Source organism: Azospirillum griseum (assembly GCF_003966125.1).
GTDB classification, from domain to species: Bacteria; Pseudomonadota; Alphaproteobacteria; order Azospirillales; family Azospirillaceae; genus Azospirillum; species Azospirillum griseum.
In genome coordinates this window covers 1-114,957 of the sequence record NZ_RXMA01000013.1, presented here as the reverse complement: position 1 = coordinate 114,957, position 114,957 = coordinate 1, and the positions used below count along the sequence as shown (strand labels likewise).

Below are 114,957 nucleotides of genomic sequence, written 5' to 3'. Positions count from 1 at the left end.
GGTGGAGGGCGAAAACGGCCCGCGCTTTCCCACCGACGCGCCGCTGCCGCCGCGTTGCGACTGGGCGATTGCCCGCTGGACGGCGGGGGTGTGGGCGCTCATCACCGGCGACCAGGACGACCCGCGCGTGGTGCGCGAGCGCCGAAAGGACCGGGTGGACCGGCTGGTGGCCTCCCGCCGCTGGACGCGCAGCGACCTGGAGGTGCTTCAGGCCCTGTTGGGCAGCGATGCGCTCGCCCGTTCCTCCCTGTTGGCGACCGATCCGGGGCGTGAACGTTCGCTGAAATCGCTGACGGCGTTGCGTCTGGTCCAGATCGTGACGACGGAGGATTCCGAAACCCCCGACGCCGCCCGCCGCATCCTGAGTCAGGTGGGCGGCAACGGCACCGACGCGGCGGTGTGGTTGGACGAGGACGCGCAGGCCATCGCCGCCGAGGTGGTGGCGTGGCAGGCCAAGCGCCACGCGCGCGCCGAAAGCCGCCAGGGCCGTCACGCCCAGGCGCGCGAGCAGGAGGAGGACGTCAAGGCCTCCATCGCCATGGCCGTGCGCAACGTCTTCCCCGCCATGCCCGCCGAGGTTGCTGCGTCCGCCGCCGCCCGCCTCGCCCCCAGCGTCGCCAAGCTGGGCCGCCGCCCCGGCACGCAGGGCATTGTGGACGCCGTGGTGGAAATCCGGCTGGAGCGCTGGCGTCAGGCCATCGCCAGCGATCCGGAGGTCGAGGCCCGCCTGTTGGCGATGCAGGCGCGCGGGGCGAACGGCCGCGTGCGCAAACGCTTCCGCGACCAGCGCGCCGCCGAACGGGTGGAGGCCGAGATCCGCGACTGGCGCGGCGATCTGGAACCGGTCACGTCGCACCGTCTGGGCGGGTGAACGCGGTCGGCTGAACGATGGTCAGCGGGGTTGGCGGTTGACCCGTTGCCCCGCCGCGATGCTGGCGATGACCAGGGCCACCCCGGCGATCTGAACCGGGGTCAGGCTCTGGTCAAGGCAAAGCCAACCCAGCAAAACCGCCGTTACCGGGCTGAGAAATCCCAACGAGGCCACCGCCGCCGACTCCAGCCGGGCCACCCCCCGGAACCACAGCACATAGGTCAGGGCGGCCCCGATCAGCCCCAACCACGCCAGACCCAACAGGTTGGTGACGGTCGGCATCGGTGGGGGTGGGGCAACCAGCGCCACCACCGGGATCAACAGCAGACCCCCGGCGGTCAACTGCCACGCGGTGAAGGTCAGCAGCGACACCGGCGGCTGCCATTTGCGCGTCAACACCGTGCCGCAGGCCATCGACAGCGCCCCGGCCAACCCCGCCGCCACCCCCACCGGGTCCAGCGCCGCGTTTGGCGTCAGCACCAACAGCGCGACCCCGCCCAGCCCGACCAACGCCGCCAGCACCGACAGCGGGCGGATCGGGCTGCCCAGCAGCAGGGAGGCGAGGAACACGACGATCAAGGGCTGCACCGCCCCCACCGTCGCCGCCACGCCGCCGGGCAGACGGTAGGCCGAGACGAACAGCATGGTCCAGAAGATGGAGAAGTTGAACGCCCCCAGCGCCATCACCCGCAGCCACCAGATCCCCGTCGGCAGGCGGCGGACGATCAGAAGCAGCAGCAGCCCGGCGGGCAAGGCGCGCAGCGTCGCCACCGCCAGCGGCGGGAAGCCCGCCAAAAATTCGGTGGTGACGATGTAGGTGCTGCCCCAGATGGCGGGGGCAATCGCCGTCAAGGCCAGATCGGATGCAGGCATTTTCATGAGAAGGTCAACACCTCGGTGACGGGGCGGCGCGGTTTCTGCGGCCAGTTGCCGGGGGCGGCGCGGCCGATGGCCAGCAGCATCACCGGCACTTCATCCTCGGCCAGAGCGAAGGCGCGCGCCACCCCGGCGGCATCGAACCCGACCATCGGCCCGGACGCCAGCCCCATTGCCGCCGCCGCGTGCATCAGCGTCGCCGCTCCCAGGCTGGCGGAGCGCACCGCTTCGTCGCGGGCGTTTTGCGGGTCGGCGTATTGCGTCCGCGCGCTGCGGGTCCACCCGGCGGCCATCGCGTCGGGCATGTGGCCGCTCTCAACGAACGGGCGCAGTCGGTCGTGCAGGGTGTCGGCGTCGGGCCGCTGACCGCAGATGATGACGGTGACGGCGGCGTCGGTCACTTTGGCCTGATCGTGAGCCAAGGCGCGCAAGTCTGCCTTCCGTTCCGCCGTGCGAACGGCGATGAATCGCCAATTTTGCAAATTGTAGGCGGTGGGGGCGCGGGTCGCCAGACGGATCAATTCGGCGATCTCGGACTCCGTCACCGCGCGCGCGGGATCGAAGTGGTTGGCGGAGACGCGCGTGTCGATGAGGGCGATGGATGGATGTGGCATGGGCGGTATCCCGATGGGACGACGGATGCCCAACGGATAGCGAATTCACCATCAGGCGATAATGCGCTATGTCTGAAAGAAATTCTTTTCCAACAGCGAATAATGAAATGGATCGCCTCACCGCCCTGCAGGTTTTCCGCCACGTGGCGGAACTGAACAGTTTTGCCGCCGCCGCGCGTCGGTTGGGTCTGTCGCCGCCCGCCGTCAGCAAGAACATTGCCGAACTGGAGGCCCATGTCGGTGTCCGTCTGATCCATCGCACCACCCGGCGCATGGCCCTGACCGTCGAGGGGCGCGCCTATCTGGAGCATGTGACGCGCGGTCTGGACGCGCTGGCCGACGCCGACCGGGTGCTGTGTCCGGTCAAAACCGCCCCGACCGGCACCCTGCGTGTCAGTGCGCCGATGACGGTGACGCTGACCCGGCTGTCGACGGCCATTCCGGGCTTTCTGATGGCGCATCCTGGTTTGATTCTTGATTTGCACTTGGATGACCGTCGTGTGGACATTGTGCGTGAAGGTTTTGACATGGCCATTCGCGGCACCGATCATTTGGACGATTCCAGTCTGGTGGCGCGCAAGCTGGCGGTTATGCGCCACGCGCTGTGCGGGGCACCCTCCTACTTCGCCAGCCATGGTGAGCCACGGACGCCCGCCGATGTGAAGGGGTTGAACGCCATACGTTTCAGCCTGTCCGGACATGCCGATGTGTGGGAGTTTCGCAAGGATGGGCGGGTGGAGCGGATCCCCGTGCTGGGGCAATACTCCGTTTCCTCCAGCCTGGCCGTGCGCGACGCGCTGCGCGCTGGGTTGGGTGTCAGCTTGATTCCCGTGCCCTATGTGGCGGAGGATCTGGCGCAGGGGCGGTTGCGGGCCGTGCTGACGGATTGGCGGACGGTGGACACCACGCTGCACGTGGTCTATCCGTCGCGCCAGCACGTCGCGCCGAAGCTGCGCGCGTTTGTGGATTTCCTGATCGGTGCCTTTGGTGACGGTCAGGAGTGACGCGCAAAAGCGCTCACGCGCCTGTGATCGGATCGTGATCGTCATTCCCGGCGGCTATGGAATTGATAGCCCCCCGGCATTTCACAGGAGCCGTTTGATCTGCCACAGTTCGGTCATCGCAACAGCCCAATGAGGAACGCCGCCATGACCACCGCCGCCAAGACCGCCAACAAGACCACGCTCGCCAGCCTGATCGCTGCCACCGCCATCACCGCCGCGCTGGCCGGGGCGAGCGTCGGGACTGCGCAGGCCGCTGACGAAAAGGAAAAATGCTATGGCATCGCCAAGGCCGGGATGAACGATTGCCAGACCCCGACCTCGTCCTGCGCCGGCACTTCGAAGAAGGACGGCGAAGGCCACGCCTTCCTGCTGGTTCCCAAGGGGACCTGCGGCAAGCTGGTTGGTGCCAGCGTGACCCCGAAGGCGGGCTGATCGTCACGACCGGGGGACCCGCGCATGCCTTTCCGCACCGCCCATGCCGCTGCGCTGGTCCGCCCGACGGACCGCGCCGCCGATCACCCCGCCCCGCCGCCCGCTCTGGCCGGGATCGGGCTGAAGGCGCGGCACGCGGCGTTGCTGCTGGACAGCCGTCCCCCGGTCGCCTTCCTGGAAATCCACGCCGAGAATTACATGGGCGCGGGCGGTCCGCCGCACCGCTGGTTGGCGGCCCTGCGCGAGCATTACCCGGTGACGGTTCATGGCGTCGGCCTGTCGTTGGGCGGGGCGACGCCGCTGGACGAGGATCACCTCGACGCGCTGGCCCGCGTGGTGGAGCGCAGCCGTCCGGCGCTGGTGTCGGAGCATCTGGCCTGGAGCCAGAGCGACGGCGTCCACCTGAACGATCTGCTGCCGATCCCCTACACCCCCGCCACGCTGGCCCACGTCGCCGCCCGCATCGACCGGGTGCAGGAGCGGTTGCGTCGCCCGATCCTGATCGAAAACCCGTCGGCCTACATCCGCTACGCCAACAGCCCGATCCCGGAGGCCGAATTTCTGGCCGAACTGACCCGCCGCACCGGTTGCGGCATCCTGCTGGACGTCAACAACCTGTTCGTCTGCGCCCACAACATCGGGGCCGACCCGCTGACCTATCTTGACGCCATCCCGGCGGGGGCGGTGGGCGAATATCACCTCGCCGGGCATCACCACCGCAGGTTCCCGGACGGGACCAGCCTGCGCATCGACGATCACGGATCGCGCGTGATCCCGGAGGTGTGGGCGCTCTACCGCGCGGCGGTGGCCCGCATCGGCGCGCGCCCGACCCTGATCGAATGGGACAGCGACATCCCGCCGCTGGACGTGCTGTGCGACGAGGCCGCGCGCGCCGACGCGGAAGCCGCAGCCGCTGAAACAGCCGCCGCCGAAACCGGCGCGGCGCTGGCAACGCCCACCCCAACACCGGAGGTGCGCGATGCGGTCGGTGCGTGAGTTCCAGGCGCGGATGCGTGATTTCGCCTTTGACGCCGACGGGCGCGGCGCGTTGGTTGGGGCGCTGGCCGATTGCGGCGGCCCGCCGATGGCCGATCGCCTGTCAATCCACCGCAACACCACCATGCTGGGTCTGGCGGGCGCGCTGGGCGACGGCTTTCCGGTGGTGCGGCGGCTGGTGGGGGAGTTGTTTTTCGACCGGATGGCGCAGGATTTCCTGCGCGCCCACCCGCCGCGCCGGGCCAGCCTGCTGACCATCGGCGCGGAGTTTCCCGCCTTTCTCACCGGCTACGCCCCGGTGCGCGAACTGCCCTATCTCAGCGACGTGGCCCGGCTGGAATGCGCCTGGACCCACGCGTACCACGCCGCCGACGGGGAACCGCTGCACCCGCAGATCCTCGCCACCCTCGACCCCGAACGGCTGGGCGAGCTGCGCCTGTCGCCCCTGCCGTCGCAACGGCTGCTGGCGGCGGCCTATCCGGTGGACGCGATCTGGCGCAGCAACCAGGAGGCTGCCCCGGACGAGGAGATCCGGCTCGACAGCGGGCCGGTCCATCTGCTGGTCCACCGGCCCGAGATGGCGGTGGTGTTTCATCCGCTCTCGCGCGGGGCCTTCTCCTTTCTGATGGCGCTGGCCGCGCAACAGACGCTGGCCGCCGCATGGGACAGCGCGTTGGCCACCGACCCGGATTTCGACCTTGCCAGTGAATTGGCTGGGCTGCTCACCGCCCGCGCCTTTGGGGGATACCGTTTGCCATGATGCGCCACCGTGTTCTCACCCTCCTCCGTTGGTTGAACCGTTCGCCTGATTGGCTGCACGGCGCGCTGTGCCGCTGGGGGGTGGCCGCCATTTTCTGGCGGTCGGGCCAGACCAAGGTCACGGGCTTTTCCATCAACGAAAGCACCTTTGACCTGTTCCGCGACGAATACCGGGTGCCGCTGCTGCCGCCCGATCTCGCCGCCGTGCTGGCGACGGTGTCGGAGCATCTGTTCCCGGCCCTTCTGGTCATCGGTCTGGCCTCCCGCCTCAGCGCCGGGGCGCTGCTGGGGATGACGCTGACCATCCAGATTTTCGTTTACCCTGGCAGTTGGCCGGACCATCTTTTGTGGGCCTCCGCCCTGGTCTATGTGGTGCTGCGCGGGCCGGGTCAACTCTCCCTCGATCACCTGATCCGCCGCCGCTGCGACGATTCCCGCGAAAGGTTCCGCCCATGACCCTGTCGATCCGCGCCCGTCTGTGGCTGTTGCCGGTGGTGGCGGCGCTGGGCTTTGCCGCCGTGCTCGCCGCCGGTTTCATCGCCAACGGGGCCGTTGAACGCGCGGTGGAGGCGAGCGTTGAGCTGCGCAGCGACCGCGACACCCTGACCGACGCGTGGTTCGGCGTGCAGCAGACCCACGCCAGCCTGCTGGAAGCCTGGTCGATCACCGACGCCGAGGCGTTGAAGGGGCATTTCACCGTGGTGCGCGCCAATCTGGATTTCATCGGCTCCACCGCCGGGGATCCGGCGCGGCGCAACGGCAAACAGGCGGAGTTTGAGCGCCACTTCAAAACCTTCACCGACTACGTCCAAACCCAGACCACCGGCCTGGAATCCGGCAACCGCATGACGCTGGTGGAATTGGTTGGCGGGCTGAAAGCGGCGTCGGAGCCGGTGAACGCCCTGTTCCAGATGCTGTACCAAGCCACCTCCGAACGGCTGGTGGCGGCGGACGAAGCGATCCGGCAGGCCAACCAGCGCCTGGTCCTTCTCACCATGCTGGTGGCGGGGGCGGTGCTGGCGGTGCTGCTGCCCGCGATGCTGCTGGTGATCCGCAGCGTCGTCGGTCCCGTGCGCGGGATCGAGGCGGCGATGCTGCGTTTGGCCGATGGCGACACGGCGGGCGACATCCCCCACACCACCAAACGGGACGAGATCGGCGCGATGGCCCGCGCGGTGAAGATCTTCAAGGAAAAGCTGGCCGAGATCGACCGCCTGCGCGAGGAGCAGCGCGCCGGGCAGGAGCAGAGCGAGCGCCTGACCCGCCAACGCCGGTTGGAAGAGGCGATGGGCGTGTTCGACCAGCAGGGAACCGCGATGCTGCGCAGCGTGGAAAGCGCGCTGGCCGACGTGCAGGGGGTGGCCTCGGATCTGCGCGGCACGGCAGCCGACACCGCCCAGCGTTGCGCGGTGGTGGCGGATGGGGCCGGGCAGGCGTCGGCCAACGTCGGGACCGTCGCCGGGGCGGTGGAGGATCTGGCCCGTCAGATCGACCGCATGCTGGACCGGGTCGGTGAAACCGCGCGCATCGCCACGCGCGCGAGCGACCAGGCCCGCGACACCGACCGCACCGTGCGCGGCCTGTCGGAAACCTCCGCCCGCATTGGTGCGGTGGTGAAGCTGATTGAGAAGATCGCCAAGGAAACCCGCCTGCTGGCGCTCAACGCCTCCATCGAGGCGGCGCGCGCGGGCGAGGCGGGCAAGGGATTCGCCGTCGTCGCCGCCGAGGTGAAGGCGCTGGCCGACCAGACCGCCCTGGCGACGGAGGAGATCACCGACCAGATCGCCGCCGTGCGCAGCGAAACCGACCGCGCCGTCGCCACCATCCAGCAGGTGACGGCGATCATCCACGACATCGACACCAATGTGCGGGACGTCGCCGCGACGGTGGAGGAGCAGGGCCGCACCGCCGGGCAGATCAGCGACAGCGTGCGCGCCGCCGCGTCGGGCAGCGACGAGGCGTCGCGCAACATTTCCGTCATTGCCCGCGCGGTGGAGGCGACGGACACGCTGGCCCGCCGTGTCTTTTCCGCCGCCGAAGTGCTGTCGCGCGACAGCCACGGCCTGAAGGGGGCGGTTGAAGGATTCCTGACCACCGCCAAATCGGTGTGAGGGAAGGGGCCTCTCCCCTCCCTCACCAGCCGAAATTCGGTTTGCCCGCCAGAATCGCCCCGGTCACGTCGCGCACGTCGCGCAGGCCGCACATGGCCATGGTGACGTCCAGCTCCTTGCGGATGATGTCCAGGCATTGGGTGACGCCCGCCTCGCCCCCGGCCCCCAGGCCATAGAGGAAGGCGCGGCCGATGAACACGCCCTTGGCCCCCAGCGCCAGCGCCTTGATGACGTCCTGGCCGCTGCGGATGCCGCCGTCCATCAGCACCTCGATCCGGTCGCCGACGGCCTCGACGATGGCGGGCAGGGCGGCGATGGACGACATCGCCCCGTCCAGCTGACGCCCGCCATGGTTGGACACGATGATGGCGTCGGCCCCGGTTTCCGCCGCCTGCACAGCGTCTTCGGCGTCGAGGATGCCCTTCAGGATCAGCTTGCCATCCCAGCGGTCGCGGATCTTGCGGACATCGTCCCAGTTCAGCGTCGGGTCGAACTGCTCGGCGGTCCAGGAGGAGAGGGAGCGCAGATCGCCCACCCCCTTGGCGTGACCGACGATGTTGCGGAAGGTGCGGCGCTGGGTGTTCAGCAGGCTCAGGCACCAGCGCGGCTTGGTCGCCATGTCCAGAATGTTGGGAATGGTCATGCGCGGCGGGGTGGACAGCCCGTTCTTGATGTCCTTGTGCCGCTGCCCCAGGATTTGCAAATCCAGCGTCAGCACCAGGGCCGAGCAGCGCGCCGCCTTGGCCCGCGCGATCAGCCGGTCGATGAAATCGCGGTCGCGCATGACGTAAAGCTGGAACCAGAACGGCTTGTCGGTGTTCTCCGCCACATCCTCGATCGAGCAGATGCTCATGGTCGAGAGGGTGAAGGGAACCCCGGCCTTGGCGGCCGCGCGGGCGGCGAGGATCTCGCCGTCGCCGTGCTGCATCCCGGTCAGGCCGGTGGGGGCCAGCGCCACCGGCATGGCCACCGGCTGCCCGGCCATGGTGCTGGCGAGCGTGCGGTTGGTCATGTCCACCGCCACCCGCTGGCGCAGCGTGATCTTGGCGAAATCCGACTGGTTGGCCCGATAGGTCCCTTCGGAGTAAGAGCCGGAATCAGCGTAATCGTAGAACATGCGCGGCACCCGCCGCTTGGCCAGCCGCCGCAGATCCTCAACGCAGGTGACGGGGCTGGCGGCAAAGGGGTTCGCCAAACGCGAAAGAACGGAGGTCATGACGGCGGGGTCCGGTGGTGATGGCGCGGGGCGGGGCGCTGATTTGGCCACCGCGCTCCGACTCCGTCAAGCCATACGCTGCCGTTTTGCTGGGGCCGCTTCGCCCGATCACCCGGCGGCCAGACGCGGCAGATGGGCCGGGTCGGTCCAGTCGCTCAGCGGCAGCGGGCGACCGAACAGATAGCCCTGCGCCCGTTCGCAGCCCAGATCGCGGAGTGCCGCCGCCTGTTCCAGCGTTTCCACCCCTTCGGCCACCAGATGCACGTCGAAGCTGCGGGCGATGCCGACGATGGAGTGCACGATGGTGCGCGATTGGCCGTTTCCGGTCATGCCGGAGACGAAGGAGCGGTCGATCTTCAGCCCGTCGAACGGCAGGCTGGTGAGGTAAGAGAGGGAGGAATAGCCGGTGCCGAAATCGTCGATCGCCACCCGCACCCCCATGTCGCGCAGCTGGATCAACGCCTCGCGCGCGATCATCCCGTCGGTGGCCAGCGAGGTTTCGGTGATTTCCAAGGTCAGATTGTCGGCGGGCAGGCCGGAGTCGCGCAACGCCGTTTCCACCGTTTCGACAAAGCCGGATTGGATGAGCTGGCGCACCGACACGTTGACGTGCAGATCGAAATCGCTGGGCCAGCCTCGGTGCAGACGTTCGGCGATGTCCTGGCAGGCGGTGCGCAGCACCCAGTGGCCGATGTCGAGGATCTGCCCGCTTTCCTCGGCCAGCGGGATGAACAGGTCGGGCGGAACCATGCCGCCGCGCGGGTTGTGCCAACGGATCAGCGCCTCCGCCCCCACCACGCGCCCGCCGCGCGTCAGATCCACCACCGGCTGATAGACCAGGCGGAATTCGCCGCGCGCCAGCGCCGGAGCCATTTCGGCGGTCAGGCGGGTGCGTTCCTTCGACTTGCTCATCATGTCGGGTTCGAAGACGCGGGCGCTGCGCGGGCCACGCCGTTTGGCCTCGCTCAGCGCCACGCTGGCGTGGCGCAGGTGGGATTCGATGGTGTCCAGTTGGTTGAGCGGACCACCCGTCACGCCGATGCAGGCGCTGACCACAACCTCGTCCTCGTCGGCGCGGAAGGGGGAGGCGAACAGCCCTAAGGCCCATTGGCCGAGGGCCTGCATCGTCTCTGGCGTCGCCGGGCTGTCGAGAACCACCGCGAACTCGTCGCCCTCCACCCGCGCAACCAGCGCGCCGTCGGGGCAGTGGGTGGCCAGACGGTGGGCGACGCTGGTCAGCAACCCATCCCCGGCTCCATGGCCGATGCTGTTGTTGATGCCGCGAAAGCCATCCAACCCGATCAACGCCACCACGACCGTCGCGTCGCCATCCGGCCCGGGCGAGGACAGCTTGCGGTCAGCCAGCGTCTCGCACAGGCCCGACCGGCTCAGCAGGTTGGTCAGCGGATCCCGCACGATGCGGTCGCGCAATTCCTGGAAGGAGCGGCGCAGGCGCACCGACATGTCGTTGAAGGCGTCGACCAGAAGCGCGGTTTCGCGCAACGACACGCCGGGTGTCAGCTCGTGCCGCCATTCGCCGCGCGCCAGCGTCTTGGCCGCGTGGGCGGTGTTCAGGATCGGTTGGATGATGAGCTGCAGCAGCGCCAGCCCGACCACCACGCCGAACAGGGCGATCCCGATCACCAGCCACAGCGTGGTCAGGATTTCGCCGCGCAACGTCCCGATGAGGTCGCTTTCGTTCATCACCACGCCGATCCGCCAGTCCAGGCCCCGCGCGTCGGTGTAGGGCGTGACCTTCAGGAACAGCCGCTCCCCTTCGGCGCGGGTAATTTCCCGCGCGGTGTCGCCCGCGTGGCTCAGGAAGGGGGCCGCCGCCCGCACCAGCGGATGATGGCTTTCCTGAACCAGCAGTCGGGTTCCGCCCTTTTCCTTGCCCCCGGTGGTGGCCAGGATGGGGTTGCTGCCGGTCTGCGCGACCAGCCGGTCGTTGCCGTCGATGATGAAGATGGCCCCATGCCCCAAATCCGGGGCGTTGCCCAAGAAGCGGCTGATGCCCTCCAGCTTCACGTCGGCGACGATGATGCCCTGGAACGCGCCATTGCGGTCCACGCTGGGCGAGGTCGCGGAGATGGTGATTTCCTGTTTTTCATCATAGTTGCTGTAGATCGGCGTCCAACCCGGACCAGCGTTCTGCACCCCCTCCATGTACCAGGGGCGGCTGCGTGGATCGTAGCCAGGGTATTGGGCGATCACCGGGCTGTTCAGTGTGTCGCCTGCGTGGATGCGCAATTCCCCGTTGGTCCGTTTGTCGAGCACCATGGCGGCGAAGCCGTTGTTGGTTTCCCGACGCAAACCGACAAATTCTCCGTTGCGCCCGCCAAAGGCGACAACGCTGACATGCTGTTGTTCGACAAAGGCGGTTCCGTAGAGCGCGCGGATCTTGCTCTCGATTCCGCTCATATCACCGGGGGTGTAAAGCTCGTCGAACAGGATTTCCTGCCGCATCACCCGCAGGATGGCGTAGGGCGCATCGAGGAAATGCGACAGGACATCGTGCGTGCGCGCCGTCAGACTGCCGATCACCCGCTGGCTCTGCTCCGTCAACAGACGCTCATGACCGATGTGGGCGGCGTAGCCCATCAACGCCACTGACACCAGCATCAGCGTGGCGAAAGGCAGCATGATTGCCGTTCGCAAGGACAGACGCCGGACGTGGCTGCGCAGCATAGTGCCTCCTCGGCGGACCAATGCGGGATCGAAGCGGGTGCCCGTGTTGGCGTTGGAAAATCCTCACTCTCGGCAGTCGCTGTGTCAAGCCGGGGGATTTCGGTGCAGAATTCGGGGAAACCCTGAGAAAAGGCACGCCACCGTCATTTGGGCAGGAGATGGAGCGCATCTTGATCGTTGGAAGAAGAGTGAGAGGGAAATTCAACGCGAAAGGCTGAATCATCAGCCGGTGGATGGGTTGCTTTGTTGCTCGTTGTCGTTTCTTGGGAAGGTTTGCGCTGATCATCCAACAGCCGCGCGTTGTGTTCGCTGTCGGCCTTGAGAACGCGGCGGTCGCCGCTATACTCCGGCCCGCGTTTGCATCGACCTTCCGATTTTCTCCAAGGAGCGCCCATGGTTTCCGCCACCTTCGACGTCACCGGCATTGGCAACGCCATCGTGGACGTCATCGCCCACGCCGATGACGCCTTTCTGGCCGCCAACGCCGTCGAAAAAGGGGCGATGACCCTGATCGACACCGCGCGGGCTGAAGATCTCTATGGCCGCATGGGACCGGGTGTGGAAATGTCCGGCGGGTCGGCGGGCAACACCATGGCGGGCATTGCCCTGCTGGGCGGGGCCGGGGCCTACATCGGCAAGGTAGCCAAGGACCAGTTGGGCGACGTGTTCGGCCACGACATCCGCGCGTCGGGCGTGCGGTTCGACACCGCCCCGCTGGTGGGCGGCGCGCCGACCGCCCGCTGCCTGATCCTGGTGACGCCCGACGCCCAGCGCTCGATGAGCACCTATCTGGGGGCCTGCGTCGAGCTGGGGCCGGAGGACATCGACGAGGAGCGGATCGCCGCGTCCCGCGTCACCTATATGGAAGGCTATCTGTGGGATCCGCCCCGCGCGAAGGAGGCGTTCCGCAAGGCCGCCGCCATCGCCCACGCCGCCGGGCGCAAGGTGTCCTTGTCGCTGTCGGACAGCTTCTGCGTCCACCGCCACCACGCCGAATTCCGCGATCTGGTGGAAAACCACGTCGACATCCTGTTCGCCAACGAGCATGAGATCGGCGCGCTCTATGGCACCGACCGGTTTGACGACGCGCTGGCCGCCGTGCGCGCCCTGGGCAAGGTCGCTGCCTTGACCCGCAGCGAGAAGGGCGCGGTCATCGTGTCGGGCGGTTCGGTGGTCGAGGTGGCGGCGGAACCGGTGGACCGCGTGGTGGACACCACCGGCGCGGGCGATCTGTACGCCGCCGGTTTCCTCTATGGCTTCACCCGCGATCTGGCCCCGGCGGTCTGCGGCCGGTTGGGGGCCATCGCGGCGGGCGAGATCATCAGCCACGTCGGCGCGCGCCCGGAAGCCAACCTGCGCGACCTGGTGGCGAGCAAGGGCATTCTCTGACCCTTGCCACAGCGGGTGGGGGCAACCCGCAAGGCCAGCCCACCCAGCCTGAAGCCCGCTTCCCCCCGTAGCCCGTCCGGCACGGGGGGCTACGGGGAGTGGGCGTTCATCCGGAAGACGCGGACCGGCAGGGGCTGGTGGACGCGCGGGGTATCAGCGTCGGCGGGGCCACCCGCATGCGGTCGCTGTCCGATTTGGTTTCCCGGGACAGCAAATCCAGCGCTTCCGCCGCAATCCGGTCGAACGGCACGCGCACGGACGTTAGCGGCACCGACAGGCGGCTGACGATGGGAATGTCGTTGTACCCGACCAGGGACACGTCGTCCGGCACGGACAACCCAAGCTTCACCAGCGCGGAGAGCGCGCCGATCGCGGTGTTGTCGTTGATGGCGAAAATGGCGGTCGGACGTTCCGGCGTTGCCATCAGGCGTTCGGCGGCCTCGGCCCCGGAATCGATGCCAAAGGTTGATTCAACGATCCAGCGCGGATCCAGCGCCAACCCCGCTTCAGTCATCGCCCAGCGGTATCCGGCCAAGCGCCCACGGCTGCTCGACGCATAGCCAGGGCCAGCGATGATGCCGATGCGGCGATGGCCGAGATCAAGCAGATGCCGGGTGGCCAGATAGCCCCCCAGCTTGTCATCTCCCACCGACGACATGCTGCGGCCGTCGCTGCGCAGCGCCAGCACATAGGGTATGCCACGGGCTTCCAATTGCACGGGGAAATCATCGTCCTCCCGTGCGGTTGACAACACCAGCCCATCCACGCCGCGCTGGAGAAGACTCTTTGCCGCCGCGCGATCCGCCTTTGGCTCGTCACCGGTGGTGGCGACAATGGCGAAGCGCCCGGTGCGGGCGCACGCCTGCGCCAGGGCTTCGTACAGCATCGCCATGACCGTATCGGTCAGACGCGGCACGATGACTCCGATCGTGCTGGTTTTGCCCCGCCGCAGACTGGCCGCCGACACGTCCCGGACATACCCGAGATCCGCCGCGATCTGGCGGACCCGCCGGGCGGTTTCGCTGTCGGATTGGGGCAGGCGTTCGTCGAGAATCCGCGACACCGTCGATTTCGACACCCCCGACGCGGCGGCGACGTCGTGCAGGGTTACGCGGCTTTGCTTCGCTTGTGGGGCGTCGCTGGAGAACACAGCCTGTCTTTCATCAATCGACCTGGGTCATCACGATATCGCTTGACTCCCGAATTGTCCAAGTCATAACGTTGGGAACGTTCCCGGTATCGATCCTATGCGTTCCGGCACGTCGCCGTCCACCGGGCATGTCCACAACGTTGAACCGATTTTTCAAAGGAAGGTCTTGCAACCATGGCTATTGATTGGAAGGGGCTGAACCCCGCGCCCGTCACCCTGTTCAAGGACAACGGCGACGTCGATTTCGACGGAAACGCCCGCCTCGCCAAGTGGCTGGCCTCGATCCCCGGCGTGAAGAGCCTGGTCATCCTTGGCCACGCGGGCGAGGGCACCTTCCTCACCCACGACGAGCAACTCGAACTGATCCGCGTCTACAAGGACGCGACCCCGCTGCCGGTTGTCGCCGGCATCACCGGCGAAGGCACCAAGGTCGCGGAACTCGAAGCGAAGGAGAAGTTCGAGGCTGGCGCGACCGGCGCGCTGGTCTACCCGAACCACGGCTGGCTGCGCTTCGGCTACCAAAAGGGCGCGCCGGTCGACCGTTACAAGGCGGTCGCCCAATCCGGCCTGGAATGCATCCTGTTCCAATACCCGGCCGTCACCAAGGCCAACTACGACCTCGACACCCAGCTTCAGATCGCCGCCGTTCCGGGCGTGACCGCCACCAAGAACGGCGTGCGCGACATGAAGCGCTGGTACAACGAGATTCCGGCGCTGAAAAACGCCTTCCCCGATCTGGCCATCATGTCCTGCCATGACGAATGGCTGCTGCCCACGATGTTCGACATCGACGGCCTGCTGGTCGGCTATGGCAACATGGCTCCGGAACTGCTGATCGAGTATCTGGCGGCTGGCAAGGCGCAGGATTACCCGCTGGCCCGCAAGTACCATGAACAATTGCTGCCGATCACCCGCGCGGTGTACCACCGTGGCTCGCACATGGAAGGGTCTGTGGCGCTGAAGCACGCCTTGCGCGCCCGTGGCCTGATCGACAACGTCAACGTTCGCGAGCCGCTGAAGGCCCTGGGCGACGGTGCCGACGAGGAAATCCGCGCGGCGGTGAAGGCGTCCGGCCTGACCGTGGTCCAGAGCGTTCCGGCCTGATGCAAAAGGCCGCCCCTGGGCGGCCTCTCCGCTCTTCGGCTGTGTCTGCGGTGGCGCTCCTGGTTTACGCCGGGTGCGCCGCCGTGACGCCATCGGCGGGCGGGACCCCGGCAAGCCCGTGGCTTCCGGCAACAAGAAACAAACCCATCAGGTTTCAGAGGAAATGCCATGGACGCGCAGACAACCGAGCATGCGGCCACCGCACGACGCGACGGCGCGCTGGATCGCATCGACGGTCAAGCCGACATCAGCGCCCGACTGGAGCGGCTTCCAGTCACCCGGCGGGTGTTCTGGACCCGCAACATCATCGGAGCGGCCACGTTTTTTGACGGCTACACGGTCATCGCCATCGCCTACGCGATGCCGGTTTTGGTCCGGGAATGGGGGCTTGGACCGGAACAGACCGGCTTGATCCTGTCGATGGGGTATCTCGGTCAGCTCATCGGTGCGGTCTTTTTCGGTTGGCTGGCCGAGCGCATCGGTCGCCTGAGCGTGCTTCTGTTCACCATCCTGCTGTTCGTCAGCATGGACGTCGCCTGCCTGTTCGCCTGGGGCGCGGCCTCCATGATGGCGTTCCGCTTTGTGCAGGGCATCGGAACCGGAGGCGAGGTGCCGGTCGCCAGCGCCTACATCAACGAATACATCGGGTCGAAAGGGCGTGGACGTTTCTTTCTGCTCTATGAGGTGATGTTCCTGTTCGGTCTGGTTGGTGCCGGTCTGATCGCGCGGGCGCTGGTCCCGGTCTATGGTTGGCAGGCGATGTTCCTGGTTGGCCTGGTCCCCGCCGCCATCCTGATCCCGCTTCGCTTTTTCATGAAGGAATCCCCGCGCTGGCTGGCGTCCAAGGGGCGCTATGACGAAGCCGACCGCATCGTCAGCCAATTGGAGCGGAGCGCCATCGCCTCGGGCCATGCGCTGGAGGAACCCAAGCCGATCGCCACCCGCGCAAAGGCCAACTCCGATTGGCGCGAGTTGTTTTCCGGATTCTATCGGCGGCGCACCTTCACGATCTGGGCGATGTGGTTCTGTTCCTACCTCGTCGCCAACGGCATGATCACGTGGTTGCCGACCCTGTACCGCCAGACCTTCAATCTGCCGCTTGAAACAAGCCTTCTGTACGGTCTGCTCACCTCGGTCGCCGGTGTGGTCACGTCGATCGGCTGCGCGCTGCTGATCGACAAGGTGGGCCGGAAACGCTGGTACATGGCCGCTTTCTTCACCGCACCGCTGCCGCTTCTGGCGCTGGCGTTCCTTGGGGCCACCTCACCGATGGAGGTGCTGGTGCTGGCCGGGTTGGCCTACGCCATCGTGCAGACGATCACCTTTTCCCTCTATCTCTACTCAGCGGAGCTGTATCCCACCCGCATGCGCGCGCTCGGCACCGGGCTGGGCAGCGCGTGGCTGCGGCTTGGGTCGTCGACCGGGCCGATTCTGGTCGGTCTGCTGATGGGGTCGGTGGGTGTGCAGTATGTGTTCGCCGCGTTCGCTGCGGTCCTGCTGATCGGGGCGCTTGTGACCACGCTCTTCGCAATCGAGACGAAGGGCCGCGTCCTGGAAGAGCTGTCCCCCTGAGCAGACCGGAATCCGGATGAGGCGGACGTCATTCCCCCCGGATCACCGACAAGACGGGGCGAGCGCCCTCGCTTGCGCGCTCTTCCCGCACCCTTTCTCGCATCAATGGATGTTTCCATGAAACAGTCGCACGCTCTCCTGTTGTGCGGAACCGCAGCCCTGTGTTTCACGGGGCCGGTTCAGGCGCAAAGCCGTTTTGACATTCAATTGAGTGGCGACGCCTATTTTGAAATGGGGCTGGTGTCGCAGAGCAACGACACGAATCTGCGCAGCACCGAAGCCCGCAACCGGTTCCGATTGACCGTGACGCCCATTGGCAAGGCGGACAACGGGCTGGAATATGGGGCCTATCTGCGGCTCCGCTCCGCCTTGGGCACCGGCGTGGTCGACACCGACCGCAGCTACCTCTTCGCGTCGGGAGCCTATGGAACGGTGCGGTTGGGCATCACGCCGGGGTTTGATGGCGAGATCTCCCACCTCACCAACGGCACGGGCCGACCCATCGCCTATCTGCCTTTCGGCCTGTACGACCACGCGGCGGCCTGGGTTGGGCCAACCGGTGGCGCGCAGGGAACCGACACGGCGACCGGGCGCCACACCGGCGGCGATCTGCGCGGCGGGGTCGGCGGGGCGCTGCAACCGCCCGCCACCCTGATGTGGCCGTGGTTGAACGCCGATGCGGGGGCCACAAAAATCCTCTACGCATCCCCGCGTTTTGCCGGGTTACAGGTGGGTGCCAGCTACACACCCCGCAACGACAGCGTGAACACGGACGTCAACCGCAACCGGGTTGGTTCAACCGCCGCCGCGCAGTTCACCGGCAGCTTCCAGGACATCGTCGAGATTGGCGCGAACCACAAAGCGACGCTGGGGCCGGTCAAAACAACGCTGTCCGCCGCCCTGATGGCGGGCAAGGCCACCGGCAGCGGCGTTGCCGCCGATTCCTTCCGCAATCTTCGCGGACACATCGCGGGAGTCCGGTTCGAGTATGGCGGCTTTTCGGTTGGGGCCGACTATCTGAACTATGGGAAAAGCGGGCAGAACGCGCGTTATGCCTATATGGACGACAGTTGGAGTTGGCAGGTCGGCGCGCAGTACGCCAGCGGCCCCTATGTTGTGGGGGCGGCCTACATCCGAACCGAAGATCCGGGTCAGGTGAACCGGCCCGGCAAGCGGACCGCCAATGTGTATGAGGTTGGAACCAGTTACACCGTTGCCCCGGGTTTGCGGCTGCAGCTCCAGTATGATTTCTTTGACACCACGAGCGACAAGGCGGTGACGGCCGCCACCGGGTCGCCCAACGACCGCGCCCATGTGATGCTGGCCAGAACGCTTCTGGCCTTTTGACGCGGATGGGGTGGGGAGGGTGTTGGTTCCGCCAAAGGTGCGAACTTCCCCCTTCCAACCTCACACCAAAGAACCATTTCTCAATCCGCGTGGTTCCCACACCGTCGAGGAGCGCCATCATGGACTGTTCCAACCACAGGGTCGCGATCTCATGGCCCGCAAGAGCCGTCCGCTTTCTCACCACGTCCTGTCTGGCCGCTGGCCTTCTTCTGGTTGGGGGCGTTGGTTTCGCCCACGCCGAGCCGTTGCGCTTTGTCACCAGCGCGTTGCCGCCCCTGGAAATAAACCGGAACGGCGAACCGGACGGGGCCGTGCTTCAGGTGCTGCGCGATCTCAGCGCCACCATGGGCAACCCCTTCACCGTCGAGTTCCTGCCTTTCCCGCGTGCCCTGGCGGCCCCGCAAGAGCAGCCACATGTGGGTTTCGCCGGTGCGGTCCGCAACGCCGAGCGGGAGGTCCTGTTCAAATGGATCGGCCCGCTGGTCTATGATTCGATCGTTCTGGTCACAAAAAAGGGTGTGCGTGCGGCTCCGGCCACTCTCAGCGCGGCGCGCGATTGGCGCATCGGTGCGCTCAATGGCGGAAACACGGCGGCGGTTCTGAAAGAAGCGGGTTTGACCAACATCCAGACCCAAAAGGATTGGGAAACCGGTGCCCGCCTCCTTGACGCGGATCGCATCGACGCCTGGGCGGTGTCCAGGCTCGGCGGCCCCTACATCTACAAGGCGCTGGGGTTTGATCCCAACAGCCTGGACATTGGTCCGGAAATTTGCCGGAACGATCTCTACATCGCGGTGTCCAAGACGGTTCCGGATGACACCATTGCGGCTTGGCAGCGGGCGGTGGACGATATGAAGAACCGTGGCCGCATCGACGAGATCACCCGACGGTTCATTCCCTGACGAGGGAAAGGGTTACGGTGCCCGCAACCCGGCCGCCCGGAACAGGCCGCGCGTCCGCGCGGTCTGTTCCGCCGTGGGTGGTTGGGTGTCGGTCAGGCGGTAGGGCAGGCCCAGCGCCGCCCATTTCGCCTCCCCCATCTTGTGGAAGGGCAGCACGTCCACCCGCTCCACCACGCCCAGCCCGGCGGCGAAGTCGGCCAGGGCGGTGATCTCGGCCTCGTTGTCGGTCAGGCCGGGGACCAGGACGTAGCGCAGCCAGACCGGCTTTCCCAGCCCGGCCAGCCGTTCGGCGAACTCCAGGGTCGGGCGCAGTGGCGCGCCGGTCAGCGCCCGGTGGGTCTGTTCGGTGAAGGCCTTGATGTCGAGCAGCACCAGATCGGTGTCGGCCAGCAGGTGATCGTCGGCGTGCAGCCCCAGATGGCCCGACGTGTCGAGGGCGGTGTGCAGCCCCAGCCCCTTGCAGCCGCGCAGGATCGCCGCGCTGAACTCCGGCTGCACCAGCGGTTCACCGCCGCTCAGCGTCACCCCGCCATGGGCGCGGGTCAGGAAACCGGCGGTGCGTGCGATGTCGGCCAGCACCGCGCCGGAATCCGTCGGTGTCCCGTCGTGCAGGTGGTGGGTGTCGGGGTTGTGGCAGTAGAGGCAGCGCAACGGGCATCCGGCCAGAAACAGGACATAGCGCAGGCCGGGGCCGTCCACCGTGCCGCAGCTTTCCACCGAATGAACCCAGCCGCGCACGGTCATTGACTGTCTTGCCCCATCCCGCTCAATGCCCGGCGTGGAAGGTGCGCGACACCACATCGAGCTGCTGTTCGCGCGTCAGCTTGATGAAGTTCACCGCATAGCCGCTGACCCGGATGGTCAATTGCGGGTACAGCTCCGGGTGGTCCATGGCGTGGATCAGGGTGTCGCGGTCGAACACGTTGACGTTGATGTGGTGGCCGCCCTGGGCGGTGTAGCCGTCCAGCATGCCGATCAGGTTGGCCACCCGCTCTTCCGGTGTCGGCCCCAGCGCGCCGGGAACGATGGTGAAGGTGTAGCTGATGCCGTCCTGCGCGTGGGCGTAGGGCAGGCGGGCCACCGACGCCATGGAGGCGATGGCCCCCTTGCGGTCGCGCCCGTGCATCGGGTTGGCCCCCGGCGCAAAGGGTTCGCCCGCCTTGCGCCCGTCCGGCGTGCTGCCGGTCTTCTTGCCATAGACGACGTTGGAGGTGATGGTCAGCACCGATTGCGTCGGCACGGCGTCGCGGTAGGCTTTTTGTTTCCGCAGCAATGCCATGAAGCGTTCCACCACCCACACGGCGATGTCGTCCACGCGCGGGTCGTTGTTGCCATAGGCCGGATAGTCGCCCTCGATCCGGTAATCGACGGCCAGCCCGCGCGCGTCGCGGATGACGTGAACGGTGGCGTGCCGGATCGCCGACAGGCTGTCGGCCACCACGCTCAACCCGGCGACGCCACAGGCCATGGTGCGCAGGATGTCGCGGTCGTGCAACGCCATCTCCAACCGCTCGTACATGTATTTGTCGTGCATGTAATGGATGGCGTTCAGCGTGTTCATGTAGACCTTCGCCAACCATTCCATCATCGGAACGAACCGCGCGATCACCTCGTCATAGGTCAGGGCATCGGCGGTGATCGGGGCAAAGGCCGGGCCGATCTGCTCGCCCGTCAGCTCATCGCGGCCGCCGTTGATGGCGTACAGCAGGGTCTTGGCCAGATTGGCCCGCGCGCCGAAGAACTGCATCTGCTTGCCGATCCGCATCGCCGACACGCAGCAGGCGATGGCGTAATCGTCGCCCCAATAGGGGCGCATCAGATCGTCGTTCTCATATTGCAGGGAACAGGTCTTGATCGACGTTTCGACACAGAAACGCTTGAATCCCTCCGGCAATTGTTCCGACCACAGAACGGTCAGATTCGGTTCCGGGGCGGGGCCGAGATTGTGCAGGGTGTTGAGCATGCGGAAGTTGGATTTCGTCACCAGCGTCCGCCCGTCCAGCGCCATGCCGCCCAGGCATTCCGTCACCCAGGTCGGATCACCGGAAAAGAGCTGGTCGTATTCCGGTGTGCGCAGGAAGCGGACCAGACGCAGTTTGATGACGAACTGGTCGATCAGCTCCTGCGCCTGGGCCTCGTCCAGCCGACCGTCCGCCAGATCGCGGGCGATGTAGACGTCGAGGAAGCTCGACACCCGGCCCAGCGACATTGCGGCCCCGTTCGATTCCTTCACCGCCGCCAGATAGGCCAGATAGGTCCACTGCACCGCCTCTTGCGCGGTCGCCGCCGGGCGGGTGACGTCAAAGCCATAGCTGGCGGCCATCGCCACCAGATCGGCGAGCGCGCGGATCTGCTCGGTGATCTCCTCCCGCGCGCGCAGCGTCGCTTCGTCCATGCGGTCGAGGTCGAGGGAGGCGAATTGCGCGCGCTTGTCGGCGGTCAGCCGGTCCACGCCATACAGAGCGACGCGGCGGTAATCGCCGATGATGCGGCCGCGCCCGTAGGAATCGGGCAGGCCGGTGATGACGCCCGATTTGCGGCAGCGCAGCATCTCGTCGGTGTAGACGTCGAACACGCCGTGATTGTGCGTTTTGCGCAGGTTGGGAAACACCGCGTCCAGCGCGGGAGAGGCGGTGAAGCCATAGGCCTCCAACCCGCTTTTCACCAGCCGCCAGCCGCCGAACGGCATGATCGCGCGTTTGAGCGGTTTGTCGGTTTGCAAGCCGACGATGATTTCCAAATCGCGGTCGATGTAGCCCGGCGGGTGGGCGGTGATGCCCGACACCCGGTCGGTGTCGGCGTCCAGCACGCCGCCCTTGGTCGCGCGCTCCTGCGCCAGCAGGTCGGTGATGCGCGCCCACAGCGCCCGCGTCCGCTCGGTGGGGCCGCTGAGGAAGGTGGAATCGCCGGTGTAGGGGGTGACGGTGCGCAGGATGAAGTCACGCACGTCGATGGATTGCTGCCAAGGCCCCTCGGCAAAGCCGCGCCAGGGCGACGCCGGCGGCTCCGCGTTATCCGCCGGGGCCACCGTGTCCATCAACAGGCTGTCCATGATCGTGCCCTTTCCAACGACGGCGGCACCCGCAGCGCCGCCCGGATCATCAGTATACGCCCGATTCCGGACGCCGGAGCGCGCCCGCCCTGCGTCAGGGTGCCGCGCCCCTCCTCGGTGCCGTGCCCTTGCGGCCCGTTTCCCGGTGGCCCGGCGCGGGCTTGACAAACTTACGCTGTAAATTTACATCGTATGTTGACGCCGTTCGGGGGAGGACGGAGCCACAACAGGGGGAGGTCCGGGCGATGGCAGGCTTGACGCGGTGGATCGCCACCTCGGCCCACAGGGCGCGGATTCCGGTGATCGCCCTGACCGCGCTTGCCGCCATCGGCTGGGTCCTGTTGATGGTCTGCGTGCCCGTGGCGACGGTCCAAACCGGCCAGAACGACGACCGCATCGCCTGCGCGCGCCCTGTGACCAAGGTGGCACCGCTCTCGTTCTCCGGGTGCCCGCCTGACTCCTGCGGGCAACGCCGTGGCCGGCTGGAACGCAGCCTGGGATCCTTTGCCCGGCGTGCCTTCTGGCAGAAACGGGATGTGTTTCGCTTTTGACCGGGGTGGTGTTTGTGCAACGATCCGCTGTGGTCGGAGTCGTCGGGGTGTGATAAAGCCGGGACATCCTGTTGATGGCAAAGGATGGCGCGTGGTGGCGCAGGCACGGGGACAGACGGCTGTGACGGCCCGACGATCCGCCGCCGGACCGATCCGGTCCGGGCGGGGGCGTTGGCGTGTCTGGCTGGCGGTTCTGGCCCTGCTGCTGCAAGCGATCCTGCCCAACGCCGCCATGGCGGCGCGCGGCGGGCCGGTCGGCGCGGGTTCGAGCGACGGGGGGCTGGGGGCCAGCCTGCTCGTTGCCCCCGATCCCGCGGCTTGGGCCGTTGGCTGCGGCCCCTCCACCCTCACCCCATCCCTGGCCGATCCGGCCGACGAGGGGAACGGCGCGCCGGGGGCCGCCGGTGCGCCCGGCGATGGCACCCATCATGCCCCGCCCTGCGCCTTGTGTCTGGCCTTGTCCGCCCACGCCCTGGTGCCGCCGGATGGCGGCGCGCTGGCGGTGTTGCGGGTCGGGGAGCGTTTGGATTCGGTGCGCCCGCGCCCGTACGTGATGATGTCGGCGGCGCGGTCGCGTCACGCCCCGCGCGCGCCGCCGGTGGTTTGGTTGTGAAACCGCCGCCCCGTTCCGCCTGATTCCCCGTTTACGCCCGGATCGTTGCTGACCGCGCCGTCCCGCCTGGGATGCCGCGCGGTGGACGCCATGGGGGCCGTGTGGGCGCGGGACGGGGCATTGCCCCACGGATTTCCGGTGACACCCCCCTGCCGCCCGACCGCTTGACCGCCGGTCCCCAGCCTTGCGCGCTGGTGCCGACGACCCGCCCCGCCGCTCCGCGCCCTGCGTCCAGCCGATGGCCCCTGCCGCTGTCGGTGGCGTTGCACGCTGGCGTGATCGCCCTGGTCGTCGGGCTGGCGCGGCCGGACCCCCCGCCGCCCGCCGCGTCGGAGGCCGTGGCCTTTGCCCTGGAGTTGGAGCCGGTCCCGGAGCCGCCCGCTGAACCGGCCCCGTCGTCCCCGCCTGTGGTTGAACCGGTTGTCGAACCGGTTGTCGAACCGACCGCTGAGCCGCTGGCTGTCGCGTCGGCCATGGCGGACCCACCAGCTCCCCCGGCGGAACCCGTTGTGCCCCCTTCGGAGCCGGTCGTCCCTGAACCGACGCCGGTCGAGCCGACCCCGTCCCCTCCGCCGGAACCGGCTCCACCCCCGCCGGTGGAGCCGCCCCCTGCGCCGGTCCCGGAACCGCCGCCCACGCCAGCGCCCGAAGACCCCAAACCGGAACCGCCCAAACCGGAGCCTCCCCCGCCGGAACCGGTCAGACCGGAGCCGCCGCCCCGTCCCCTGCCGCCGTCCCGTCCGGTGTCGATCACGCCGCCGCCGGTTGTCCCCTCTCCGGTTGTCCCGGCCCCGGTCAAGCGAGTGGCGGCGGCCAAGGCGCCGCCATCCCCAACGGCTCCACCCCCCGTGTCCCACGCCGTCGCCGCGCCCGCTCCGGCGGTGCCGCCCGTTGCCGCCGCCCCGCCGCAAGTGGCCTCCAGCGGGCCGCCGCCCGACTATTTGGCGACGATCCTCGCCCGGCTGGCCCGCTACAAGCTGTACCCGCGCGCCGCCCAACTGGCGCGGGAGGAAGGAACCGTGCAGCTGCGCTTCACCATCGCGCGGGACGGCACGATTGTGCGTTGGTCCATCGTCCAGGGATCCGGCCATGAGAGTTTGGATCAGGCGGCGGAACAGATGATCGAACGGGCGTCCCCCCTGCCGCCGTTGCCGCCGACGCTGGGCGGTGAGCGGTTGGAGGTGACGGTCCCGGTGCGGTTTGCCCTGCGATGACGGCGCGCATCGAACAGCGCAGGCCGGTTTGGGCGCGCGGGCTGTGGGCGGTGCTGCTGCTGGCGGCGCTGCTGCAAGCGCTGTCGCCCATCGGATCGGCCCTGGTGATGGCGGACCGCAGCGCGGCGGCGGACGCGTCGGCACCGCTGTGCCTGGCCGCGCGGCCGCCGCAACCGGCCCCGTCCGACGGTCCGCCCGCCGATCCGTTTGATGAGTCCTGTCCGGCCTGCCTGGCCTTTGCCGCCGTGCAAACGCTGCTGCCGGGCGGTTTCGGTCCCGCCCCCGGTCCCAACGGCCATGGCCGACGGGTGCGGCGCGCACCGTCCCGCCGCGCCGTTCCCCGGCCCGTCGCCCATCGGCCCCGGGCGCGCGGGCCGCCCGAGCGGACTCAACCCGTCCGCGCGCCCGCGCGTCCCCCTTAGACCGATGTTCATGCCCGGCCCGGCGACCCCGATGCGGTCCCGCAACCGGGCACAGGAGAGACTGAGTGATGACCCGCATGCACACCGGCGGCGCTTTGGCGCTTGCCTCCCTCGTTGCGGTCCAGGCGCTTCCCGCCGCCGCGCAAACCGCCGCCGCCCCCCAGACCAATGCCCCGGTCGCGCTCGACACGCTGACCGTCACCGGCCAGGGCAAGGGGACCCCGACCGCCCCCACCGCTGAACAGGCGCAAGAGGAGCTGGGCAAGACCGTCGGCTCCGTCGGTTTCGTCGACGCCGAATCCTACAAGGGCACGCTGGCCAACACGCTGCGCGACGTGCTGGGCAACGTGCCCGGCGTGTTCGTGGAAAACCGCTATGGCCAGGAGCTGCGCCTGTCGGTGCGCGGGTCGGGCATGGCGCGCGGCTATCACCTGCGCGGGGTGGAGCTGTTGCAGGACGGCATTCCGGTCAACGCCGCCGACGGCAGCGGCGATTTCTACCAGCTTGACCCGCAGGCCCTGCGCTACGCCGAGGTGTTCAAGGGCGGCAACGGGTTGGCCTATGGCTCCTCCACCTTGGGCGGGGCGATCAATCTGGTGACGCCGACGGCGCACACCGCCATCGCGCCCAACGTGCTGCGCGTCGATGGCGGCAGCTTCGGCACGCTGCGCACCTCCCTCCAGGCCTCGCGCGTGCTGGGCGATCTGGATTTTCTGGTCAACGCCACGGTGTCGCATTCCGACGGCTACCGCAAACACGCCCGCCAGCAGTATGAGCAGGTCAACGGCAACATTGGCTACCGCATCAGCCCCGATGTGGAGACGCGCTTTTACTTCGGCGAATACGTCACCCACCAGAAATTGCCCGGCGCGCTCGGCCTGAACGACGCGCTGAACCGCCCAACCATGGCGACGGCGGCGGTGCTGTCGGGCGATCAGGCCCGCGACGTCTGGACCCAGCGCATCGCCAACCGCACCAGCGTCAAGATGGAGTCCGGGCAACTGGACGTCGCCACCTGGGCGATCCGCAAAAAGCTGTTCCACCCGATCTTTCAGGTCATCGATCAGACCGGTTGGACCTATGGCGTCGCCCCGCGTTACACCACGCAGTTCACCGTGGGCGGCATGCGCGACGAGCTGGTGGTCGGTGGCCGTTTGACGGCGGGCAACACCAAGGCCCGCCAGTTCATCAACATCAACGGCAGCCGGGGCGCGCAGACGGTCGATTCCCGTCAGAACGCCTACAACGCGGAGATCTTTGCGGAAAACCGCCTGTATGTCCTGCCCACCCTGGCCCTGATGACCGGCGGCAAGGCGCAACGCGACCTGCGCAGCTACAGCGACCTGCTGTCGCCCACCAAGAACGGCGACCGTGCCTATTACGGCTTCAACCCCAAGATCGGTCTGCTGTGGGAACCCAAGCCCACCATCCAGGCTTTCGTCAACCTGACCCGCAGCCAGGACATCCCCGATTTCTCCGACCTGAACCAGACCCAGGCGAACGGCACGCTGGGCTTTGTGCCGTTGCAGCCGCAACGCGCCTGGACGGCGGAAATCGGCACGCGCGGCGAGATGGGCGGGGTGTCGTGGGACGTCACCGCCTACCGCTCGGTCCTGCGCGGGGAGATGCTGCAATACGTCACCAACAGCAGCGTTCCGGCGGCGACCTTCAACGCCGATCGCACCATCCATCAGGGGATCGAGGCCGCGTTCAAGGCCACCGTCGCCACCGGCATCGCCGCCAAGGACGACCGCCTGAGCGTCGGGCAGGTCTGGACCTTCAACCACTTCACCTTTGACGGCGACCGCCAGTATGGCAACAACACGTTGGCGGGCGTGCCGCGCCATGTGTTGCGCTCCAGCCTGACCTACGCCAACGACGGCTTCTATGTGACGCCGACGGTGGATTGGGTTCCTCAAGGGGCCTGGGCCGATCAGGCCAACACGCTGAAGGTTCCGGGCCGCACCCTGTTGGGTCTGCAGGCGGGCAAGGAGTTTTCCAACGGTGTGTTGGTCTTCATCGACGGCCGCAACCTGACCAACAAGAAATACATCAGCGACATCGGCACGGTGACGGACGCGCGCCGGGTGGCGACGTCCATCTTCTATCCGGGCGAAGGCCGCGCGGTGTACGCCGGGGTGCGCGCCGCCTTCTGATCGGGGGGACTGTTCGGCGGGGATTCGGGGCGCGTCAGGCGGCCCGGATCCCGGTCAGGAACTGTTCGACCTGGGATTTCAGCCGCACCGATTGTTCGGCCAGCTCGCTCGACGCCTCCAACACCTGGGAGGCGGCGGCCCCGGTCTGGGTGGCGGCCTGGCTGACGGTGCCGATGTTCATGCTGACGGAGCGGGTGCCGGTCGCCGCCTCCTGCACGTTGCGGGAGATTTCGGCGGTGGCCGCCCCCTGTTCCTCAATCGCCGACGCGATGGAGGTGGCGACCTCGCGGATGGTCCCGATGGTGTGGCCGATTCCGGCGATGGCCTGGGCCGCCCCGTCGGTCGCCCCCTGCATGGAGGAAATCTGACCGGATATCTCCTCCGTCGCCTTGGCGGTCTGGGTGGCGAGGTTTTTCACTTCGTTGGCGACGACGGCAAAGCCCTTGCCCGCCTCTCCGGCGCGGGCGGCTTCGATGGTGGCGTTCAGCGCCAGCAAATTGGTCTGGCTGGCGATGCCGGTGATGAGGCGCACCACCTCGCCGATCCGCTGCGCCTGCTCCACCAACCCCTGAACCGTGCGGTTGGTGTCGGCGGCCTCGGCGCTGGCCCGGTTGGCGATGTCGGTGGAGCGGGACACCTGCCCGCTGATTTCCTGGATCGACATGGCCAGTTCCTCGGTCGCCGCCGCCACCGTCTGGACGTTCACCGACGCCTCTTCCGCCGCCCGCGCGGTGGCGGTGGCGCGCGCGTTGGTGTCGCTGGCGATGCCGGTCATGCTTTTGGCCGTGGCCTCCAACTCGGTCGCGGCGGCGGACACCGTGCGCAGGATGCTGGCGATGTTGCGTTCGAACTCGGCAATCATCCGTTCGATCGCCTCGGTGCGCCGTTCGCGCGCCAGACGGTCGCGCGCCTGTTCGGCTTCCAGCCGGTCGGCGGTCTGCATGGCGTCGCGGAACACCAGCACCGCCGTCGCCATCGTTCCCACCTCGTCCTTGCGGGCGGCGTCCGACAGGTCGGCGTCATACTGCTTGTGGGTCAACCGTTCCATCGCGGTGGTGAGCCGGGCCAGCGGTTGAACGACGCCGCGACGGGCGATCAGCACCGACAGAACAACCCCAACCAGGGTGCCGATCAGCAGAAAGGCCGTCACCATCCGGGTGACGGACGCTTCCACCTCGTCCAAACGCTGGTTGAGCCGCTCGCCCTCCTTGATTTCCGCCTCGATCAGCGGGTCGGTCAATTGGGACGCGGCGCGCTCGTTGTCGCGCACCTCGCTGCGGAACAGGGCGCGCGCCTCCTCCCGCTTGCCCGCCAGCGCCAGATCGCGGACCCGGCCCAGACTGTCGCGGACCTTGGATTGCAAAGCGGTCATCCGTGCGCCCTGGTCATGCCCGGCGGCGCGCAGCCGGGCATCGAGGTCGCCGCTCAGCCGCGTCATCAAATCCAGCCGTTCGGCAAAACGGCCCTTCAGCGCGGCCTGTCCGGCCTCGCTCTCGTCGATCAGGTTGAGGGCGTCGCGTTGCAAGGCCCGGCTGACGGAGCGCAATTCCGACGCGGCGACGACCACGGCGTTGCTGCGCAGCAGGGCTTGGGTGGCGTCGTCGTTGCGGGCCATCCCCCACAGGGCCACCCCGCCGATCAGCAGGCCGATCAGGGAGAGCACGGCAACGGGGGCCAAGAGTTTGGTCGCTATCTTCACCACGCTCTCCCGGATTGGATGGGTTGTTTTGAGTGAGGATCGTTTGAACGGCGATCGGCTTTGATGCTGCGCTTGCAACGGGCCGGGCGAAATCAGGAGGAATCCGGAGGCGCGCGGGGATTCAGAGGGGGGAGACCGGCAAATGGACGGCTCAAATTTTTAATTGAACGATCAATCAAAAACAAAGTCGCGGCATGTTGTCCCAAAAGGACATCGGGCGTGATGAAAATGCAAAATAAGCAGACTCCACTATCGACCGGGAGGCCTGTCTCAGGGCAATCTGCCGACCCTTTCGTTCAGCCATCCCGTGCACCGTTCAAGGACCGCCACCATGACGTTGATTTTGCCCTCCGACGCTGCCTTGTCTGCGGTGGGGGCGGACACGGCCCGCAGCGGCGCGCGGGTGGGCGAGGCGCGCGGGGCCGTCCGCATGGAGGTGCGCAACCTGTGCAAGGTGTTCGCCGATGACCCGCGCCCGGCCCTGGCCTTGCTGCGGGACGGGGCGGGCAAGGCGGAGGTGCTGGCCCGGCTGAACGTGAATGTCGGGGTGGTGGACGCCAGCTTTGACATCCGGGCGGGTGAGATCTTCGTCATCATGGGCCTGTCGGGGTCGGGCAAATCGACGATGGTCCGCTTGCTGAACCGCCTGATCGAGCCGACCGCCGGGTCGATCCAGCTGGACGGGCGCGATCTGACCGCCCTGTCCAAAAACGAGCTGGTCGAGGTGCTGCGCCGTGACCTGTCGATGGTGTTCCAGTCCTTCGCCCTGCTGCCCAACCGCACCGCGCTCGACAACGCCGCCTTTGGTTTGGAGGTGGCCGGGGTGGGGCGCGACGCGCGGCGCGACGCCGCCATGCGGGCGTTGGACAAGGTGGGGCTGTCGGCCTACGCCCACCGCTACCCGCGCGAATTGTCGGGCGGGATGCAGCAGCGGGTCGGGTTGGCCCGCGCCCTGGCGAAAAACCCCTCCATCCTGCTGATGGACGAGGCGTTTTCCGCGCTCGACCCGTTGATCCGCACCGACATGCAGAACGAGCTTTTGCGGCTTCAGCGCGAACAGGCCCGGACCATTGTCTTCATCTCCCACGACGCGGACGAGGCGATGCGCATCGCCGACCGCATCGCGGTGATGGAGGAGGGGCGGATCGTGCAGATCGGCACCCCGGCGGAGATCATCACCAACCCCGCCGACGAGTATGTCCGCGCCTTCTTCCGGGGAGTGGATCCGTCGCGCGTGCTGCGCGCCCGCGATCTGGCCCGCTGCGACGACCGGGTGACGCTGGTGGAGGAGGGGGAGGATCCCATCGCCGCCCTGCGCCGTCTGGCTGAACGTGGCGTCGGTTATGGCTATGTCCGGGGGCGCGACGGGCGGTTTCTGGGCGTGCTGTCGCGCGCCGAGGGGACCATCCTGAACCGGCCGGAACCGGTGGCCGCCGACGCGCCGCTGCACAGCCTGCTGCGCCGCGTCGCCACCGCGCCCTGTCCGGTCCCGGTGGTCGATGGCGGCGGGCGCTTTCTGGGCGTGCTGACCCGCGCGGCCTTGCTGGAAACTCTGGACCGTGGGGACGATCCGCGTGGATGAGCTGTGGAACGGCCTGCTGGCCGGTGGGGTCGGTCGCTGGGCCGACCGCTTGGTCAACCTGATCCTCGACCATGGTCAACCGACGCTGGACGTCATCGCCGCCGTGGTCGATGGCTTTGGCGCGGCCATCGACAACACGCTGATCGGCCTGCCGCCCTGGGCCTTGGGGGGCGCGCTGACCGCGCTGGCGCTGTGGCGGGTGGGCAAGGGCTTTGCCCTGTTCGCGCTGCTGTCGCTGGCCGGGATTCACGCCATGGGGCTGTGGGAACCGATGGCGAGCACACTGGGGCTGGTGGTGGCCTCCACCACGCTCAGCCTGCTGATCGGGGTGCCGCTGGGCATCGCCATGGCGCGCAGCCGTCTGGCCGATGGGGTAGGGGCGACGCTGCTGGATTTCATGCAGACCATGCCCGCCTTCGTCTATCTGATTCCGGCGGTGATGTTCTTCGGCCTGGGCCGGGTGCCGGGCATCCTCGCCACTGTGATTTTCGCCATGCCGCCCGCCGTGCGCCTGACCGCGCTGGGGATCCGACAGGTCCCGGCGGAGCTGGTGGAGGCCGGGCGGGCCTTTGGCTGCAAGGACCATCAACTGTTGCTGAAGGTGCAGTTGCCCAACGCGCTGCCGTCGATCATGGCCGGGGTCAACCAGACCATGATGATGGCGCTGTCGATGATCGTGGTGGCGTCGATGATCGGGGCCGGTGGGCTGGGCAACGTCGTGCTTCAGGGCATCCAGCGGCTGGACATCGGTCTGGGCTTTGAAAGCGGGTTGGCGGTGGTGCTGCTCGCCATCCTGCTCGACCGCATCACCCAGAGCTTTGGTGTTCAGAGTTTTGGTGCCCGGGGCTTTGGCCCCCATGGCGTCGACCGTGGCGCGTCCAAAGGCGGCGCGCAGTGAGGGAGCGGCGCACCGCCCCCCGCCGCTCAGGCTCCCAGTTCGGCGTCCAGATAGCTCAGGGCGATGGCGCGGGCCTCGCGCCCGTCGGCGGCCCCGGTCAGGGCGGAGCGCAACCACAATCCATCGATCATCGCCGCCAGTCCGCTGGCCACCCGGTCGGCCCGTTGCGGCGGCAGCAGGGCGCGCAGGCTGTGGCGCAGGTTGGAAATCAGGCGGCGGGCGTTGATCCGCTGCAACCGGGCCAAGGCCGGGTTGTGCGGGGCCTGCGCCCAGAAGCCCAGCCACGCCGACACGACACGCGGGTCGAACTGGTCGTCGGCAAAATTGGCGTCGATCACCGCTTCCAGCCGGGCGCGCGGCGACCGGGCGGCGGCCAGCCGCTGGGTGACGTCGGCGCGGAGCTGCTCCAGCATGCTGCGCATGGTCGCCGCCAGCAGTTCGTCCTTGCCGCCGAAATAATGGTGGATGATGCCGGGAGACACCCCCGCCCCCCGGCTGATCGTTTGCACCGTGGTGTCCGCCAGCCCGTGTTCGCCCATCGATGCGATGGTCGCGTCGATCAATTGGCGGCGGCGGATGGGTTCCATTCCAACTTTCGGCATTCACCAACCTGCGTAACGAGTGGGCGTGGGAGGCAAGACCATAACCGGTCTCCGGGTTCCGCGCCATGTCATGCGCCTTTTTCCTGCGGGCGTCGATGGCGAAATCGCCGTGCCCGTTCCTTGTCCCACCAGCTCTTGTTCCACCGGCCCTTGTTCCACCGGCCCTTGTCCATTGGGGCGTGTCGGTGGGGAGCCACACCACCGCGTCAGGAGTTCGACCGATGAAAACCGCCTGGACGGCGCTGCCCGCCCTCACCCTCGCTGCCGTTCTGACCCTGGGGGCTGGATCCGTCCAAGCCGCCGATCCGGCGTCGTGCAAGAAGGTCCGATTTGGCGATGTGGGGTGGACCGACATCGCCGCCACCACGGCGCTCGCCTCCGTCACCCTGGACGGGTTGGGCTACAGCCCGTCCACGACCATGACCTCCGTCCCGCTGGTCTACAGCGGTTTGAAAACCAAGTCGCTCGACGTGTTCCTGGGCAATTGGATGCCGACGATGGAACCTTTCCTCAAACCCGCGTTGGAGGATGGATCGGTCGAGGTGACGCGGGTCAATCTGGAAGGGGCGAAATACACGCTGGCCGTGCCGAAATACGCCGCCGACGCCGGTCTGAAAAGCTTCAAGGATTTGGCGAAGTTCAAGGACAAGCTGGACGGCAAGATCTATGGCATCGAGGCCGGGAACGACGGCAACCTCATCATCGACAAGATGCTGAAGGCCGACGCCTTCGGCCTGAAGGACTTCAAGATGGTGGAGTCCAGCGAGGCCGGGATGTTGGCCGAGGTCAAGCGGGCGGTCCGCGCCAAGAAGTTCATCGCCTTCCTGGGCTGGGCGCCGCACCCGATGAACAAGGCGTTCGAGTTGACCTATCTGGCCGATGGTGATGATTGGTTCGGCCCGGATTTCGGCGGGGCGACGGTCAGCACCAACGTGCGCAAGGGCTACGCCGCCGACTGCCCGAACGTCGGCGCGCTGCTGGCCAACCTGTCCTTCACGGTGGAGATGGAAAACGCCGTGATGGACGACATCATGAACGCCAACAAGAAGCCCGACGACGCGGCCAAGGCGTGGCTCAAGAAAAACCCGGCGGTGTTGAAAAACTGGCTGACAGGCGTGACCACCATCGACGGCAAGGACGGTCTGGCCGCCGTCCAGGCCAAGCTTGGCATCCCGACCAAACCCTAATGCCCTGATGCGCGGAACGTGAGCGCTGGTCGGTGGACAATCAGTCCACCGACCAGCGCGTCATCTGGGGAAAGGCGGGCAGGCCGTTGTTCCCCATGAAGGCGAAGACGCCGGAGTAGCCGGTGAATCCCTGATGGGCCAGATGAAGCGGGCCGTAATGGGTCCCCCGTTCCAGCCACTCGATCATCGGGTGTTGGTCCTGCACCTCATGAATTTTGTGGGTTCCCGGAAAAAAGACGCAAGCGGGTGGCAGGCCGAGATGACGCGTCACGGCGTAGGACCAGGCTTGCGCCATCATCTCACCAAATTTTGCGGACGCCTCCAAGACAGGGTCGGTGCATCCCTCCGGGCTGGTGGCTTCGGCGACCAGCGTTTCGATGCTGGTTTGGAGGTCGCTGCCCAGCCGGTGCCAATGGCGGCGCGGCACGGTGATGATGTGCCCGGCCTCGTGCAGCACGTCCCCGGATCCCAGCAGGGTTTCGGGGTCGATGTGGATCACGCCGTTGCGAATGTTGGTGCCGGGCAGAAAGCCACCCTTGCCACCATCACCCACCTCCACCCCAACCCCCAGATCGCGCAGAAAGCCGATGATGGGGTTCAAAGCCTCCGGGTGATACACGTGGTTTCTCCACCAAGTCGCAACGAGGGTGGGATTTTCGCTGAAACTGGGTGATGTGACAATCGTCACGCTGTCGCAGTTTGCAACACCGGGTGTCAGGTGGCGGCGACGCTGCGCAGGAAGCCGGACACCCGGCTGTTCAGCCGGTCGGCCTGATCGGACAGTTGCCCCGCCGACCGCAACACGTCGCCCGCCCGCGCGGTGGACCGTTCGACCTGTTCGGCCACCGCCGTGATTCCGGTGGTGACGGTGGCGGTGTTGACGGCGGCCTCCGCCATGCGCTGGCTGATTTCGGCGATGGCGGCGGATTGCTGTTCGATGGCGGCGCTGATGATGGCGCAGGCTTCGCCCAGATTTTCCGTCACCGCGTGCATCCCCTCCACCTCGGTCATCGAGGCCGAGGCCAGCGCGTGCAGGTCGCGCAGCCGGTCGCCGATGTCGTCGGTGGCGCGGCTGACCTGCTGGGCCAATTCCTTCACCTCCCCGGCGACGATGGCGAAGCCGCGCCCATACTCCCCGGCGCGCGCGGCTTCGATGGTGGCGTTCAGCGCCAGCAAATGGGTGCGGGCGGCGATGGCGCTGATGAAGTTGGCGATCTGCTGGGCACCACCCACCGCCGCCGCCACCTGCCGGGTGCGCGCCACCGTGCGTTCGCCGCCGTGCAGCGCCTCGTCGGCGATGCCGCGCATGCGGTCGATCTGGCTGGCCATCTCGTTGACGGTGACGGCGATCTCCTCGGTGGCCGCGGCGACGGAGGTGACGGCGTGGCCGGACAGGCTGGCGGCCTGTGAGGCGTCGGACGACATCGACAGCGCGTCGGCGGCGATCCTCGTCATGTCTTCGGCGGTCTGCTCCAGCGAGCCGGAGGCGTCGGAGAGCGCGGCCGTGATCGCTTCGATCTGGTCGCGGAACTCCTGGGTCAGGGTGTCAAGGCGGCGGGCGCGGCGCAGGTCGCTGTCGGTGCGGGCCAGCGCGTCGCGCTCCAACGCCGCGCGGGTTTCCAGGGCGTGGCGGAACTCCTGCATGGCGTCGGCCATCGCCCCGATCTCGTCGCGCCGATGCCCATCGGTGATGGCGACCGTTACGTCGCCTTCCGACAGGCGGCGCAGGGCGGACAGGTTGCGTTGCAGCGGGCCGATGATGCCGATCCGCGCGATCAGCACCGCCGTCACCGTGCCCAGCAGGGCCGCCAGCGCGGCCACCGCGATCATCAGGGTGATGGCGTCGGCGGCCTCGGCGTCGGCGGCTTGCGCGGTGGCGGCGGCCGACGCGGCGGTCTTGCCGGACAGGGCATCGGCGGCGGCCTCGATCCGCTCCACCAGCTCCCGCCCGTCCAGCAGCAGGTCGACGATGGCGTCGCGCGCCGTCGGGTCGAGGATGGCGAGCTGCGCCGCCCCGATCACCTTCTTGATGTTCTGGCCATATTGGGTGAGGTAGGCCTCCAGCCGCTGCGAGTCGGCCTTGTCCGCCCCGCCGCGCTCCACCAACCCGGCGAGGTCGGCCAAGGCCCCGTCCAGGTCGGTTTGCAGCCGTTCGGAAAAACGGTCCACCACCGCCGGGTTGGCGGCGATGGCGAATTCGGCGCGGTTGATCGCGGTGATGCGGGTCTTCAGCCCCGCCGCGTCCAGCGCCAACCGCCCGCCGCTTTGCACGCTGTCCAACCGGGCGCGGTCGCGGTTCAGCCCCCCGACCCCCAGGGCGGCGACCGCCGTCAGGCCAAAGGCCAGCACGGCGACGATCAACAGCGTCTTTTGGGTCAATCCGATGCGGGCGAGCATGGGCGTGCTCCGGTTGCGGGTGGGCAACAGGCCAGGGGAAGGCGGCGCGGGAGAGCCGTGCCGCCTTGGGTGGCGTCAAGCGGGTGGTTGGGTGACTGGCTGGCCGACGGGCGGCGTCAGCGCGCCCGCGATCCGCGCCCGGCCTTGCGGTCGAGCAGGGCGTGGCGGTTCAGCCGGTCCAGCGCCAGTCCATCGGCGTTGAACAGGTGACAGGCGTCGGCGCGCAGCGACAGACCGACGGTCTCGTGCAGATCGACGGCGGTTTCGCCATCGGCCTCCACCACCAGCAACCCGGCCTCGGCGGTTTGGACGTAGAGGAAGGTCTGACCGCCCAGCCGTTCGACCACGGACACCTCGCCGCGCACCGGCCCGGCATCGTCGAGCGTCAGATGCTCAGGCCGCACGCCCAGGGTCAACGCCCGCCCGGTCAGCGCGTCCGATCCGCGCACCGGAACCGTCACCGCGCCCTGACCGACGCCGACCGTCACGCCATCCTCGCCCGCCCCCAGGCAACGGACGGGGATGGTGTTCATCGTCGGGCTGCCGATGAACCCGGCGACGAACAGGTTGCGCGGGTGGTGGTACAGCTCCAGCGGGCTGCCGACCTGCTCCACCACGCCGCCGCGCAGCACCACGATCTTGCTGGCCAGCGTCATCGCTTCGACCTGATCGTGGGTGACATAGACCATGGTGGCGTCGAGCTGCTCGTGCAGGCGGGCCAGCTCGATGCGCATCTGCACGCGCAGGGCGGCGTCGAGGTTGGACAGCGGCTCGTCGAACAGGAAGACTTTGGGCTGGCGCACGATGGCGCGGCCGATGGCCACGCGCTGGCGCTGCCCGCCCGACAATTGGCCGGGCTTGCGGTCCAGCAGATGGTCGAGTTGCAGCACACCGGCGGCGGCCTTCACCTTGGCGTCGCGCTCCTCCTGCGGCACGCGGGCGAGCTTCAGCGAAAAGGCCATGTTTTCCGCGACCGTCATGTGCGGGTAGAGCGCGTAGCTCTGGAACACCATGGCCAGACCGCGCCCGGCGGGGGCGACGTCGTTCACCCGCTGCCCGTCGAGGATGAGGTCGCCGGAGGTGATCTCCTCCAACCCGGCGATCATGCGCAGCAGGGTGGATTTGCCGCAACCCGACGGGCCGACGAAGACGACGAACTCGCGGTCCTTGATCTCCAGATCGACGCCCTTGATGACCGAATGGTTGCCGTAGGTCTTGTGAACGGCCTTCAGCGTGAGGTTTGCCATGACAGGGACTCCAAGGGATTACTTAACAGCGCCGAAGGTCAGGCCGCGCACGAGCTGCCGTTGGCTGAGCCAGCCGAACACCAGGATCGGGGCGACGGCCATGGTGGAGGCCGCCGACAGCTTGGCCCAGAACAACCCTTCCGGGGCGGAGAAGGAGGCGATGAAGGCGGTCAGCGGCCCGGCGTGGGCGGCGGTCAGGTTCAGGCTCCAGAACGCTTCGTTCCAGGTCAGGATCACCGCCAGCAGGCCGGTGGACGCCATGCCCGGCAGCGCCAGCGGCAGCAGCAGGAAGCGCAGCTCGTCCAGCGGGGTGGCCCCGTCCATGCGCCCGGCCTCCAGGATCTCGCGCGGGATTTCCCGGAAGAAGGTGTAGAGCATCCACACCACGATCGGCAGGTTGATCAGCGCGTAGACCACGACCAGACCGGCCAGCGTGTCGATCAGGCCCAGGTCGCGGAACACCAGCGTCACCGGAACCAGCGCGCCGACCGGCGGCATCATCTTGGTGGACAGCATCCACAGCAGGGTCCCGCGCGTCCGCTTGGTCGGGAAAAAGGCCATGCCGTAGGCGGCGGGAACCGCCAGCGCCAACGCCAGCAGCGTGGAGCCAAAGGAGACGACGACGCTGTTCAGGGCGAATTTCAGGTAATCGGCCCGTTCCTGCACCGCGACGTAATTTTCCAGCGTCGGGGTGAAGATCAGCGACGGGGTGGTCGCCACCGCTTCGATTTCCGTCTTGACGCTGGTCAGCAGCATCCAGGCGATGGGGAAGAACAGCAGCCCGGCGGCCAGCCAACCGGTGACGCTGAGCGCGGCGTGTCTGTCGAGTTTCAAGCGCATGGCGGCCTCACGCGTCGAGGTTGCGGGCGATGGAGCGGACCAGGAAGGCCGCGACGATGTTGGCCAGCACGATGGCGATCACACCACCGGCCGACGCGGTGCCGACGTCGAACTCCAGCAAGGCGCGCAGATAGATGAGGTAGGTGAGGTTGGTGGAGGCCAGACCCGGCCCGCCGCCGGTCGTCGTGTAGATCTCCGCAAAGATCGACAGGAAGAAGATGGTTTCGATCATCACCACCACCTTGATCGCCCGGCCCATGTGCGGCAGCACGATGTACCAGAAGATGGCGAGCGGTCCGGCCCCGTCCATGCGCGCGGCTTCCTTCTGCTCATGGTCGAGCGATTGCAGCGCGGTCAGCAGGATCAGCAGGGCAAAGGGCAGCCATTGCCAGGCGACGATGATGGTGACGGAGAACAGCGGCCATTGGCCGAACCAATCCACCGGTTGCAGGCCCAGCGCGCGGGCAATCGCCGCGCTGACGCCGTTGACCGGGTGCATCAGCAGGTTTTTCCAGATCAGCGCGCTGACCGTCGGCATCACGAAGAAGGGGGCGATGGCCAGCAGGCGGGCGACCTTGCTGCCGAAGAAATCCTGATCGAACAGCACCGCCAACAGCGTGCCGCCGACCACGGTGATCGCCAGCACCCCGCCGACCAGCAGCAGCGTGTTCGCCATCGCGATCCACAGGGATGGATCGGTCAGCAGGAAGGAATAGTTGCTCAAGCCCACGAAGCCGGACAATTCGGGGCTGAGGAGGTTGTAGCGCTGGAAGGAGAACCAGAGCGTCATCACCAGCGGGACGATCATCCAGACGAACAGGATGACCACCGACGGGGCGACGAACGGCAGGGCGTTGACGCCCCGTCCTCCCTTGATTGGCTGGTTCATGATGCGGATGTCCAAAAAAACCAAAGACGGGGGCGGCGGACGCAAACGGGGCGCGCGGGTGGCGCGCCCCGTTTGCGTGTGGGCGCTTACTTGATGTAACCGGCCTGCTTCATCGTGCGCTCAACCGCCGACTGCGCGGTTTGCAGCGCCTGATCGACCGTCGTCTGCCCGGACAGGGCGGCGGCGATGGACTGGCCAACCTGCGCGCCGATGCCCTGGAATTCCGGGATCGCCACGAATTGGATCCCGGCGTAGGGAACCGGCTGGGCGGTCGGGCGGGTCGGGTCGGCGGCCAGGATGGCCTTCAGCACGGTGTCGGCGAAGGGGGCGGCCTTCTTGTACTCGGGGTTCTCATAGGTCGATTTGCGGGTGCCCGGAGGGGCCGACACCCAGCCCTGCGTCTCGCCCACCAGGGTGATGTAGTCCTTCGACGTCGCCCAGGCGATGAACTGCTTGGCGGCGGCGGCCTTCTTGGACGAGTTCGGCACGCCGAGCGCCCAGGCCCAGCCCCAGCCGGCCCCGTTCTCGACTTTGGCGATGGGGGCCTTGGCGAAGGCGGTCTTGTCGGCGACCTTGCTTTCCGCCGGGTTGTAGATGTGGCCCGCCGCCGCCGTGGCGTCCACCCACATGGCGCAGTTGCCCGAGGAGAACAGCGCGCGGTTTTCGTTGTGACCGTTGGAGGTGGCACCCGGCGGGCCGTAATTCTTCAGCATGTCGACGTAGAAGGTGACGGCTTCCTTCCATTCCGGCGAGGTGAGCTGCGGCTTCCACTCCATGTCGAACCAGCGGCCGCCGAAGGTGTTCACCAGCGTGCCGACATAGGCCATGTTTTCGCCCCACCCCGGCTTGCCGCGCAGGCAGATGCCGTATTGGTTGTCGGCGGGCTTGTGCAGCGCGGCGGCGAATTTCTTGATGTCGGTGTAGGTCGGCTGTTCGGGCATGGTCAGGCCAGCCTTGTCGAACAGATCCTTGCGGTAATAGGTGAAGGAGCTTTCGGCGTAGAAGGGGGCCGCGTACAGCTTGCCGTTCACCGTCAGCATGTTGCGGACCGGCTCGAACACGTCCTTGTAGTCATAGCTGTCGCCGAGATCGTCGAGCGCAGCCAACCAATTCTGCTTGCCCCAGATCGGCGTTTCATAGGCGCCGATGGTGACGACGTCGAACTGTCCGCCCTTGGTGGCGATGTCGGTGGTCACGCGCTGGCGCAGCACGTTTTCCTCCAGGATGACCCAATTCAGGTCGATCCCGGTCTTTTCCTTGAACTTGGGCGACAGCTTTTGCATGACGACCATGTCGGCGTTGTTCACCGTGGCGATGGTCAGCGTTTCCGCCGCCGCGATGCCGGTCCCGAAGGTGGCGATGCCCGCCAGAAGCGTGGCGGCGATTGTCGTGCGCATCTTTGCATTTCCTCCGCGTTTTGATTGGATAGTCGTGGCGCTGAGCGCCCTTGGAAAAGGGCAAAATGAAGGGAACCCGCCCGACGGCGGCCGAAATGCGGCCCGGGCGGAACAGCACGGGAAAAAGGTCGTCCGGGTCCGAGCGCGCTACGGGTGGTTCTCCCGCGCCATTTTCCGGTATTGCGATGGGGTGGTGCCCTTTTCCAACCGGAAATGGCGGTTGAAATTGGGGATGTTGCGATAGCCGACGTCGAAACAGATGTCGGTGACGGGGGTGCTGGTGCGGGTCAGCAGGTGGCAGGCGCGACCGATCCGCAACCGCCGCAGGTAATCGACGAAATTGCTGCCGGTGTTGCGGCGGAAAAAGCGGCAGAAGGTCGGCTCGCTCATGCCGAACCGCTTGGCGATGTCGGCCATGCGCACCGTGGAGTCCAGGTTGGTCAGGATGTGGGCCATCACCTCGTGCATGATGCGTTGGGACTTTTCGTTCAGGGTCGGGGCGTAGCCGTCGCTCGACAGCGCGCTGCAGTCCGATGTGTCGGCCAGCAGGCACAGCAGCTCCAGGAACAGGGCGAAGCGGCGCAGGCCGCGCGTGGTTCCGATCCGTTCCATCAGCGCCGCTCCATCGCGGGCCGCCGCGCCGTGGAACACCACGCCGCGCCGGACCCGGTCCAGGAACGGGGCCAGCTCGCGCAATTCGGGGATGCGCTCCCCGCTTTCAACCAGGACCGCCCCGTCGAATTGCAGAACGACGTGGCAGTTGTCCACCGTTGTCCCCGCCGGGACGTCGGGCACCCAGTTGTGCGGCAGGTTGGCTCCGACCGCCGCCAGATAGCCCGGCCCGAAACGCCCGATGTGATCGCCGACGAACGCCATGCCCTCGACCTCTCGGATCAGGTGGATTTCCGTTTCCGGGTGGAAGTTCCAGCGCGACACCGCGCAGGGGTGGCCGTGCTGGTACCAGCGGAAACATTGGGCCGGATCAGCCTGCACCCATTCGAACGTCGCCAGCCCGGAGGCTGGATCGCCGGTGGTGGGAGGGGAAGCGGGCAGGGGCATGGCCGGTGTGTCCAACAGGTCGTGTCCAACGGGTGGCGTTCAACGGGTGGCGTTCAACGGGTCGGTTCCGCGTCTTCGGCGACGCGGATCATCAGCTTGATGTCGCCGGGCCGTCCGTCGGCGGCGCGGCGCACGGCGGCGACGGCGTCGTCGAACGGGTAGACCGCCGAAATCAGCGGCTTCAGATTGACCTTGCCCGACCCGATCAGCGCCAGCGCGCGGTCGAAGATGTTGGCGTAGCGGAACACGGTTTCGATGCGGGCCTCCTTGGCTTGCGCGGCGATCACGTCCAACCCGACCGGGCCGGTCGGGCAGCCGACCAGCACAGCGGCACCGCCGGGGCAGAGCAGATCGAACAGACCGTCATAGGCGGCGGCGCTGCCGCTGGCTTCGAACAGGATGTTGGCCCCCCAGCCGCCAGTCGCCCGCCGCACCGCTTCGGGCAAATCCTGTGCGCCGAGATGAACCGGCTCGATGCCGTCATAGCCGCTGACGACGGCCAGCTTGTCGGCGCGCGGGTCGGCCAGCAGCACCCGGCTGCACCCCCCGGCCAGCGCGGCCAGCGCCACCATGACGCCGATGGTCCCGGCCCCGCAGACGACGGCGACGTCCCCGGGGCGGATCCCCGCCTTCGTCGCGGCCTGAAGACCGATGGCGAAGGGTTCGACCAACGCCCCTTCGGCGAAGGACACGCTGTCCGGCAGGCGGTGGGTGAAGGCGGCGGGGTGCGTGACCTCCGGCGTCAGGCAGCCATGGACGGGCGGGGTGGCCCAGAACGTGACCTTGCGGTCCACATTGTACAGGCCCAACCGGGTTTCGCGGGAGGTCAGGTCCGGCACGCCCGGTTCCATGCACACCCGGTCGCCGGGGGCCAGGGTCGTGACGTTGCGGCCAACCTCCACCACCCGTCCGGAGGCTTCGTGCCCCAGCACCATCGGTTCCTCCACCACATAGCCGCCGATGCGGCCATGGGTGACGTAATGCACGTCGCTGCCGCAGATGCCGACGGTGTGCACGGCGATGCGCACGTCGTCCGGTCCCAGCGCGCCGGGCGGATCGATGTCCTGAAGGGAGAGCGCACCCTGTTTCTCGAGCACCAACGCTTTCATGGGTCGATTGCCTTTCGCTGTCGCGTGTTGGTCGATGGCGGGATGAGGGGGATTAAGCGCTCTTGCCGATTGTCCGAACAGCCAACGGATTGACAAAAACCTATACGAAATTTCACGCACTTCCGGAAATCTGGGGAAAACACGATGCTTCGTGAAAGGTGCGCGTCGGTTGGCGGGCTGGAGGAGTGATCTGGGCATCGTCGGGTGGTGTGGGCTTTTGCTCGCGCTCCGTTGATCGGTGGTGCTGGGCAGCATTGGGCGATTGCTCGACAAATGAGCAATAAAACACTTCGCCCGTCAAGCGATTTTCTGAGATCGCGCGATAAAATGTTGGGGGCGGCGCAATATTGCGCTGCAAAATCACGCTGCAGCGCAGCAAAACGCCGAAACCGACACGGGCTTTCGCTCGTGATGCGAATTTTTGTTGACACGAAGCTTGGGCTATTCCTCATATATTAGGCATTCGCTCAACCGCGTGGGCCGGACCGGCTTCGGGCCGACAGCGCCCGCCCACGCTTCACGACGGACACCGGCAACGGGTCCGTACCGGGGAAACGCCATGTATTTGAAGAAGTATGATCTTTCGGGTCGCGTCGCCGTCGTCACCGGCGGTGGCCGTGGCATTGGCCTGTCCTGTGCCCAGGCGCTGGCCGAGGCGGGCGGGACCGTGGTGATCGCCGAGGTCGATCCGACGGTCGCCGCCAGCGGCAAGGCGGAGCTGGAAGCCGCCGGTTACACCGTCGATGTCGTCCTGCTCGACGTCACCAAGCCCGCCGACGTCACCCGCGTGGCCGACGAGATCGCCGCCCGCCATGGCCGCATTGACATTCTGGTCAACAACGCCGGCATCGCCCGCAGCGGCACGCCCGGTGAGGAGGTGGCCGACGAGCATTGGTTGAACGTGATCGACGTCAACCTGAACGGCGTGTTCTGGTGCTGCCGCGCCTTCGGCCGCCACATGCTGGAACGCGGCGTCGGGTCCGTGGTCAACATCGGGTCGATGTCGGGCTTCATCGTCAACAAGCCGCAGCCGCAAAGCTATTACAACGCGTCGAAGGCGGCGGTTCATCACCTGACCCGCTCGCTGGCCGCCGAATGGGGCGCGCGCGGTGTCCGCATCAACGCGGTGGCCCCGACCTACATCGAAACCCCGCTGACCAAGTTCGGCATGGAAGAGGGCGGCGACCTCTACCGCACCTGGATCGAGATGACCCCGATGGCCCGCATCGGCCAGACCGACGAGATCGCCTCGGTGGTGCTGTTCCTGGCGTCGGACGCCGCCAGCCTTCTGACCGGCTCCATTGTTTTGGCCGACGGCGGCTACACCTGCTGGTAAGCTGCCGGAACGACCAAGATCGTCGTTTCTGAAGAAAGGGTGAAAACGTGGCTATCCGGGCTTTGCTGTTTGATCTGGACGGTACATTGGCCGACACCGATCCGCTGCATTTCGAGGCGTTCGCCGCCGCGCTGGAGCCGCATGGCATCGCCATCGACCACCAGTTTTTCAAAACGGCGATCTCGGGCCGCTCCAACGAGGCGATCTGCCGCGACCTGTTTCCCGACGCCAGCCGCGACGAGCATGACCGCTTCGCCGACGACAAGGAGGCCGCCTTCCGCCGCGCGGCGGGTGGTCTGACCGCCATCGACGGCTTGCACGCGCTGCTCGACCGGGCGCGCGGGCGGGGGATCCGCATCGGGTTGGTGACGAACGCCCCGGCGGCGAACGTCCATCATGTGCTGGATGTGCTGGCGCTGACCGGGGCCTTCGACCCGCTGGTGCTGGCGGAGGAACTCCCCCGCTCCAAGCCGGACCCGCTGCCCTACCAGACGGCCTTGGCCGCGCTGGGTTTGGGGCCGGACGAGGCGGTGGTGTTCGAGGATTCGATCCCCGGCGTCCAGGCGGGCAAGGCGGCGGGCATCCTGACGGTGGGGATGACGACGACGCTGTCGGCGGACGCCCTGCGTCAGGCCGGGGCGGATGTGACGGTCAGCGATTTCCGCGATCCGGTTCTGCTCCATCTGCTCGACCAGGCGGCCCGGTTGGCCAGCCGGGCGTGAATTGCAAGGCGGTGCGGGGAAATCGGGGTTTTTCGGCCATCCGGTGAAAAAACCTACTGATTTTCGGCAACAGGCCCGCTAGAGCGATGGGGCGCTTTCGTGTTTGTTGGGCAAACGAAGCACGGGGCGGGGCGGGAGCCGCGAGGAAAGGGAACGGACGATGACGGGTTCTGCCGGGGCATGCACTGTCGGGGGATCGGGCGACGCCGTGATCGGCGTCGATGTCGGATCGACCAGCGTCCGCGCCGGGCTGTTCACGCTCGACGGGCGGCTGTTGGGTCGTGCCGTCTGCCCCATCGCCACCAGCCGCCCGCTGGCCGACGTCGTCGAGCAGGATTCCGCCAACATCTGGCAATCCGTCTGCGCCGCCGTGCGCGGGGCGGTGGCGGAGTCCGGTGTCGCGGCGGAACGGGTGGTCGGCATCGCCTATGACGCCACCTGTTCGCTGGTGGTGCGGCAGGCCGACGGGACCAAGATCGGCGTGACGCCGGTTGGGGCCGGATCGGGGCAAACCGATCCCGACCAATGGGACACCATCGTGTGGATGGATCACCGCGCCATCGCGCAGGCCGAAGAATGCAGCGCCACCGGTGCCGAGGTGCTGCGCTTCCTGGGCGGGCGGATGTCGCCGGAAATGGAAATCCCGAAGCTGATGTGGCTGAAGCGCCACCGACCCGACGCCTGGGCGCGCAGCGGTCTGATTTTCGATCTGGCCGATTACCTCAGCTGGATGTCCACCGGGCGGAACGAGCGGTCGGTCTGCACCCTGACCTGCAAATGGACCTATCTGGCCCACGCGGATCAGCCGTGGGACCGCGCCTTTCTGGTCCAGGTCGGGTTGGAGGATTTTTTTGAACGCACCGGGGTGCCCGACCGCGCCCTGCCCATCGGTGCCGCCATCGGCCCCTTGACCGGGGCGGCGGCGGACGCGCTGGGCCTGACCACCCGCTGTGTGGTGGCCGCCGGGCTGATCGACGCGCACGCCGGGGCGCTCGGCACGCTGGGCGCGCATCTGGGCGAGAGCATCGACAACCGCATCGCGCTGATCGCCGGGACCTCCTCCTGCAACATGGGGCTGACGACGGTCCCGCGCTTCATCCCCGGCGTCTGGGGGCCGTATTGTGGCGCGGTCTGCGACGGGTTTCATCTGAGCGAGGGCGGGCAATCGGCCACCGGGGCCTTGCTCGACCACATCGTCGAAGGGCACCCGGCGCGGGCGGCTTTCGGTCCCAAGCCGCACGACGCCATCGGCGCGATCCTGCACGCCCGCATCACGCAGGCGCAGGGGACCGCGCTGGCCCCGCGTCTGCACGTGCTGCCCGATTTCCACGGCAACCGTTCGCCGCTGGCCGATCCGAACGCGGTCGGGGTGATCTCCGGCCTCACGCTCGACCGCAGCGCGGAATCCCTGCTCGATCTCTATTGGGCGACGGCGGCGGCCATCGCCTATGGGGTCCGCCACATCATCGACCGCATGAACGAGGCCGGATACGCCATCGACACCATCCATCTCAGCGGCGGCCACGCCGCAAACCCCTTCCTGGTCACGCTGTACGCCGACGCCTGCGGCTGCGCCATCGCCCGTTCGGCCTGCCCGGAACCGGTGCTGCTGGGGACCGCCATCGCCGCCGCCGCCGGGGCCGGGCGTTACGACGGTCTGGCCGCCGCCGCCCGCGCCATGGCGGCGGACGACGCACTGCTGCACCCGGCTCCGCAGGCCCGCGCCATGCATGACCAGCGTTACGCGGTGTTTCTGGCGATGCACCGCCACCGTCAGGAGTTGGACCGGCTGACCACCGACCCGATGACCACTGAGCCGATGACCGCCGCCCCGGCCGCCTGACCCGTTTCACCCGACACACCCCGTGCCAAACCCGGTGCGGGGCATCCACCGGCCGACCCTTGCGGGACGGAGGGCCGGTTGTTGCCGCGCGGCGTCACGCTTGACGCCGGGCGATCCTCCATGGGGTGACGCCCGTGGCTGTCCCAGTGGTGTTTACCCTCCAGCCTCTCCCCGCATGCCTTGGGGCGAGGTGACTTGCAGGGCCGGGCGCGCCTGTCGCCCGGCCCTTTTTTCCCCTTTCCCGCGCGTTCGGGGGGATTTGCCCCACACAGGCCATAGCCACCGGATTTGCTTTTCACGTAGTCTGATCCCGAAACCGGCAGCAGGAACCCAACGCCCCGATGTCAGACCGTCACAGCCGGAAGCTCGATCAAGCGGCGCGCGCCGCCTGGCTCTATTACATCGCCGGAAACACCCAGGATGAGGTCGCCGCCAAGCTGAACGTGTCGCGGCAGGCCGCGCAGCGGCTGGTGTCGCTGGCTGTGGCCGAAAAGCTCATCAAATTCCGCCTGAATCACCCGATCGCCGAGGCGGTGGCCCTGGAGGAGCGGTTGCGCGAGCGCTACGGGCTGACGCAATGCACGGTGATGCCGGTCGATCCCGGCCAACCCAACCCTATTCCCGGCATCGCCATCGCCGCCGCCGAGCAGATCGAAACCCATCTGGAGCCGCGCGAACCGACGGTGCTGGGCCTGTCCACAGGCCGCACCCTGCGCGCCGCCGTGGCCGAGGTGATGACGATGAACCGGCCGGAGCACAAGACCGTGTCGCTGGTCGGCGCGATGCTGCGCGATGGCCGCGCCGCGCCGTACGAGGTGGTGATGAGTCTGGCCGAACGCACCGGGGCGTCGGGCTTCCCGCTGCCCACCCCCAGCGTGACGGAGGCGGTGGAGGAGGCGCAGGTGCTGCGCGCCCAACGCTCCTACACCCGCATTCTGGAATTGGTGGCGCAGACCAGCGCCTGTTTCGTCGGGGTCGGCAGCATCGCGTGGAACTCCGCCTTCCACCACGACGGTTTCGTCAACGACGCCGAGCTGATGGAGCTGATCGACCTGGGCGGGGTGGGGGAGATCGCCGGGCGCGTCTACAACAACGTCGGTGAACCGCTGCACGGGGCCGTCAACGACCGCATGGTCGGCGTCCCGCTGGCCGTGCTGAAGGAGTGCAACACCATCATCGTCGGCGGCGGCGATCAAAAGGTGATGGCGATCCGCGCCGCCCTGCGCGGCAAGCTGGCCAAGGGCCTGATCACCGACGAGCGGACCGCCGCCGCCGTCCTGTCGCTGGGCTGATCGGGTGGGGCGGGCATGTTCGCGCTGACCGGAATCGGCCGTTTCGAGCAGGAGGTCAAGAAAAGCCGCTTCGCCGCCGCCGCCGGGCCGGTGGGCAGCGAGGAGGAGGCGCGGCTGTTCATCGCCGCCCATGGCTGTGCCGACGCCGGGCACAATTGCTGGGCCTACCGGGTGGGCGACCTGCACCGCTTCAGCGACGACGGCGAACCGGGCGGGACCGCCGGACGCCCGATTTTGCAGGCCATCGACGGGTTGGAGCTGGACCGGGTCGCGGTGGTGGTCAGCCGCTGGTTCGGCGGCATCCTGTTGGGAACCGGCGGGCTGGTGCGCGCCTATGGCGGCACGGCGTCGGCCTGCCTGCGGGGGATGGCGCGCGAACCGATCCTGGCGCTCGCCACCCTGTCCGTGACCTGCGCCTTTGCCGAGGAGGCCCGAATCCGCGCCGCGCTGGCCCCCATCCCCCACTCCCAGGCCGAGCCGGAGGATTTCACCCCTGACGGCGTGCGGCTGCGCGTGACCCTGCCGGTCGACGCGGTGGACGCCTTCGCCCGCAGGATCACCGACGCCACGCGCGGGCAGGCGGTGGTGGAGCGCGGCTGAGGCGGGCCGTATAGGCCGCCTATATGGCGCGCGCCCGGCGCGCCCTCTCGTTTCTATACGGGGATCGGGGCTTCACTGGTGGACACGCGGCGCGGGCCGCGCTGTCACGCCGGGGAGGTTGCCATGCTGTCGAACATCCAACGCGCGCCGCTTGGTCGCCGGTTGTTGGGGGGCCGGTTGTTGGATCGGGGCGCGCCGGACGGGCGCTTGCCCGGTCAGGGCGAACCCGACCAGGAGACCGTCCCGCCCACGCCGGGCGCGGTTGTGGTTGAGATGGCGCTGACCCTGGCGGTCTTCTTGCTGATCGCGTTGGTGCTCCATCAACTGGCCGACCGGCTGATCGGGTGACGGCCCCGGCGGGTTCACCGGATGCCCCGCACCGTTGCCCGTCCGCACCGACCATGCGTCTGGAAATTCCTCTCGCAAAAAGGGAAAGCATGGCGTATTGTTCCCCTTGTGGATCTTGGACAAGTGAATGCTTTCAACAGGATACAGCACAGAGTTTCCCCCACATGCGTGGGGATAGACCCCCGACGCATACGACAGCGTGATGGCGGAGATTGTTTCCCCCACATGCGTGGGGATAGACCTCAGTTGTACGCCGACTTTGAGGAATACAACAAGTTTCCCCCACATGCGTGGGGATAGACCCGTCCAGGGCCATCGACTTGCCCGAAATCGCGCGTTTCCCCCACATGCGTGGGGATAGACCTCTGCCGGTTCGGCGGGCACGTCCGGCAATTCTGTTTCCCCCACATGCGTGGGGATAGACCCGTGCCGATGTCGCTCTTCCTGGGCTTGGCGTCGTTTCCCCCACAGGCGTGGGGATAGACCTGGAAAAGCCGCCACCTGTAGAACAGGTGACGGGTTTCCCCCACATGCGTGGGGATAGACCTTAGGCAAGACAGACACAACCGACGCGCGTCATGCTTCTCCACATGCGTGGGGATGCAGCGTCGTGTGTGTTCAGGTTGGCCGCCCTTTGCGGAGCGTTCGCGGTCGCTCGCCTGACCATTGGGTATATACGCCGCCTATACGCCGGGCGGCGCTCTCCCCCTCTCGAATCTATACGCGCGGGCGGCGCATCGTCGGTGGATCGGACGACCGGCATCCCAGCGGGTGCGCGGGCGTTCCCATCGGGAGACGATTCATGCTCGACCTGCTCGTTGTTGCGATCACCCTCGGCTTTTTCGCCGGGGCCATCGCCTATGTTCACGCCTGCGACCGGCTGTGAGGGGGGCAGCCATGACCTTCGATTGCGCGCTGGCCGGTCTCGTGACCGCCGGTTTGCTGGCGTATCTCGTCTACGCCCTGATCCGCCCCGAACGGTTTTGAGGAGTTGATCCGATGACCGTCAATGGCTGGATTCAAATTCTGCTGTTCATCGCCCTGGTGGTCGCGGTCGCGCGGCCGCTGGGCGGATTCATGACCCGGGTCTTCACCGGCGGGCGCACCCCGCTGTCGCCGCTGCTGGACCCGGTGGAACGCGCGCTGTACCGGCTGGCCGGGGTGGAGGCCGACCGCGAACAGCATTGGGTGTCCTACGCGGTGTCCGCAATGCTGTTCAGCGCGGTCAGCCTGCTGCTGCTCTACGCCATGCAACGCCTGCAAGCGGTGCTGCCGCTGAACCCGCAGGGCATGGCCAATGTGCCCGCCGACCTTGCCTTCAACACGGCGGTCAGCTTCACCACCAACACCAACTGGCAGAATTACGGCGGCGAAAGCACCATGGGCCATCTGGTGCAGATGACCGGGCTGGCGGTGCAGAATTTCCTGTCGGCGGCGGTCGGCATCGCGCTGGCCGTGGCGCTGGTGCGCGGCTTTGCCCGCAGCTCCGCCCGCAGCATCGGCAATTTCTGGGTTGATCTGACCCGCTGCACGCTGCACGTCCTCGTGCCGCTGTGCCTGGTCTACGCCCTGTTCCTGGTGTGGCAGGGGGTGCCGCAGACCTTGGTCGGGGCGGTGGACGCCACCACGCTGGAGGGGGCCAGGCAGACGATTGCCCTGGGACCGGTCGCCTCGCAGGAGGCGATCAAGATGCTGGGGACCAACGGCGGCGGCTTCTTCAACGCCAACTCCGCCCACCCGTTCGAAAACCCCAACGCGCTGACCAATCTGGTGCAGATGCTGTCCATCTTCGCGCTGGGGGCCGGGTTGACCAACCTGTTCGGCCGCATGGTCGGGGACGAGCGCCAGGGCTGGGCCATCCTGGCCGCGATGGGCGTGCTGTTTGTCGCCGGTGTGTCCGTCGCCTATTGGGCGGAGGCGCAGGCCAACCCGGCCTTTGCCGCCCTGGGTATGGATGGGTTGGCGGGCAACATGGAGGGCAAGGAAACCCGGTTCGGCATCGCCGCGACCGCCCTGTTCGCCACCGTCACCACGGCGGCGTCCTGCGGGGCGGTGAACGCCATGCACGACAGCTTCATGCCGCTGGGCGGGATGATCCCGATGGTGAACATGATGCTGGGCGAAATCATCATCGGCGGCGTCGGTGCCGGTCTCTACGGCATGCTGCTGTTCGCCATCATCGCGCTGTTCATCGCCGGTCTGATGGTGGGGCGCACGCCCGAATATCTGGGCAAGAAGCTGGAGGGCAAGGAGGTCAAGATGACCATGCTCGCCGTGCTGTGCCTGCCGGTGATGATGCTGGGCTGGACCGCCGTGGCGGTGGTGCTGGACACCGGGACCGCGTCCATGGCCAACGCCGGGCCGCACGGCTTTTCCGAGGCGCTCTACGCCAATGTCTCGGCGGCGGCCAACAACGGCAGCGCCTTTGCCGGGCTGAGCGGCAACACGCTCTGGTACAACCTGACGCTTGGGATCGGGATGCTGGTCGGGCGCTTCTTCGTGATCGTGCCGATGCTGGCCATCGCCGGATCGCTGGCGGCCAAGACCCGCGCGCCCGCGTCGGCGGGCAGCTTTCCCACCCATGACGGGCTGTTCGTCGGCCTGCTGGTCGGCGTCATCCTGATCGTTGGCGGCCTGACCTTCTTCCCGGCGCTGGCCCTTGGCCCCATCGTCGAGCATCTCGCGATGACCGCCGGAACCCTCTTCTGATCGGAACGCCGTCCATGGACGCTCACACGAAAAAGACCGGCCGGTCGCAGGCGAGCACGCTGCTGGATCCGGCCATCCTCGGCCCGGCGCTGGTGGGATCGGTGCGCAAGCTCGACCCCCGCGTCATGGTCCGCAACCCGGTGATGTTCTGCGTCGAGGTTGTCGCCGCCCTCAGCACCGTCCTGTGGCTGCGCGACGCCGCCACCGGCGCGCCGGGAACCGGCTTTGGCGCGCAGATCGTCGTCTGGCTGTGGTTCACCCTGCTGTTCGCCAATTTCGCCGAGGCGGTGGCCGAAGGGCGGGGCAAGGCCCAGGCCGCCAGCCTGCGCAAGACCAAGACCGAAACCACCGCCCGCCTGCTGGGACCGGACGGGACCGTCGTCCAGATCCTTCCCGCCACCCGCCTGAAGCCGGGCGACCGGGTGCTGGTGGAGGCGGGCGACCTCATCCCGTCGGACGGCGAGGTGGTGGAGGGCGTCGCCTCCGTCAACGAGGCGGCGATCACCGGTGAATCCGCCCCGGTCATCCGCGAAAGCGGCGGCGACCGTTCGGCGGTGACGGGCGGCACGCAGGTGATTTCCGACCGGATCGTCGTGCGGATCACGGCGGCCCCCGGCTCCACCTTCATCGACCGCATGATCGCGCTGGTCGAAGGGGCGCAGCGCCAGAAGACGCCCAACGAAATCGCCCTGAACATCCTGCTGGCCGGGATGACCATCATCTTCGTCATCGCGGTGGCGACCATCCCCAGCTTTGCCGCCTACGCCGGCGGGTCGGTCAGCGTGCTGGTGCTGGTGGCGCTGTTCGTCACGCTGATCCCCACCACCATCGGCGCGCTGCTGTCGGCCATCGGCATCGCCGGGATGGACCGTCTGGTTCGCTTCAACGTGCTGGCCATGTCGGGCCGCGCGGTGGAGGCGGCGGGCGACGTGGACACGCTGCTGCTCGACAAGACCGGGACCATCACGCTGGGCAACCGGCAGGCGGCGGAGTTTCTGCCGGTGTCCGGCGTGTCGGAACAGGCGCTGGCGAGCGCCGCGCAACTGGCCTCGCTGGCCGATGAGACGCCGGAAGGCCGCTCCATCGTTGTGCTGGCCAAGGAAAGCTACGGCATCCGGGGCCGGGACATGGCGGAGATGCGGGCGCGCTTCGTCCCCTTCACCGCGCAAACCCGGTTGAGCGGCATCGACGCCGACGGGACCAGCGTGCGCAAGGGGGCCGTCGATGCGGTGCTGGCCTTTGTGCATGGTGGCGCGATGGTGGGTGCTCTGGCCGGTGTGAAGGGCGGGCGGACGCTGACCGCCGACCCGGTGGAGCGCGAGCTGCTCGCCATCGCCGAACGCGTCGCCAAGGCGGGCGGCACGCCGCTGGCCGTGGCGCAGGACGGGCGGTTGCTGGGGATCATCCATTTGAAGGACATCGTCAAGGGCGGCATCCGCGAACGCTTTGCCGAATTGCGGCGGATGGGGATCAAGACGGTGATGATCACCGGCGACAACCCGATGACCGCCGCCGCCATCGCCGCCGAAGCCGGGGTGGATGATTTCCTGGCCCAGGCGACGCCGGAAGCCAAGCTGCGCCTGATCCGCGACGAACAGGCCAAGGGCAAGCTGGTCGCCATGTGCGGCGACGGCACCAACGACGCCCCGGCTCTGGCCCAGGCCGATGTCGGCGTGGCGATGAACACCGGGACCGTGGCGGCGCGCGAGGCGGGCAATATGGTCGATCTGGACAGCGATCCCACTAAGCTGATCGAGATCGTGGAGATCGGCAAGCAGCTGCTGATGACGCGCGGGGCGTTGACCACCTTTTCCATCGCCAACGACGTCGCCAAATATTTCGCCATCATCCCGGCGATGTTCCTGGCCTTCTACCCGCAATTGGGGGCGTTGAACGTGATGGGGCTGGCCAGCCCGCAAAGCGCCATCCTGTCGGCGATCATTTTCAACGCGCTCATCATCATCGCGCTGATTCCGCTGGCGCTGCGCGGCGTGCGGTACCGCGCCGTCGGGGCGGCCGCGCTGCTGCGGCGCAATCTGTTGATCTATGGTCTGGGCGGTCTGGTCGTGCCCTTCGTTGGCATCAAGGCGATCGATCTGCTCGTCACCGCCATCGGGCTTGTCTGAGGGGATTGGGCATCATGTTGAACGAACTGCGTCCGGCGCTGGTGCTGACCGCCGCGCTGACCATCATCACCGGGCTGGCCTATCCGCTGGCCGTCACCGGGGTGGCGCAAGCGGTGTTTCTCCAGCAGGCCAACGGCAGCCTGATCGAACGGAACGGCGTGGTCGTCGGGTCCGCCCTGATCGGCCAAGCCTTCACCGGGCCGGGCTATTTCCAGCCGCGCCCGTCGGCCACCACCGCCGCCGATCCGGCGGACGCGACGAAGACCGTGGCCGCCCCCTACAACGCCAGCAACTCGATGGGATCCAACCTCGGCCCGACGTCCAAGGCGCTGGTTGAGCGGGTGCGGGCCGACGTCGAACGGCTGAAGGCGGAGAATCCCGGCGTTCCGGTGCCGGTGGAACTGGTCACGACCTCGGCCAGCGGCCTCGATCCCGATCTGTCGCCCGCCGCCGCCGATTTCCAGGTGCCGCGCGTCGCCAAGGCGCGCGGGCTGAGCGAGGAGGCGGTGCGCCGTCTCGTCGCCACCACCACCGCCCCGCGCGCGCTGGGCGTTTTGGGGGAACCGACGGTCAACGTCCTGGCGCTCAATCTGGCCTTGGACCAGCTTGCCTTGGACAAGGCGGCGGCGGGCCGCTAGGGATAACGGGACCATGGTTCGAAAGGCACCGGGATGATCGAGGACCGCAACAACCGCCCCTCGCCCGACGCGTTGCTGCGTCAGGCCGCAAGGGAGGCGCGCGGGCGGCTCAAGATCTTCCTGGGGGCGGCACCCGGTGTCGGCAAGACCTATGAGATGCTGCAAACCGCCCAGGCCAAGCGCCGGGACGGGGAGGACATCGTCGTCGGTGTGGTCGAAACCCACGGGCGCAAGGAGACGGAGGCGCTGGTCGCCGGGCTGGAGATCGTCCCGCGCCGCCGGGTGGAGCACAAGGGCCACGGGCTGGACGAGATGGATCTGGACGCCATCCTGGCCCGGCGGCCCGGCATCGTCCTGGTGGACGAGCTGGCCCACACCAACGCCCCCGGCTGCCGCCACGCCAAGCGCTATCAGGATGTGGAAGAGCTGCTGGCGGCGGGGATCGATGTTTACAGCACCCTGAACATCCAGCATGTCGAAAGCCTGAACGACGTCGTCGCCAAGATCACCCGCGTGCGGGTGCGGGAAACCGTGCCCGACTCCATCGTGGACCGCGCCGACGACATCGAGGTGATCGACATCACCCCGGACGATCTGATCCAGCGTCTGCAACAGGGGAAAATCTATCTGCCGCGCACGGCGGAACGGGCGATCCGGCATTACTTCTCCCCCGGCAACCTGACAGCGCTGCGTGAACTGGCGTTGCGCCGCACGGCCGAACGGGTGGACGACCAGCTGCTCACCCACATGCAGGCCCACGCCATTTCCGGGCCGTGGGCGGCGGGGGAACGGCTGCTGGTCTGCGTGAACGAGGACGCGACCGGGGCCGCGCTGGTCCGTTACGCCCGCCGTCAGGCCGAACGGCTGCGCGCCCGTTGGGGGGCGATCCATGTCGAAACCAGCCGCGCCCTGCGCCTGAGCGAGGCCGACCGCGACCGCATCGCCGACACGCTGCGTCTGGTCGAACGGCTGGGCGGCGAAGCGGTGACGGTTCCGGGCCGCGACGTCGCCGAAACGGTGGTGGAGCACGCCCGCGCCACCAACGTCACGCACATCGTCATCGCCAAATCCCGCCGCTCGCGCTGGGCGGAGCTGCTGCGCGGGTCGGTGGCGCACAGCCTGATCCGGCGGGCGGGCGACATCAGCGTGCACGTCATCGCCGCCACCACCGCCGATCCGATTCCGGCCAAGACGGTGAAGACCGCGCCGTCGGCGCGCGGCGGGCTGCGCTGGGGGCCGTTCCTGGCGGCGGCCGGTTACGTGGCCGCCGCCTTGGGGGTGGGGGTGGCGCTGCACCGGGTGATGGCGCTCAACAACATGGCGTTGGTCTTCCTCACCGCCGTGCTGGCCAGCGCCGTCACCGGCGGGCTGGGGCCGTCGCTGTTCGCCTGCGTGGCCAGTGTATTGGCCTTCAATTATTTTTTCCTGCCGCCGCTCTACACCTTCACCATCGCCGACCCTGAAAACATCGTCGCGCTGCTCGTCTTCGCCGTGGTGGCGGTGATCGCCAGCAACCTGACGGCGCGGGTGCGGGCGCAGGCGGTGACGGCGCGGGCGCGGGTGAAAACCACCGAGGATCTCTATCTCTTCAGCCGCAAGCTGGCCGGGGTCGTCACCATGGACGATCTGCTGTGGGCCACCGCCTATCAGATCGCGGCGATGCTGAAGGTCCATGTCGTGCTGCTGCTGCCCGATGGCGACAGCGTGGCCGTGCGCGCCGGGTACCCGCCCGAAGACGTGATCGACGATTCCGATCTGGCCGCCGCCGTCTGGGCGTGGGAGAACAACCGGGCGACCGGGCGCGGGGCCGACACGCTGCCGGGGGCGAAATGGCTGTTCCTGCCGATGCGCACCGGGCGCGGGCTGGTCGGCGTGGTCGGCATCGACACCAGCGGCGGCCGTTCGGGCGCGGGCAGCCTGCTGACGCCGGACCAGCGCCGTTTGCTCGACGCGTTGATCGACCAGGCCGCCCTGGCGATCGAACGGGTGACGCTGGCCGAGGATGTGGACCGCGCCCGGCTGGCGGCGGAAACCGAACGGCTGCGGTCGGCGCTGCTGACCTCGATCTCCCACGATCTGCGCACGCCGTTGGCCTCCATCCTGGGGTCGGCGACCAGCCTCAAAAGCTACGGCCCGATGCTGGACGAGGAGTCGCGGCTGGAGTTGGCCGCGACCATCCAGGAGGAGGCGGAGCGGCTCAACCGCTTCATCGCCAATCTGCTCGACATGACCCGCCTGGAATCCGGGGCGATCCGCCCGCGCGCCGACGCCGTCGATCTGGCCGACGTGGTCGGCAGCGCGCTGGAGCGGGTGGGCCGCATCCTGGCCGGGCACCGGGTGGCGATGGAGCTGGCCCCCGGCCTGCCGATGGTCGCCATCGACGCCGTGCTGGTCGAACAGGCGCTGTTCAACCTGCTGGACAACGCCGGGAAATACGCCCCCGCCGGGTCGCGCATCACTGTGCGGGCCAAGGCGGAGGCGGACGGCCAGCGGGTGCGGGTGGAGGTGCTGGACGAAGGCGACGGCGTGCCGCCGGAAGACCTGGAACGCATCTTCGACCCGTTCTATCGTGTCCAGGCCCAGGACCGCCAGCGCGCGGGGACCGGGCTGGGGCTGGCGATCTGCCGGGGCTTTGTCGAGGCGATGGGCGGGACCATCACCGCCGCCAACCGCACCGACCGCAAGGGGGCTGTCTTCACCCTCAGCCTGCCCGCCGCGCCCGCGATGCCGGGGTTGGAGGAGCCAGAGTCATGAAATCCGAAGCGATCCCCCGCCGCGTCCTGGTGGTGGACGACGAACCGCCGATCCGCCGCTTTCTGCGCACCAGCCTGTCGGCCCAGGGCTATGAGGTGGTGGAGGCCGAGGACGGCGCGGGTGCCCTGGCGGAGGTGCGGCGGCGCGCGCCCGACCTGCTGGTGCTCGACCTTGGCCTGCCGGGGGTCGATGGGTTGGAGGTGATCCGCCGTCTGCGCGGCGACGGGGCCACCCTGCCGATCATCGTGCTGTCGAGCCGCGCCGACGAGGCCGGAAAGGTCGAGGCGCTCGATCTCGGGGCCGATGATTACGTGACCAAGCCCTTTGGCATGGATGAGTTGTTGGCCCGCATCCGCACCGCCCTGCGCCACCGCCTGCAGCAGCAGGGCGAACGCCCGCTGTTCCGCAGCGGGGCGCTGTCGGTCGATCTGGTCCGCCGGATCGTGACCGCCCAAGGGGCAGACGTGAAGCTGTCGCCGCGCGAATACGACCTGTTGCGGCTGCTGGTGGCCCACGCGGGCAAGGTGCTGACCCACCGCTTTATTTTGAAGGAGGTGTGGGGCGGCGACACCGACGTGCAGTATCTGCGCATCTACATCCGCCAACTGCGCCAGAAGATCGAACCGGATCCCGAACGCCCCCACCACATCCTGACCGAAACCGGCGTCGGCTATCGCCTGCGCGCGCCGGAGTAGGCGTTACCCCCGCACGGACAGCGCGCAGCGGGCGGCGGCCAGATCCCAGGCGGCGCAGCCCACGCTTTTGAACAGGCGGGCGCGGCCGGGCGTCAGCGGGCCATCCAGCGCGTCGGCCAGCGAGCGGACCGTGGCCCAATCGGCCCCGGCCTGGATCAGATCCCCGGCCTCGTGCCGCCCGCCCGCCGGATCATCAACGAACAGGTCGCTGCCCAGCACCGGAACCGGGCCGAACTCCGCCATCTCCGCCTTGAAGGCACCGACGCCGATCAACAGGCGGTCGGGGCGCGGGGCCTCGTCATAGACCGGGCTGCGGCTGGTGGTCAGCGCGACGACGACCTGGGCCGCCGGATCGATGGGACCGCTGGCCGGGCGCAGATCCAGCCCGCTGTCGGCGTGGGCGCGGACAAAGGCGGTGGCGGTGTCCAGGCTGCGGGTGTGCACGTCCACCCGGATGCCGGGATGCAGGGCGGCCAGCGCCTCCACATGGCTGGAGGATTGCTTGCCCGCCCCGATCAGGGCGACGTGGGTCAGCGGGGCCGGGGCCAGCTTGCCGATCGCCAGCAGGGTGACGGCGGCGGTGCGCCGCCCGGTCACGGTCGGGCCGTCCAGCACCATCAGCGGCGCGCCGGTGACGGCGTCGAACAGGCTGACCACGCCGTGGATGGTCGGCAAACCGCGCCCGCCGTTGGTCGGGCAGACGTTCACCAGCTTGTGGATGGCGATGTCGGACGCGGTGGCGGGCATCGACAGCAAGACGCCGTCCTGCGGCAGCGGCAGCACCTGCCGTTCCGGGGCGGTGATGCGTCCGGCGGCGTAATCGCGCGCCGTGTCGGCCAGCGTCGCGCACAGCGGCCCGAAGGGCAGAAGGGCGACGGTCTGCGCGGCGGTCAGCACCGGCATGGTGGCTTCCGGCATGGTGAGGGCGTCCTGTTTGCGGTGGGGGTGCGTTGTGGGGGCTTACTTGGCGTAGGCCCCGACGTAGCGGCCTTCGCGGATGCTGGCAAGGATCTCCGCCTCGCGCTGCTCCTGCTGGCGGACCGCCTGCAACAGTTCGGCGGCCCCGGCCTGCGGGAAGGCGGTGACGCCGTCGTCGTCGCCGACCACGATGTCGCCCGGTTGCACCACCAGCCCGCCGACCGTCACCGGCACGTTGATGTGACCGGGACCGTCCTTGTAGGGGCCGAGATGGTTGATGCCCCGGGCGAAGCAGGGGAAATCCCCGGCGCGGATGGTCGCCACGTCGCGGATCGCCCCGTCGATGACGATGCCCGCCGCCCCGCGCGATTGGGCGATGGCGCAAATGATCTCACCGATCAGGGCGCGGCTGAGATCGCCGCCGCCGTCCACCACCAGCACATGGCCGGGCTGCACCAGATCGAGCGCCTTGTGGATCGCCAGATTGTCGCCCGGACGGGTTTTGACCGTCAGGGCGGTGCCGACCATCACCCCACCCTTGTGCTGGGGCAGCAGCCCGGACGCGCCGGGCAGCCGGTGCAGATTGTCGCTGATGACCGCCACCGGGGCGATGCGGAATTCGGCGATCAGGGCGGGGTCCGCCAACGGCGGGCACGGATGGGCGGTGGTGGTCGGCATGCCTGATGTCCTTGCAACGCGCTGGGGAACCGAACAGCAAGCCTAGCGCGGCGGATGCAGGACCGGAAACAGTTATTTCGCCGCGCTTGCGACCGACCGCCCCGTCAGAAATCCGCGACCTGACCGGCGGCGAACCCGGCGAAGCGGCGGGGGTGGTAGGGGCGGGGATCGACGATGGGCGTCTGGTCGGTGATGAGGTCGGCGATCAGGTGCCCGGCCCCGGGGCCGATGCCAAAGCCGTGGCCGCTGAAGCCCGCCGCCAGGATCAGGCCGGGCATCGTGTCGATTTCGCCAATGGCGGGAACGCCGTCGGGCGTGCTGTCGATGTAACCGCCCCAAGCGGCGGTGATCGGCGCGTCCTTCAGCCCCGGCAGCAGCGTCACCGCGCGTTCGTGGGTCAGGCGGATGGTGTTGCGGTCCGGGGCGGGGTCGAGCACGCGCACCCGCTCCATCGGGGTTGGGCGGTCGAGCCGCCAGCGCCGCAGCGTTTCGTGGCCGGAGCGCAGCCCCTCCAACCCGCCGGGCATCAGGCTGCGCCAACGCCGGGTGAACATCGGCAGGAATTGCGGGGCGAAGCGAAGCTGCTGAAAGGTCGGATCGACCCGCCCGCGCCCGCTGATCGCCAGCGTGTGGCCGCCATCGCCGCGCCGGGTGATCGACACGGCGGCGGTGTGCAGGGCGTCGGGCAGGCCCGACGGGCTGGGGCCGACCGACAGTATCGACGAGCGGATCGAGGCCAGCGGCAGGCGCACGCCGATCTGATGGCAGAAGGACGACGCCCAGGCCCCGCCCGCCATCACCACCACCTTGGTGCGGATGGTTCCCTGTTCGGTGACAACGGCGCTGACCCGCCCGCCGGTGGTTTCCAGCCCGCGCGCCGCGCAGCCCTGATGCACCGTGCCGCCCAGCGCCATCACGGCGCGGGCCACGGCGGGGGCGGCGCGGGCGGGGTCGGCGATGCCGTCGGACGGGGAGAAGACGCCGCCCTTCCAGGACTGGCCGGTCGCCTTGCCGCGTTCGGCGGCTTCGGCGCTGGTCAGCATGTGGGTGGTGACGCCGACCGTCCGGGCGAAATCGCGCCAGCGCGCCCAGCCCGCCAATTCCTCGTCGTTGTTGCTGAGATAGAGCAGGCCGCAGCGGCGGAATCCGGTGTCCTCCCCGCTGTCGGCGGCGAAGCGCTCCCACAGATCCAGGCTTTTGGTGGCCATCGGCAATTCGCGCGCGTCGCGGTTTTGCTGGCGGCACCAGCCCCAATTGCGGCTGGATTGTTCGGCCCCGACCCGGCCCTTTTCCAGCAGGGCCACCGACAGCCCGCGTCGGGCCAGGCTGTAGGCCGCCCAGACGCCCACGATGCCGGCGCCGATCACGACGGCGTCCGCGCGTTCGGGAAGGCGCGGGGAGGATTCAATGGTCAGCAAGGGCGCGGGCATGGGACGAATCTCCGGTTTCGGCGTTGCCCCCATCTAGCCACGGCGTGCGGGGTGGCGGGCGCTGCTTTGGCCGATCCAACAGCATATTGTTCTGACCTTCCTGGCGGGCATGACGCTTTGTTCTGCCGGGGAAAGGTTTCTCAGCCATCGACAGCGGGCGGGAGCGTGCTAAGCTGCCCCGCGTGAATGGCCGGAATTTTCTGCTGTCCGTCCCGCCCCCTGAACCGGATGGGTTTCCCGATGAAGCTGGACCGCATCGACATCAAAATTCTGCACCAACTCCAGAAAAACGGCCGGATCACCAACGTGGAGTTGGCCGAGCTGGTGAATCTGTCGCCCAGCCCCTGTTTGATGCGGGTGAAGAAACTCCAGGCCGAAGGCTACATCGAGGGCTACACGGCGCAGATCAACGTCAGCAAGCTGGGCCAGACCCTGACCGTGTTCACCGAGGTGACGCTGAAAAATCACCGGCAGATCGATTTCGCCCGCTTCCTGGCCGCCGTCGGCAAGATCGAACAGCTTCTGGAATGCCATCTGGTGTCCGGCGGCTACGACTACATGCTGAAATTCGTCACGTCCGGCATCGGCGAGTATCAGGAGATCATGGAAAAGCTGACCGACATGGACATCGGCATCGACAAGTATTTCAGCTACGTCGTATTGAAATCGCCGATCATCCGCGCCCACATGCCGCTGACCACCTTGTTTCCGATGTGAGCGGCGTCCAACAGAATGATTTGAAAGCGCTGGGCGTGTGACATGAAAAAAGCCCCCGCCCGGTGGCAACACCGGGCGGGGCGGGCGCGTCACGCCAGCCGCATCCGGTCCGCATCCAGATCGAGCGTGTCGAGCCAAGTTGGGTCCAGCTTGGGGACCGAGGAAAAGAGCAGGCGCGAATAGGGGTGCTGCGGCTCCTGCCGTTCGGCGGGGATGATGGTTTCCACCGTCTGGCCCCGGTACATCACGACGATCTCGTCGCAAATCGCCTCGATCACCGACAGATCGTGGCTGATGAAGACATAGGACAGCCCCAACTCGCGTTGCAGCTCCTTCAACAAATCGATGATCGCCGCCGCGACCACGGTGTCGAGGGCGGAGGTGATCTCGTCGCACAGGATCAGCTTGGGTTCGGCGGCGAGCGCGCGGGCGAAATTCACCCGCTGTTTCTGCCCGCCCGACAATTCCGCCGGGCGGCGGTGGCGCAGGGCGCGCGGCAGCCGCACCATGTCCAGCAGCGCGTCGATGCGGGCGTCGCGCGCCTTGCCGCGCAGGCCGTGATAGAAGGTGAGCGGACGGCCCAAAATCTCTTCGATGGATTTGGCCGGATTCAGCGCGGTGTCGGCGTGCTGGAAAACGATTTGCAGGTCACGAAGCTGTTCGCGCGAACGTTGACGCGCGCTCTGCCACAGATCCCGTCCGTTGAATTGGATGGTCCCGTCGCAGGCGGGCAGGATCCCGGCGATGGCGCGGGCCAGCGTTGATTTCCCACAGCCGGATTCGCCGATGATGCCCAGATTGGTCCCCGGCTTCACCTGAAGGCTCACCTCCTTGACCGCCAGCACCAGCGGCTTGCCGTTCGGCTGGGGCGGGCCGTATCCGGCGCTCAGCATGCTGATGTCCAGCAGTGGTTCGGTGTGGGAGGTGGTGGTCGGAACCACCCGCCCGCCGCCGTCCGGGTGGAAGGCGTGCAACAGCTCCTTGGTGTAGGGGTGGGCCGGGCGGTGCAGGATGTCATCGACGCTGCCGATCTCCTGCACCTCGCCATGGCGCAGCACCATGATGCGGTCGGCGATCTGGGCGACCACGGCCAGATCGTGGGAGACGTAGACGCAGGCGATCCGGCGCTTGGCGGTCACGTCCTTGAAGGCGCGCAGAACCTCCACCTGGGTGGTGACGTCGAGCGCGGTGGTCGGCTCGTCGAAGATGACGACCTTCGGGTCGCCGATCAACGCCATCGCCGCCGCCAGCCGCTGAAGCTGCCCGCCGGACACCTGGTGCGGATAGCGGTCGCCGATGCTGTCGGGGTTGGGCAGCGACAGGGCGCGGAACAGCGCCACGGCGCGGTGGCGCGCCTCCTCAACCGGCATCAGCTTGTGGATCTGCGTCACCTCGATGACCTGATCCATGATGGTCGCGGCCGGGTTGAAGGCGGCCGCCGCGCTCTGCGGCACATAGGCCACCGTGGTCCCGCGCAGGGTGGCGCGCTCCTTTTCCGACAGGGCGACCATGTCGCGGCCATCGACGCGCACCGACCCGCCGCAAATCCGGCAGCCGGGACGGGCGTAACCCAGCAGGGTCATGGCGGCGGTGGTCTTGCCCGACCCGCTTTCCCCGATGAAGGCGACGGTTTCGCCCGCCGCGACGTCCAGGGTGATGCCCTTGAGAATTTCGACCCGGCGGCCGGAATCGGTGGTGGCCTCGACCCGCAGATCACGGATTTCGACAAGATTGGTCATCAGGGGGCACTCCGATCCCGGATCTTCTGCGGAAGATTGTCGATCAGCAGGTTGACGCTGATGGTCAGCGAGGCGATGGCCAGCGACGGCACGATCACCGCCGGGGCGGCAAAGGGCAGGCCGCCGATGTTTTCGCGCACCAGCGCGCCCCAATCGGCGTAGGGCGGTTGAACGCCCAACCCCAGGAAGGACAGGCCCGACAGCAGCAGGACGATGAAGACGAAGCGCAACCCCAGATCGGCCAGCACCGGGCCGATGATGTTGGGCAGGATCTCCGACCCGATCAGATAGGGCAGCCGTTCCCCCCGGATGCGGGCGACCATGATGAAATCCATCGTGTCGATGTTGACCGCCAACGCCCGGCTGAAGCGGTAGGATCCGGGGATGTAGATCACCGACATCGTCAGGATCAGCACGGGGATGGAGGACCCCACCGCCGCCACCACCATCAGGCCGAACAGCTTGCTGGGGATGGAGTTCATGGCGTCGAGCAGGCGGCTGACCACCATGTCCACCGTGCCGCCCAAAACCGCCGAGGTCATGCCCAGCACCACGCCGGTGAAACAGGCGATGGACACAGCCGCCAACGAAATGCCCACGGTGTAGCGGGCACCGAAGATGACGCGGGACAGCATGTCCCGGCCCAGATAATCCGACCCCAGCCACAGGCCGGGCCGCATCGGCCCGAAATAATCCATGTCGATCATCGCGCCCACCGAATGGGGCGTGATGTAGGGGGCCAGGAGCGCCATCAGCGCCCAGAACAGAACCACGCAGAAGCTGACCAACCCAACCAGATTGATCCGATAGCCGGACCACGCCGCAAGGGTGCCGGTGGCGGAGGGTGTCTTCATCGGAGCCTCGGGTTCGACAGGATGGCGACGATGTCGGCGGTGGTGATGAGCAACAGATAGCCGACGCAGAAGATCATCGCGCAGGATTGGATCAGCGGCAGGTCACGGGTGGACACCGCGTCGACCATCAGTTTGGCGATGCCCGGATAGTTGAAGATCGTCTCGACGATGATGACCCCGCCGACCAGATAGGACAGCGACAGGGCCACCGCGTTGGCGATCGGGCTGAGCGCGTTGGGCAGCGCGTGGCGCAGCACCAGACGGGGGCGCGACGCCCCTTTCAGCAGGGCCATTTCCACATAGGGCGTGTTCAGCGTCTCGATCACGGCGGCGCGGGTCATGCGGATCATCTGCGCCGACACGCCAAAGGTCAGGGTGATGACCGGCATGGCGTAGGCCCGCAGCAACCCGGAAAAACTGTTCACATCATAGGTGAAGGACAGGGCGGGCAGCCATTTCAGATAGACCGCGAAGACCAGCACGGCCGAGGTCGCGATCACGAATTCGGGAACGGAGATGATGCCGATGGTGGCGATGGTGACGATGCGGTCGTACAGCGTGCGCCGCCACATGGCGGCGGTGATGCCCAACGTCAGCGCCAGCGGCACCGACACCAGGGTCGTCAAACCGGCCAGCTTCAGGGTGTTGAGCAGGCGTCCGCCGATCAGCGTGGCCACCGGCACATGATTGGCGTAGGAGGTGCCGAGATCGCCCTGAAACAGACCGACGATCCAGTAGAGAAAGCGCAGCAGGGCCGGTTCGTCGAGATGCATGGCCGTGCGCAGGCCTGCGATGGCTTCCGGCGTGGCTGATTGGCCCAACAGGATGGTGGCCGTGTCGCCGGGCAGCAGGGTGGTGGCGAAGAACACGGCGAAGGACACGATCGTCAGCGTGATCAACGCGATGAACAACCGGCCGAGGATGAGGGATGGAACGCGTGTTTTCACGCCTGACCTCCGCGTGGTGATGCGCCCCCGCAGGGGTTGCCGGAACGGGCGAGGGGGGACCGGGAGGCGGGTGGGGCAGAGGCCCCGCCGCTCCCGGCCCGCCACGGCGTCAGGCAGCCAGCCAGACATACTCCGCAAAGGCGTAGCCCATCATGCCACCCAGCGGACTCGGGGCAAGCCCCTTCAGCTTGTCGGAAATGGCGTCGGCGTTGGAGATGTAGGCGGGGATGATGGTTCCGGCCTCTTCGGCGATCATCACCTGCATCTCGTTGTACATCGTCTTGCGCTTGGCCAGATCGAGCGTGCCGCGCGCTTCGAGCATCATCTTGTCAAAGCGTTCGGACTTGTACTTGCTCTCGTTCCAAGGCGCTTCGGAGGCGTAGAGCAGCGAGAACAGGATGTCCGGCGTCGGGCGCGGGTTGATGTTGCCGAAATGGATCGGGGCCTTCAGCCAATAGTTGCTCCAATACCCATCCGACGGCACGCGCTGGATGTCGAGCTTCATGCCGATTTCGGCACCGGCGGCCTGGATCACCATCGCCATGTCAACGGACGAGGACGCGGCGTCGGACGCCACCACCGGGATCGACTGGCCCAGGACCCCGGCCTTCTGGAACAGCGACTTGGCCCGTTCGGGGTCGAACGCCTTGGGCTTCAGCGCGGCGTTGTGGAAGGCGTTGGCCGGGGACACCGGCTGATCGTTGCCGACCTCGCCAAAGCCGCGCAGGGCCGATTTCACGATCTGCTCGCGGTTGACGAGGTATTTCATCCCGTCCACGAAGTCCTTGCGGCTGCCCGGCTCCATGTCCATGCGGATGTTGAGGTTGGTGTAGTTGCCGGAGGTCGTTTTGGACAGGGAGAAGCCCTTCTGGCCTTCCACCAACCGCGTGGAGCGCGGGTTGATCGACGCCGCCAGATGGATGTCGCCCGACAGCAGGGCGTTGACGCGGGCGTTGTCGTCGCTGATGGCGAAAAACTCGAAGGAGTCGACGTTCGGCCCGCCCTTCCAATAGCTGCCGTTGCGCACACCGATGGAACGCACACCCGGTTCGAAGGTCTTGCAGGTGAACGCCCCGGTGCCGTTGCCCTTGGAGAAATCGGTGGTTCCGTCGGCCACGATCATGAAGTGATGCATGGCCAGGATGGTGGGCAAATCGGCGTTGGGGCTGGCCAGCGTGATCTGAACGGTGGTCGGGTCCACCGCCTTGATCTCGGCCATCTGCGCGGCGATCTTCGCCACCTTCGACCCGACCGCCGGGTCGAGGTGACGCTTGAGCGAGAAGACCACGTCGTCGGCGGTCAGCGACTTGCCGTTGTGGAAGGTCACGCCCGGACGCAGGCTGACCGTCCAGACCTTGGCGTCGGCCGATTCGATGTTCTCGGCCAACTCCATCTGCGGAATGCCGCTCTGGTCGAGGAAGGTCAGGCGGTTGTAGAAGGCGCAGCAGCGCACATAGTCGGTGGACAGCGACGCCTTGGCCGGGTCCAGCGTGTCGGCGGTGGAGGATGACCAACCGGCGGCGCGCAGCGCCCCGCCCTTGACCGGCGTGGCGGCCAGCGCGCTGGTGGCGCGGCCCAGAACAAGGTCAACGGCGGCGAGGGACACCCCGCCCGCCAACAGCATCTTCATCAGATCGCGGCGGTTGGCTCCGCGCCGGATGGCGTTCTCCACCATCGCGTCGTCGGTCCGGGTCCAGGTCTCAGGCGTCTTCGTCATGTCAGCCTCATTCTGTTCGGGTGTCGTTGTTCGTTGTCAGCGTGGTTGGTTGCGGACCGCGCTGGTGGTGTGGGATCACGCGGTGGCGGCGTCCACCGCGTCGGCCAGCTCCGCCATCGAATGGAAATGGAAATCCGGTTCGGTGAACTGGGCGGGTTCGATGGTCCCGCCATAGCCCTTTTGCGCGTGCCGCCGCTGGATCCAGCAGTTCGTCATCCCAAGCTGCCGGGAAATCCCGATGTCGTGGTATTGGCTTTGCGCCACATGCAGGATGTCGTCCTTGCTGCCGCCCTCGCGCCCGACGAAGTCGAAGACGTGATGGAAGAAGGCCGGATCGGGCTTTTCGGTCTTGGTGTCGTCGGCGGTGAAGCTGGCGTAGAACGGATCGCCCAATTCCGTGGAAAAATGGGTGAAGGCCCAGCGCCGGGCGTTGGTCATCGCGATCAGCTTGTACCGTTTGGCCAGGCGGGCCATCGCGTCCTTGCTGTCGGGGAACCCGGCCCAGCGTGCGGCGGAATCCCGCAGGCGCTCGCCATATTCCACCCCGGTGGGCAGGCCCAGCTTCGGTGCGATGATGGAATAGACGCGCACCAGATCGTCGGGGAACAGATCGGCGTGGTCGGTGTAGCGCGCGGCGCGGTAGAGGGCGAGAGCCTCCTCCCCATCCACCGAGACTCCGGCCTCCGCGCCGATGCCGCCCAGGCAGTTTTTGATCCCGGCCTCGAAATCGATCAGGGTGCCGACGACGTCGAAGGTCAGGTATTTGAAGCCCAGCAGAGACTTGGACAACGCTCCAACTCCTCTCAAATAACCGCGCCGGAAACGCTGTGGTCCGGCGGGTCGTTTCGGGTCTGGCGGGATCACCCGCCGATGCGTCTGGTTGGTGCCGGGGCCATGGCCCGGCGGGTCTGGAGGTGGTCCGGCGGTCCGGTCTTCTGTTCCGTCCATTGTCGTCCGACGGGTTGGACGTTAGTCTCTAAATCATCCGGGGCGGACGGCAGAAAATACCGGATGCGGGGGCCTGGACGGCATATCGCCGGACTGGCCTCCTCACCGCAGGACGCGGCGCACCTCCGGGTCCTCCAGGGTCTGGTCCAGGGTCCGCGCGGTGCGTTCCAGGATCGCGTCGATGTCGTCGTCGGTGCAGCACAGCGGCGGGGCATAGCCCAGGACGCCGGTGGGAAAGGCGCGGATGACCAGGCCGTTGGTCCAGGCGCGGTCAAAGATGCGCCGGGCCGGTTCGGCGGCGGCGGGCAGGGGCGTTTTGCGCTCCTTGTCCACCACCAACTCCACCGCCGCCAGCATGCCGCGCCCGCGCACGTCGCCGACCAGCGGGTGGTCGCGCAGGGCGTTCAGCCCGGCCATCAGTCGCGCCCCGGCCTTGACGCCATTCTCCAGCAGGCCGCCTTCGTACAGCCGCAGGGCCTCCAGCCCGACCGCCGCGCTGACCGGGTGGGCGGAGTAGGTGTAGCCGTGGCCGACGGCGGCGGACCCGGCGGCGTCGGCGATGGTGTTGTAAACGGCGTCGGACAGGAACACCGCCCCCATCGGCACATAGCCGGAGGTCAGGCCCTTGGCGGCGGTCAGCAGGTCGGGCACCACGCCGTCGTCGGTGCAGGCGAACAGCGGGCCGGTGCGGCCAAAGCCGGTGATGACCTCGTCGGCGACGAACAGGATGCCCAGGCTGCGGCAGCGGTCGGCCATCGCCTTCAGCCAGCCGTCGGGCGGCACCAGCACGCCGCCCGACCCCTGGATCGGCTCGGCGTAGAAGGCGGCGACCCGCTCCGGCCCGCCGATCTCGGCGATCTTGGCGTCGAGGGCGGCCAGCGACGCGGCGATGATCGCCTGCGGATCGCGGCCCACCGGGTTGCGGTAGGCGTAGTGCGACGGAATTTTGTGCTGCCAGTCATAGGGAATGCCGAACCCCGCGTGGAAGGCGGGCAGGGCGGTCAGACCGGCCCCGACGGTGGAGGAGCCGTGATAACCCTGCTCCACCGAAATGAACTGATCGCGGTCGGGCTGGCCCTTGGCCCGCCAGTAATAGCGGATGAAACGGATGGTGCTGTCCACCGCGTCCGATCCGCCCAGGGTGAAATAGACGTGGTTCAGATCGCCGGGCGCGCGTTCGGCCAACGCGGCGGCCAGCCGGATCGCCGGTTCGCTGCCCAGCCCGAAATAGCCGGTCGCGTAGGGCAGAATCTGCAACTGGCGGGTCGCGGCGTCGATCAGGCTTTGTTGGCCATACCCGGCGTTGACGCACCACAGGCCGGCGAAGCCATCCACCAGCGTGTGGCCCGAGGCGTCGGTGACGCTGGCCCCGGAGGCGGAGGCGATCACCCGCACCCCCGCCTGTTCATGACCACGGTAGGAGGCGACGGGGTGCACCAGATGGGCGCGGTCGAGTTCGATCAGGGAATTGCTGAGCATGGTCGTCTCCGGGTCAGCCAAGGGCCTGGCTGGCGAGCGCGTAGGTCATGACGGGGGTTGCGGTGGTGTCGGTCGGGGCGGGCAGCGGGGCCGGGCGGCGCATGGCGATGCCGCCGCCGACATGGCGCAGCCCGCAGTCGGCCAACCAGGGGCCAAGCCCGGTGTCGGCGGTGGTGTCCACCCGCAGGAAGTCGCCCGGATGGGCGGCCAGGAAAAAGGCGATCAGCGCCTTGGCCCCATCGGCGTCGGGGGCGACCACCGGGCCGATGACCTTGCCCCGGCCGAACGCGCGCAGCGCGGCGAAGCCGACGACCGCGCCGTTGCGCCGCAACAGGGCAAAGCGCGCCACCTCGGCGAAGCGGGCGAACAGGGTGCTGCGGTCCGCGCCGAAGGCCTGCCGGTCCAGCGCGGTCAGGCTGGTGGCGATCAAGGCGGGCTGTTCGGCCGGGTCGGCCAGAGCGACATCCTCCGCGCCGGGTTGCGGCACGGAACCGACCGGCCCCTGGTGCTGCACCACGGTCCCGACTTCGCGGAACCCCAGCTTTTCGTAAAGCGGCAGCCCCTCGCGGGTGGCGATCAGGCGCAGGGGCCGGGCACCGGCCAGCGCCATCACGTCGTCCATCAGGCGGCGGCCCAGCCCCCGGCCGCGCATCGATTCATCGACGATCACCATGTTGATGGTGGCCGCACCGTCGCCATAGGGCGTCATCAGCGCGGTGCCGACCACGCGCCGCGCACCGTCGGGACCGGGAGCGTCCACGGCGACCACACCCTGGCTGAGCGACAGGGCCAAGGCCCAATCCGCCAGCCGGTGCGGCCACTGCGCCTGTTGCGACAGGGCGACCGCGCCCGGGAGATGCGTCGGCTCGAAGGCCAGACAGTCAAACGTCACGCTGTCAACGGATTGTGTGCTCATGAGCCGTCCTTTCACCCTCTGTCGTCCAGAGTGGCAGCAAGCGCCCTGGGGCGTGTGTTGAAGGCGGCACCCGGCGCGACATCTTTCACCTTTGCATCGGTGGCCCACCGCATCTTATGCCGTGGGGCCGGTCGCCGACCCGGCCGCAGGTGGGGTTCGGGGTGGTTTGCCGGGCGGGCGGCGGGTCTCACCCCCAACCAAATGCTGAGCGCCCGGACGGAAACGGAAGATTGTGCTTTCACGCCGGGCAATTCGGTCAGGCGGGGCGGTGCGTCGCCGTTAGGATCAAGGGGCACGGGTTGATCGCACCCGGCCCGACCCCGCCCCATCGCGGCCATCTCCGCGTCCCATCTTCGCTTCCCATCTTCGCTTCCCATCTTCAAGGAATCCGCCATGACCCAGTTCCGGCCGAAATACGTCACCTTCGATTGCCACGGCACGCTGATCAATTTCCAGATGGCGGAAGCCGCGCGCGATCTGTACGGCTCGGTTCTTGACGCGGCGCGCATGACGGAGTTCATCAAGAACTTCGCCGCCTATCGTTTTGACGAGATCATGGGCGATTGGAAGCCCTACGCCGAGGTCGTTCACAACTCCCTTGAACGCACCTGCAAGCGCAACAACGTCGCCTTCCGCGAGGAGGACGCGCGCATGGTCTATGAACGGGTGCCGACCTGGGGGCCGCACGCCGACGTTCCGGCGGGGCTGGCGAAGGTGGCCAAGGAGATCCCGCTGGTCATCCTGTCGAACGCGATGACCGCGCAGATCCCCTCGAACGTGGCCAAGCTGGGCGCGCCCTTCCACGCCGTTTACACCGCCGAACAGGCCCAGGCCTACAAGCCGCGCTTCAAGGCGTTCGAATACATGTTCGACATGCTGGGTTGCGGGCCGGACGACATCCTGCATTGCTCCTCCTCCTTCCGCTACGACCTGATGTCGGCCCATGATCTTGGGATCCGCAACAAGGTGTGGGTCAACCGGGGCCATGAACCGGCCAACCCCTTCTACGGCTATGTCGAGATCCCCGACATTTCCGGCCTGCCCGGCGTGGTCGGGCTGTAACCGGCGGATCATTCGCGTCACGCGGCCGCCTCCGGCGGCGAGGAAAGGACCAACGGCATGAAACTCGTCTCCTACTGGCACGACACCGCCCCGGCTTTTGCGGGTGGGGTGGATGGTCCCCTGTCGGGGCATTACGACGTCGCCATCGTCGGCGGGGGCTTCACCGGTCTGGGGGCGGCCCGCCAGTTGGCGAAGGCTGGGGCGCGGGTGATCGTGCTGGAGGCGGGCCGCATCGGGTCCGGGGCCTCCGGGCGCAACGGCGGCCACCTGAACAACGGTCTGGCCCACAGCTTCCTCGCCGCCAAATCCGCGTTGGGGACGGAGCGCGCCATCGCGCTCTACCGCGCGTTCGATGATTCCATCGACACCCTGGAAACGCTGATCGCGGAGGAGGGAATCGCCTGCGATTTCCGCCGGGCGGGCAAGCTGAAGCTGGCTTCCAAGCCCGGCCATTTCGACGCCATCGCCCGCAATTTCGAGGCGGTGAACCGCGAGGTCGATCCCGACACCGCGCTGTTGAGCGCGGCCGATTTGAACGGGGAGGTCGGGTCGCCCTTTCACGGGGCGATGCTGTCGCGCAAAAGCGCGATGATGCACATGGGCCGCTTTGTCGTCGGTCTGGCGGACGCCGCCCAGCGTCATGGTGCCATTCTGGCGGAGGACGCCGCCGTCACCGGCATCACCCGCGCGGGCGGTCGCCACAGCCTGGCCACCGGGCGCGGGACCATCACCGCCAACGAGGTGCTGATCGCCACCGGGGCCTACACCACGCCGAATTTCAGCCATTTCCGCCGCCGAATCATTTCGGTCGGCAGCTTCATCATCGCCACCCGCCCGTTGTCCGACGCCGAAATCGCCTCGGTGGTGCCGGGGAACCGCACCTACGTCACCTCGATGAACATCGGGAACTATTTCCGCCTGTCGCCCGACCGGCGTTTGATCTTCGGTGGGCGCGCGCGCTTTTCCGCCACCTCCGACCAGCGGTCGGACGCCAAGAGCGGGGCGATCCTACGCGCCAGCTTGGCGCGGATCTTCCCGCAGATCGCCAGCGTGGACATTGACTATTGCTGGGGCGGTCTGGTCGACATGACCAGCGACCGTTACCCGCGCGCGGGCCAACAGGACGGGCTGTGGTACGCCATGGGCTATTCCGGCCACGGCGCGCAACTCTCCACCCATCTCGGCATGACCATCGCCGACGCGATGCTGGGCCGGGAAGACCGCAACCCGTTGAAGGGGCTGCCCTGGCCCGCCGTGCCCGGCCATTTCGGCAAGCCCTGGTTCCTGCCGCTGGTCGGGCTGTATTACAAGGCGCTCGACTGCGTGCAGTGACGGAAGAAGGCGCTCGAAACCGGGTTCCGAGCGCCTGTCTTTGTTCGTCGGTACGGAGCCTCCGGCGGGAACGGAACTCGTTCCCGCCGGTTTTTTTTGGCCGCTTTGTCCGCGTCAGCTCAGCCCACCGATGTGGAAGGTTTTCAGTTCCAGATACTCTTCGATGCCGATCTGCGCGCCTTCGCGGCCCAGGCCGGATTGCTTGACGCCGCCGAAGGGGGCGACCTCGGTGGAGATCAGGCCGGTGTTCAGCCCGACCATGCCCGCCTCCAACGCTTCCCCCACCCGCCAGGAGCGGGCGAGATTCTGCGTGTAGAAATAGGCGGCCAGACCGAAGGGCGTGGCGTTGGCGAGCGCGATGGCCTCCGCCTCCGTCTCGAACCGGAAGAGCGGGGCGACCGGGCCGAAGGTTTCCTCATTGGCCAGCAGCATGTCGGTGGTGGCGTTGGTCAGCACCACCGGGGCGACAAACTGCGGCCCGTCCGGGGCCTCCGCCGACGACACGATGGTCGCGCCCTTGGCCACCGCGTTGCTGATGTGGCGGTTGATCTTGTCCACAGCCGCCGCGTTGATCATCGGGCCGATGGCCACACCCGGTTCCAGCCCGGACCCCACCCGCATGGCGTTGACCCGCGCGACCAGCCGGTCGCGGAAGGCGTCGTACACCCCCGCCTGCACCAGGATGCGGTTGGCGCAGACGCAGGTTTGCCCGCCGTTGCGGAATTTGGAGATGATGACTCCCTCCACCGCCTGATCCAGATCGGCGTCGTCAAAGACGATGAAGGGCGCGTTGCCGCCCAGCTCCAAGCTCAGGCGCTTGATGCTGGCGGCGGCCCCGCGCATCAGCAGGGAGCCGACGCGGGTCGATCCGGTGAAGGAGATCTTGCGCACGGTGTCGTTGGCGAGGATCTCCTCGCCGATGGCTTCCGGGCGGCCGGTCAGGATGTTGATGACGCCCGCCGGAATCCCGGCCCGTTCGGCCAGCACCCCCAGCGCCAGCGCCGAATAGGGGGTGAAGTCCGATGGCTTGATGACCACGGTGCAACCGGCGGCCAGCGCCGGGGCCACCTTGCGGGTGATCATGGCGTTGGGAAAGTTCCACGGCGTGATGATGCCGCAGACGCCGACCGGCTCCTTCAGCACGACGATGCGGCGGTCGGGGGTGGGGGATGGGATGGTCCCGCCGCCGATGCGCCGGGCCTCCTCGGCGAACCATTTGACGAAGGACGCGCCGTAACGGATCTCGCCGCGCGCCTCGTCCAGCGGCTTGCCCTGCTCCAGCGTCAGGATGCGGGCCAAATCCTCCAGATGTTCGATCATCAGGGCGTGCCAGCGCTCCAGCAGCGCGGCGCGCTCGGCGTGGGTGCGCTTCCGCCAGGCCGGGAAGGCGTCCGCCGCCGCTGTGATGGCGCTGCGGGCGTCATCGCCGTCCATGTCGGGAACGCTGCCGATCGCGCTTTGGGTCGCCGGGTTCTGGACCGCCATGGTCTGACCGGCGGCCCCGTCGCACCAGCGCCCGCCGATCAGCCCCTGTTCACGGAACAGGGCGGGATCGGTCAAAAGGGAGAGGATGGTCATGCGTGTGGGTTCCCTGTTGCGGGGTGGGGTGCGGTCAGGACAGGGCCGACAGCACGGCGGCGGTGATGACGTCGGTGCGGTCCTTGCCGGGGACGGTCCCGACGCCGCGCGCGGTGGTCGCGCTCAGCGCGGCCATCACTTGGTCGGCGGCGGCCTTTTCCCCCAGATGCTCCAGCATCATGGCACCGGACCAGATGGCGGCGATGGGGTTGGCGATGCCGAGATGGGCGATGTCGGGGGCGGAGCCGTGCACCGGCTCGAACATCGACGGGGCGTTGCGGCTGGGGTTGAGGTTGGCCGAGGCGGCAAAGCCCAAGCCGCCCTGGATCGCCGCGCCCAGATCGGTCAGGATGTCGCCGAACAGGTTGGAGGCCACCACCACGTCCAGGCTGTCCGGGTTCGTCACCATGCGCGCGGCCATGGCGTCGACGTGATAGCTCGTCACCTCGACGTCGGGGTGTTCGGCGGCCAGTTGGCGGGTGATCTCGTCCCAGAAGACCATCGAATGCTTCTGCGCGTTCGATTTGGTGACGGAGGCGAGCTTGCCGCGCCGGGCGCGGGCCTGGGCGAAGGCGAAGCGCAGGATGCGTTCCACCCCCATGCGGGTGAAGATGCCGGTTTCCACCGCCACCTCTTGCGCCGTGCCTTGATGGACGCGGCCACCGGCCCCGGCATACTCGCCCTCGGTGTTCTCGCGCACGCACAGGATGTCGAAGCCGCCGCGCCGCAACGGCCCCTCCACCCCCGGCAACAGCCGGTGCGGGCGGACGTTGGCGTATTGGTCGAACGCCTTGCGGATCGGCAACAGCAGCCCGTGCAGCGACACCGAATCCGGCACCTCCGCCGGCCAACCAACCGCCCCCAGCAAGATGGCGTCGAAGCGGCGCAGCGTGTCGATGCCGTCGGCGGGCATCATCGCGCCGGTGTCCTTGTAATGGGCGCAGGACCAGGGCAGGGCGGTTCCCTCCAGCGCGAAGCCGGATCCCTTGGCCACGGTCTGCAACACCTCCCACGCGGAATCGATCACCGCGTGCCCGATGCCGTCGCCCTTGATGATCGCAATGGAATGGGTCTTCATCTCTCGCCTCTTCACAGGCCGATCAGCACGCTTTTGCTGCGGCGGTTGGACAGATACGCCTCGCGCCCCAGATCCTTGCCGATGCCGGAGCGTTTGTAGCCGCCGGTCGGCAGGATGTGGTCGCGGGACCGGCCATAGCGGTTGACCCAGACCGTCCCGGCGGGAAGCCGCCGGGTCAGGCGCAGCGCGCGCGACAGGTCGCGGGTGTAGAGACCGGCGGCCAGCCCGTAGGTGGGATGGTCGGCGAGCGCCATCGCCTCCTCCTCCGCATCAAACCGCTGCACGGTCAGGACCGGGCCAAAAATCTCCTCCATCACGGCGGGGGAGGTCTGATCGACGCCGTCAAGCAGCGTGGGCGCGTAGAAATAGCCATCGCCGTCCATCGGCCCGCCGCCGGTCAGGCACTCCACCGAACCGGTGAGCGAGGCCGAGACGATGGCGTGGATGCGGTCGCGCTGCCGTTCGGAGATGATCGGGGAATAACGCGTGTCGGCGTTCCAGGTCGGGCCGGGGCGGACGGCGCGCATGTGGCCCACAATCCGCTCCAGCAGCGCGTCGGCCACCGACCGTTCCACCAGCAGGCGCGACCCGGCGACGCAGGCTTGCCCGGCGTTGGACAGCACGCTGGTGGCGATGGCGGCGGCGGCCTTGTCCAGATCGGCGTCGGCGAAGACGATTTGCGGGCTTTTGCCGCCCAGCTCCAGCGTCATCGGTTTGACCCCGGTCCGCGCGATGTCGGCCATGATCGCCGATCCCGCCGCCGTCGATCCGGTGAAGCTGACCTTGGCGATGCCGGGATGGCGGGTGATGGCCGCCCCGGTGGTCGGGCCGTCGCCCAAGACGATGTTGATCAGACCGGCGGGCAAACCGGCTTTCACCGCCAGTTGCGCCAGCAGCACGGTGGAGAAGGGCGTCATTTCCGACGGCTTCAGCACCACGGCGTTGCCCGCCGCCAGCGCCGGGCCAAGCTTCCAGCCCGCCATCGACAGCGGAAAATTCCACGGCGTGATCGCGCCGACGACGCCATACGGCTCCGTCATCACCAAACCGAGGCTGCCGTCGTCGGTGGGGGCGAGGTCGCCACCCTCCTTGTCGGCGAATTCGGCGAAGAAGCGGATCTGTTCGGCTGTGACCGCGACGTCCCCGGCGACGAGCTGGCCGACCGGGCGGGTGGAGGACAGCGCCTCCACCTTCGCCAGGGTTTCGGCCTCCGCCTCGATCAGGGTGGCCCAGCGGTGCAGGATGTTGGTGCGCTCGCGCGGGCGCAGGTTGCCCCAGTTGCTGGTCTTCAGGGCGGCCTGCGCGGTGGCCACCGCCTCGTCCACGAGATCGGCGGAGGCCACCGGGCAGTCGGCGTAAGCCCGACCGTCGGACGGACGGCGCATCCGCAGCCCTTCGCCCGACGCTGGAATCAGGCGGTCGCCGATCCAATGGCCGATGGGCAGCGGCAGGCGATCCGGGTCAAAGGTCAGGCTCATGACGCGTCCTCAGGTGATGGTGACGTAGATCTTGCGGACCGTCTCGATGGTCTTCCAGACGCCGACGAAGCCCGGCTTCATGACGAAGCTGTCACCCGCGCGGTAGACCACCGGCTCGCCGCCATCCGGGGTGATTTCGACGACGCCCGCCAGGATGTGGCAGAATTCAAAGGTTTCGCCCTTGATCGAGCGGGTTTCGCCCGGGGTGGCTTCCCACACGCCGGTCAGGATCGTGTCGTTCTTGGCGGCGTCCTGCGCCCAGGTCTTGAAGGCGGGCGACCCGGCGATCAGCCGTTCCGGCAGCGGGCCGGATTCGCGCGGGGCGAAGGTCGGGTTCGGATCGATGGTCTTGAGCAGCGACATGGGAAAGCCTTTGGTCAGAAGCGGCGGGGCCGCGTGGAAAACACGGTGAAGGGGCAAAGACGGGACCGGACGGCGTCAGTAGCCGCGTTGCCGGTCGACCAGCCCGACCGGATCCAGCCCGGCGCGGTGGCGGCGCAGATTGGCTATGACCGCCTGGGCGGCGCTGTCGGGCTGGGTGACGCTGGCGATGTGCGGGGTCAGCAGGATGGCGGGATGAGACCAGAAAGGATGATCGGACGGCAGCGGTTCCGGGTCGGTCACATCGACCACCGCGCCGGAGAGATGGCCGCTGTCGAGCGCGTCCAGCAGGGCGGCGTGGTCCAATTGCGGCCCGCGCCCGGTGTGGACCAGCGCGGCCCCCTTGGGCAGCTTGGCCAGCAGCGCCGCGTCGAGGAATCCGCGCGTGTCCGGCGTCAATGGCAGCAGCACGATCAGGATGTCCGTCCCGGCCAGCATCGCGTCCAGCCCGTCCGCGCCATGGTGGCAGGTCACGCCGTCCAACTGGCGTGGTGAGCGGCTCCACCCCGCCAGCGGGAAGCCGAAGGGCTTCAGCCGCTCCAACACCGCCTGACCCAGCACCCCCAACCCCAGCACGCCGACCCGGCGCTGGGCCGCCTGCGGCTGCGGCAGGGCGCGCCAAACGCCTTGGGCCTGCTGCGCGCGGTAGGCCGGGATCTGGCGGTGCAGCGACAGCACGGCCATGGTGGCGTATTCCTGCATCATGCGGACGATGCCGTCCTCCACCATGCGGACGACCTTCACATGGTCGGGCAGGGCGGCCATGGTGAATTGGTCCACCCCGGCCCCGATGGAAAAGACCATCTCCAGATTGCGGTAACGGGCCAGAGTGTCCGGGATCGTCCAGGTGATGAGGTAGCGCACCGCGTCGGGATCGACGCCGACCGGATCCATGGAAAAGGGAATCTCGGGAAGCTCGCGGGCGAAAGCTTGGGCGAAGATCGCGCCGCGCGCGGCGTCCGAATGGAACAGGAAGGTCATGCGCGGTCCTTGATGGTTCCGGTTGGATGGCTCGGGATCAGAGACGGCAGCGGGCCGCCAGCGCCTCGATCATCGATTGGCAGGCGTGCAACTCATCGAGGCGGATGTGTTCGTTGGGGCGGTGCGCGCGGGAAATGTCGCCGGGGCCGCAGATGATCGCGTCCATCCCGGCGGTCTGGTACAGCCCGGCTTCGGTCCCATAGCTGACGGCGGCCAAGGGTTCCTGCCCCGTCAACTCCTCCAGCAACCGGGCGAGCGGGGAGCGGGCGGGCAGGGACAGGGCGGGGTAGGAACTCGTCTCCGTCCAATCGACGGCGAAGCCCTGCGCCTCCAACCGTTCGGCGGCCTGCCGCACTGGCTCCAGCAGGGTGGAGGGGTTGACCCCGGCGATGGCGCGGGCCTCGAACTCGGCGGTGCAGTGATCGGGGATGATGTTGACCGCCCGGCCGCCCTGAAGCGTGCCGACCTGCAAGGAGGAGTAGGGCGGCTCGAACACGGAATCCATCGGGCCATGGGTCAGCCGTTCGGCCTGGACCACGGCGGCGGTCAGCGCGTCGGTCATCGCGTGGATGGCGTTCAACCCCTGGTCGGGGCGGGAGGAATGGCCCGCCCGGCCCCGGATGGTCAGGCGGGCCGCCGCCTTGCCCTTGTGGGCGCGGATGGCGCGCAGGCCGCTCGGCTCGCCAACGATGACGCCCATCGGCGGGGCGCAGGCGCTGGGCAGATGCGGCAGAAGATGCGGCGCGCCCTGGCACCCGGCCTCCTCATCATAGGTGAAGGCGAAATGGATGGGCCGGGCGAGCGGGGCGGCGGTGATCGCGGGCAGGGCGGCCAGCGCCGCCGCAATGAACCCCTTCATGTCCGAGGTGCCGCGCCCGTAAAAGCAATCGCCGTCGGCGCGCATCTGGAACGGGTCGCTGGTCCATTCGGGTTCGGTGGCGGGGACCACGTCCATATGACCGGACAGGACATAGCCCGGAACCATCGCCGGGCCGATGGTGGCGAACAGGTTGAAACGGTCGCCCTCCGGCCCCGGCAGCACCCGCACCCGCGCCCCGGCGGCGTTCAGGATCGCGCGGATCGTTTCGACGATGGCGGCGTTGGGGGTCCCGACGACGGAGGGAACGGCGATCAGATCCTTCAGGATGGCGATCACGGTCATGACAGCGGTCCCTCCCCCCACGACGCGCGGCGGGCGTCGGGGGTGTCTGTGGTGTGGTGGTTGCGTGGGATGAGGCCGGGGCTGTGCCGGTCCCGACGTCACGATCTTAGCGTCCGGACGCTCAATTCCATGCTGAATGCACCGGCGATTTGGAGGATTGTTGTGCAGGCCCGGCGTTCTGCGGTGATTTGTGCGGTGGATGCGCCGCTACCATCAGGGACGGCTTTGGGGTGGTTGATGGTCCGCGAACGCGCGGCCCGAACGCGCGGTCGCCGAACGAAGGGCAGGAGGACGCGGTGAGCGAACACAGCTTTGCGGGCGACGAGGCGTTGCCGGAGTCGCGGACGGTGGACGCCTACGACGTGCGGATCGCCGACATCGCCGACATCGACCTGGACCGCCTGCAAGCGCTGTCGATTTCGGTCGGCTGGCCGCATCGGGCGGAGGATTGGCAGTTCACCCGCGAGGTCGGGCACGGCTATGTTGCCCTGGACGAGATCGACCGGGTGCTGGGATCGGCCATGTGGTTTCCCCATGGCGATGATTTCGCCACCATCGGCATGGTCATCACCTCGCCCCGGCTGCAAGCGCTGGGGGTGGGGGAATGGCTGATGAAACGGGTGCTGGCCGCGTCCGCCGGGCGCAATTACCGCCTCAGCGCCACCCGCGCGGCGCTGGCGCTGTACCGCTCGCTCGGCTTCCAGCCCAACCGCACCGTGTTCCAATGCCAGGGCGAGGCGCGGCGGTCGGACCCACCGGCGGCGAACGCGCCGTCGGTCCGTCGCTTGGAGGCCACGGACCTCGCGGCGGTGACGGCGCTCGACGCGCGCGCCTTCGGCACCGCGCGCACCGGCCTGATCGCGCGGCTGTTCGCCCAGTCGGTCGGCTATGGTGTGGAGCGTGATGGCGCGCTGGTTGCCTTTTCCCTGTGCCGTCCCTTTGGGCGCGGGCATGTGGTCGGTCCCGTGGTCGCCGGGTTGGACGAGGACGCGGTCGCCGTCGTCAGCCCGCATGTGGACGCGCATGACGGCGCGTTCCTGCGCCTGGACACCCACCTGGACGAGGGGGCGTTTCCGCTGTTCCTCGCCCGGTCGGGCCTGCGCATTCATGACACGGTGCTGACCATGTCGCTGGGGAGCGCGCCCTTGCTGAACCCGGACGCGCGCGGCCCGGATTGCCCCGTCACCTACGCCCTGGCGACGCAAGCGCTGGGATAACCGGGCGCTGGGACAGCCGGGCGATTCCGACGTTTCGGAACGTCATCAAACGCATCATCACAAAAGGAAACGCCGATCATGCCGGTCCCCTCAGCGGAACCGTCGGAGGGCGGCAGCGGAGCCGCGTTCCGGCTCGCCTCCGCCGGATTGTTCGTCGTGATGTCGCTGTTCATCCGGATGGCGACGGTGGATGTGCCGATCGGGCAGATCGTCTTTTACCGCTGCGCGCTCGCCCTGCCGCCGATCATCCTGTACCTGATCTGGCGCGGGCAGTTCCCGCAGGCCCTGAAAACCCGGCAGCCAATGGGCCACATCAAGCGCAACCTGTTCGGCGGGGTGGCGATGGTGCTGTCCTTCGTCTCGCTCGCCTATCTGCCCTTGGCGCTCGCCACGGCGCTGGGGTTCCTCGCCCCGTTGCTGGCCGTGCCGGTGGCGATGGTCGCCCTGCGTGAACGGCCGGGAGCCTTGGTGATCGGGGCGGCGCTGGCGGGGTTCGGCGGGGTTGCCTTGATGCTCGCCCCGGCTTTCGAAGGACCGACCCTGGACCACGACACCCTGATCGGGGTGGCCGCCGGTCTGGCGATGTCGGTGTGCACCGCCGCCGGGCGGGTGCAGATCAAGGCGCTGACGGCGACCGACGCGCCGGGAACCATCGCCTTTTACTTCGCCGCCCTGTGCGCGCTGGGCGGCTTGGCAAGCTGGCCCTTCGGCTGGAGCGAAACCAGCTGGCCCACGTTGGCCGCCCTGTTTGCGGCGGGCATCGCCGGTGGTCTGGCCCACATCACCATGATCGAAGGGATGGCGCGGGCGTCGGTGTCCACCCAGGCCCCGTTCGATTACACCGCGCTGGTCTGGGCGCTGGCGTTCGACGCGCTGATCTTCGGCCTGCTGCCGAACCCGCTCAGCCTGATCGGCGCGCTGGTGATCGCCGCCTCCGCCATGGTGATTCCGTTTGCGGATTGGCGGGCGGCGCGGTCATCCGGAACGGCGAAGCACCCGACCCGTCCACACGCTCACCCAAATCAGGAACAATCGGACGCGTAACCTGTCAACCGGGCGGCGAGGGCAGGGTCTGGGGGTTCCATGCGATGATCCGGCGGGGCCGCCGCCGGGGCGGTGGGGGGCAGGGCCAGCCGGGCCGCTCCGGCGCTGGTTCCGGTGGCGCTGGGGGAGGCGGCGACCGGGCGTCCCGTCCGTGCGGCCAGGGCGCGCAGGAACAGGCGGTTGCGGGCGAACGGCCCCTCGACGATGGTCGGGCCGTCGGCGCGCAACGTGTCGAGCATCGCCGCCGTGGTCAGGGCGCAACGCAGGCTGGCCGCCGCCGCCCGTTCGCCCGGCGTCAGGCTGGCCGGGTCGTGGCTCCAGCGGTCCGGCGCGCCGTCGGGGGTGTGGACGGTGATGGCGTCGGTCAACACCCGGTCCAGATCGGCGTCGCTGGGCGCGGTGGGGTCGCGGTTGGTCAGCCGGTCGTACACCCGCCCGCCCATGAAACGGGCGGAGGGAACCGGGCGGCCCAGCGCGTCCACATTCGCCAGCGCGTCGCGGGCCGGATCCAGCCCGGCCAGCGACCCGCCGACCGCCAGCGCGATGATCCAGGTGCCGGTCGACACCACCGACAGCGGGGCCGGGCGGGCCAGAATGTGCGGCAGCAGCGAGGCGTTGGAGTCGTGGATGCCGCAATGGACCGGGATCGGCCCCAGCCCGACCCGCGCGGCGATCTCCGGCCGCAGCGGCCCCAGCGCGTCGAAGGCGGAGCGCAGCGGCGGGAACAGGCCGCGCCAGCCCGCGCGGTCCACCAGAGCGGACAAGCCGCCCTTGGCCGGTTCCCACAGATCGGTGTGGCAGCCGAGCGAGGTTGCCTCGCTCGCCGCCACGCCGCTCAACCGCCACGCCCAGTATTGCGGGTAGGTCAGGATGTGGCGGGCTTTGGCGAAGGCGTCGGGGAAGCGGCGCTGCAACCAGAACACTTGCCGCCCCAAATTCAAACCGCCGGGCAGCGGCGGCGATCCGCTGTCGGCAAAGGCCGGGCGCAGCCGGTCATAGTCCGGCGTGGTGTCGTCCGGCAGCGGGCTTTCGTAATCCAGGATCGGCAGGACGAGGCCGTCACCATCCACATCTCCATCCACCAGGGCGGCGGCGGCCCCGTGGGTGGTGATCGACAGCGCGTCCACCCGGCCCTGCGCGGCGGCACGGGCCAGCCCATCCAGCAGAAAGGCCCACAGCCCGTCGGCGTCGGCGTGGGGATAGGGGCCGTCGGTCAACACCCGGTTGGGCTGGCTGGCGACGACGCGGTCGGTGCGCTCCGCCAGATCATGCACCACCAGCTTGGCGTTGGTCTTGCCGATGTCGACGACGGCGATGAAGCGGGGCGACGGGTGGGGGAACATGCGGAACGTGATCCTGCCTCAGGCCAGATGGAACAGGGTGGGCAGCGGCGTGACCACCGGCGCGTTGTCGGGCTGCACCGCCATCAGGTCGGCCATCATCGCCCACCAGCGTTGCATCACCGGGTGGGCGGGCAGCGCGTCCATCCCATGGTCGCGCCGCCGCCACAGCACGGCGAACAGATGGTGGGTGTCGGGATCGAGGTGGATCGAGTAATCGCTGACCCCGGCCTGTTTCAACAGCGTCACCAGTTCGGGAAAGATGCGGTCGTGGCGGGCCTGGTATTCGGCCGCCATCCCCGGTTTCAGCACCATGCGGAAGGCGATCTTCTCGTGCGTGTTGGCGTTGGGGGTGGTCATGGCGTGGTTCTCCGCATCCGGTTGGACAGTTTGCGGGCCAGAACGGGCAGGGCGATGACGGCGATCAGCATGACGCCGACGACGATCGACATGATGATGCCCGACACGTTGAGCAGCCCCAGGCCAAAGGTGAGCAGCCCCATGACCAGTGCGGCCAGCACCACGCCGGGGATGGTCCCGACGCCGCCGGTGATCGCCACGCCGCCCAGCACCACCATGGTGACGATTTCCAGCTCCCACCCGGTGGCGATGGACGGGCGGGTCGATCCCAGGCGGCTGGTCAGCATCACCGACGCCACCCCGGCGGCCAGCCCGGTCGCGGCGAACAACCAGAATTTGATCCGCCGCACCTTCAGGCCGGAAAAGGCGGCGGCGGTCGGGTTGTGGCCGATGGCCCGCACCGCGCGGCCCAGGCTGGTGCGGTGCAGCAGGAACCCGGCCAGCAGCGCCAGCCCCAGGAAGACCGTGACTTCAAACGACAGCCATTCCCAGACATAGCCCTGGCCGAAATAGGCGAACCCCTCCGGGTAGCGGGTGTAGGCCCCATCGCCGAGGATGCCATAGGCCAAGCCGCGAAACAGGCTCATCGTGCCGATGGTGGCGACGATGGAGGGCAACTCCAGCCCGGTGACGAGCAGCCCGTTGACCGCGCCACAGGCCAGCCCGGTGAGCAGACCGACCCCGACCACCACCGGCATCGGCTGCCCGGCGGCGGCGGTCGCCCCCATCAGGGTGGAGGACAGCGCGATGATCCCGGCGACCGAAATGTCGATCTCCCCGGCCAGGATGACGAAGGCGAGCGCCAGGGCGACGATGGCCTTTTCGGTGAAATTGAAGGTGGCGTCCGACAGGTTCCACACATCGAGGAAATAGGGCGAGGCGAAGCTGTTGGCGGTGAAGATCGCGGCGGCCAGCAGCAGCAGCAGCGCTTCCCAGCTTTTCAGCAGCGCCGTCAGCGGCGCGTCGGTGCGGTCGGGAATCCGGCGCATGGGCGGGGTGGGGCTGGGCGCGCGGTCCGGTCCGCTTCGGTTTTGCCCGGCCCGGTCTTGCCCGGCCCGGTTCTGCCCGGTGCTGAAAGGGGCGTTGGGTGTCAGCATAGTCATGCTCCGGCCTCCTGTCCGGTGGTGGCGCGGTGGCGGAGGATGATGCGGCCCTTGCGGCGCTCGGCCCGCGTGTTGAGAAGGACGGCGGCGATGATGATCGCCCCGGAAATGCTCATCTGCCAAAAGGGGGAAACGCCGACGACCGGCAGCGCGTTCTTGATGACGCCGAGAAACAGCGCCCCCAGAACCGCCCCCGCCACCGACCCCACCCCGCCGCTGATCGACACGCCGCCGATCACGCAGGCGGCGATCACGTCCAGCTCGAACCCGGCGGCGATGTCGACATAGGCGACGGCGAAGCGCGACACCCACAGATAGCCGCACAGACCGGCGAGCAGACCCGACACGCAAAAGGCGCGGAACACGGTGCGGCCCGCGTCGATCCCGGCATAGACCGCCGCCACCGGGTTGCCGCCGACGGCGTACAGCGCACGGCCCACCGGGCTGCGGGCAAAGCCGAGCGCGGCCAGACCGATCACCGCCACCGCCAGCCACGCCAGCATCGGCAGCCCCAGCAGCGTTTCGCGCGGCAGCGCCAGATAGGCGGGCGACATTTGAAAGGTGTTCACCCACTCGCCCCCCGACAGCACAAAGGCGCTGCCCCGGAAGATGGTGAGCGTCCCCAGCGTGACGACGATGGACGGCAAGCCGACCTTCCACACCAGCAGCCCGTTCACCGCCCCCAGCGCCATGCCCATGGCGGCGGAGGCCAGCACCAGCAGCGGGACCGGAATCTCCGGGTGGGCGGCGTTCAGCATCGCCCCGGCCATGCCGGTCAGCGCCAGATTGGCGGCGACTGACAGGTCGATGGAGCGGGTGAGGATCACCGCCGTCTGACCGATGGCCAGGATGATGAGGATGGCGGTGTCGGTGAAGACCGACGCCAGATTGCCGGGGGCGACGAAGCCCGGTGCGCGCAGGGCGATCAGGCCCAACAGCGCGGTTCCGGCGACCGACAGCAGCGCCTCGCGCGATTTCAGCAGCCTGTTCAGGAGGGTCATGCCGCAAGCTCCGGGTGGGAATCGGTGTTGCCGGTGGCGGCGCGCACCAGCGTTTCGGCGGTCAGCCCGGCGCGGTCGTACAGGTGGATCGGGCGGCCCTCGCGCATCACCAGAACCCGGTCGCTCATGCCCAGAATCTCCGGCAGTTCCGACGAGATCATGATGACGGCCAGCCCCTGCGCCGCCAGTTCGCTGATGAAGCCGTGGACGGCGGCCTTGGACCCGATGTCGATGCCCTTGGACGGTTCGTCCAGAATGATGATGTCCGGTTGGGTCGCCAGCCATTTGCTGATGACGATTTTTTGCTGGTTGCCGCCCGACAGGGTCCCGACCGGTTGCGACAGCGAGGCCGCGCGCAGGTCGAGCCGTTCGGCGTAACGGCGGGCCAGCGCGAATTCCCGCGCGCGGCTGATCACGCCGTATCGGCTGACCTCCGGCAGGGTGGCGAGTGTCATGTTGTCCACGATGGGCATCGCCAGCACGGCCCCATGCCGCCCCCGCTCCTCTGGCACATAGACCAGACCGGCGCGGATGGCGTCGCCGGGGCTGCGGATGACGGTGTCGCGCCCCTTGATCCGCAACCGGCCGCGCGACGGACGGGTGATGCCGAACAGGGATTGGCAGAACTCCGACCGTCCAGCCCCGACCAGCCCGTAAAGGCCCAGAATCTCGCCGCGCCGCAGTTGGAAGGACACGCCGTCGAACTCGGTCGGGTGGGCGTAATCCTCCACCTCCAGCACCAGTTCGCCGGGCGTGACCGCCAGCTTGGGAAAGGTCTGTTCGACCGGGCGGCCAACCATCAGGCGGACGATCTCCGCCTGGTCGGTGTCGGCCAGCGCCCCGGCCCCGACCGACCGGCCGTCGCGGAACACCGCGTAATCGTCGGCGATGCGGAAGACCTCTTCGAATTTGTGGCTGATGAACAGGATGGCGCGGCCCTGCGCCTTCAGCCGTTCGACGATGGCGAACAGCTCGTCGGCTTCCTTCTGCGACAGGGCGGCGGTGGGTTCGTCCATGATGATGACGCGCGCCTCCACCGACAGGGCGCGGGCGACCGCCACCAGATGGCGTTGGCCGATGGACAGATCCTTCAGCCGCGTGTGGGGGCCGAACGGCGCGTCGAGCGTGCGCAGCAGCGCCCCGGCGCGCGCCAGCATCGCCTTGCGGTCGATCAGGCCAAAGCGCGTGGTCGGCGCGTGACCGGCGAAGATGTTCTCCGCCACGCTCAACTCGTCGAACAGAACGGTTTCCTGGTGGATGGCGGTGATCCCGGCGGATTCGGCCATGGCGGGGGCGGTGAAGACCACCGGCGCGCCGTCGATCCGGATGTCGCCGCCGTCGGGGCGGTAAATGCCGGTCATGGTCTTGACCAGCGTCGATTTGCCCGCCCCGTTTTCGCCGATCAGCGCGGTGACGCGCCCGGCGCGCAGGGTCAGGTTGACATCGGACAGGGCGCGGACGCCGGGAAACAGCTTGGTGATGCCGCGCATCTCCAGCAGGCGAGTGTCCTGGGCGGACGCGTGCTGGGCGCGCGCGGGCGGAACAGGCGTGGGCGTGGTCATGGGAACGCCTTCCGGTCGGGTGGGCGGGACAGGCGGAGCGCTGTGGAAGCGAGGGCGCGCGGGCGCGCGCGGGGATGCGTTCGGCGGAAAAGGGCGGGTCGCCCGGTCCGGGCCACCCGCCTGTCCCCGCCGCAGCGCCCGATCAGAAGATCTTGGCGAACTGGTCGATGTTGGAGGCGTCGTAGGTGAACGGCTCGCTCATCGCCGCTTCGGCGTTGTCGCCGATGGTGATCTCGCCCATGCGCCCGGCCTTCAGCTTGGTCCCCGGCGCGACGCTGGTCGCCTTGCTCTTCACCAGATCATAGGCGAGCAGGGTGGCGGTGTAACCGAGATCGATGGGATTCCAGATGGCAAAGGACTTGCTGGCCCCCGACTTGATCGCCCCGGCCATTTCGGACGGCAGGCCAAGGCCGGTGACGTGGACCTGGCCGATCTTGCCCGCGTCCTTCACCGCCTGGGCGGCGGCGACGATGCCGACGGAGGTCGGGGCGATGATGGTCTTGACCTCCGGGTGGGCCTTCAGCAGCGCTTGGGTTTCGCGATAGCTTTTGTCCGACAGGTCGTCGCCGTAGACGGTGGTGACGATCGTCATGCCGGGGAATTTCGGCAACGCCTTCTTCATCTCCTCGATCCAGATGTTCTGGTTGGTCGAGGTGGCGGTGGCCGACAGGATGGCGACGTTGCCCTTGCCGTCGGGCAGGGTGGCGGCGGCCAGCTTCAGGTTGGTGGCACCGATCAGCGCGTTGGACGACGGGTTCAGGTGCAGCATGCGGCCCTTGGCCGACACCCCCGAATCCCACGAAATCACCTTGATGCCGCGCTGCATCGCCTTGCTCAGCGCGGGAACCAGCGCGTCGGGGTCGTTGGCGGACACGGCGATGGCGTCCACCTTTTGCGAAATCAGGGAGTTGATGACCTCGATCTGGCCTTCGGCGGTGGTGGAGGTCGGGCCGGTGTAGATGATCTCGACGTTGCCGACCTCCTTGGCGGCGTCCTCGGCCCCCCGGCGGGCGGCTTCGAAAAAGCCGTTGCCCAGCGATTTGACCACCAGCGCGATGCGGATCTTGTCCTGCGCGGCGGCCGGGGTGGCGACCAGACCGACGGCCAGCGCCACCGGCAGAACCATGGACTTCCAGAACGACATTCTTGGTTTCCTCCCAGGCGTGTGTTTGTTGGGTCATCCCGTCTTGTCGCGGGCCTGATTCCGCAAAAGGCGGTGGTGGGGGCGGTCAGGCGACCTCGGGCGACGCCTCCCGTCCCTTGGCGGCGGCGGCGACGATCAGACGGACGCCAGCGGCTTCGATCATGCGGGCGGCGGCGTCGCTGATGCCGTCGTCGGTGACGATGGTGTGCGCGCGCTCCAGCGGCACGACGATCATGGCGGAGCGGGCGTCGAACTTGGAGGAATCGACCAGGATCACCAGCTCGTCGGCCTGGCGCATCAGGCGCTGTTCGGACTGGATGATGAGCGGATCGCCTTCACCCACGCCATAAGCCGACACGCTTTGCGCACCCATGAACATGCGCCGTGCGCGGAAATGAGCGATTCCGTCGTTTTCAAACGGGCTGAGGATCAGGCCCTGCTCACGGTAAACGGCACCGGCGGGCAGCAGCACCGTGCATTTGGAATGCTTGATGAGATGCTCGGCGATCATGAAGGAGTTGGTCATCACCTGCATCGGACGGTCGGTCATGTGATGGACCATCTGAAAGGTGGTGGTTCCGCCATTGATGATGATGGCGTCGCCGGGTTCGCACAGATCCACCGCCGCGCGGGCGATCAGCCGTTTTTCCGTCTGATTCAAGCCTTCCGCCACCCGGAACGGGCGTCCGGCGATGCTGCCATAGGGGGATGGCGACAGCGCCTCCGCCCCGCCGCGCACCTTGCGCAGCTTCTTTTGCAGCGCCAGCGCGGCGATGTCGCGGCGGATGGTGGCGTCGGACGCGCCGGTCAATTCCGCCAGATCGGCGACGGACGCAACCGACCGGCTTTGCACCAGCCCCACGATGATCCGATGGCGTTCGCTTTCGAGCATGCGATCCTCCCTTGCACAAACTGTTGCCCCAACCAACGACCTGTGTCAATCATTTCCAATCAAAATTTTTCAGATCACGATCTGTTGTGATTGAACATGATCGTTCATGTTGACTTTTGACGAAACTAACGACCATGGTGTGCCCCATCAGCGGCGGCTCTGGACCGCCGGGCAACGCCTGGGGAGGAGAGGACATGCAGGACCTGAGCGGCGCGCAGCGCCTGGACAATCGGTGGAACGACGCGGTCGCCGACGCGATGGACGAACCGGGGCGGCTGCTCTACCGCTCCAACCTTCTGGGGTCGGACAAGCGCATCACCAACTACGGCGGCGGCAACACCTCCGGCAAGATCGACATGGCCGATCCCTTGACCGGGGAAACGGTGACGGTCCTGTGGGTGAAGGGGTCGGGCGGCGACGTCGGCACGATGGCGCTCGACGGTTTTTCCACCCTGTATCTCGACAAGCTCAACCGACTGCGCGCGCTGTACAAGGGCGAGGCGCAGGAGGATGAGATGGTCGGCTATCTGCCCCATTGCACCTTCAACCTGAACCCGCGCGCCGCGTCCATCGACACGCCGCTGCACGCCTATCTGCCCTTCCGCCACGTCGATCACATGCACCCCGACGCGGTGATCGCCATCGCCGCCACCGAGAACAGCCGCGCCCTGACCGAGGCGGTCTATGGCGGTGAGATCGGCTGGTTGCCCTGGCGGCGTCCGGGCTTCCAACTGGGGTTGGATCTGGCGGCCTTCGCGGCGGCCAACCCGACCGCCAAGGGCGTGGTTCTGGAAGGCCACGGCCTGTTCACCTGGGGCGACAGCTCCAAGGAGTGCTACGAAACCACCTTGCGCGTCATCAACCGCGCCATCGCCTGGTTCGACGGCGAAACGGCGGGCAAGGCCGCCTTTGGCGGGGCGGCGGTGGCGTCGCTGGATCCGGCGGCCCGCCGTGCGGTTGCCGCCCGGTTGATGCCGGAGATTCGCGGCCTGATCGGCGCCGATGAGAAGAAGGTCGGCCATTTCGACGACAGCGACGCGGTGCTGGAGTTCGTCAATTCCCGCGATCTGCCCGCCCTGGCGGCGCTGGGCACCTCCTGCCCCGACCATTTCCTGCGCACCAAGATCCGCCCGCTCGTGCTGGGGTTCGACCCGGCGGCCGACAATCTGGATGCGGTGATCGACGGGTTGCCGGGGGCGGTCGATGCCTACCGCCACGATTACGCGGGCTATTACGAGCGCTGCCGCCGCCCCGACTCGCCCGCCATGCGCGACCCCAACGCCATCGTCTATCTGGTTCCCGGCGTGGGCATGCTGACCTTCGCCCGTGACAAGGCGACGGCGCGCATCGCCGGTGAGTTCTACGTCAACGCCATCAACGTGATGCGCGGGGCGTCCTCCGTCAGCCGCTATTGCGGTTTGCCGGAGCAGGAGGCCTTCGACATCGAATATTGGCTGTTGGAAGAAGCCAAGCTGCAACGGATGCCCAAGCCCAAGGCGCTGGCCGGGCGGGTGGCGCTGGTCACAGGGGCGGCGGGCGGCATCGGCCGCTCCACCGCCGAACGGCTGCTGCGCGATGGGGCCTGCGTCGTGCTGGCCGACATCGACGCCGAAGCGCTGGAGGCGACCAAGGCGGCGCTGGCGCGCGGTTTCGGGGCCGATGCGGTGCGCGCGGTGACGCTGGACGTGACCGACGAGGCCGCCGTGCGCGAAGGTTTTGCCGCCGCGTGCGTCGAATTTGGCGGTTTGGACATTCTGGTGTCCAACGCGGGCATCGCGTCTTCCGCCCCGATCGAGGCGACGGAGTTGTCGCTGTGGACCCGCAACATGGACATCCTCGCCACCGGCTATTTTCTGGTGGCGCGCGAGGGCTTCCGCCTGTTCCGCCGCCAGGGTCTGGGCGGATCGGTGGTGTTCGTGGCGTCCAAGAACGGTCTGGCCGCGTCGCCCAACGCGGCAGCCTATTGCACGGCCAAGGCGGCGGAAATCCATCTTGCCCGTTGTCTGGCGCTGGAAGGCGCGCCCATCGGCGTGCGCGTCAACGTCGTCAACCCCGACGCGGTGCTGCGCGGCTCCAAGATCTGGACCGGCGAGTGGCGCGAGCAGCGCGCGGCGTCGTCCAACCTGTCGGTCGATCAGCTTGAGGAGCATTACCGCAACCGGTCCCTGTTGAAGCGGTCGGTCTACCCGGAAGACGTGGCCGAGGCCATCGGTTTCCTCGCGTCGGACAGCGCGGCGAAATCGACGGGCAACATCCTGAACGTCGACGCGGGCAACGCCCAATCCTTCACGCGCTGACCCGCGCCAGCCATCGTATGGGGAGAACGACCATGACCGCATTGCCGATCACCACCGCCGTGATCGAACGGTCGAACGAGACCCTGGCGGCCGCGCAGGCCGCCGATTACGCCGCGCTGGGGGAGAAGCTCGCCCGGCGCGGGGTGGACATCGACGCGCTGACCGCCAAGGCGGCGGCCTTCTTCGTCGCCGTCCCCTCCTGGGGCGTGGGCACCGGCGGGACCCGCTTCGCCCGCTTTCCCGGCGTGGGCGAGCCGCGCGGCATCTTTGAAAAGCTGGACGATTGCGCGGTGATCCACCAGTTGGGCCGGGCCACGCCGCGCGTGTCGCTGCACATCCCGTGGGACGCGGCGGACCCGGCAGAGCTGAAGGCCAAGGCCGACAGCCTGGGGCTGGGGTTCGACGCCATGAACTCCAACACCTTCCAGGATCACCCGAAGGATCCGCGCCAACCGCTGTCCTACAAATATGGGTCGCTCTCGCACACCGACCGGGCGGTGCGGGATCAGGCGGTGGAACACAACCTCGCCACCATCGAGCTGGGCCGGGCCATCGGCTCCACCGCGCTGACGGTGTGGGTGGGCGACGGCTCCAACTTCGCCGGTCAAGCCGATCTGGGCCGTGCCTTCGACCGCTATCTGGACTCGATGAAGCGGATCGCGGCGGCCCTGCCGGACGATTGGCGGGTGTTCTCCGAACACAAGATGTACGAACCGGCCTTCTACTCCACCGTCGTGCAGGATTGGGGCACCAGCCTGATGACGGCGCAGGAGCTGGGGGCGAAGGCCTTCTGTCTGGTCGATCTGGGCCACCACGCGCCCAACGTCAACATCGAGCAGATCGTCGCCCGCCTGATCCGGGCCGGGAAGCTGGGCGGGTTCCATTTCAACGATTCCCGCTATGGTGACGACGATCTCGACACCGGATCCATCGACCCGTTCCGCCTGTTCCTGGTCTTCAACGAGCTGGTGGAGGCCGGGGAGCGGCTGGACGCGCTGCGCCCGGCCCACATGATCGACCAGTCGCACAACGTCACCGACCCGATTGAAAGCCTGATCCGCTCGGCCAACGAAATCCGCCGCGCCTATGTCCAGGCGTTGTTGGTGGACCGCGTGGCTCTGGCGGGCTTCCAGGAGGAGAATGACGCGCTGATGGCGTCGGAAACGCTCAAACAGGCGTTCCGCACCGATGTCGAACCGATCCTGGCCAAGGCCCGGCAGGACGCGGGCGGGGCCATCGACCCGATCCGCGCCTACCGCGACAGCGGCTATCGCCGGACGGTCGGGGCCAAGCGCCCGGCCGCTGTTGGCGGGGGCGGCGGCATCGTCTGACGGCGGGCGTGCCTGCGGCTTGCGCGACGCTGTTGGCCGTCACAGCGTCGCGCCACACCGTTGGGGAGACGATCGGGATCGGACGGACGCCAGTCAGGGCCGTCTGTGAGCGTTTGATGCGTGCGTTTGGAGGATGGTTGACCGTGCAAACGGTGTTGACCGGCGTGGCGCGATTAAGTAAGTAATTAGTTACATCATAAAATCGCGCCCAGGGAGGTTTTGCCCATGGCCACCATCACGCTGCCCACCCGCGACGGGGGGCTGGAACCGCATCGGCTGTCCGCCGCCTCGTCCTTTCCCGACACCCGTCCCGCCGCCGCCCGCTCATGGACGCGCGTGGCCTACGCCGCCGCCCATGTGGTGGCCAAGCCGCTGGACAGCGACAGCCCTTGGACCACCGGCGGGGCCATCGACTGGGACGCGACGCTGGCCTACCGCGAACGCCTGTGGGGGCTGGGATTCAAGATCGCGGAGGCGATGGACACCTCCCAGCGCGGGATGGGGCTGGATTGGCCCGCCGCCGCCGCGTTGATCCGCCGCTCGGTCGCGCTGTCCCGCCACCACGCCGGGGCCGATCTGGCCTGCGGTGTCGGCACCGACCAACTGGCGGCCACGCCCGACGTCACGCTCGATTCCGTCATCCGCGCCTATGAGGAGCAGTTGGCCGTGGTCGAGGAGGTCGGGGGCCGGGCCATCCTGATGGCCAGCCGGGCGCTGGTCCGCGCCGCCCGCTCCGCCGACGACTATGACGCGGTCTATGGCCGTCTCATCGGGCAGGCCAGCGGCAAGGTCATCCTGCATTGGTTGGGGGCGATGTTCGACCCGGCCTTGGCGGGCTATTGGGGCACCGACGATTTCGACACGGCGCTGGACCGGGTGGTGGCGCTCATCACCGCGCACGCCGACAGGATCGACGGCATCAAGATTTCGCTGCTGGATCAGGACAAGGAAATCCGCCTGCGCGATCGGCTGCCCGCCGGGGTGGCGATGTACACCGGTGACGATTTCAACTACCCGGCCTTGATCGCCGGGGACGGGCGGCGGCACTCCCACGCGCTGCTCGGTATCTTCGATCCCATTGCGCCCGCCGCGTCCGCCGCCTTGCAGGCCCTGGCCGAGGACGACCACGCCCGCTACGCCGCGATCATGGAGCCGACCATCCCGTTGTCGCGCGCCATTTTCGAAGCTCCGACCCAGTTCTACAAGGCGGGGGTCGTGTTCATGGCGTGGCTGAACGGCCATCAGGACCATTTCACCATGATCGGCGGCATGCAGTCGGCCCGTGGCATCCGGCATTACGCGGAGGTTTTCCGGTTGGCCGACCGCGCCGGGCTGCTGCGCAATCCCGATCTGGCGGTGCGGCGGATGCGCGCGCTGTTGACTTTGCACGGTGTGGGGTGACGGCGATGAGCGGCGACGCTGATTCCCGCGCCTTCACCACCCTGCGCGCGCTGTTCGACGCGGCGGTGGCCGCCGCCCGGCCTGACGCGGCTCTGCGGACCCATCTGCCGCCGCCGCCCAAGGGGCGGACGGTGGTGATCGGGGCTGGCAAAGCGGCGGCGGAGATGGCCGCCGCGTTCGAAGCGCTGTGGCCCGGTCCGCTGGAGGGGGTGGTGGTCACGCGCCACGGCCACGGCGCGCCGACCGGTCGCATCCGCGTGCTGGAGGCCGCCCACCCGGTTCCCGACGCCGACGGGGTGGCGGCGTCCCGCGCCCTGTTCGATCAACTGGCCGGGTTGGGGCCGGACGATCTTATCATTGCCCTGATGTCGGGCGGTGGATCGGCGCTGCTGACCCTGCCGCCGGAGGGGGTGACGCTGGCCGATCTCCAGGCGCTGCATCGGGCGTTGTTGGGGTCGGGGGCCGACATCGCCGCGATGAACACGGTTCGCAAGCATTGCTCGCTGGCGCTGGGTGGGCGTCTGGCCGCCGCCGCGCCGGACACACCGATGCTGACGTTGGTGGTGTCCGACGTGCCGGGCGACGATCCGGGGCTGATCGCCTCCGGCCCCACCGTGCCGGACCACAGCACGCGGGCGCAGGCCCGCGCGGTGCTGGCCGACCACGGCATCGACCCCGGCCCGGCGCTGGCGGCGTGGCTGGACAGCCCGGCGGCGGACAGCCCCGACCCGCAAGGGCCGGTCTTTGCCAACAAGCGCGCGCGGGTGATCGCCAGCGCCCACACCAGCTTGACCCGCGCGGCCGAACTGGCGCGGTCGCTGGGCTGTGCGCCGTTGGTTCTGGGTGACGCCATCGAGGGGGAATCGCGCGAGGTGGCGCGGGTCCATGCCGGTTTGGTGCGCTCCATCCGCCGCTATGGCGTGCCGGTGGCCGCCCCCTGCGTCATCCTCAGCGGCGGGGAAACCACGGTGACGCTGCGCGGTGGCGCTGGCGGGCGGGGCGGGCGCAACGCCGAATTCGCCCTGGCCCTCGCCGTGGCCTTGGGGGAGGACGCCAAAGGAGTCCACGCGCTGGCCGCCGACACCGACGGGATTGACGGCAGCGAGGACAACGCGGGCGCGCTGGTCGGTCCCGACACGTTGGCCCGCGCCGCAGGGATCGGGCTGTCGGCGGCGGACCATCTGGCCCGCAACGATTCCTATGGCTTTTTCGCCGGACTGGGCAACCTGTTGGTGACGGGGCCGACGCGCACCAATGTCAACGATTTCCGGGCGATCCTGATCGATCCGCTGTGACCTGTGGCGTTGTGACCGCCTCCGCTGCGAGGGGAGGGGCGGTGACGGCGGCGATGACGACGTCACCGATGTGCCGTCGCCGCTCGGCCAAAAAGGCCGGATCGCCGAGATCACGGCCAAAGATGGCGGACAGGGTGTGACGGTTTGACAGGGCGAAATAGGCCAACCCGGCGATGTCGATGTACAGCTGCACAGCGTCGATCGGGCGGCGGATGACACCGTCTGTCCGCCCGCGCCGAATCAGGTCGTCCAGACTGTCCAACAGGGTGGCCTGCAGCGCCCGCGCCCGGTCGGAGCGACGGACGAAGCGGCCATCGAGCAGATTTTCCTGGTGCAGCAACGCCATGCAGGCGGGTTCGGCGTGGTAGTAGTCATAGGTGAATTCGGTCAGGCGGCGGATGCCGTCCAACGGCGGCAGGGACGCCAGATCCAGCGCCGCTTCGGCCCGGCGGATGCCTTCGTAGGCGTGCTCCAGCGTGGCGACATACAGCCCCTCCTTGTCGCCGAAATAATGGTAGAGCATCCGTTGCGACAGACCGGCGTCGGCCACAATCTCCTCCACCCGCGCGCCGTTCAGCCCGGCGCGGGCGAAATGGAGCAGGGCGGATTCCAACAGGCGGCGTTGGCTTTCCACCGGGTCGCGCCCGCGTTTTCGGATGGCCGTCATCGCCCGTGAATCCTCCGGTGTCGGTTGTGTCCCGCTTGTAGCCCGCCTTGCGGCGTCCGGGCGATGGGAAAATCAGTTTGGGCCACACAACATTGCTTGACAGGCGAACGGTGGAGGATTATCAATTTGGAACGTTCCAAACGGCGCTTCCAAAGCGTTTTCCAAGACAATCCAACCCCTATCGGCGGTTGATGGTGAGTGATCATCGTCGCGCGATTGTTCTGGACGAAAAATTTGGAACGTTCCAAATTGAAGGGCGGCAAAGCTGGAACCTCCGGACCAAGCCACCCAACGATCAAAGGAAACCACGCATGTCCTCCCCCACCCGCAAGGTCACGATGATCGACATCGCCCACGAGGCGGGCGTGTCGAAATCGACCGTGTCGCTGGTCCTGCAAGGCAGCGAGCTGGTGAAGGACGACACCCGCGACCGCGTGTTGGCGGCGATGGACCGGTTGGGCTACGTCTACAACCGGGGGGCGGCCAACCTGCGGCGCAAGACGTCGGAGGTGTTGGGCATGGTCATCAACGACCTGACCAACCCCTTCTTCGCTGAAATCGCCGTGGGGATCGAGCGGGCGCTGCAGACGGCGGGTTTCATTCCGCTGCTGGCCAACACCGGCGAGGATCCCAGCCGTCAGGCGCGGGTCATGCAGGCGATGCGCGAGCATGGGGCGGCGGGCTTCCTGTTCTGCCCGGCCATCGGCACCGACGAGGGGTTCGCCCACGAGATCATGAGCTGGCGTCTGCCCATCGTCACGGTGATGCGCCGCATCCCGGGCGTGGATTTCCGCAGCGTCGCCCCTGACAATGTCGGTGGCGCGCGGCTGGCGACGGAGCATCTGATCGGGCTGGGCCATCGCCGCATCGCCTTTCTGGGCGGGCGGCCCGGCATGGTGGTGATGGAGGACCGCTGCCAGGGCTACCAGGCCGCGTTGGCGGCGGCGGGTCTGCCCGCCGATCCGGGGTTGATTGTGGAGGAACGGCCCAACCGCGACGGTGGTCTCGCCGGGGTCGGTGCCCTGCTGTCCATCGCCGACCCACCGACGGCGGTCCTGTGCTTCAACGACGCGGTCGCCTTCGGCGCGCTGCATGGGTTGTGGGAGCGCGGCTTGCAGGCCGGACGGGATCTTGCTGTGGTCGGGTTCGACGACATCGCCAACGCCGCCCACACCACCCCGCCCTTGACCACGGTGGCGGTGTCCTGCCGCACGCTGGGCGAACGGGCGGCCCATCTGCTGCTGTCCGAATTGCGGGGCGAACCGACGGGGGATCACATCGGCGAGGTCCGCCTCGTCGTCCGTGCCTCCTCCGGCCCGCCCGGCCAGGACCGGTATCGACCGAACACCTGACGCGCCGCTTCGGCCCGTCCTGAAACAAACGGATTTCGACCATGACCGACCCGATTGGGCTTTCCCCGATTGGCTGGGGCCTTGTTGGTGCCAGCACGATTGCCAGCGAATGGATGATCGACGCCTTCCGCGCCCAACCCGATGGCGCGGTCGTCGCGGTGATGAGCGCCAACGCCGAACGAGGGACCGCCTACGCCGCCCGCCACGGCATCCCCCGGTCCTATGACCAGCTCGACGCGCTGCTGGCCGATCCGGCGGTGAACGCCGTCTACATCAGCACCACCAACGAGCTGCACCGCGACCAGGCCATCGCTGCGGCCAAGGCCGGCAAGCATGTGCTGTGCGAAAAGCCGCTGGCTCTGACCTTGGCCGACGCCCGCGCCATGGCCGAGGCCTGCGCGGCGGCGGGGGTGCGGTTCGCCACCAACCACCATCTGCGCAACGCCGCCCCGCACCGGGCCATGCGGCAGGCGATCAAGGACGGCTTGATCGGCACGCCCATCGCCGCCCGTGTCGCCCACGCCGTGTTCCTGCCGCCGCACCTTCAGGGTTGGCGCCTCGACAAGCCGCAAGCGGGCGGTGGAGTCATCCTCGACATCACCGTGCACGACGCCGACACCCTGCGTTTCGTGCTGGACGACGAACCGGTCGAAGTCGTGGCGATGAGCCAGCGGGGTGGGCTGGGGCAGGAGGGTTTGGAGGATGGCGCGATGACCATCGCCCGTTTCCGCTCCGGCCTGATCGCCCAGATCCATGACGCCTTCACCGTGCGTCACGGCGGGACCGGTTTCGAGGTGCACGGGACCGCCGGATCCTTGATTGCCCGCGACGTGATGACCCAACGCCCGGTCGGCTCCGTCCTGCTGCGCACGGCGGACGGCGAGCGCGAATTGCCCGTGTCGCCGGAAAATCTGTATGTCCGCGCCGTCCGCGCTTTTCACGACTCCGTGCGCGGCACCGGTGCGCCAGCGGCGGATGGCGAGGATGGGTTGCGTTCCCTCGCCTTCGCCTTGGCCGTGCGCGAGGCCGCCGCCAGCGGGCGTTGTGTTCCCGTCACCCTCGACTGACCCCTCCGGTTCCGGTCGGTCCCGGCTTTCGCCGTCGCCGTCCTGACCCCCGTCCCCCGAGGCACCCGTTTCATGTCCCGATCCGCACCCCTGCCCCCAGCTCACCCGCCCAGCTCCCGCATCCGGGTTCTGTCCGCCGACGCGGCGGTCGCCCTCATTCCCGATGAGGCGGTTGTCACCGTCAGCTCCTCCAGCGCGCTCGGCTGTCCCGACGCGGTGCTGGCAGCGCTGGGCCGCCGCTTCGTCGACAGCGGCCATCCGCGCGCGCTGACCACGCTGCACCCCATCGCCGCCGGGGACATGTACGGCGTGAAGGGCATCGACCACATCGCCCAACCCGGCCTGCTGCGCCGGGTGCTGGCCGGTTCCTTTCCCAGCGGTCCATCCAGCATGGCGTCGCCCGCCATCTGGGCGATGATCGCCGCGAACACGGTGGCCGCCTACAACGTGCCGTCGGGCATCCTGTTCGACCTGCACCGTGAGGCGGCGGCCAAGCGCCCCGGCGTGTTGACCAAGGTCGGGCTGGACACCTTCGTCGATCCGGCGCGGCAGGGCTGCGCCATGAACGCGGTGGCCGCCGAGACGCCCATCGTCCGCAAGATGCCGTTCGAGGGCGACGAGTGGCTGTTCTTCCCCACCATCACCCCGACCGTCGCGATTATCCGCGCCACCACCGCCGACGAGCGCGGCAATCTCAGCTACGAGCATGAGGGGGCCTATCTCGGCGCGCTGGATCAGGCGTTGGCGGTGCGCAACAACGGCGGGCTGGTGATCGCGCAGGTCAAGCGGCTGGCGCGCGGCGGCTCGATCCGTCCCTTCAACGTCCATGTGCCGGGCATCCTGGTCGATTGCGTCGTCGTTGCCCCCGACCAGATGCAGACGACCCAGACCGTCTATGACCCCGGCATCAGCGGCGAGGTGCTGCGTCCCGACGCCTCGTTCGAAGGGGCCGGCTGGGGGATGGAAACCGTCATCGCCCGCCGGGTGTCGCAGGAATTGCGCCATGGGGACGCCGTCAATCTGGGTTTTGGCATTTCTGCCAACGTGCCGCGCGTCCTGATGGAGGAGGGGCTGCACGGGGCTGTGACCTGGGTGATCGAGCAGGGGGCGGTGGGCGGTGTGCCGCTGCTGAATTTCCAGTTCGGTTGCGCGGCAAACGCTGAGGCCATTGTGCCGTCGCCCTATCAGTTCACCTATTTCCAGGGGGGTGGCTTCGACGCGTCGCTGCTGTCCTTCATGCAGGTGGACCGCGACGGCTGCGTGAATGTGTCCCGGTTGGCAGCGCGCCCGCACGTCACCGCCGGGGCCGGTGGCTTTGTCGACATCACCGCCCGCGCCCGCAAGATCGTCTTCAGCGGCTTCTTCACCGCCGGGGCGCAGTTCGAGATCAATGACGGCGCGCTGCGCATTGTCAAGGAGGGCAAGACGCGCAAATTCGTGCCGGAGGTGGAGCATGTCTCCTTCAGCGGGCGGCGCGCGGTCGCCAACGGGCAACAGATCCGCTACGTCACCGAACGCTGCGTGATCGACCTGACGCCCGCCGGTCTGATGGTGGTGGAGATCGCCCCGGGAATCGACCTGGACCGCGATGTTCTGGCCCAGTCCGACACGCCGCTGCTGGTGGCGCGCGACCTCCGCCTGATGGACGCCGCGTTGTTCCAACCGGGCCGCTTCGGTCTTCGTCTGAAGGAGCGGTCCCATGGCTGACGGCGTGCGCCTGGAGATCGACGGCGCGGTCGCCGTCGTCACGTTGGATCGTCCGGAGAAGCTGGGGGCGTTGACGCCCGCCATGCTGGCCGAACTGGAACGGATCGCCGACCGCATCGACCAGGATCGCGCGGTGCGCGTGGCCGTGCTGACCGGACAGGGGCCGAAAGCCTTCTGCGTCGGGGCGGACATCGGCTGTTGGTCGGCGTTGGAGCCGCTCGACATGTGGCGGCGCTGGGTGCGCGACGGCCACCGGGTGTTCGACCGTCTGGCCCGGCTGCGTCAACCGCTGATCGCCGCGCTCAACGGCGTGGCGCTGGGCGGCGGGCTGGAACTGGCCGCCACTGCCGACCTGCGGATCGCCGAGGCGCACGCCCGTCTCGGTCTGCCCGAATGCGGCATCGCCACCGTGCCCGGTTGGGGCGGCACGCAACGGCTGGCCCGCCGGGCCGGGTCGCAGACTGTGCGCCGTCTGGTGCTGACCGGCGATCTTGTGACGGCGGACGAGGCGCTGGGGCTTGGGTTGGTCGATCGGGTGTGTCCAACCGGGGAGGGGCTGGCCGAAGCCCTGGCGTTGGCCCACCGCATCGCCGCCCGCGCCCCCATCGCCACCCAACTCGCCAAACAGCTGGTCAACGCCGCCGAGGGCGAGGAATCACGCGACGCCACGCTGGAGGCCATCGCTGGGGCGTTGGCTGGCAGCACCGCCGACGGGCGCGAGGGCATCGCCGCCTTCCGCGACCGCCGCACCCCGCATTTTCAGGATCAATGATCGCCATGACCGCAACCGTCTTTCCGTCCGTTCCTACCACCCCCAGCGCGCCGCGCGAGTACCGCCTGTTGATCGATGGCCGGTGGGTTGAGGGATCGTCCGGCGTTTTGGAACGTTCCAGTCCCGCGCACGGCGTGGTTGTCAGCCGTTATTCCACGGCGGGCAGCGTTGATGTGCGGGCGGCGGTGGCCGCCGCGCGCCGCGCCTTCGATCATGGGCCGTGGCCGCGCCTGACCGGGGGCGAGCGCGCCCGTCTGCTGGCCGCCGTCGCCGACCGCATCGAGGCGCGGGCCGACGAGCTGGCCTATGTCGAGACCCTGGAGTCGGGCAAACCCATCGCCCAGGCCCGCGCCGAGATGGGCTGGGCGGCCGATCTCTGGCGCTATGCTTCTGCGCTGGCCCGCACGCTGCACGGTGACAGCTACAACACCATCGGCGAGGCGGTGCTCGGCGTGGTGGTGCGCGAGCCGGTGGGGGTGGTGTCGATCATCACGCCGTGGAATTTTCCCTTCCTGATCGTCGGCCAGAAGTTGCCCTTCGCCCTGGCGGCGGGCTGCACCGCCGTGGTCAAGCCCAGCGAGATGACGTCCGGGACGACGCTGATCCTGGGCGAAATTCTGATGGACGCCGGGTTGCCGCCGGGGGTGGTCAACATCGTCGTCGGGCGCGGGCCGGAGGTGGGCGCGCCGATGGTGTCCGATCCCGAGGTGGACATGCTGTCCTTCACCGGATCGACCCGCGTCGGTCAGGCGGCGATGGCCGCCGCCGCCGCGACGATGAAAAAAGTGTCCTTCGAGTTGGGCGGCAAGAATCCCCAGCTCGTCTTCGCGGACGCCGATCTGGACGCCGCCGCCGACGCCGTGGTCTTCGGCATGCAGTTCAACGCCGGGGAATGCTGCAACTCCGGCAGCCGTCTGCTGGTTCATCGCGCCATCGCCGACGACTTCGTCGCCGAGGTGGTCGCGCGGTCGCAGCGGGTGCCGATGGGCGATCCGCTCGACCCCACAACCAAGATCGGCGCGATCATCACGCCCGAGCATCTCGGCCGGATCGAAGGCTATGTCGCCGGAGCGCTCCAGGGCGGGGCGGACGTCCGGTTGGGTGGCGGGCGCGTTGCCAACACGCCCGGCCTGTTCATGGAGCCGACCGTGCTGACCGGCGTGCAGCCCGGCATGGCGGTGGCGCGCGAGGAGATCTTCGGACCGGTGCTGTCGGTCCTGACCTTCGACGACGCCGACGCGGCGATCCGGCTGGCCAATGACACGCCCTTTGGTCTGTCGGCGGCGGTGTGGAGCCGCGACATCGACACCTGTCTGGCCGCCGGTCAACGCCTGCGCGCCGGAACCGTCTGGTTCAACACCTTCATGGATGGTTGCCCGGAACTGCCCTTCGGCGGGGTCAAGCAGAGCGGTTTGGGCCGCGAGCTGGGCCGTGCTGCCGTCGAGGAGTTCACCGAAACCAAAACCCTGCACATGCGCCGGGGGCCGCGCACCGCCTGGTGGGCCGACCGCCGCGCCGTTTGACGCCTTCACCGTTTTTGCCCTGGGAGGAAACAACAATGACCATACGTTCCACCGCGCGCGCCCTGCTGCTGTCCGCCTGCGCGGGTCTGGCCCTGACCGCCGCCAGCCAACCGGCGCGCGCCGCCGGATCGGTCGAGGTCGTCCATTGGTGGACCTCGGGCGGCGAGGCCGCCGCCCTCAACGTTCTGAAAAAGAAAATGGAAGGGCAGGGGGTGGCCTGGAAGGACGCCGCCATCGCCGGCGGCGGCGGCGCGCAGGCCCGCACCGTGTTGCAGGCCCGCATCGCCTCGGGCAACCCGCCGACCGCGATGCAGATGCTGGGCTACGTCATCCAGGATTGGGCGAACGAGGGCGCGCTCGCCAACCTGAACGACGTGGCGAAGAAGGATGGTTGGGACAAGGTGGTCCCCGTTCCGCTGCAACGTTTCGACAAGCACAACGGCGCGTGGGTCGCCGCCCCGGCGGGCATCCATTCGACCAACTGGGTCTGGGTCAACAAGGCGCTGTTCGACAAGGTCGGCGGCAGCGTGCCGAACAGCTTCGCCGAATTCCTGGCGCTGGCCCAGAAGTTCAAGGAGGCTGGGGTCATCCCGCTGGCCCATGGCGGCCAGCCTTGGCAGGAAATGACGGTGTTCGATGGCGCGGTCGTCAGCGCGGGCGGCCCGGAATTCTACAAGAAGGCCTTCATCGACCTCGACAAGGCCGCGCTGACCAGCGACACGATGAAGGCGGCGTTTGATCAGCTGCGCAAGCTGCGCGGGCTGGTCGATCCCAACTTCTCAGGCCGCGATTGGAATCTCGCCACCGCCATGGTGATCCGTGGCGAAGCCGGGATGCAGATCATGGGCGATTGGGCCAAGGGCGAGTTTGCCGCCGCCGGAAAGGAGGCGGGCAAGGATTACGTCTGCTTCCGCTATCCCGGCACGCAGGGGACCGTCACCTTCAACAGTGACGCCTTCGCCTTCTTCAAGGTGGGCAAGGACCAGCAGGCCGGTCAGGCGTTGATGGCGGCGGACGTGCTGTCCCCCGACTTCCAGGTCGAGTTCAGTCTGCTGAAGGGGTCCGCCCCGGCCCGCAACGACGTGCCGAGCGACCGGTTCGACAGCTGCGGCAAGAAGGCCATCGCCGACATCAAGGAGGCCGACGCGCGCGGTTCGCTGCTGGGCAGCATGGCCCACGGCCACGCCGCGCCGGAAGCGGTGAAGGGCGCGGTCGCCGATGTGGTGACGGGCTTCTTCAACTCCGACATGAGCAGCGCGGACGCGGTGAAGAAACTCGCCGCCGCCATTGATCTGACCCGCTGATCCCTGGTTCCGGTGTTGCGCCTCCCGCCATCGTGGGGCGCAACACCGACAGACGACGGTTCCTCTTGTGACCCGGTCCCGGCATCGCCGGGGGCGGGTGGGGTGGAGCCGCACAGGCAGGCCGCTATGAAAGCTTCCCTTTCCATGAAACGCGCTGAGACCAGCGACGGCGAACGCGGGGCGACACCGACCGGCGCGCGGGCGCGCAGGCCGTCCCTGATCGACCGCATCGGCGACCAGTTGCCGAAAATCGTCGTCGCCCCGACCTTTCTCATCACCCTGGTGTTTGTCTACGGCTTCATCGCCTGGACCACCTATCTGTCCTTCACCCGTTCGACGATGCGTCCGTCGATGGTGTGGGAGGGCTTGCGCCCGCACGAACGGCTGTGGGGAAACCCGGTCTGGCACACCGCGCTTGGGAATCTGGGCACCTACGCGCTGCTGTACATCGGCCTCAGCACGTTGATGGGCATGCTGCTCGCCATCCTGCTCGACCAGCGGATCCGGGCGGAGGGGGCGTTGCGCACCATCTACCTCTACCCGATGGCTCTCAGCTTCATCGTCACCGGCACGGCGTGGAAATGGATCCTCAATCCGGGGCTGGGCATCGAAAAGCTGATGCACGACTTCGGGTTCCAGGATTTCCAATTCCAGTGGCTGGTCGATCCCGACATGGCGATCTATTGCCTGGTGATCGCGGGCGTCTGGCAATCCTCCGGCTTTGTCATGGCGATGTTCCTGGCGGCGCTGCGCGGCATCGACGGGGAAATCATCAAGGCGGCGCAGATCGACGGTGCCGGGCTGCTGCGAATCTATGCCCGCATCATCATCCCGATGATGCGCCCGGTCTTCCTGTCCAGCTTCATCATCCTGGGCCATCTGGCGATCAAGAGCTTTGATCTGGTGGTGGCGCTGACCGGCGGCGGCCCGGGCAACGCCACGGCCCTGCCCGCGACCTTCATGTACGAGATGACCTTCACCCGCAACCAGGTGGCGGTCGGCGCGGCCAGCGCGGTGGTGATGCTGATGACCGTCTGCGCGGTGATCGTTCCCTATCTCTATTCCGAACTCCGTCCCAAGGGAGGGGCGCATGGCTGAGACGCTGACGCAGGGGCCGTCGCCCACACCCGCCACCCTGCTGCCCGCTTTGGGCCGCGCCGGTCTCTATGGTGCGCTCGTTGTCCTGGCGCTGGTCTATGCCACGCCGCTGTTCGTGATGGTCATCACCTCGCTGAAAAGCCTGGAGGAGATCCGCAACGGCAACCTGCTGTCGCTGCCGCTGTCGCCCAATTTCGACGCCTGGATCAAGGCGTGGTCGGGGGCCTGCGTCGGGGTGGCGTGCGAAGGTGTGAACCGCTTCTTCGTCAATTCGGTGATGATGGCGGTTCCGTCGGTGGCGATCTCCTGCCTGTTGGGCGCGCTGAACGGCTACGCCCTGACCAAATGGAAATTCCGGGGGGCCGATCTGGTCTTCGCGCTGATCCTGTTCGGTTGCTTCATCCCGTTCCAGATCGTGCTGGTGCCGATGGCGAGCGTGCTGGGGATGCTGGGTCTGGCGTCGAGCACCGCCGGGCTGGTGCTGGTCCACGTCGTCTACGGCGTCTGCTTCACCACCCTGTTTTTCCGCAACTACTACGCCGCCTTCCCCAGCGAGCTGGTCAAGGCGGCCACCATCGACGGGGCCGGGTTCCTGCGCATCTTCTGGCGGATCATGCTGCCGAATTCGCTGCCGATCCTGGTGGTGACGGTGATCTGGCAGTTCACCAACATCTGGAACGATTTCCTCTTCGGCGCGTCCTTTGCGTCCGGCACGGCGCAGCCGATGACCGTGGCGCTCAACAACATCGTCAACACCTCGACCGGGGTGAAGGAATACAACGTGGACATGGCGGCGGCCATCATCGCGGCGCTGCCCACCCTGTTGGTCTATGTCCTCGCCGGTCGATACTTCGTGCGCGGCCTGATGGCTGGCGCCGTGAAGGGATAAGGCCATGGCTTCACTGTCCATCCGCAACGTCCAAAAGCGCTATGGCGCGCTGGACATCCTCAAGGGCGTGGATATCGACGTCGGCGACGGCGAATTCCTGGTGCTGGTCGGGCCGTCGGGCTGCGGCAAATCCACCCTGCTGAACATGATCGCCGGTCTGGACGACATTTCCGCCGGGGAGATCGCCATCGACGGGCGGCGCGTGAACGAGCTGCACCCCAAGGATCGCGACATCGCCATGGTGTTCCAATCCTACGCGCTCTACCCGAACATGAGCGTGCGCCAGAACATCGCCTTCGGCATGGAGATGCGCGGCGTGCCCAAGCCGGAACGCGAGCGCGCCATCGGTCAGGTCGCCAAGCTGTTGCAGATCGAACCGATGCTGGACCGCAAACCGTCGCAACTGTCGGGCGGCCAGCGCCAGCGCGTGGCCATGGGCCGCGCCCTGGTGCGCAACCCCAAGGTGTTCCTGTTCGACGAACCGCTGTCCAACCTGGACGCCAAGCTGCGCGTGGAGATGCGCACGGAAATCAAGAAGCTGCATCAGCGGCTTGGGGCCACCATCGTCTATGTCACCCACGACCAGATCGAGGCGATGACGCTGGCCACCCGCATCGCCGTCATGCGTGGCGGCGAGTTGCAGCAGCTTGGCACCCCGCACGAGATCTACACCCGCCCGAACAACGTGTTCGTCGCCGGTTTCATGGGGTCGCCGGCGATGAACCTGATCCCGGCGTTGGTCAGCGGCGGTGACGGCGGTCCGATGGTCCGCTTCTCCACCCTGGATGGTGGGGCGGGGTTGGCGCTGGGGGCCGATCTGGCCCGCCGTGTCCGGCCGGGGCAGGAGGTGCTGCTGGGCCTGCGTCCGGAATGTTTTTCCGATCTGGGGGACGAGCACAGCCGGGGCCTGCCGACCTTCGCCTGCACGGTCGAGCTGACCGAACCGACCGGGGCCGATCTGCTGGCGATGCTGACCCTGGGGGGGGTGGAAACGGTGGCGCGGCTGCGTCCCGACGCCGCCGTTCACCCGGGTGCATCGGCTGTCTTCGCGGTGGACATGACCAAGGCGGTGCTGTTCGACCCGGCCAGCGGCGTGCGGATCTGAGGAACGGGCGATGGACAGCCACTATGACATCGTCGTCATCGGCAGCGGCATCGGCGGCGGCACGTTGGTCCACGCGCTGAAGGACAGCGGGGCGTCGATCCTGCTGGTCGAGCGTGGCGACCGTCTGCCCGCCGAGGCGGCGAACTGGAGCGTGGCGGCGGTGTTCGGCGAAGGGCGCTACCGCGCGCGCGACGAATGGAGCGACCGCCATGGGCGACCCTTCTTCCCCGGCGTCCACTACTGCGTCGGCGGCAACAGCAAGCTGTTCGGTGCGGCGATGTTCCGGCTGCGGGCCGCTGATTTCGACACGCTGGAGCACGCTGACGGGCTGTCCCCCGCCTGGCCGGTTGATTACGCCACCCTGGCCCCCTGGTACGACAGGGCCGAAGCGCTCTACCGCGTTGGCGGTGCCACGGGGGGCGACCCCACCGAACCGCCGCGCCGCGCACCCTATCCTCTGCCCCCGCTGGAGCATGAGGAACGGATCGCCGAGCTGGCCGACCGGCTGACGGCGCAAGGGCTGTCGCCCTTCCCGATCCCGTCCACCATCGACCGCCCGGTGACGGAGGGCAGCGGCGGCACCTGCCAGCGCTGCGCCACCTGCGACGGCTTTCCCTGCATGGTCGGGGCGAAGGGCGATGCGGAAACCCGCGCGGTGCTCCCCGCCCTGCGGTCGGGGTCGGTGACGCTGGTCACGCGCACCCGCGCGCTGCGGCTCGACACGACGCCCGACGGTCGGCGCCTTGACAGCGTGCTGCTGGAGCGTGACGGTGACCAGCGGCGGGTGAGCGCCGGTTTGGTGGTGGTGGCCGCCGGGGCGGTCAATTCGGCGGCGCTGCTGCTGCGCTCGGCCAACGCCCGCCACCCGCAGGGCTTGAGCAACCGTTCCGGCCAGCTTGGCCGCAACTACATGGCGCACAACAACACCGCGCTGATGGCCTTTGGTCCGCGCCGCAACCCGACGCGTTTTCAAAAGACGTTGGCGATCAACGACTTTTATTTCCATGGGCCGGGGTTCGACCGACCGATGGGCAACCTGCAGCTGCTGGGCAAGCTTCAGGCCGGGATGTTGACCGCCGCCGCGCCGCTGGTTCCCGCTGCGGTCATGCGCGCCGCCACCGCCCGCAGCGTCGATTGGTGGGTGATGTCGGAGGACCTGCCCGATCCCGACAACCGGGTGACGCTGGACGGCGACCGGATCCGGCTGGCCTGGACCCCGAACAACCTCACCGGCCATTGGGCGCTGGTCCGAGCCACTGCGCGAATGATGCGGCGGGCAGGGTATCCGCTGACGTTGACCAAGCGGATGGGGCTGGCGACCACGTCGCACCAGTGTGGGACCGTTCGCTTTGGCGACGACCCCGCCACGTCGGTGCTCGATCCTTTCTGTCGAAGCTGGGAGATCGAGAATCTGTTCGTGGTGGACAGCGGGTTTTTCCCTTCCTCCGCCGCCGTCAACCCGGCGCTGACCATCGCGGCGCAGGCCCTGCGCACCGCCGACCACATCATCAAGACGCGCGCCGCCGCCCCCGCATCGGTCGGGAGCGCCAGCGTGGCGCGCGCACCAGGAGCCGTGTCATGAGCCACACCGCCGTTTCTCCCACCACCTCCGCCGCCGCGTCCATCGGCACCCGACCCGTGGCGCTTGTCACCGGCGGACGTCAAGGCATCGGACGGGCGATTGTCGAGGCGCTGGCGGACGCCGGGTTCGACGTCGCCTTCACCGCCCGGACGGTGGACGCGCAGAGCGACGCCATCGTCGACACCATCGCCGCGCGGGGCGGGCGGGGGCTGGCCATCGCCAGCGACCTCGCCGCGCTGGACGAGCACGCCGGGGTGGTGGGACAGGTCGCCGAGGTCTTGGGCCGCATCGATTGCCTGGTCAACAACGCGGGCATCGGGTCTCCCGTGCGCGGCGACCTGCTGGCCCTGACGCCGGAGAATTTCGACCGGGTGATTGACGTCAATCTGCGCGGGACGCTGTTCTTCACCCAGGCGGTCGCCCGGTGGATGCTCGACCATCCGCCCAGCGACGGGGCGGCGCGCAGCCTCATCACCGTGTCGTCGGTCAGCGCCGCAATGGCCTCGCCCGAGCGCGGAGACTATTGCGTGTCCAAGGCCGGTCTGGCGATGATGAACCAGCTGTTTGCCCTGCGTTTGGCGCAAAGCGGCATCGGTGTGTTCGAGGTCCGGCCTGGAATCATCCGCACCGAAATGACCAGCGGGGTGGCCGGAAAATACGACGCCCTGATCGCCGGGGGGCTGGTTCCACAGGGCCGCTGGGGCGAGGGCCGCGACATCGGATCGGTTGTGACCGCGTTGGCGGGCGGTGGATTTGCCTTTGCCAGCGGCAGCGTCATCCAGGCCGACGGCGGCCTGTCCATTCAGAGATTGTGAGGGCGACGCCCGCGACGGCGTCGGTTTCGGCAAGGAAGAGCGCCATGCACGACTACATCATCACCGGGGGCGGTCCGGCGGGCTGCGTCCTGGCGGCGCGGTTGACCGAGGACCCCAACGTCCGCGTCCTGCTGCTGGAGGCCGGGGGGCGTGACCTGAACCCCTACATCCACATGCCCGTCGGCTTCGCCAAGCTGACCTCCGGCGGTGTGACCTGGGGCTATCGCACGGTGCCGCAACGCCATCTCGGCAACCGCGCCATGCTGTTTGCCCAAGGGCGCGTCATCGGCGGCGGCAGCTCGATCAACGCGCAGGTCTACACGCGCGGCAACGCGGCGGATTACGACGGGTGGGCGGCGGCGGGGTGCGACGGCTGGACGGCGGCGGATGTGCTGCCCTATTTCAAGCGGGCGGAGGACAACGAACGGCTGTGCGACACCTGGCACGCCGACGGCGGTCCGCTCGGCGTGTCCGACCCGATCAGCCCGCACCCGATGAGCAAGGTGTTCATCCGCGCCGCCCAGCAGGCCGGGCACCGCTACAACCCCGATTTCAACGGCGAGCGGCAGGATGGTTGCGGTTTTTATCAAGTCACACAACGCCATGGCCGCCGCTCCAGCGCCGCCGTCGCCTATCTTCATCCGGCGCGCCGTCGGCCCAACCTGACGGTGCGCACCGGTCTTCAGGCCTCGCGCATCCTGCTGGAAAAGGGGCGCGCGGTCGGGGTGGAGGCCATCGACCCGCGGACCCGCCGGGTGGAGCGCTTCACCGCCGCGCGCGAGGTGCTGGTCACGTCGGGGGCGATTGGTTCGCCCAAGCTGCTGATGCTCTCAGGCATCGGACCGGCGGACGGGTTGACACGCGCCGGTGTCACCGTGACTCACGATCTGCCCGGTGTCGGGCGCAATCTGCAGGACCATCTCGACCTGTATGTCGTGTCGGAATGCAGCGGGCCTTACAGTTACGACAAGCACACCCGTCTCGACAAAACGCTGTGGGCGGGGTTGCAGTATCTGCTGTTCCGCCAGGGGCCGGTCACGTCCAACCTGGCCGAGGCCGGGGGCTTTGCCTGGGCCGACCCCAGTGCCCCCACGCCCGACATCCAGTTCCATTTCATGCTGGGATCGGGCATCGAGGCCGGGTTGGAGCGGTTGCGCAACTGCGGCGTCACCCTCAACTCCGCCTTCCTGCGCCCGCGCAGCCGGGGCACGGTGGAGTTGGCGAGCGCCGACCCGTTCGCGGCCCCGCTGATCGATCCCAATTACTGGGCCGACCCCTATGACCGTGCCATGTCGATCCAGGGATTCCGGATGGCGCGGGAGATCATGCGGCAAAGCGCCTTCGCGCCCTTCATCATGGCCGAACGCTTCCCCGGCCCGACGGAGGAGAGCGACGAGGCCATCGCCGCCTACGCCGCCCGCACCGCCAAAACCGATTACCACCCGGTTGGAACCTGCAAGATGGGCCGTGACGCCGACGCGGTGGTCACGCCCGACCTGAAGGTGCGCGGGCTGGACGGGCTGCGGGTGATCGACAGTTCGGTCATGCCCCTGCTGGTCAGCAGCAACACCAACGCCCCCACCATCATGATCGGTGAAAAGGGGGCCGATCTGGTTGCCGGGCGCACCCTGCCTGTTGTTAGTTCCGTTTCTTCCGCCCGCACTCTTGAGGATGTGTCATGACACCCGACCAACACGCCGCCCGCCGCGCCGACATCGAAGCGGAGGAAAACCGGCTGACCTTCGACCGTTTTGACTTCGCCCAGGCCTGGGCGATCGGTCAGGCCCTGGTCGCCGCCGCCCCGGCCCCGGTCGCCATCCGCATCGTGGTGGGAGGCCGTGTGCTGTTCGCCGCCGCGCTGGACGGGACCTGCGCCAGCAACGACGCGTGGCTCGACCTGAAATTCGCCGCGTTGGCGCATTTTGGCCGCAGCACCCTGTGGCTTCACCATGATCTGCGCGCGCGCGAACGGACGCTGGCCGCCAACCCCAGCGTGCAGCGGCCGATGGCCGACCATGGCGGCGTGTTCCCGATCCGCATCGGGGCGCAGATGGTGGGGGGCATTGGCGTGTCCGGTCTGCCGCACGAGGCCGATCACGCCCTGATCGTCGGGGTGCTGGACCAGTTGGCCCAAGCGGCGCACGGGCAGCCGCAGCGCTGAGACGCAGCACACGCTGACACACGGCGCAGGGGCCGCCACACCCTGCCTTTTCCGTCCGACCCGGCTTGCTTCACGCGGTGGAGAACCCTTTGTCATGGCCAAAATCAACCACATCGTTCTGTTCGGCTGGACCGAGAGCGCCACGGACGAGCAGCGCGCGGCCTGCGTGCAGGCGCTGCACGCTCTGCCGGGGCTGATTCCCGGCCTGCTGTCCTGCACCGGCGGTCCGCAGATCAGCCCGGAACCGCATGGTCAGGGCTTCGATTACGGCGTGGTCATGACCTTCGCCGATCTGGCGGCGCGCGACCTCTACCTCACCCATCCCGTGCACCTGCGGGTGATCCGCGACCACATCGCGCCGATTCTGGCCCGTGTGCAGGTGCTCGATCACGCGCTTTGACGTGTTGCGCGGTCGCGCAACGCCACAACGAAAGGCATCCGCAATGACACTCGGTCTGCGGCCCCGCCTGCTGGGGGCTTTTGCGGCGGCGTCCTCCCTGACGATATTGGCAGGGGGCGTCGGGTTGGTGTCCTATCGGCTGGTGGATCAGGCGGTGACGGACATCACCGACCACGCCCTGCCGCTGGCCCGCGACGCCCAGGGGCTGAAGGACGCCGCGACCGAACTGGTGGCCGCCACCGTTCCACTTGCCAACGCCCGCAGCCAGACGGACCGCGCCCGTGCCGTTGGCGGTTTGACGGAGCTGCGCAACCGTTTGACCGGACGCCTCGCCCGCTTGACCGACGCCGGGGCGGACAGCGCGGCGGTGGCCGAGGCCGCCGGAACGTTGGGGGAGGGGATCGATCGGCTGGATCAGGCGGTGGACGCCACCCTGACCGCCACCGAGGGTTTGGCCGCGCGGTCGGCGGAGGTCGGTCGTCTGCACGCCAGCTTCATCGCCGCGTCGGGACCGACCCTGCGCGCCGCCCGTGTCAACGCCGAAACCGCCGCCGAGCGGCTGCGCAACGTCAGCACCGACCGCATCCGCCGCCTGGTGGGCGAGTTGATGCCGCGCCTGACCACCACCTATGAGCTGCGGGCCGATGCCAATCTGGCCTACGCCACCCTGCTTGCCCTGCCCGGCGCGGGGGAGGAGGAAAAAGCGACCCTGGCCCAGCAGTTTGATGGTCTCAGCCGTCGGATGACCACGGCGATGGTGCGGATCGTCGGCGAAACCCGCGAGGCCCCTTTGGCCGTCAACATCACCCGCCTGCTCGACCGTCGCGCCTTGGCCGAGGGGGCCAAGGGGGTGTCGGCGCAGGAACGGGCCGATCTGACCGCGCTGCAAAGCGATGTTCTCGCCACCGTCTCCCCGGCCACGGTGGCGGCCCGTGGCGAGGTGCAGGACGCCGGGCGGCAGCTTGCCAAGGCCATCGACGCCGAAATTTCCGCCGTCACCCGCATCGGGTTGGAAGAGTTGACAGCCCTTCAGGATCTGATCGCCACCGTCAATCTCGGGCGCGGCCTGCTGGGTGAAATCGCCGTGACCCCCGATCTCGACCGGCTGGCGATGTTGGCCGAGGGCTGGGCCGGGCTGGGCGAACGGATCCGGGAGCTGGCCGGGCGCGTGGCGGGCGAGGGCGCAAACGAGTCCCCGCTGGTCGCCAACGCCCGCAAGCTGGCCGACACCGGATCGGGTGTGATCGCGGCGCGGCGGACGGTGCTGGAGGCTGGGCGCGCCGCCGACGAGGCCCGGCGCGGCATCCAGGACGGTGCGGCGGCGGTGGCCACAGCGGTCGGCGGGTTGGAGCGGGCGGTGGAGGCCCAGGTCAACCATGCCGCACAGGCGGTGGCGGGGGTGCTGGATTCCGGACGGCTGTGGCTGATCGGGGCGGCGTTGTTGTCGGTGCTGCTGGGGGCGGCGATCGGCTTGCTCTATGTCGGGCGGCGGGTGGTCACGCCGCTCGTCGATTTGGGGCGGGCGATGGCGGCGATTTCCGGCGGGCGACTCGATGCCCCGGTTCCGGCGGTGGCGAGCGGTGACGAGATCGGGGCGATGGCCCGCGCTCTGGTCGTTTTCCGCGACAAGGCCGCCGACGCTGAACAGGCCCGCGCCGATGCGGAGGCCGAACGCCTGCGGGCCGGCGCGGATCGTCGCGCCGCCCGGTTGGCGCTGGCCGACGATTTCGAACGCGGCGTGTCGGCCGTGGTCGGGTCGCTGGGCGAGGCGGCGGATGGGATGCACCGTGCGGCGGAGGATCTCTCCGGCATCGCCGGACACACCCGCTCCCAGTCGGTGGCGGCTGCCCGCGCGGCGGACAGCGCGCTGCAGGATGTGCAGACGGTGGCGGCGGCGGCCGAACAGCTCAGCGCCTCCATCGCCGAGATCGGCGTGCAGGTGTCCCGGGCCAACGGGGTAGCGGCCACGGCGGTGACGGAAGCCGCCGCGACCAACCGCACGGTGCGTGCGCTGGAGCAATCCGGCCAGCGGATCGGCGATGCCATCGGCATGATCAGTCTGGTGGCGCAGCAGACCAAGCTTCTGGCCCTGAACGCCACCATCGAAGCCGCCCGGGCCGGTGAGGCCGGTCGCGGTTTCACCGTGGTGGCGAACGAGGTCAAGGCGCTGGCCGAACAAACCGAACGCACGACCGACGGGATTGTCGCCCAGGTCGGCGCAGTGCAGGAGGCGACGCTGGAGGCGGTGCGTGCCATCGCCACCATCGGCGGGCGCATCCAGGAGATCAACGGCATCTCCGCCGCGATCTCCGCCGCCATCGAGGAGCAGGGGGCGGCCACCCAGGAGATCGCCCGTTGCGTCCAGGGGGCCGCCGCCAGCACGGCGGAGGCCAGCCAGACCATCGTCGAGGTCAGCGATTCCGCCATACGGTCGGGCGGCTCCGCTGAACAGGTGCTCCGCACCGCCCAGGCGTTGAACGAACAGGCCGCCGCCCTGCGGCGGACCCTGTCGGGCTTTCTCGACACCGTGCGGGCCTGACCGTGCCGGGAAGCGTCGTAGCGTCTTTAAAAATTGGAACGTTCCAATAAGCATCAACCGAACGGATAGGGGGGAACATGGGTTTTCTGTCTCGTGTGATCGGATCATGCACCCGGCGTCGGGTTGCCTCCGTGGCGTGCGCGGCCCTGTTGAGCGCCAATCCGGCGCTGGCGGCGTCGGACGTGTCGGTCCTGCATTTCTGGACCTCAGGCGGGGAGGCAAAGGCGCTCAACATCCTGAAATCGGATCTGACCGGCAAGGGTGTGGGCTGGAAGGACGAGCCGGTGGCGGGTGGCGGAGGCGGCAACGCCAAGACCGTGTTGCGCGCCCGCATCGCGGCGGGCGACCCGCCGACGGCGATGCTGATGCTCGGGCAGGACATCATCGACTGGGCGCGCGAAGGGCTGCTCGGCAATCTCAACGACGTGGCCGCCGCCAGCCGCTGGGACGAGGTGTTGCCCAAGCTGGTGCAGGATTTCGTCAAGGTCGATGGCGTCTATGTCTCGGTGCCGACCAACATCCACCGCGTCAACATGCTGTGGGCGAGCAAGGCCGCCTTTGACAAGATCGGAGCCACCCTGCCAACCAGTTGGGAGGAGTTCAACGCGCTCGCCCCCAAATTCCAGGCGGCGGGGATCGTGCCTCTCGCCCATGGCGGTCAGCCCTGGCAGGATCTGACGCTGTTTGAAAACGTCGTGTTGGGCGTGGGCGGTGTGCCCTTCTACCGCAAGGCGCTGGTGGAAGGCGATTTGGCGGCGTTGGACAGCCCCACCATGCTCGCGGTGTTCGACCAGATGCGGCGGTTGCGCGGCATGGTGGACGCCAATTTTTCCGGTCGGGACTGGAACCTTGCCACCGCCATGGTGATCCGTGGCGAGGCGGCGATGCAGATCATGGGGGATTGGGCCAAGGGTGAGTTCACCGCCGCCGGAAAGGCCGCTGGTCGAGACTTCCTGTGCGTGCCCGCTCCCGGCAGTGCCAAGGATTTTTCTTTCCTCATCAACAGCTTCTCGATGTTCAGCCAAACCGATCCGGCCAAACGACAGGCCCAGGCCGCCTTTGCCAACGTCATCATGGATCCGGCCAACCAATTGGCCTTCAGCGTTGCCAAGGGGGCGATCCCGCCCCGTCGGGACGTGCCCACCGTCGGGCTTGACTCCTGTGGGCAAGCGACGGCGGCGGATCTGGTGGCTGCCCAACCGGCTGATCGGGCGGTTCCGACCTTCGCCTTCGGCCATGCGGCCCCCGCCGCCCTGGTCGGTGCGGTGTCGGACGTCGTGACCCAGCATTTCAACAGCAAGATGTCGTCCCAGGACGCGGTCAAGCGTCTGGTGGCCAGCGTCAAGGCCGTGCGCTGACGCAACGACAGTCAACAAACACGGCCACATTCCAACACACGAAACCGCTTGTGGGAGAACACACTATGTCACGCATTGCCCTGCTGCTGGGTGCGGCAACGGTCGCGCTCGCGTCCGGCTCCGCTCTGGCGCAATCCAAATCGAAGTTCGACATGACCATCGGCGGCGACGCCTATTTCGAGGCCGGCATCGTTGGTCAGGACAAGGACTCCAACCTGCGTTCGACCG

At 68.0% G+C, this 114,957-nt stretch carries 99 protein-coding genes and 1 CRISPR repeat array (1 of these 100 only partly in view); of the genes, 57 read left to right on the top strand and 42 right to left on the bottom strand.

Annotated features, from left to right (window positions below):
- On the top strand, positions 1-871 hold the 3' portion of the coding sequence (locus EJ903_RS14965) for a hypothetical protein (protein ID WP_246015587.1). The gene continues 197 nt to the left of window position 1, outside the view; only the last 871 of its 1,068 coding nucleotides appear in the window; its start codon lies beyond the left edge, outside the window; it ends in the stop codon at positions 869-871.
- Between the two features lie 21 nt (positions 872-892).
- On the opposite strand, the gene EJ903_RS14960 is transcribed toward EJ903_RS14965, so the two are convergent.
- Positions 893-1,750 (bottom strand): EamA family transporter, encoded by an 858-nt coding sequence (locus EJ903_RS14960; RefSeq protein ID WP_126616821.1) that lies wholly within the window; start codon positions 1,748-1,750, stop codon positions 893-895.
- Positions 1,747-2,361, bottom strand: a complete 615-nt coding sequence (locus EJ903_RS14955) for a nitroreductase family protein (protein ID WP_126616819.1) — start codon at positions 2,359-2,361, stop codon at positions 1,747-1,749. The genes EJ903_RS14960 and EJ903_RS14955 overlap by 4 nt, the downstream gene beginning before the upstream one ends.
- Positions 2,362-2,468: 107 nt before the next feature.
- On the opposite strand from EJ903_RS14955, the gene EJ903_RS14950 reads away from it, so the two are divergent.
- The 6 genes from EJ903_RS14950 to EJ903_RS27010 all read left to right on the top strand — a co-directional run bounded on the left by EJ903_RS14950 (position 2,469) and on the right by EJ903_RS27010 (position 7,663).
- A complete protein-coding gene (locus EJ903_RS14950) occupies positions 2,469-3,365 on the top strand; it encodes a LysR family transcriptional regulator (RefSeq protein ID WP_126616817.1) in 897 nt (298 codons plus the stop codon).
- Between the two features lie 144 nt (positions 3,366-3,509).
- On the top strand, positions 3,510-3,797 hold the full coding sequence (locus tag EJ903_RS14945) for a BufA1 family periplasmic bufferin-type metallophore (protein ID WP_126616815.1): 288 nt from the start codon (positions 3,510-3,512) through the stop codon (positions 3,795-3,797).
- Between the two features lie 24 nt (positions 3,798-3,821).
- Entirely contained in the window at positions 3,822-4,793 is a 972-nt protein-coding gene (gene bufB, locus EJ903_RS14940) for an MNIO family bufferin maturase (protein ID WP_126616813.1), read from the top strand.
- Entirely contained in the window at positions 4,777-5,553 is a 777-nt protein-coding gene (locus EJ903_RS14935; RefSeq protein WP_126616811.1) for an HvfC/BufC N-terminal domain-containing protein, read from the top strand. Before bufB ends, EJ903_RS14935 begins: the two co-directional genes overlap by 17 nt.
- On the top strand, positions 5,550-6,008 hold the full coding sequence (locus tag EJ903_RS14930; protein WP_126616809.1) for a DoxX family protein: 459 nt from the start codon (positions 5,550-5,552) through the stop codon (positions 6,006-6,008). Before EJ903_RS14935 ends, EJ903_RS14930 begins: the two co-directional genes overlap by 4 nt.
- Positions 6,005-7,663 (top strand): methyl-accepting chemotaxis protein, encoded by a 1,659-nt coding sequence (locus tag EJ903_RS27010; RefSeq protein ID WP_126616808.1) that lies wholly within the window; start codon positions 6,005-6,007, stop codon positions 7,661-7,663. Before EJ903_RS14930 ends, EJ903_RS27010 begins: the two co-directional genes overlap by 4 nt.
- Before the next feature lie 22 nt (positions 7,664-7,685).
- On the opposite strand, the gene EJ903_RS14920 is transcribed toward EJ903_RS27010, so the two are convergent.
- The 3 genes from EJ903_RS14920 to EJ903_RS14910 form a co-directional block, all read right to left on the bottom strand.
- Positions 7,686-8,879 (bottom strand): alpha-hydroxy acid oxidase, encoded by a 1,194-nt coding sequence (locus tag EJ903_RS14920; protein WP_126616806.1) that lies wholly within the window; start codon positions 8,877-8,879, stop codon positions 7,686-7,688.
- 108 nt (positions 8,880-8,987) lie between these two features.
- A complete protein-coding gene (locus EJ903_RS14915; RefSeq protein ID WP_158627939.1) occupies positions 8,988-11,522 on the bottom strand; it encodes a bifunctional diguanylate cyclase/phosphodiesterase in 2,535 nt (844 codons plus the stop codon).
- Between the two features lie 188 nt (positions 11,523-11,710).
- Positions 11,711-11,962 carry a hypothetical protein gene (locus EJ903_RS14910; RefSeq protein WP_126616802.1) on the bottom strand — a complete coding sequence of 84 codons (252 nt, stop codon included), beginning with the start codon at positions 11,960-11,962 and terminating at the stop codon, positions 11,711-11,713.
- Between EJ903_RS14910 and EJ903_RS14905 the strand changes: the two genes are divergently transcribed.
- A complete protein-coding gene (locus EJ903_RS14905) occupies positions 11,961-12,956 on the top strand; it encodes an adenosine kinase (protein ID WP_126616800.1) in 996 nt (331 codons plus the stop codon). The genes EJ903_RS14910 and EJ903_RS14905 overlap by 2 nt on opposite strands.
- Positions 12,957-13,062: 106 nt before the next feature.
- On the opposite strand, the gene EJ903_RS14900 is transcribed toward EJ903_RS14905, so the two are convergent.
- Positions 13,063-14,106: a LacI family DNA-binding transcriptional regulator gene (locus EJ903_RS14900; RefSeq protein ID WP_126616798.1), complete on the bottom strand. Its 1,044-nt coding sequence runs from the start codon at positions 14,104-14,106 to the stop codon at positions 13,063-13,065.
- Between the two features lie 174 nt (positions 14,107-14,280).
- Between EJ903_RS14900 and EJ903_RS14895 the strand changes: the two genes are divergently transcribed.
- The 4 genes from EJ903_RS14895 (at position 14,281) to EJ903_RS14880 (ending at position 19,031) form a co-directional block, all read left to right on the top strand.
- Positions 14,281-15,210 (top strand): dihydrodipicolinate synthase family protein, encoded by a 930-nt coding sequence (locus EJ903_RS14895; protein ID WP_126616796.1) that lies wholly within the window; start codon positions 14,281-14,283, stop codon positions 15,208-15,210.
- A 168-nt stretch (positions 15,211-15,378) separates the two neighbouring features.
- The gene (locus EJ903_RS14890; protein WP_126616793.1) at positions 15,379-16,782 is read left to right on the top strand and encodes an MFS transporter; all 1,404 of its coding nucleotides are present in this window, start codon (positions 15,379-15,381) and stop codon (positions 16,780-16,782) included.
- Positions 16,783-16,899: 117 nt separating this feature from the next.
- The gene (locus tag EJ903_RS14885) at positions 16,900-18,129 is read left to right on the top strand and encodes a porin (protein WP_158627938.1); all 1,230 of its coding nucleotides are present in this window, start codon (positions 16,900-16,902) and stop codon (positions 18,127-18,129) included.
- Between the two features lie 119 nt (positions 18,130-18,248).
- Positions 18,249-19,031, top strand: a complete 783-nt coding sequence (locus EJ903_RS14880; protein ID WP_158627937.1) for a substrate-binding periplasmic protein — start codon at positions 18,249-18,251, stop codon at positions 19,029-19,031.
- Positions 19,032-19,043: 12 nt separating this feature from the next.
- Here the strand turns inward: EJ903_RS14880 and pflA are convergent, their stop codons facing one another.
- Positions 19,044-19,775, bottom strand: coding sequence for a pyruvate formate-lyase-activating protein (gene pflA, locus EJ903_RS14875; RefSeq protein WP_246015585.1), 732 nt, complete (start codon positions 19,773-19,775; stop codon positions 19,044-19,046).
- Between the two features lie 22 nt (positions 19,776-19,797).
- Entirely contained in the window at positions 19,798-22,083 is a 2,286-nt protein-coding gene (pflB, locus tag EJ903_RS14870) for a formate C-acetyltransferase (protein ID WP_126616785.1), read from the bottom strand.
- Positions 22,084-22,328: 245 nt separating this feature from the next.
- Between pflB and EJ903_RS14865 the strand changes: the two genes are divergently transcribed.
- From EJ903_RS14865 to EJ903_RS14845, 5 genes are all read left to right on the top strand, one after another.
- Positions 22,329-22,634 carry a hypothetical protein gene (locus EJ903_RS14865; protein ID WP_126616783.1) on the top strand — a complete coding sequence of 102 codons (306 nt, stop codon included), beginning with the start codon at positions 22,329-22,331 and terminating at the stop codon, positions 22,632-22,634.
- 94 nt (positions 22,635-22,728) lie between these two features.
- Positions 22,729-23,247, top strand: a complete 519-nt coding sequence (locus tag EJ903_RS14860; RefSeq protein WP_126616781.1) for a hypothetical protein — start codon at positions 22,729-22,731, stop codon at positions 23,245-23,247.
- Between the two features lie 101 nt (positions 23,248-23,348).
- On the top strand, positions 23,349-24,461 hold the full coding sequence (locus EJ903_RS14855; protein WP_158627936.1) for an energy transducer TonB: 1,113 nt from the start codon (positions 23,349-23,351) through the stop codon (positions 24,459-24,461).
- Positions 24,458-24,883 (top strand): DUF2946 family protein, encoded by a 426-nt coding sequence (locus EJ903_RS14850; RefSeq protein ID WP_126616777.1) that lies wholly within the window; start codon positions 24,458-24,460, stop codon positions 24,881-24,883. The genes EJ903_RS14855 and EJ903_RS14850 overlap by 4 nt, the downstream gene beginning before the upstream one ends.
- A 68-nt stretch (positions 24,884-24,951) precedes the next feature.
- Positions 24,952-27,039 (top strand): TonB-dependent receptor family protein, encoded by a 2,088-nt coding sequence (locus tag EJ903_RS14845; protein WP_210211448.1) that lies wholly within the window; start codon positions 24,952-24,954, stop codon positions 27,037-27,039.
- A 34-nt stretch (positions 27,040-27,073) separates the two neighbouring features.
- On the opposite strand, the gene EJ903_RS14840 is transcribed toward EJ903_RS14845, so the two are convergent.
- Positions 27,074-28,738 carry a methyl-accepting chemotaxis protein gene (locus tag EJ903_RS14840; protein WP_126616775.1) on the bottom strand — a complete coding sequence of 555 codons (1,665 nt, stop codon included), beginning with the start codon at positions 28,736-28,738 and terminating at the stop codon, positions 27,074-27,076.
- Positions 28,739-29,168: 430 nt separating this feature from the next.
- Between EJ903_RS14840 and proV the strand changes: the two genes are divergently transcribed.
- Positions 29,169-30,320 carry a glycine betaine/L-proline ABC transporter ATP-binding protein ProV gene (gene proV / locus EJ903_RS14835; protein ID WP_246015592.1) on the top strand — a complete coding sequence of 384 codons (1,152 nt, stop codon included), beginning with the start codon at positions 29,169-29,171 and terminating at the stop codon, positions 30,318-30,320.
- Entirely contained in the window at positions 30,298-31,218 is a 921-nt protein-coding gene (locus tag EJ903_RS14830) for an ABC transporter permease (RefSeq protein WP_342772173.1), read from the top strand. The genes proV and EJ903_RS14830 overlap by 23 nt, the downstream gene beginning before the upstream one ends.
- 26 nt (positions 31,219-31,244) lie before the next feature.
- On the opposite strand, the gene betI is transcribed toward EJ903_RS14830, so the two are convergent.
- Positions 31,245-31,820 (bottom strand): transcriptional regulator BetI, encoded by a 576-nt coding sequence (betI, locus tag EJ903_RS14825; RefSeq protein ID WP_126616771.1) that lies wholly within the window; start codon positions 31,818-31,820, stop codon positions 31,245-31,247.
- Positions 31,821-32,041: 221 nt separating this feature from the next.
- Here betI and EJ903_RS14820 point away from each other — a divergent pair, with 221 nt between their 5' ends.
- Positions 32,042-33,007 (top strand): choline ABC transporter substrate-binding protein, encoded by a 966-nt coding sequence (locus tag EJ903_RS14820; protein WP_126616769.1) that lies wholly within the window; start codon positions 32,042-32,044, stop codon positions 33,005-33,007.
- A 40-nt stretch (positions 33,008-33,047) separates the two neighbouring features.
- On the opposite strand, the gene EJ903_RS14815 is transcribed toward EJ903_RS14820, so the two are convergent.
- The 8 genes from EJ903_RS14815 to EJ903_RS14780 all read right to left on the bottom strand — a co-directional run bounded on the left by EJ903_RS14815 (position 33,048) and on the right by EJ903_RS14780 (position 41,933).
- Positions 33,048-33,626: a hypothetical protein gene (locus EJ903_RS14815; protein WP_126616767.1), complete on the bottom strand. Its 579-nt coding sequence runs from the start codon at positions 33,624-33,626 to the stop codon at positions 33,048-33,050.
- 95 nt (positions 33,627-33,721) lie between these two features.
- A complete protein-coding gene (locus EJ903_RS14810; protein ID WP_126616765.1) occupies positions 33,722-35,404 on the bottom strand; it encodes a methyl-accepting chemotaxis protein in 1,683 nt (560 codons plus the stop codon).
- Positions 35,405-35,520: 116 nt separating this feature from the next.
- Complete coding sequence (locus EJ903_RS14805) at positions 35,521-36,651, bottom strand: ABC transporter ATP-binding protein (protein WP_126616763.1); 1,131 nt, start codon at positions 36,649-36,651, stop codon at positions 35,521-35,523.
- Positions 36,652-36,669: 18 nt separating this feature from the next.
- Positions 36,670-37,491, bottom strand: a complete 822-nt coding sequence (locus EJ903_RS14800; RefSeq protein WP_126616761.1) for a carbohydrate ABC transporter permease — start codon at positions 37,489-37,491, stop codon at positions 36,670-36,672.
- Between the two features lie 7 nt (positions 37,492-37,498).
- Positions 37,499-38,380: a carbohydrate ABC transporter permease gene (locus EJ903_RS14795; protein ID WP_126616759.1), complete on the bottom strand. Its 882-nt coding sequence runs from the start codon at positions 38,378-38,380 to the stop codon at positions 37,499-37,501.
- A gap of 86 nt (positions 38,381-38,466) precedes the next feature.
- Entirely contained in the window at positions 38,467-39,777 is a 1,311-nt protein-coding gene (locus EJ903_RS14790) for an ABC transporter substrate-binding protein (protein WP_126616757.1), read from the bottom strand.
- Between the two features lie 147 nt (positions 39,778-39,924).
- Positions 39,925-40,836 (bottom strand): AraC family transcriptional regulator, encoded by a 912-nt coding sequence (locus EJ903_RS14785; RefSeq protein ID WP_126616755.1) that lies wholly within the window; start codon positions 40,834-40,836, stop codon positions 39,925-39,927.
- A gap of 53 nt (positions 40,837-40,889) precedes the next feature.
- Positions 40,890-41,933 carry an NAD(P)-dependent alcohol dehydrogenase gene (locus EJ903_RS14780; RefSeq protein ID WP_417281854.1) on the bottom strand — a complete coding sequence of 348 codons (1,044 nt, stop codon included), beginning with the start codon at positions 41,931-41,933 and terminating at the stop codon, positions 40,890-40,892.
- A gap of 571 nt (positions 41,934-42,504) precedes the next feature.
- Between EJ903_RS14780 and EJ903_RS14775 the strand changes: the two genes are divergently transcribed.
- From EJ903_RS14775 to EJ903_RS14720, 12 genes are all read left to right on the top strand, one after another.
- Positions 42,505-43,281 (top strand): SDR family NAD(P)-dependent oxidoreductase, encoded by a 777-nt coding sequence (locus EJ903_RS14775; RefSeq protein WP_126616751.1) that lies wholly within the window; start codon positions 42,505-42,507, stop codon positions 43,279-43,281.
- Between the two features lie 47 nt (positions 43,282-43,328).
- Complete coding sequence (locus EJ903_RS14770) at positions 43,329-44,003, top strand: HAD family hydrolase (protein WP_210211447.1); 675 nt, start codon at positions 43,329-43,331, stop codon at positions 44,001-44,003.
- Between the two features lie 160 nt (positions 44,004-44,163).
- Positions 44,164-45,846 (top strand): FGGY-family carbohydrate kinase, encoded by a 1,683-nt coding sequence (locus EJ903_RS14765; protein ID WP_126616749.1) that lies wholly within the window; start codon positions 44,164-44,166, stop codon positions 45,844-45,846.
- Positions 45,847-46,187: 341 nt separating this feature from the next.
- Positions 46,188-47,138: a sugar-binding transcriptional regulator gene (locus EJ903_RS14760; RefSeq protein WP_126616747.1), complete on the top strand. Its 951-nt coding sequence runs from the start codon at positions 46,188-46,190 to the stop codon at positions 47,136-47,138.
- A gap of 15 nt (positions 47,139-47,153) precedes the next feature.
- Positions 47,154-47,738, top strand: coding sequence for an IMPACT family protein (locus tag EJ903_RS14755; RefSeq protein WP_126616745.1), 585 nt, complete (start codon positions 47,154-47,156; stop codon positions 47,736-47,738).
- Positions 47,739-47,861: 123 nt separating this feature from the next.
- Positions 47,862-48,086 (top strand): hypothetical protein, encoded by a 225-nt coding sequence (locus EJ903_RS14750; protein ID WP_126616743.1) that lies wholly within the window; start codon positions 47,862-47,864, stop codon positions 48,084-48,086.
- A gap of 153 nt (positions 48,087-48,239) precedes the next feature.
- Positions 48,240-48,633: direct repeats of the CRISPR family, unit length 28 nt; unit sequence GTTTCCCCCACATGCGTGGGGATAGACC.
- 350 nt (positions 48,634-48,983) lie between these two features.
- A complete protein-coding gene (locus EJ903_RS14745; protein ID WP_126616741.1) occupies positions 48,984-49,073 on the top strand; it encodes a K(+)-transporting ATPase subunit F in 90 nt (29 codons plus the stop codon).
- A 12-nt stretch (positions 49,074-49,085) separates the two neighbouring features.
- Positions 49,086-50,795, top strand: coding sequence for a potassium-transporting ATPase subunit KdpA (gene kdpA, locus EJ903_RS14740; protein WP_126616739.1), 1,710 nt, complete (start codon positions 49,086-49,088; stop codon positions 50,793-50,795).
- 14 nt (positions 50,796-50,809) lie between these two features.
- Positions 50,810-52,921 (top strand): potassium-transporting ATPase subunit KdpB, encoded by a 2,112-nt coding sequence (kdpB, locus tag EJ903_RS14735; protein ID WP_126616737.1) that lies wholly within the window; start codon positions 50,810-50,812, stop codon positions 52,919-52,921.
- Between the two features lie 14 nt (positions 52,922-52,935).
- Positions 52,936-53,559, top strand: coding sequence for a K(+)-transporting ATPase subunit C (locus tag EJ903_RS14730; protein ID WP_126616735.1), 624 nt, complete (start codon positions 52,936-52,938; stop codon positions 53,557-53,559).
- Positions 53,560-53,592: 33 nt separating this feature from the next.
- Positions 53,593-56,313, top strand: a complete 2,721-nt coding sequence (locus tag EJ903_RS14725; protein WP_126616732.1) for a sensor histidine kinase — start codon at positions 53,593-53,595, stop codon at positions 56,311-56,313.
- Positions 56,310-57,008, top strand: a complete 699-nt coding sequence (locus tag EJ903_RS14720) for a response regulator (RefSeq protein ID WP_126616730.1) — start codon at positions 56,310-56,312, stop codon at positions 57,006-57,008. Before EJ903_RS14725 ends, EJ903_RS14720 begins: the two co-directional genes overlap by 4 nt.
- Before the next feature lie 3 nt (positions 57,009-57,011).
- On the opposite strand, the gene lhpI is transcribed toward EJ903_RS14720, so the two are convergent.
- The 3 genes from lhpI to EJ903_RS14705 all read right to left on the bottom strand — a co-directional run bounded on the left by lhpI (position 57,012) and on the right by EJ903_RS14705 (position 60,034).
- On the bottom strand, positions 57,012-57,926 hold the full coding sequence (gene lhpI / locus EJ903_RS14715) for a bifunctional Delta(1)-pyrroline-2-carboxylate/Delta(1)-piperideine-2-carboxylate reductase (RefSeq protein WP_126616729.1): 915 nt from the start codon (positions 57,924-57,926) through the stop codon (positions 57,012-57,014).
- A gap of 42 nt (positions 57,927-57,968) precedes the next feature.
- Positions 57,969-58,604 carry an RraA family protein gene (locus tag EJ903_RS14710; protein ID WP_126616728.1) on the bottom strand — a complete coding sequence of 212 codons (636 nt, stop codon included), beginning with the start codon at positions 58,602-58,604 and terminating at the stop codon, positions 57,969-57,971.
- Positions 58,605-58,708: 104 nt separating this feature from the next.
- Complete coding sequence (locus tag EJ903_RS14705; protein ID WP_126616727.1) at positions 58,709-60,034, bottom strand: NAD(P)/FAD-dependent oxidoreductase; 1,326 nt, start codon at positions 60,032-60,034, stop codon at positions 58,709-58,711.
- A 240-nt stretch (positions 60,035-60,274) separates the two neighbouring features.
- On the opposite strand from EJ903_RS14705, the gene EJ903_RS14700 reads away from it, so the two are divergent.
- The gene (locus tag EJ903_RS14700) at positions 60,275-60,751 is read left to right on the top strand and encodes an Lrp/AsnC family transcriptional regulator (RefSeq protein ID WP_126616726.1); all 477 of its coding nucleotides are present in this window, start codon (positions 60,275-60,277) and stop codon (positions 60,749-60,751) included.
- Positions 60,752-60,840: 89 nt separating this feature from the next.
- On the opposite strand, the gene EJ903_RS14695 is transcribed toward EJ903_RS14700, so the two are convergent.
- The 7 genes from EJ903_RS14695 to EJ903_RS14665 form a co-directional block, all read right to left on the bottom strand.
- Entirely contained in the window at positions 60,841-62,490 is a 1,650-nt protein-coding gene (locus tag EJ903_RS14695; RefSeq protein WP_126616725.1) for an ABC transporter ATP-binding protein, read from the bottom strand.
- The gene (locus tag EJ903_RS14690) at positions 62,490-63,344 is read right to left on the bottom strand and encodes an ABC transporter permease (protein ID WP_126616723.1); all 855 of its coding nucleotides are present in this window, start codon (positions 63,342-63,344) and stop codon (positions 62,490-62,492) included. Before EJ903_RS14690 ends, EJ903_RS14695 begins: the two co-directional genes overlap by 1 nt.
- Positions 63,341-64,291, bottom strand: coding sequence for an ABC transporter permease (locus EJ903_RS14685; RefSeq protein WP_126616721.1), 951 nt, complete (start codon positions 64,289-64,291; stop codon positions 63,341-63,343). Before EJ903_RS14685 ends, EJ903_RS14690 begins: the two co-directional genes overlap by 4 nt.
- A 109-nt stretch (positions 64,292-64,400) precedes the next feature.
- Positions 64,401-66,008 carry an ABC transporter substrate-binding protein gene (locus EJ903_RS14680; RefSeq protein WP_126616719.1) on the bottom strand — a complete coding sequence of 536 codons (1,608 nt, stop codon included), beginning with the start codon at positions 66,006-66,008 and terminating at the stop codon, positions 64,401-64,403.
- 75 nt (positions 66,009-66,083) lie between these two features.
- Positions 66,084-66,797 (bottom strand): HAD-IA family hydrolase, encoded by a 714-nt coding sequence (locus EJ903_RS14675; protein ID WP_126616717.1) that lies wholly within the window; start codon positions 66,795-66,797, stop codon positions 66,084-66,086.
- 261 nt (positions 66,798-67,058) lie between these two features.
- A complete protein-coding gene (locus tag EJ903_RS14670; protein ID WP_126616715.1) occupies positions 67,059-68,435 on the bottom strand; it encodes an aspartate aminotransferase family protein in 1,377 nt (458 codons plus the stop codon).
- A 13-nt stretch (positions 68,436-68,448) separates the two neighbouring features.
- Positions 68,449-69,351 carry a GNAT family N-acetyltransferase gene (locus EJ903_RS14665; protein WP_126616713.1) on the bottom strand — a complete coding sequence of 301 codons (903 nt, stop codon included), beginning with the start codon at positions 69,349-69,351 and terminating at the stop codon, positions 68,449-68,451.
- Between the two features lie 393 nt (positions 69,352-69,744).
- On the opposite strand from EJ903_RS14665, the gene EJ903_RS14660 reads away from it, so the two are divergent.
- Positions 69,745-70,413, top strand: coding sequence for a haloacid dehalogenase type II (locus EJ903_RS14660; protein ID WP_126616711.1), 669 nt, complete (start codon positions 69,745-69,747; stop codon positions 70,411-70,413).
- 57 nt (positions 70,414-70,470) lie between these two features.
- A complete protein-coding gene (locus tag EJ903_RS14655; protein ID WP_126616709.1) occupies positions 70,471-71,745 on the top strand; it encodes an NAD(P)/FAD-dependent oxidoreductase in 1,275 nt (424 codons plus the stop codon).
- 114 nt (positions 71,746-71,859) lie between these two features.
- On the opposite strand, the gene EJ903_RS14650 is transcribed toward EJ903_RS14655, so the two are convergent.
- From EJ903_RS14650 to argE, 6 genes are all read right to left on the bottom strand, one after another.
- The gene (locus EJ903_RS14650) at positions 71,860-73,323 is read right to left on the bottom strand and encodes an NAD-dependent succinate-semialdehyde dehydrogenase (RefSeq protein WP_126616707.1); all 1,464 of its coding nucleotides are present in this window, start codon (positions 73,321-73,323) and stop codon (positions 71,860-71,862) included.
- Between the two features lie 34 nt (positions 73,324-73,357).
- Positions 73,358-74,401 (bottom strand): tartrate dehydrogenase, encoded by a 1,044-nt coding sequence (locus EJ903_RS14645; protein WP_126616705.1) that lies wholly within the window; start codon positions 74,399-74,401, stop codon positions 73,358-73,360.
- A gap of 11 nt (positions 74,402-74,412) precedes the next feature.
- Positions 74,413-75,879 (bottom strand): aldehyde dehydrogenase family protein, encoded by a 1,467-nt coding sequence (locus EJ903_RS14640; protein WP_126616703.1) that lies wholly within the window; start codon positions 75,877-75,879, stop codon positions 74,413-74,415.
- A 9-nt stretch (positions 75,880-75,888) separates the two neighbouring features.
- Positions 75,889-76,242 (bottom strand): cupin domain-containing protein, encoded by a 354-nt coding sequence (locus tag EJ903_RS14635; protein WP_126616701.1) that lies wholly within the window; start codon positions 76,240-76,242, stop codon positions 75,889-75,891.
- Between the two features lie 75 nt (positions 76,243-76,317).
- Positions 76,318-77,241, bottom strand: coding sequence for a 2-hydroxyacid dehydrogenase (locus EJ903_RS14630; protein WP_126616699.1), 924 nt, complete (start codon positions 77,239-77,241; stop codon positions 76,318-76,320).
- Between the two features lie 37 nt (positions 77,242-77,278).
- Positions 77,279-78,403: an acetylornithine deacetylase gene (gene argE / locus EJ903_RS14625; RefSeq protein ID WP_126616697.1), complete on the bottom strand. Its 1,125-nt coding sequence runs from the start codon at positions 78,401-78,403 to the stop codon at positions 77,279-77,281.
- Positions 78,404-78,699: 296 nt separating this feature from the next.
- Between argE and EJ903_RS14620 the strand changes: the two genes are divergently transcribed.
- Entirely contained in the window at positions 78,700-79,620 is a 921-nt protein-coding gene (locus EJ903_RS14620) for a GNAT family N-acetyltransferase (protein ID WP_210211446.1), read from the top strand.
- Positions 79,621-79,698: 78 nt separating this feature from the next.
- Entirely contained in the window at positions 79,699-80,664 is a 966-nt protein-coding gene (locus tag EJ903_RS14615) for a DMT family transporter (protein ID WP_126616695.1), read from the top strand.
- Here the strand turns inward: EJ903_RS14615 and EJ903_RS14610 are convergent.
- The 7 genes from EJ903_RS14610 to EJ903_RS14580 all read right to left on the bottom strand — a co-directional run bounded on the left by EJ903_RS14610 (position 80,643) and on the right by EJ903_RS14580 (position 88,066).
- Positions 80,643-82,007, bottom strand: coding sequence for an FGGY-family carbohydrate kinase (locus EJ903_RS14610; protein ID WP_126616693.1), 1,365 nt, complete (start codon positions 82,005-82,007; stop codon positions 80,643-80,645). The genes EJ903_RS14615 and EJ903_RS14610 overlap by 22 nt on opposite strands.
- An 18-nt stretch (positions 82,008-82,025) precedes the next feature.
- Positions 82,026-82,364, bottom strand: a complete 339-nt coding sequence (locus tag EJ903_RS14605) for an L-rhamnose mutarotase (protein WP_126616691.1) — start codon at positions 82,362-82,364, stop codon at positions 82,026-82,028.
- Complete coding sequence (locus tag EJ903_RS14600) at positions 82,361-83,467, bottom strand: ABC transporter permease (protein WP_210211445.1); 1,107 nt, start codon at positions 83,465-83,467, stop codon at positions 82,361-82,363. The genes EJ903_RS14605 and EJ903_RS14600 overlap by 4 nt, the downstream gene beginning before the upstream one ends.
- Positions 83,464-84,468 carry an ABC transporter permease gene (locus EJ903_RS14595; protein WP_126616689.1) on the bottom strand — a complete coding sequence of 335 codons (1,005 nt, stop codon included), beginning with the start codon at positions 84,466-84,468 and terminating at the stop codon, positions 83,464-83,466. Before EJ903_RS14595 ends, EJ903_RS14600 begins: the two co-directional genes overlap by 4 nt.
- Positions 84,465-86,030: a sugar ABC transporter ATP-binding protein gene (locus EJ903_RS14590; RefSeq protein WP_126616687.1), complete on the bottom strand. Its 1,566-nt coding sequence runs from the start codon at positions 86,028-86,030 to the stop codon at positions 84,465-84,467. The genes EJ903_RS14595 and EJ903_RS14590 overlap by 4 nt, the downstream gene beginning before the upstream one ends.
- A gap of 142 nt (positions 86,031-86,172) precedes the next feature.
- Entirely contained in the window at positions 86,173-87,174 is a 1,002-nt protein-coding gene (rhaS, locus tag EJ903_RS14585; protein ID WP_126616685.1) for a rhamnose ABC transporter substrate-binding protein, read from the bottom strand.
- 85 nt (positions 87,175-87,259) lie between these two features.
- Positions 87,260-88,066: a DeoR/GlpR family DNA-binding transcription regulator gene (locus tag EJ903_RS14580; protein WP_126616683.1), complete on the bottom strand. Its 807-nt coding sequence runs from the start codon at positions 88,064-88,066 to the stop codon at positions 87,260-87,262.
- Positions 88,067-88,260: 194 nt separating this feature from the next.
- On the opposite strand from EJ903_RS14580, the gene EJ903_RS14575 reads away from it, so the two are divergent.
- From EJ903_RS14575 to EJ903_RS14560, 4 genes are all read left to right on the top strand, one after another.
- Complete coding sequence (locus tag EJ903_RS14575) at positions 88,261-90,363, top strand: bifunctional rhamnulose-1-phosphate aldolase/short-chain dehydrogenase (RefSeq protein ID WP_126616681.1); 2,103 nt, start codon at positions 88,261-88,263, stop codon at positions 90,361-90,363.
- A gap of 32 nt (positions 90,364-90,395) precedes the next feature.
- Entirely contained in the window at positions 90,396-91,694 is a 1,299-nt protein-coding gene (gene rhaI, locus EJ903_RS14570; protein ID WP_126616679.1) for an L-rhamnose catabolism isomerase, read from the top strand.
- A 225-nt stretch (positions 91,695-91,919) separates the two neighbouring features.
- A complete protein-coding gene (locus EJ903_RS14565) occupies positions 91,920-93,095 on the top strand; it encodes a dihydrodipicolinate synthase family protein (RefSeq protein ID WP_126616677.1) in 1,176 nt (391 codons plus the stop codon).
- Between the two features lie 5 nt (positions 93,096-93,100).
- Entirely contained in the window at positions 93,101-94,390 is a 1,290-nt protein-coding gene (locus tag EJ903_RS14560; RefSeq protein ID WP_126616675.1) for a glycerate kinase type-2 family protein, read from the top strand.
- Here EJ903_RS14560 and EJ903_RS14555 read toward each other — a convergent pair.
- Positions 94,353-95,057, bottom strand: coding sequence for a TetR/AcrR family transcriptional regulator (locus EJ903_RS14555; protein WP_126616673.1), 705 nt, complete (start codon positions 95,055-95,057; stop codon positions 94,353-94,355). The genes EJ903_RS14560 and EJ903_RS14555 overlap by 38 nt on opposite strands.
- 311 nt (positions 95,058-95,368) lie before the next feature.
- Between EJ903_RS14555 and EJ903_RS14550 the strand changes: the two genes are divergently transcribed.
- The 16 genes from EJ903_RS14550 to EJ903_RS14475 all read left to right on the top strand — a co-directional run bounded on the left by EJ903_RS14550 (position 95,369) and on the right by EJ903_RS14475 (position 114,729).
- Entirely contained in the window at positions 95,369-96,409 is a 1,041-nt protein-coding gene (locus EJ903_RS14550) for a LacI family DNA-binding transcriptional regulator (RefSeq protein WP_126616671.1), read from the top strand.
- 41 nt (positions 96,410-96,450) lie between these two features.
- On the top strand, positions 96,451-97,476 hold the full coding sequence (locus tag EJ903_RS14545; protein ID WP_126616669.1) for a Gfo/Idh/MocA family protein: 1,026 nt from the start codon (positions 96,451-96,453) through the stop codon (positions 97,474-97,476).
- Positions 97,477-97,548: 72 nt separating this feature from the next.
- Complete coding sequence (locus tag EJ903_RS14540; RefSeq protein ID WP_126616667.1) at positions 97,549-99,183, top strand: acyl CoA:acetate/3-ketoacid CoA transferase; 1,635 nt, start codon at positions 97,549-97,551, stop codon at positions 99,181-99,183.
- Positions 99,176-99,955 carry an enoyl-CoA hydratase/isomerase family protein gene (locus tag EJ903_RS14535; RefSeq protein WP_126616665.1) on the top strand — a complete coding sequence of 260 codons (780 nt, stop codon included), beginning with the start codon at positions 99,176-99,178 and terminating at the stop codon, positions 99,953-99,955. The genes EJ903_RS14540 and EJ903_RS14535 overlap by 8 nt, the downstream gene beginning before the upstream one ends.
- 5 nt (positions 99,956-99,960) lie before the next feature.
- Positions 99,961-101,478 carry an aldehyde dehydrogenase family protein gene (locus EJ903_RS14530; RefSeq protein ID WP_126616663.1) on the top strand — a complete coding sequence of 506 codons (1,518 nt, stop codon included), beginning with the start codon at positions 99,961-99,963 and terminating at the stop codon, positions 101,476-101,478.
- A gap of 35 nt (positions 101,479-101,513) precedes the next feature.
- Positions 101,514-102,782, top strand: a complete 1,269-nt coding sequence (locus EJ903_RS14525; protein ID WP_126616661.1) for an ABC transporter substrate-binding protein — start codon at positions 101,514-101,516, stop codon at positions 102,780-102,782.
- A gap of 144 nt (positions 102,783-102,926) precedes the next feature.
- A complete protein-coding gene (locus EJ903_RS14520; RefSeq protein ID WP_126616658.1) occupies positions 102,927-103,880 on the top strand; it encodes a carbohydrate ABC transporter permease in 954 nt (317 codons plus the stop codon).
- A complete protein-coding gene (locus EJ903_RS14515) occupies positions 103,873-104,769 on the top strand; it encodes a carbohydrate ABC transporter permease (protein ID WP_126616656.1) in 897 nt (298 codons plus the stop codon). Before EJ903_RS14520 ends, EJ903_RS14515 begins: the two co-directional genes overlap by 8 nt.
- A 4-nt stretch (positions 104,770-104,773) precedes the next feature.
- Positions 104,774-105,874: an ABC transporter ATP-binding protein gene (locus tag EJ903_RS14510; RefSeq protein ID WP_126616654.1), complete on the top strand. Its 1,101-nt coding sequence runs from the start codon at positions 104,774-104,776 to the stop codon at positions 105,872-105,874.
- A 10-nt stretch (positions 105,875-105,884) separates the two neighbouring features.
- Positions 105,885-107,456: a GMC oxidoreductase gene (locus EJ903_RS14505; RefSeq protein WP_126616652.1), complete on the top strand. Its 1,572-nt coding sequence runs from the start codon at positions 105,885-105,887 to the stop codon at positions 107,454-107,456.
- On the top strand, positions 107,453-108,271 hold the full coding sequence (locus tag EJ903_RS14500; protein ID WP_126616650.1) for a 3-ketoacyl-ACP reductase: 819 nt from the start codon (positions 107,453-107,455) through the stop codon (positions 108,269-108,271). Before EJ903_RS14505 ends, EJ903_RS14500 begins: the two co-directional genes overlap by 4 nt.
- A gap of 44 nt (positions 108,272-108,315) precedes the next feature.
- On the top strand, positions 108,316-109,953 hold the full coding sequence (locus EJ903_RS14495; protein WP_126616648.1) for a GMC family oxidoreductase: 1,638 nt from the start codon (positions 108,316-108,318) through the stop codon (positions 109,951-109,953).
- Positions 109,950-110,432: a heme-binding protein gene (locus EJ903_RS14490; RefSeq protein ID WP_126616646.1), complete on the top strand. Its 483-nt coding sequence runs from the start codon at positions 109,950-109,952 to the stop codon at positions 110,430-110,432. Before EJ903_RS14495 ends, EJ903_RS14490 begins: the two co-directional genes overlap by 4 nt.
- Before the next feature lie 94 nt (positions 110,433-110,526).
- On the top strand, positions 110,527-110,832 hold the full coding sequence (locus EJ903_RS14485) for a Dabb family protein (RefSeq protein WP_126616644.1): 306 nt from the start codon (positions 110,527-110,529) through the stop codon (positions 110,830-110,832).
- Between the two features lie 43 nt (positions 110,833-110,875).
- Positions 110,876-113,371, top strand: a complete 2,496-nt coding sequence (locus tag EJ903_RS14480; RefSeq protein ID WP_126616642.1) for a methyl-accepting chemotaxis protein — start codon at positions 110,876-110,878, stop codon at positions 113,369-113,371.
- 131 nt (positions 113,372-113,502) lie between these two features.
- On the top strand, positions 113,503-114,729 hold the full coding sequence (locus EJ903_RS14475) for an ABC transporter substrate-binding protein (protein WP_246015582.1): 1,227 nt from the start codon (positions 113,503-113,505) through the stop codon (positions 114,727-114,729).
- Positions 114,730-114,957: the final 228 nt, after the last annotated feature.

Excerpts from the sequence above, each read along its gene's own strand:
- pflB (WP_126616785.1), bottom strand. The coding sequence starts at position 22,083 with ATGGACAGCCTGTTGATGGACACGGTGGCCCCGGCGGATAACGCGGAG.
- EJ903_RS14590 (WP_126616687.1), bottom strand. The coding sequence starts at position 86,030 with ATGACCACGCCCACGCCTGTTCCGCCCGCGCGCGCCCAGCACGCGTCC.
- EJ903_RS14720 (WP_126616730.1), top strand. The coding sequence starts at position 56,310 with ATGAAATCCGAAGCGATCCCCCGCCGCGTCCTGGTGGTGGACGACGAA.
- EJ903_RS14600 (WP_210211445.1), bottom strand. The coding sequence starts at position 83,467 with ATGACTATGCTGACACCCAACGCCCCTTTCAGCACCGGGCAGAACCGG.
- EJ903_RS14525 (WP_126616661.1), top strand. The coding sequence starts at position 101,514 with ATGACCATACGTTCCACCGCGCGCGCCCTGCTGCTGTCCGCCTGCGCG.
- bufB (WP_126616813.1), top strand. The coding sequence starts at position 3,822 with ATGCCTTTCCGCACCGCCCATGCCGCTGCGCTGGTCCGCCCGACGGAC.
- EJ903_RS14920 (WP_126616806.1), bottom strand. The coding sequence starts at position 8,879 with ATGACCTCCGTTCTTTCGCGTTTGGCGAACCCCTTTGCCGCCAGCCCC.
- EJ903_RS14640 (WP_126616703.1), bottom strand. The coding sequence starts at position 75,879 with ATGAGCCTGACCTTTGACCCGGATCGCCTGCCGCTGCCCATCGGCCAT.
- EJ903_RS14765 (WP_126616749.1), top strand. The coding sequence starts at position 44,164 with ATGACGGGTTCTGCCGGGGCATGCACTGTCGGGGGATCGGGCGACGCC.
- EJ903_RS14695 (WP_126616725.1), bottom strand. The coding sequence starts at position 62,490 with ATGACCAATCTTGTCGAAATCCGTGATCTGCGGGTCGAGGCCACCACC.
- EJ903_RS14480 (WP_126616642.1), top strand. The coding sequence starts at position 110,876 with ATGACACTCGGTCTGCGGCCCCGCCTGCTGGGGGCTTTTGCGGCGGCG.
- rhaS (WP_126616685.1), bottom strand. The coding sequence starts at position 87,174 with ATGTCGTTCTGGAAGTCCATGGTTCTGCCGGTGGCGCTGGCCGTCGGT.
- EJ903_RS14755 (WP_126616745.1), top strand. The coding sequence starts at position 47,154 with ATGTTCGCGCTGACCGGAATCGGCCGTTTCGAGCAGGAGGTCAAGAAA.
- EJ903_RS14565 (WP_126616677.1), top strand. The coding sequence starts at position 91,920 with ATGGCCACCATCACGCTGCCCACCCGCGACGGGGGGCTGGAACCGCAT.
- EJ903_RS14485 (WP_126616644.1), top strand. The coding sequence starts at position 110,527 with ATGGCCAAAATCAACCACATCGTTCTGTTCGGCTGGACCGAGAGCGCC.
- EJ903_RS14690 (WP_126616723.1), bottom strand. The coding sequence starts at position 63,344 with ATGAAGACACCCTCCGCCACCGGCACCCTTGCGGCGTGGTCCGGCTAT.
- proV (WP_246015592.1), top strand. The coding sequence starts at position 29,169 with ATGGAGGTGCGCAACCTGTGCAAGGTGTTCGCCGATGACCCGCGCCCG.
- lhpI (WP_126616729.1), bottom strand. The coding sequence starts at position 57,926 with ATGCCGGAAGCCACCATGCCGGTGCTGACCGCCGCGCAGACCGTCGCC.
- EJ903_RS14895 (WP_126616796.1), top strand. The coding sequence starts at position 14,281 with ATGGCTATTGATTGGAAGGGGCTGAACCCCGCGCCCGTCACCCTGTTC.
- EJ903_RS14800 (WP_126616761.1), bottom strand. The coding sequence starts at position 37,491 with ATGCGCTTGAAACTCGACAGACACGCCGCGCTCAGCGTCACCGGTTGG.
- EJ903_RS14775 (WP_126616751.1), top strand. The coding sequence starts at position 42,505 with ATGTATTTGAAGAAGTATGATCTTTCGGGTCGCGTCGCCGTCGTCACC.
- EJ903_RS14545 (WP_126616669.1), top strand. The coding sequence starts at position 96,451 with ATGACCGACCCGATTGGGCTTTCCCCGATTGGCTGGGGCCTTGTTGGT.
- EJ903_RS14820 (WP_126616769.1), top strand. The coding sequence starts at position 32,042 with ATGAAAACCGCCTGGACGGCGCTGCCCGCCCTCACCCTCGCTGCCGTT.
- EJ903_RS14495 (WP_126616648.1), top strand. The coding sequence starts at position 108,316 with ATGCACGACTACATCATCACCGGGGGCGGTCCGGCGGGCTGCGTCCTG.
- EJ903_RS14670 (WP_126616715.1), bottom strand. The coding sequence starts at position 68,435 with ATGCTCAGCAATTCCCTGATCGAACTCGACCGCGCCCATCTGGTGCAC.
- EJ903_RS14880 (WP_158627937.1), top strand. The coding sequence starts at position 18,249 with ATGGACTGTTCCAACCACAGGGTCGCGATCTCATGGCCCGCAAGAGCC.
- EJ903_RS14845 (WP_210211448.1), top strand. The coding sequence starts at position 24,952 with ATGACCCGCATGCACACCGGCGGCGCTTTGGCGCTTGCCTCCCTCGTT.
- EJ903_RS14680 (WP_126616719.1), bottom strand. The coding sequence starts at position 66,008 with ATGACGAAGACGCCTGAGACCTGGACCCGGACCGACGACGCGATGGTG.
- EJ903_RS14955 (WP_126616819.1), bottom strand. The coding sequence starts at position 2,361 with ATGCCACATCCATCCATCGCCCTCATCGACACGCGCGTCTCCGCCAAC.
- EJ903_RS14530 (WP_126616663.1), top strand. The coding sequence starts at position 99,961 with ATGACCGCAACCGTCTTTCCGTCCGTTCCTACCACCCCCAGCGCGCCG.
- EJ903_RS14650 (WP_126616707.1), bottom strand. The coding sequence starts at position 73,323 with ATGACCATCCTCTCCCTTTTGACCGATCCCGCCCTGTTCCGTGAACAG.
- EJ903_RS14790 (WP_126616757.1), bottom strand. The coding sequence starts at position 39,777 with ATGCGCACGACAATCGCCGCCACGCTTCTGGCGGGCATCGCCACCTTC.
- EJ903_RS14730 (WP_126616735.1), top strand. The coding sequence starts at position 52,936 with ATGTTGAACGAACTGCGTCCGGCGCTGGTGCTGACCGCCGCGCTGACC.
- EJ903_RS14560 (WP_126616675.1), top strand. The coding sequence starts at position 93,101 with ATGAGCGGCGACGCTGATTCCCGCGCCTTCACCACCCTGCGCGCGCTG.
- pflA (WP_246015585.1), bottom strand. The coding sequence starts at position 19,775 with ATGACCGTGCGCGGCTGGGTTCATTCGGTGGAAAGCTGCGGCACGGTG.
- EJ903_RS14950 (WP_126616817.1), top strand. The coding sequence starts at position 2,469 with ATGGATCGCCTCACCGCCCTGCAGGTTTTCCGCCACGTGGCGGAACTG.
- EJ903_RS14750 (WP_126616743.1), top strand. The coding sequence starts at position 47,862 with ATGCTGTCGAACATCCAACGCGCGCCGCTTGGTCGCCGGTTGTTGGGG.
- betI (WP_126616771.1), bottom strand. The coding sequence starts at position 31,820 with ATGCCGAAAGTTGGAATGGAACCCATCCGCCGCCGCCAATTGATCGAC.
- EJ903_RS14665 (WP_126616713.1), bottom strand. The coding sequence starts at position 69,351 with ATGAGCACACAATCCGTTGACAGCGTGACGTTTGACTGTCTGGCCTTC.
- EJ903_RS14540 (WP_126616667.1), top strand. The coding sequence starts at position 97,549 with ATGTCCCGATCCGCACCCCTGCCCCCAGCTCACCCGCCCAGCTCCCGC.
- EJ903_RS14890 (WP_126616793.1), top strand. The coding sequence starts at position 15,379 with ATGGACGCGCAGACAACCGAGCATGCGGCCACCGCACGACGCGACGGC.
- EJ903_RS14745 (WP_126616741.1), top strand. The coding sequence starts at position 48,984 with ATGACCTTCGATTGCGCGCTGGCCGGTCTCGTGACCGCCGGTTTGCTG.
- EJ903_RS14795 (WP_126616759.1), bottom strand. The coding sequence starts at position 38,380 with ATGAACCAGCCAATCAAGGGAGGACGGGGCGTCAACGCCCTGCCGTTC.
- EJ903_RS14960 (WP_126616821.1), bottom strand. The coding sequence starts at position 1,750 with ATGAAAATGCCTGCATCCGATCTGGCCTTGACGGCGATTGCCCCCGCC.
- EJ903_RS14520 (WP_126616658.1), top strand. The coding sequence starts at position 102,927 with ATGAAACGCGCTGAGACCAGCGACGGCGAACGCGGGGCGACACCGACC.
- kdpA (WP_126616739.1), top strand. The coding sequence starts at position 49,086 with ATGACCGTCAATGGCTGGATTCAAATTCTGCTGTTCATCGCCCTGGTG.
- EJ903_RS14945 (WP_126616815.1), top strand. The coding sequence starts at position 3,510 with ATGACCACCGCCGCCAAGACCGCCAACAAGACCACGCTCGCCAGCCTG.
- EJ903_RS14935 (WP_126616811.1), top strand. The coding sequence starts at position 4,777 with ATGCGGTCGGTGCGTGAGTTCCAGGCGCGGATGCGTGATTTCGCCTTT.
- EJ903_RS14760 (WP_126616747.1), top strand. The coding sequence starts at position 46,188 with ATGTCAGACCGTCACAGCCGGAAGCTCGATCAAGCGGCGCGCGCCGCC.
- EJ903_RS14705 (WP_126616727.1), bottom strand. The coding sequence starts at position 60,034 with ATGCCCGCGCCCTTGCTGACCATTGAATCCTCCCCGCGCCTTCCCGAA.
- EJ903_RS14700 (WP_126616726.1), top strand. The coding sequence starts at position 60,275 with ATGAAGCTGGACCGCATCGACATCAAAATTCTGCACCAACTCCAGAAA.
- EJ903_RS14605 (WP_126616691.1), bottom strand. The coding sequence starts at position 82,364 with ATGACCACCCCCAACGCCAACACGCACGAGAAGATCGCCTTCCGCATG.
- EJ903_RS14490 (WP_126616646.1), top strand. The coding sequence starts at position 109,950 with ATGACACCCGACCAACACGCCGCCCGCCGCGCCGACATCGAAGCGGAG.
- EJ903_RS14595 (WP_126616689.1), bottom strand. The coding sequence starts at position 84,468 with ATGACCCTCCTGAACAGGCTGCTGAAATCGCGCGAGGCGCTGCTGTCG.
- EJ903_RS14885 (WP_158627938.1), top strand. The coding sequence starts at position 16,900 with ATGAAACAGTCGCACGCTCTCCTGTTGTGCGGAACCGCAGCCCTGTGT.
- EJ903_RS14535 (WP_126616665.1), top strand. The coding sequence starts at position 99,176 with ATGGCTGACGGCGTGCGCCTGGAGATCGACGGCGCGGTCGCCGTCGTC.
- EJ903_RS14910 (WP_126616802.1), bottom strand. The coding sequence starts at position 11,962 with ATGGGCGCTCCTTGGAGAAAATCGGAAGGTCGATGCAAACGCGGGCCG.
- EJ903_RS14655 (WP_126616709.1), top strand. The coding sequence starts at position 70,471 with ATGAAACTCGTCTCCTACTGGCACGACACCGCCCCGGCTTTTGCGGGT.
- kdpB (WP_126616737.1), top strand. The coding sequence starts at position 50,810 with ATGGACGCTCACACGAAAAAGACCGGCCGGTCGCAGGCGAGCACGCTG.
- EJ903_RS14505 (WP_126616652.1), top strand. The coding sequence starts at position 105,885 with ATGGACAGCCACTATGACATCGTCGTCATCGGCAGCGGCATCGGCGGC.
- EJ903_RS14615 (WP_126616695.1), top strand. The coding sequence starts at position 79,699 with ATGCCGGTCCCCTCAGCGGAACCGTCGGAGGGCGGCAGCGGAGCCGCG.
- EJ903_RS14850 (WP_126616777.1), top strand. The coding sequence starts at position 24,458 with ATGACGGCGCGCATCGAACAGCGCAGGCCGGTTTGGGCGCGCGGGCTG.
- EJ903_RS14580 (WP_126616683.1), bottom strand. The coding sequence starts at position 88,066 with ATGCTCGAAAGCGAACGCCATCGGATCATCGTGGGGCTGGTGCAAAGC.
- EJ903_RS14550 (WP_126616671.1), top strand. The coding sequence starts at position 95,369 with ATGTCCTCCCCCACCCGCAAGGTCACGATGATCGACATCGCCCACGAG.
- EJ903_RS14630 (WP_126616699.1), bottom strand. The coding sequence starts at position 77,241 with ATGACCTTCCTGTTCCATTCGGACGCCGCGCGCGGCGCGATCTTCGCC.
- EJ903_RS14725 (WP_126616732.1), top strand. The coding sequence starts at position 53,593 with ATGATCGAGGACCGCAACAACCGCCCCTCGCCCGACGCGTTGCTGCGT.
- EJ903_RS14635 (WP_126616701.1), bottom strand. The coding sequence starts at position 76,242 with ATGTCGCTGCTCAAGACCATCGATCCGAACCCGACCTTCGCCCCGCGC.
- EJ903_RS14515 (WP_126616656.1), top strand. The coding sequence starts at position 103,873 with ATGGCTGAGACGCTGACGCAGGGGCCGTCGCCCACACCCGCCACCCTG.
- EJ903_RS14610 (WP_126616693.1), bottom strand. The coding sequence starts at position 82,007 with ATGTTCCCCCACCCGTCGCCCCGCTTCATCGCCGTCGTCGACATCGGC.
- EJ903_RS14810 (WP_126616765.1), bottom strand. The coding sequence starts at position 35,404 with ATGCTCGCCCGCATCGGATTGACCCAAAAGACGCTGTTGATCGTCGCC.
- EJ903_RS14930 (WP_126616809.1), top strand. The coding sequence starts at position 5,550 with ATGATGCGCCACCGTGTTCTCACCCTCCTCCGTTGGTTGAACCGTTCG.
- EJ903_RS14645 (WP_126616705.1), bottom strand. The coding sequence starts at position 74,401 with ATGAAGACCCATTCCATTGCGATCATCAAGGGCGACGGCATCGGGCAC.
- EJ903_RS14500 (WP_126616650.1), top strand. The coding sequence starts at position 107,453 with ATGAGCCACACCGCCGTTTCTCCCACCACCTCCGCCGCCGCGTCCATC.
- EJ903_RS14510 (WP_126616654.1), top strand. The coding sequence starts at position 104,774 with ATGGCTTCACTGTCCATCCGCAACGTCCAAAAGCGCTATGGCGCGCTG.
- EJ903_RS14555 (WP_126616673.1), bottom strand. The coding sequence starts at position 95,057 with ATGACGGCCATCCGAAAACGCGGGCGCGACCCGGTGGAAAGCCAACGC.
- rhaI (WP_126616679.1), top strand. The coding sequence starts at position 90,396 with ATGACCGCATTGCCGATCACCACCGCCGTGATCGAACGGTCGAACGAG.
- EJ903_RS14710 (WP_126616728.1), bottom strand. The coding sequence starts at position 58,604 with ATGCCGACCACCACCGCCCATCCGTGCCCGCCGTTGGCGGACCCCGCC.
- EJ903_RS14865 (WP_126616783.1), top strand. The coding sequence starts at position 22,329 with ATGGCAGGCTTGACGCGGTGGATCGCCACCTCGGCCCACAGGGCGCGG.
- EJ903_RS14575 (WP_126616681.1), top strand. The coding sequence starts at position 88,261 with ATGCAGGACCTGAGCGGCGCGCAGCGCCTGGACAATCGGTGGAACGAC.
- EJ903_RS14805 (WP_126616763.1), bottom strand. The coding sequence starts at position 36,651 with ATGGCAAACCTCACGCTGAAGGCCGTTCACAAGACCTACGGCAACCAT.
- EJ903_RS27010 (WP_126616808.1), top strand. The coding sequence starts at position 6,005 with ATGACCCTGTCGATCCGCGCCCGTCTGTGGCTGTTGCCGGTGGTGGCG.
- EJ903_RS14915 (WP_158627939.1), bottom strand. The coding sequence starts at position 11,522 with ATGCTGCCTTTCGCCACGCTGATGCTGGTGTCAGTGGCGTTGATGGGC.
- EJ903_RS14785 (WP_126616755.1), bottom strand. The coding sequence starts at position 40,836 with ATGCCCCTGCCCGCTTCCCCTCCCACCACCGGCGATCCAGCCTCCGGG.
- EJ903_RS14660 (WP_126616711.1), top strand. The coding sequence starts at position 69,745 with ATGACCCAGTTCCGGCCGAAATACGTCACCTTCGATTGCCACGGCACG.
- EJ903_RS14905 (WP_126616800.1), top strand. The coding sequence starts at position 11,961 with ATGGTTTCCGCCACCTTCGACGTCACCGGCATTGGCAACGCCATCGTG.
- argE (WP_126616697.1), bottom strand. The coding sequence starts at position 78,403 with ATGACCGTGATCGCCATCCTGAAGGATCTGATCGCCGTTCCCTCCGTC.